The following is a 115,343-nucleotide window of genomic DNA, read 5'->3' as shown; positions in this document are numbered from 1 at the left end:
CCATCGGTACGTACCGAAGACACCGGACCTCACCTCGTGCTGCTCTCTGCGAGTAACCCCGAGCTGCTGGACCGGCACCTGGGCGACGTACTCGACGCCGTGGAGCACGCGCCCGGCGCGCCGATCGCGGCACTGGCCCACACCCTGGGGTCGCGTGAGCCGCTGACGGCCCGCCTGGCGATCGTGGCCGCCGACACGGCCGAATTCGCCCAGCGGCTGCGTCGGGCCCGTCGGCAACTCGCCGACGGCGCCCGGGGCGACCTCGGCGACGGCGCCTTCGCCGCCGACGCTCCCCTGCCGTCCGCGCGGCGCCGCATCGCCTTCCTCTTCCCCGGTCAGGGCGGTGAGCGGCCGGGCATGACGCAGGACCTCTACGAGAGGTTCGCCGGCTTCCGGGCGGCCGTCGACGCCCTCGGCGCCCTGGTCCGGCGGGACATCGGCGTCGACCTCACCGATCTGCTCCACGGCGCGGCGACCGATGGCGACTGCGAGGAGCGCAGGCGGCGGCTCGCCGCCACCGAGGTGTGCCAGCCACTGCTGGGTACCGTACAGATCGCCGCTACCCGCCTGCTCACCGACTGCGGCGTCACTCCCGACCTCACCCTCGGCCACAGCGTCGGAGAGTTCGCCGCGGCCGCGGCGGCCGGAGCGCTCACCGACGAGGACACCGTCCGGTTTCTGGTCCACCGGGGCGCGGCCCTCGGGCGGGCCGAGACCGGGCCGCGGGGCGGGATGCTCGCCGTGCGCGGCGACAAGGAGACCTGCCGTCGGCTCATGAACGGCATCGACGACGTGTGGCTCGCCTGCTTCAACGAGCCGCGGCAGGTCGTGGTCAGCGGTACGTCGCGGGGGCTCGCCGCCCTGCGGGACGTCTGCGCCGAGGCGGGGATCGTCACGACGGCGCTCGATGTGTCGAACGCCTTCCACTCGCCGCGGCTCGCCTCCGCCGAAGGGGCCGTGCGGGCGGACCTCACCGACCGTCCCATCGGCAGCCCCGTCCTGCCGTTCGTCTCGTGTGTGGACGCGGCGGTCTGTACCGACCCCTACCGGCTGCGCGAGCTGTGGGCGCGTCACGCGTCCGCGCCGGTCCACTTCGGTGACGCCGTCCGGACCGCCTACGACCAGGGCGCCCGCGTCTTCCTCCAGGTGACCGGGGGTGGCTCGCTCCTCGCCGCGGTTCGCCGCAATCTCACCGGCCACGACGACGTTCACGTCGTCCCGGCGGGCGGGGTGGAGGCGGACCGCGGACGTGGCTTCGTGCTGGCCCTCGCGCGGCTCGCGGTCCTGGGCGCCGCGGTCGACCCGCGCGCCCTGGTTCCCGAGGGAGACCGCAGGCTGCTGGACCTGCCGGTGGCGCGGCTCGGCACCCAGTCCTCCTGGGTGCCGGGCCGGGGCCCCGCGCAGCAGGACACCACCGCCGCTTCCCTCCCGGCCCAGCCCGCACCGCCCGAGGAGGCCCCGACGAACGACCCGCTGAACGAACTGGTCCAGCTGGCTCGGCAGCAGGTCACGCTGCTCACCCGTCTCACCGAGGCGCTTGCCGCACAGAACGCCGCCGCACGGATCACCGCCCCGTCGGCGGCCGGAACCGCCGGTGCGCCCGCCTCCGCGGTCATCCCTGCCCCCGCCGGCGTGCCCGCTTCTCGCGCACCGGCCGTCGAGGAGCCCTCGCCGACCGGGGACGTCGACGAGGTCACCGACGCCGTGCTCGCACACGTGTCCCGCATCAGCGCGTTTCCGGTGAGTCATCTGCGCGGCGACCAGCTGCTGGTCGACGATCTGGGTTTCGACTCGTTGATGCTGACCGATCTGTTCACCTCGCTCAGGCGGCAGTGGCCACTGGGGACGTTCGATGTCGAGAGGGCCGCTGACCGGCCGACCGTCGGGAGCATCGCCGCACTGGTCGCGGGCGGCTCCGTGGACGCCGCACCGGCAGGCGTCGCCGGACGGGGCGACGGCCACGACGACGCTGCCCCGGCGTCGCCGCCCGCCCACCTGCATGCCGTCCCACCGTCCGCCGACTCACGTACGGCCCGGCCTGAGACGGCCGCTTCGGCCGCCGCCCCGCGGCCGGAAGAGCAGACGCGGATCGAGTGCTTCCCCGAAGTCACCCCACAGCGAGCGCATGGCCGTGCTCGCCCGGACGGGGCTGCGCAATCCGTACGTCCTCGTCCACGAAGGTGGCATGGCGGACACGACCGTCGTCGACGGCCGGGATCCCCTGTCCTTCTCCAGCTACGACTACCTGGGCCTGGCGACGCACCCGGAGGTCACCCAGGCGGCCAAGGAGGCGATCGATCGCTGTGGCACATCGGTGTCCGCCAGCCGGTCGCTGTCCGGCAGTCGCCGCCTCCACGGGGAGCTGGAGACCGACCTCGCCGACCTGCTCGGGTGCGAAGCCGCAATCACTCTGCCCCATGGGCATGCCACCAACGTCACCGTGATCGGGCATCTCGTCGGGCCGGGCGACCTGGTCGTCCACGACTCCCTCGCCCACGACAGCATCCTGCAGGGGTGCAAGCTCTCCGGCGCGACCCGGCGGCCCTTCCCGCACAACGACGCAGCCGCCCTCGACGCCCTCCTCGCACAGGTCCGCCACCAGTACCGGCGGGTGCTCGTCGTCGTCGAGGGCGTGTACGGCATGGACGGCGACATCGCCGACCTGCCCGCCCTCGTCCAGGTCAAGCGCCGGCACGGCGCGCTGCTGATGATCGACGAGGCGCACAGCATCGGAACGATCGGTGCGACGGGGCGCGGCATCGGGGAGTACGCCGACATCGACCGCCCAGCCGTGGATCTGTGGTCCGGCACGCTGTCCAAGGCGCTGGCGAGCGGCGGTGGCTATGTCGCCGCGAAGCGCTCGGTCGTCGAGTACCTCGGGTACACCGTTCCGGGCTTCGTCCACAGCGCCGGCATGCCCCAGGCCGACACCGCCGCGTCCCTGGCCGCCCTGCGGCTGCTGCGTGCCGAGCCCCAGCGCGTGGCACGGCTTTCCGCCAACTCCGCGCTGTTCGCGGGCCTCGCGCGCGAGGCGGGCGTCCCCACCGGTGACAGTCACGGCACGCCGATCGTCCCGTGCGTCGTCGGGGACTCGCCGCGGACACTGCGGCTCGCGGAGGCCCTGTTCGAGCAGGGCATCAGCGTCAGCCCCGTCCTCCACCCGGCCGTACCGGAGGAACTGGCCCGGCTGCGTTTCTTCATCACCTGCGACCACTCGCCCGACCAGATCCGGCACGCCGTGACCACGCTGGCGCACGAGCTGCGGCACCTGGGCAGGGCCCCCGCCGCGTGACCGCCGAACAGCGCGTCGTCCGCGCGCTGCCGGAGGGGCGGTGCCCGCCGTGAACGTCTCCCTCGGCCACACCGCCGATCACATCGCCGCAGCCGTCGCGCCGGAGCCGGTCGGAGGGGACCTGTGCGAGACCGTCTCGGCCGCCGCGGTACCCCGTGTCGCGGTCCACGTCCTCTCCCCTGGGGAACGCGCCCTTTCGGTACGGAGGAGCGGCCCGAAGTCATGGCCGCTGCCTGGGCGTTGAAGGAAGCCGCGGTCATGGCCGACAGGAGCGGCCTCTTCGGCGCCACGCCGCGCCGGATCGTGATCCTCGGCCTTGGCCGCCCGCCCTCGGCGGACGGCGCCGCGCGATGGTGTGGCAGGCGGGCGACGCGGTCCTCGCCCTGGTCCTCGTGCCCGGCCGGGCCCCGGTCCGCCCGCGTGACAGCGCTGCGTTGGTGCTCCCGGCCCCGCTAAATCATGCTTGTCAGTGGAGCCCTTTCGCATGCGGTTCCCGTGGGGACAGCGGGGCAAGGAACGAGCGAGGGCGAGATGAGCGGCGATGGAACGATTTCCCATCCCTCCCAGTGAGCCGCCGGAGGAGTCGGACCCCTCCCGTGAGCGTGAGTCGGCGGACACGGCCGCGGCCACCATCAACGAGCAGGGCATCGTGATCGGGTGGAGTGAAGGTGCCCGACGACTCCTCGGCTACGCGACCTCCGAGGTCATAGGGCTCCCCGCCGCCCGCCTGCTCGCCGATGTCGTCAGCGATGCGGCGCGGCGGGCCCCGCCCCGGCAGGAGCGGTGGAGCGGCACCGTGGCGCTGCGGCACCGGGACGGCCACCGGATGGACGTACGACTGCTCACGCACCGCGCGACGTCCACCGGCGGGGCGGCCAAGTGGCTCGTGGTGTCCCCCGTGCCGGGCAGGCCGCGCACACCCTTGAGTGAATCCCTGAGGGAATGGGCGTTCACCCAGTCCCCCTGTCTCCTGGCGATCTTCGATACGGACCTGCGGCTGATACGGGCGAACGCCGGGATGGAGCGCGCGCTGTCCTTCCCCGAGGCCGTGATGCGCGGCCTGCGTCTGCCGGACATCGCGCCCGATCCCGTGAGCGACGCGACCGAACAGAGGATGCGCCTGGCGTTGGAGACGGGGGAGCCGCAGCATGTGGGCGCCTTCACCCGTCCCTCGGGTACGGGCGCGGAGCACGACTGGGCGACCTCGCTCGCCCCGTTGCGGGACCCGGACGGCCAGGTGCGGGCCGTGTGCCTGGCCGCGCACGACAGGGCCGGACTGGAGAGGACCCGGCAGCAGACGTCCCTGCTGCACGACGCCGACGCCCGCATCGGCACCACCCTGAACAGCGCCCGCACCGCCCAGGAACTGTCCGACGTCGTCGTCCCCCGGCTCGCCGACTTCGTGGTCGTCGATCTGCTCGACCCTCCCCCGCGCGGCGACGAGTCACCCGCCCGCCCGGCGGCAGAACCGGTCACCTTGTGCCGTACCGCTGTGCGGTCGGTCCTCGAAGGAAGCCTGGAGTCCCCGGTCGGGGTCGGAGGGACGACGGTCTATCCGCCGCTGTCGCCGCCCGCCGAGTGCCTGGCCACGGGCCGTGGCGCGGTGTACGGGACGAACGACCCGGTGATCGCCCGATGGGTGGCCCAGGACCACGGGGCGGCCTGGATCCGCGAGTACGGGACCCACTCGATGATGACGGTGCCGCTGCGGGCCGGCGGTATCACCCTGGGCCTCGCCCTCTTCGGCCGTCATCAGCGCCGGGAGCCCTTCGAGCCGGACGACCTCAGGCTGGCCGAGCGGCTCACGACCAGAGCGGCCGTCAGCATCCACACCGCGCGCCGCCGCAGCCGGGACCGCACCAACACCATGACCCTGCAGCGCAGCCTGCTCCCGCAGACGCTGCCCGATCAGACGGCCCTGGAGATCGCCTCCCGCTACCTGCCCGCCAGTACCGAGTCCGGCGTGGGGGGCGACTGGTTCGATGTGATCCCGCTGTCGGGGGCACGGGTGGCGCTGGTCGTGGGCGACGTCGTGGGCCACGGCATGCGGGCCGCCGCCACCATGGGCCGCCTGCGCACCGCGGTCCGCACTCTGGCCGACGTCGACCTGCCGCCCGACGAGCTGCTCACCCACCTCGACGACCTCATCATCCACCTCTCCGCCGACGAGGCCGGGGCGGAAGGTGCCGGGGACGCCGCCGGGGGCATCGGCACCACCTGCCTGTACGTGGTCTACGACCCGGTGTCCCGCCACTGCACTCTCGCCCGGGCCGGCCATCCCCCGCCGGCCGTGGTCTCCCCCGACGGCGCCGTGTACCTCCTCGACGTCCCGGTCGGGCCGCCGCTGGGGCTGGGGGGCCTGCCCTTCGAGACCGTGGAGACCGAACTCGCCGAGGGCAGCATCCTCGCCCTGTACACCGATGGTCTGCTCCAGACCCGCGAACACGACATCGACGACGCCCTGGACGGCATGTTCGCCGCCCTCTCCCGTCCCGCCTCCACGCTGGAGACGGTCTGCGACCGGGTACTGACGGGTCTGCTGACCCACCGTCCCGAGGACGACGTCGCTCTGCTCGTCGCCCGCACCCGGGCCCTCCATGACGACCGGGTCGTCGTCTGGGACCTGCCGTCCGACGCCTCCGTCGTCGCCCAGGCCCGTCGGCGTACGGCCGACCAGCTGACGGCCTGGGGACTGGACGAGGCCACCTTCGTCACCGAACTCATGGTCAGCGAACTGGTCACCAATGCGATCCGCTACGGCCGGCCGCCCATCCAGCTGCGGCTGATTCACGAGAACAGCACCTTGATCTGCGAAGTCTCCGATTCGAGCAGTACCGCCCCGCACATGCGGCGTGCCCGGACCTTCGACGAGGGAGGGCGCGGCCTGCTGCTGGTCGCCCAGCTCGCCCAGCGCTGGGGCACCCGGCACGCGCCCGTCGGCAAGACCATCTGGGCCGAGCAGTCCCTCGCCGGGTACTGACCCAACGCGCCGTGGCGCGCATGCGGACGTGCGCTGTGACAGGCCTGTGACAGTGCGAGGACACCGTCATGAAGTCGTGCGCGCAAGCTTTTTGAACAGGAGGACAAATAAGACATTCCAGCACATGTCACCCCGCTTCCGAGGCTGTGAGCAGGGATGACGAGCCGATCTTCTCGGAGAGAGTCCCATGAGCCTCACGTTCGCCACGCCGCACGCCGAAGCCCCCGCACCCGCGCTGGCCCCGCGCGAGCAGGAGACACTGCGGCACATCGCCGCGGGACGCACCTACCTGCAGACGGCCCGCCACATGGGACTGTCCAAGCACACGGTCGACGCCTATCTCCGCCGCATCCGGGCCAAGCTCGGCATCAACAGCACGGCGGAACTGACCCGACTGGCCATCTCCCTGGGGCTGTGACGCCGGGCTACGGACCGCGGAAGACCGGCCGGGCCCAGGCCGGAGGCTCCGGTGGCGGCTCGGGGTGCTCCGAGGCTCCGAGGGGCCGGGGACCCTCTCGGGATGGTGGACGAGCGTGCGCGCCGACGCCGCTTCCGGTGGCGACGCGCAGGGCCCTCACGAACTCCAGGCAGGAGTCGTAGCGGTCCTCGGGAATCTTCGCCAGGGCCTTCCCCAGGACATCGGCGGCGGCGGGCGCGATCCCCGCCCGCCTCTCGGTCAGGGGAGGCGGCTGGTCGTACTGGTGGGCCCACAGCAGCGCCACGTCCTCGTCACGCTCGAAGGGCGGCCCGCCGGCGAGGCACTCGTAGACCACACAGGCGAGGCTGTAGAGATCGCACCTGCCGTCCACCGGACGGCCGGAGATCTGTTCCGGCGCCATGTAGTCGAGCGTGCCGACGAACTCGCCCGCGGCGGTGAACCCGCTGAGCGACATCGACTTCTTCGTCAGCCCGAAGTCCGTGAGATAGACGTGTTCGGGGTGGTCGCTGTCGGTGCCCGCGGCGACCAGGATGTTGCCGGGCTTGACATCCCGGTGCACCAGATCGTGCTCATGGGCCGCGTCGAGTGCGGAGGCCACCTGCCCGGCGATGCGCAGGGAGGTCGCGACGGGGAGCGGACCCTCCCGGTCCAGCATGGCCCGCAGGTCCAGACCGCAGACGTACCGCATGGCGATGTACAGGACACCGTCGGTCTCGCCCGCTTCGAAGATCGGCACGATGTGCGGGTGGTCGATGGCCGCGGCCACACGGGACTCGTGGGTGAAGCGGCGTCGGAAGGTGTCGTCGGCGGCGCGCTCCGGGGCGATCAGCTTGAGCGCGACCGTGCGGTCCAGACGCAGGTCCCTCGCACGGTAGACGACGGCCATGCCACCGCGGCCGATCACATGCTCGATGCGGTAGCCCGCGATCTGCTTTCCGATCAGGCCCGAGGGTCGGCCCGTGTACAGGCTCATGTCGTTCGCCGCCGTGCCCACTGCTGCGGTGCCCGCGGGCGAAAAGTGCCGATCATGCCGCCCCGTCCCGACGTCCGGTGACGGCGCCGCGCGCCAGACCGCGTCACGACGCCGGACGCGGGCGTCAGCCAATCCATTGCCCAGTGCCGAATCGATTCTATCCACCGCAGGTCTCACTCGAACGGCCGCCCGCCCCACCTGCGGGAACTCCCGCGGTCGTGAGGCCCGGCCCGACCGCCACAACGGCCCACGCACCACCGTTTCGTCCGCGCGGGCCGGGGGCACTCGTGCCAGGCTCGGAACCAGCAGTCGGCGACTGGGCACGCGGGGCAGTCGCCGAAGTGGGCGGCAGGAGCGGTGAACCCACCGTGTCGGTGGCTGACGAGAACGGATCGCGCATGACGGACGACACCACCGCACGAGCGGCCGGGTACACCGACCCCCCACCGCGCATGGGCTTCTTCACGGACACCTCCGTGTGCATCGGCTGCAAGGCGTGCGAGGTGGCGTGCAAGGAGTGGAACGCGATCCCGGAGGACGGCCTGGAACTGACCGGCATGTCCTACGACAACACCCAGGGACTCGGCGCCAGCACCTGGCGGCACGTGGCCTTCATCGAGCAGCGCAAGCCGCTGGGCGGACAGGAACCCGGCGTCGGCCACGAGGACGTCGACGTCTTCGCGGCCGCCAGGAACCTCGGCACCTCCCCCTCCTCCCCCGGCCCGGGAGCCACGGCCCCGGAGCCCGGCTCCGCCCCCGCGGGCGCGCCCGCCGGGGCGATCTCTCCCGTCGCACCTGACGGACGTACCGAACTGCGCTGGCTGATGTCCTCCGACGTGTGCAAGCACTGCACGCACGCGGCCTGCCTCGACGTGTGTCCGACCGGGTCGCTGTTCCGCACCGAGTTCGGCACGGTCGTCGTCCAGGAGGACGTCTGCAACGGCTGCGGCTACTGCGTGCCCGCCTGCCCGTACGGCGTCATCGACCAGCGCCGGGGCGACGGGCGCGCCTGGAAGTGCACCCTGTGCTACGACCGCCTCGGCGTCGGCATGGAACCGGCCTGCGCCAAGGCGTGCCCCACCGACTCCATCCAGTTCGGGCCCTTGGAGGAGCTGCGGGAGCGGGCGGCGGCCCGGGTCGCTCACCTGCACGCGGCCGGTGTCACGGACGCGCGTCTGTACGGCGAGGACCCTGAGGACGGCGTCGGCGGCGACGGCGCGTTCTTCCTGCTGCTGGACGAACCGGAGGTCTACGGCCTGCCGCCCGACCCGGTCGTCACCACCCGCGATCTGCCCGCCATGTGGCGGCACGCGGCGGCCGCCGCCGCGTCGCTCGCCGCGATGGCCGTCGTCAGTTTCGTCAGGAGGCCGCGATGACCGGGTCCGACGTCACCCGGGGCGGGGTGGAGGGGGCGCGCCCCGGACGCGACGCCCTCACCGGAGCACATACCGGGCGCAGACGGCGGCGCCGCGGGCGCGGCGAGCGGGCGATGGTGCCCGACGTGGAGTTCTCCTCGTACTACGGCAAACCGATCCTGAACAAGCCGACGTGGAAGCCGCTGGACATCGCGGGCTATCTCTACCTCGGCGGGCTGGCCGGGGCATCCTCGCTGCTGGCCGCCGGTGGCCAGGTCACGGGCCGACCGGGTCTGGCCCGCGCGGCGAAACTGGGCGCGGCCGGGGCGATCTCGGTGTCCCTGGCCGCGCTCGTGCACGACCTGGGACGCCCCGCCCGGTTCCTCAACATGCTCCGCATCTTCAAGCCCACCTCCCCCATGAACCTGGGATCGTGGCTGCTGGCGGGCTACGCCCCGCTGACGATGGCCGCCGCTGCCGCCGATGTCGCGGGCCGCCACCGGATCGTCGGGGCCGCGGCCACGGCGGGCGCCGCCGCGCTCGGTCCGGCGGTCGCCACCTACACCGCCGTGCTGTTGTCCGACACCGCGGTGCCGTCGTGGCACGAGGGCCACCGCGAGATGCCGTTCGTCTTCGCGGGTTCGGGCGCCACCGCCGCTGCCGGGCTCACCCTGGCCTGCGCGCCGATCCGGGAGACCGGGCCCGCGCGTCGGCTCGCGGTGCTCGGCGCGGGACTGGAGCTGGCGGCCTTCCAGGTGATGAAGCGGCGCATGGGCCTGGCTGCCGAGCCGTACGAACAGGGCAGGCAGCACTGGCTGCTGCGTTCGGCGGAGGTGCTCACGGCGGGCGGTGCCGTACTGGCGGCGTACGCGGGCGGCCGGGAGCGGCTGCTCGCCGCGGCGGCGGGTGGGGCTCTGCTGGCCGGTTCGGCGGCCCTGCGGTTCGGCGTGTTCCACGCCGGTGTGGCCTCCGCGGAGGACCCCAAGTACACCGTCGTACCGCAGCGGGAACGTCTGGAGGCCCGAGCACGGTCCGACGGCCACTGACCGCCTCGGCCGGACGGGGCAGCCCGCAGGCGCCCGGCAGGTACGCCACCCCGGTCACCGTTTCGACGTCGGTGCGCCGGGTACTCCGCGCCATGCCGCAGCTGTCGAACGCGGCGCGAGCAGCGGATGCCGTTCCCGCCGGGCTGCGGGAAAATCAGCCGTAGTCGACTGGAACCCGGGGACGGCAGCGGGCACCACCGAAAGGGCAGACGTCATGGGCGTACGCACATGGATCGACTCCTGGCCGGTCTACCGCCAGCTCAAGGGGACGGACCCCCTGGGGCGCGGGGCCGCCGCCAAGAGCGGGCCCAGCTCGCGGCTCACTCCCCGGGTCGCCTCGGCCGACCGGGTGGTGAAGTCGATCTGCCCGTACTGCGCCGTGGGCTGCGGCCAGAACGTCTACGTCCAGGACGAGCGGGTCACGCAGATCGAGGGCGACCCCGACTCCCCCGTCTCCCGCGGACGGCTGTGTCCCAAGGGCTCGGCGAGCCTCCAACTGACCACCGGAAGCGCCCGCGAGCACCATGTCCTCCACCGGCGCCCCCACGGCACCGGGTGGGAGCGTCTCGACCTCGACACGGCCATGGACATGATCGCCGACCGGGTCATCGAGGCGCGCCGGGCAGGCTGGCAGTGGGAGGTCGACGAGACCCGCACCCGGCGCACGCTCGGCATCGCCAGCCTGGGCGGGGCCACGCTGGACAATGAAGAGAACTACCTGATCAAGAAGCTGTTCACCGCCCTGGGAGCCGTGCAGATCGAGAACCAGGCGCGTGTTTGACACTCCTCCACCGTTCCCAGTCTGGGAACCTCGTTCGGGCGCGGCGGCGCGACCACCTTCCAGCAGGACCTGCAGAACTCCGACTGCATCGTCATCCAGGGCTCGAACATGGCCGAGTGCCATCCGGTCGGGTTCCAGTGGGTGATGGAGGCGAAGGCCCGGGGCGCGAAGGTGATTCACGTCGACCCGCGGTTCACCCGGACCAGCGCACTCGCCGACGTGCACGTACCGCTGCGCGCGGGCTCGGACATCGCCTTCCTCGGCGGGATCATCAACCACGTCCTGAGCAACGACAAGTTCTTCCGCGAGTACGTGGTGGCGTACACCAACGGCCCCGTGGTCCTGCGGGAGGACTTCCGCGACACCGAGGACCTCGACGGCGTCTTCTCCGGCTTCGACCCCGACACCCGCAGCTACGACAACAGCAGCTGGCAGTACGCCGGTACGGAGGTCCAGGCGGCCTCCGGCCGACGGGATCAGGAGTACGACAAGCGCACCGGCGGCGGCAGGTCGGTGTCGGAGGCGGCGCGCGGTGAGGCCCACGGGTCGGGCGGCGCCGACGTGGGCGAGGGCGAACCCGAACGGGACGACACGCTCACCCATCCGCGCTGCGTCTTCCAGGTGCTCAAGCGGCACTACGCCCGCTACACCCCCGAGTTGGTCGAGAGGGTCTGCGGTGTCCCGCAGGACCTCTTCCGCCAGGTGTGCGACCTCGTCACGGAGAACTCCGGACGGGACCGCACCACCGCGTTCGCCTACGCGGTCGGGTGGACGCAGCACACCGTGGGCGTCCAGTACATCCGCACGGCCTGCGTCCTGCAGAGCCTGCTCGGCAACATCGGCCGTCCCGGCGGCGGCATCCTCGCCCTGCGCGGGCACGCCTCCATCCAGGGCTCGACGGACATCCCCACCCTGTTCAACCTGCTGCCCGGCTACATCCCGATGCCGCACGCCCACCAGAAACAGGACCTGGACACCTTCGTGCAGGCCGGCGCGGCCCGCAAGGGCTACTGGGGGAACATGCGGTCCTATCTGGTCAGCCTGCTCAAGGCGTACTGGGGCGAGGCCGCGACCGCCGGGAACGACTTCTGCTTCGACTACCTGCCGCGCCTGACCGGCTCCCACTCCACCTACGAGACGGTCATGGCCCAGCTGGAGGGCACCTGCAAGGGCTACTTCCTCATGGGCGAGAACCCCGCGGTCGGGTCCGCCAACTCCAAGATGCAGCGCCTGGGCATGGCCAACCTGGACTGGCTCGTCGTACGGGACTTCTCCCTCATCGAGTCGGCCACCTGGTGGAAGGACGGCCCGGAGATCGAGACGGGCGAGCTGCGCACCGAGGACATCCGTACCGAGGTGTTCTTCCTGCCGGCCGCCGCGCACACCGAGAAGGACGGCACCTTCACCAACACCCAGCGGCTGCTGCAGTGGCACCACCAGGCCGTCGAACCGCCCGGCGAGGCGCGCAGCGACCTGTGGTTCACCTACCACCTCGGGCGGATCATCCGGCGGAAGCTCGCCGCGTCCACCGATCCCATGGACCGGCCCGTGCTGGACCTCACCTGGGACTACCCGACGAAGGGCGAGCTCGCCGAGCCGGACGCCGAGGCCGTCCTCGCCGAGATCAACGGCCACGACGCCGAGGGCAACCCGCTGGCCTCCTACGAGCAGCTGAGCGACGACGGCTCCACCGCCTGCGGCTGCTGGATCTACTGCGGCGTCTACGCCGACGGCGTCAACCAGGCCGCCCGCCGCAAGCCGGGTGAGCAGCAGAACTGGGTGGCGAACGAATGGGGCTGGGCCTGGCCCGCCAACCGGCGCATCCTGTACAACCGCGCCTCGGCCGATCCGGACGGCAGGCCGTGGAGCGAACGCAAGGCGCTGGTGTGGTGGGACGCGCAGCGGGGCGAGTGGACCGGCCACGACATCGCCGACTTCAAGAAGGACAAGTCCCCCGATCACCGGCCGCCGCACGACGCCACCGGACCCGAGGCCCTGTCGGGGACCGACCCGTTCATCATGCAGGCGGACGGGAAGGCGTGGCTGTACGTGCCGTCCGGCCTCACCGACGGCCCGCTGCCCACGCACTACGAGCCGCAGGACTCGCCGTTCCCGAACCCGCTGTACGGCAGGCAGCGCAACCCGGTACGGCAGCTGCTCCCACCGCACCCCGACAACCGCTACCAGCCGAGCGGCGGCGAACCGGGCACGGAGGTCTTCCCGTACGTGGCCACCACCTACCGGCTCACCGAACACCACACCGCGGGCGGCATGTCCCGCTGGCAGCCCTACCTGGCGGAGCTGCAACCGGAGTTCTTCTGCGAGGTCTCCCCCGAGCTCGCCGCCGAGCGCGGCCTGGAGCACACCGGCTGGGCGACGATCGTCAGCGCCCGCGGGGTGATCGAGGCACGGGTGCTGGTCACCGACCGCGTGCCGCCCCTGACCGTGCACGGGCGCACCCTGCACCAGGTGGGACTGCCCTACCACTGGGGGCCCAACGGCTACAGCACCGGGGACGCCGCCAACGAGTTGCTGCACATGGCCCTCGACCCCAACACCCACATCCAGGAGAGCAAGGCGTTCGCCGTCGACATCCGGCCGGGACGGCGGCCGAGAGGTCCCGCCGCCGTGGAGCTGGTGCGCGCCTACCGGGCGCGGGCGGGCATCGACGACCGGACGGGCACGGAGCCCTGACCGGCGTCGGCGCTCACCTGAGGACGACGGAGTGCTCCCGGCGCGGGACGAGTTCCCCCACCACCGGCGCTCCGGGCACCTCCCCCGCCACCAGCAGCCCGCCCGAGGTCTGCGCGTCGGCCAGCAGCAGCCGGGTGCCGGCGTCCGTGTCCCCGAAGTCCGTGAACGGCGCCACCCACTCCAGATTCCGCCGGGTGCCGCCACTGACGTAGCCGTCGCGGACCGCCTCCCGCGCACCGTCGAGGTACGGTACGGCGGCGGTGTCGACCACCGCGGTCACGCCCGAGGCCCGGGCCAGTTTGTGCAGGTGGCCGAGGAGGCCGAAGCCGGTGATGTCGGTGGCGCAGGTCGCACCGGCCTCCAGGGCCGCGGCCGACGCGTCCCGGTTGAGGGCCACCATCGTGGCCACCGCCTGCTCGAACCGCTCGCCGGTGGCCTTGTGACGGTTGTTCAGCACGCCCAGTCCGAGGGGCTTGGTCAGCGACAGCGGCATGCCCGGCCGACCCGCGTCGTTGCGCAGCAGGCGGGCCGGATCGGCCAGACCGGTGACGGCCATGCCGTACTTGGGCTCGGGATCGTCCACGCTGTGTCCGCCGCCCACATGGCAGCCCGCCTCGGTCGCGATGTCGAGCCCGCCGCGCAGCACCTCGCGGGCCAGGTCGAAGGGCAGCACATCGCGCGGCCACGCCAGCAGATTGACGGCGAGCACCGGACGGCCGCCCATCGCGTACACGTCGGAGAGGGCGTTGGCCGCGGCGATGCGTCCCCAGTCGTACGGGTCGTCCACCACGGGAGTGAAGAAGTCCGCCGTGGACACCACCGCCCGGGTCGAGGCACTGCCCTCGGCGGGCAGGGTGACGACGGCCGCGTCGTCGCCGGTGGCCAGCCCGACCAGGAGCGGGGTGTCGGAGGTGGTCGTCATCGGCGCGGCCAGTCCGCCGAGCACGTCCTCCAGCTCGCCGGGCGGGATCTTGCAGGCGCAGCCGCCGCCGTGGGCGTACTGCGTGAGGCGTACGGGCGTTTCACGTGTGGTGGTCATGCCGGGTCCTCCGGGTCGATGGTCTGGCCCTCCGGTAGCCTGGCGGGCGGAGGCGTGTGGGTGCCTGGTGGCCCTCCCGGTCTTCAAAACCGAGGTGTCCGAGGATCTCGGGCAGGCAGGTTCGATTCCTGTCCGCCTCCGCTCTCCGTACCGGCCCGGCAGCGTCGGCGCTGGTCGTCCACGCGTGCGGTGTACCCCTGGGTGTCCAGGAACTCCAGCAGCGGCACGGCCACTCGGCGGGTGGTGTCGAGGGCCCGGCGGGCCTCGCTGAGTGTGAACGGCTGTGGCAGCTGTCGCAGTACGGCGACCGCCCGCACGTCCGCGTCCGGCAGCAGCACGATGCCGTCGCCGACCCGCAGCAGCGCGCCCGCCGCGACCGCGGCGGCCAGCGCCTTGCGGGTGAGCCCCAGTTCGGTCAGCCGGTCCGCCTCCGGCGCGCGGAACGGCGCCCGCGCCAGCTCCCGTCGCAGGGCGTCGACGGCTGCCCGGACAGGCGGCGGCAGGGTGGGCCGGAGGTCTCCGGGGCCGTACAACCGGCCCTGACTGCCGTGCAGTTTGCCGGACGTCCCGGCGAGGGCGTCGACCAGGGACCGGTCGGGCAGGCCGAGCAGGCGGCGGGCCGCCTCGGTGGGCAGGCCGGGCTCCAGCGGGTGCGCGGCCGCATGGCGTTCGACCTCGGCCTCCAGACGGTCCCGCAGTGCCGCCCAGTGCTCCGCGTCGGCCAGCCAGTCACCGGCGACCGGTGCGGTGGGCGCGGGCACTCCCATGGCTGCCAGCTCCGAGCGGCGGACGATCCTGCGCCGCCGCAGTTCCGCCGCGCCGTCCGGCCGGCCGGTCATGCCCGCCAGCTCGGCCGCCCTGGCGCGGGCCGCTCCTCGCCGGGTCAGCCGGGGCGGTCGTACGTCCAGGACGGTCACCGCGCACGGTGTGCGCCGACCGCCCGGCTCCCGCAGGACGGCCCGGTCGCCCACCCGCAGGGGAAGCGCGCGGGCCAGGGTCAGCCTGGCCGTGTCCGGGCCGAACGGGCGGACGGTCACCGGCACCGCGGCAGTCCCGATGTGCAGGGTGACCGTCCGGGGCAGGTCCTCGACCGGGGCTCCGCAGACCCGGACGTCGATCAGGTCGGTGAGCAGCCAGCGGTCCGGTGTCAGCAGCACCTGTCCCCGGCTCAGAGCGCCGTCGGAGGGGCCGTGCACGTTGACCGCCACGCGCGCCACCGCGCTGACGGCCCGGACGTCCTCGTGCAGGCACTGCAGGCCACGCACCCGGAGCACGGTCGTGCCGTCCCCCACCAGGAGCCGGTCGCCGACGCGCAGGGTGCCCGCGGCCAGGGTGCCGGTGACGACCGTGCCGTGACCGCGCACGGTGAAGGCGCGGTCCAGCCACAGCCGTACGTCCGCGTCGGCGGGCGGGACGGGCAGCGCACGGGCCAACCGGACCAACTCCCGGCGCAGTCGGTCCAGTCCGGCGCCGGTCACGGCGCTCACCGCGACGGACGGCACGGTGCCGAGGGAGGTGGCGGCCATGCGTTCGACGGCGTCCGCCCGCACGGGCTCGGGGTCCGCCAGGTCGCTGCGGCTCACCGCGAGCACGGCGTGCCGTACTCCCAGCGCGTCCAGGATCTCCAGGTGCTCCTGCGACTGCGGCTGCCAGCCCTGGTCGGCGGCCACCACGAACAGCACGGCCGGGACGGGCCCGACACCGGCCAGCATGGTGGTGACGAACCGCTCGTGTCCGGGTACGTCGACGAAGGCCAGGTGCTCCCCGGCGGGGCCGCCGGTGCCGTCCGGGGCGAGCCGCGTCCACACGAACCCGAGGTCGAGGGTGAGCCCCCGGCGTTGTTCCTCCTCGAAGCGGTCGGGTTCCATCCCGGTCAGCGCACGCACCAGGGCGGACTTGCCGTGGTCGACGTGCCCGGCGGTGGCCAGTACCCGCATGGCGCCTACCTTTCCGTGGCCGGAACCGTGACCGACCGCACGGCGTCGGCGAGCCGTTCGTCGTCCTCCGGCGGCACCGCCCGCAGGTCGAGCAGACACCGGCCCGCCTCCAGCCGCCCCACCACGGGGACCGGACCGGTCCGCAGTGCGGCGGCGTACCGCTCGGGCAGCGACACTGCGGCGCTCGGCAGCGTCACACCGGGGGCGCCGCCACCGCCCACCGTCGCGGCGCTCCCGACGGCCCGGACGTCGATGCCGTCGGCGCTCAGGGAGGAGGCGAGCCGCTCGGCACGGTCGACGAGCACCGCCGGAGCGGCGGCCAGCGCGGCGGCGGTCGGGGTCTCGGGCCCGGTCAGCGTGGCCTCCAGCGCGGCCAGGGTCAGCTTGTCCACGCGCAACGCACGGGCGAGCGGATGCCGGGACACGGCCCGCACCAGTTCCTCCGCTCCGAGGAGCAGCCCGCACTGCGGTCCGCCGAGCAGCTTGTCGCCGCTCGCGGTGACGAGCGATGCGCCCGCCCGGAGCTGGGTCTCGGCGTCGGGCTCGTCCGGCAGCAGGGGGTGAGGTCCGAGCAGCCCGGAGCCGATGTCGACGACCACCGGAACGCCGAGAGCCGTCAGGTCCCCGGCGTCGGCGGCCCGGGTGAACCCGGTGATGCGGAAGTTGGAGGGGTGCACCTTCAGCACGAAGGCGGTCTCCGGGCCGATCACGGCGGCGTAGTCGGCGACGGTGGTGCGGTTGGTGGTGCCCACCTCGCGCAACCGGGCTCCGGTGGACACCAGCAGGTCCGGCAGGCGGAAACCGTCCCCGATCTCCACCATCTCCCCCCGGCTGATGACGATCTCCCTCCTGGGGGCGAGCGCGGTCGCCACCAGGACGAGTGCGGCGGCACCGTTGTTCACCACGTGCGCGGCAGCGGCCGACGGCACCCGTTCGCGCAGTGCGGCCAGGGCGGTCCGTCCGCGGCGGGCGCGGACCCCGGTGTGCAGGTCCAGTTCGACGTCGGTGGGCCCGGCGGCCTCCTGCACCGCCTGCCGGGCCGCCGTGGACAGCGAGGCCCGGCCGAGGTTCGTGTGCAGCAGCACGCCGGTGGCGTTGATCACCGACCGCAGCCCGCCGATCGTGCGCGGCAGCAGGGCGACCGCCGTGTCCGCCACGTCCTCCGGCGCGATGGAACCGTCCCGCGCCTGCTCCTGGGCCTGCCGGACGGCCGCCTTCACCGTCGCCGATCCCAGTCGGTGTACGGCGTCCGCCAGGCGCGCGTCTCGAAGGAGCGCGTCGGTGCGGGGAATCCGCCGCCGCAGGTCCGCCATGTCATGCCCGTGGGACGGGCCCGCCGAGCCGGTTCGCGTGCCGGTGATCGCCTTCGCGTCGCCGCCCGGGGTGGCCGCCCGCTGGTCCACGCAGCGCCTCCCTCCGCCCGATCTCGTGGCTTCCCGAGGAACGCCCATCGTCTCCCAGTGCCCCGTACCGGCGTCACGACACGCCCGGCAGTAGTCCGGTTGGGAAACGTCGGGGAAGGGCAAGGGCCGTCAGCTGCTCACGGGGCGGGGGCACGTGGTTTCCCCCGTCGTCTGTTGCGGGGTGGTTTCCCCGTCCTTTATTGCTTGGCGCCGAAGTTCTGGGTCCACCACGGCCCGCCCGAGCCCTTGTGGATGCCCACGCCGATGTCCTTGAACGAGCAGTTGAGGATGTTGGCGCGGTGGCCGGGGCTGTTCATCCAGGAGTCCATCACCGCCTCCGGGGTCTGCTGGCCCCGGGCGATGTTCTCCCCGTACGTGGACCAGTTGTAGCCCGCGGCGGTGGTGCGCTGCCCGGGGTCGGCACCGTCCGGGTTGGTGTGGTCGAAGAAGTCGCGGGCGGCCATGTCGTCGGAGTGGCCCTGCGCGGCCCGGTTCAGCTGCGGGTCCTCCGTGAGGGGATCGCAGCCGGCGGCCGCCCGCTCCTTGTTCACCAGCGCGACCACCTGCGCAACGGTGTCCGTCGGGGCCGGCTGCGTCCGCGGGGCACTGGCCGCGGTCCGTGTCGGCCGAGTGGACTGGCGGGGAGTCGGCACGCTCTTCTCGGCGGGGGGTGAGGTCCGGGAAGGTCTCGCCTTCTTCGACGGCGATGCGGACGGAGACGGCGACGCGGAGGCCGACGGGGAGGTCACGGCGGCGCTGGGTGCCGAGAGGTCCGCGGCGGGGGCGCCGACGGCCCGTTCGGCGGTGGCCTCTTCGGTCCCGGTCCGGGGGTCCGTGCCGAAGTACCACAGGCCGCCACCCGCTACGCAGGCCGCCACGACGGCACTCCCGACGGCCCGGCGCCGGACGCGTCTGCGTCGACGGGCCTCACTGCGGGAGGCCGCCCGGCCGTGCGCGGCACGGTCCCCGGCTTTCGGGCCCGGCTCCCCGCGACCTGCGGAGACATCCATCGGGGACGCCGACCCGACCGCGGCCATCCCGGCCATTGCGCCGGAGGCGGAGAGCACTCTCTCCAGCAGCGCGGGCGCGGCGGCGACCAGCGCCAGGCCGGCCAGCAGCCCCTCCGCGGGCATCAACCCGTTCCACAGCCCGGAGCAGCGGCCGCAACCACGGGCATGCCGGGCTATTCGCTTGCGCCACAGCGTCGCGGGCCGGCCGTCCCAGGAGACCAGCAGTCCCTCCAGTTCCTCGCAGCGCGGCCGCGCGTCGAGCGCCCGCACCACCACCCGGGCCGCCTCCAGCTGCGCCTTCATCCGTTGCACCCGGACCGCCGTGTGCTGAGGCGACAGCTCCAGGGCCGCGGCGACCTCGGACCGCGTCAGCTCGCCGGCGCACTCCAGCCACCAGAGCGACAACAGCCCTCGGTCCTCGGGCTCCAGCCAGCGTGTCGCACGTGCGGTCTCCTGGCGCTGGCCGGACAGCTGGAGCTGCACCATGGTCAGGTCCACGAAGTCGGCGCCGGGGTCCGCGAGGTCCTCGGCCTCCTCGACCGCGCCCGGGGCCGACTGCCGGTTCTGCCAGTGCGCCCGGACCTGATTCATCGCGATGGCCACGAGCCAGGAACGGAAGTTCTCGGGAGCACGCAGACCGCCCAGCGCGTCAAGGGCACGCAGCATGGTGTCCTGCACGACGTCGTCGACGTCGACGGAGCCGTTCAGGGCTCGCCCCACGATGTTGTAGACCAGCGGGAGGTACGCGCTGACCAGGGCGTCCTGGGCCTCCGGGTCGCCGCTTCGGGCAGCGGTCACCAGTGCTGCCGATGTCCTCGTGCCCTCTGTACTCATCACAAACTTTCCCGTCCTCGACGCCGAATCGATGCCGTCCGTTACATGGGAGATCGATCGGCGAGCCCCGGATAACAGTTCCCCGGACGCGCGTTCACCGAGAGACTCACGGAGCCGACCGGGCGGCGCAATGGGGGTGGTCACATCGGGTGGGGAGCGGCAAGTTGCTCAGGGGCTGAAGCGCCCCGTTTCTGGTGCGCTGGCTGGTATGGGGGAGGGCGAGGAATTACTTCCTTGGCGGATGCGAAAGGGCCGTTCAGCAGTCGAGCGGCTCGTAGTCGAACCAGTCGAAGTGAACGGAGCCGGATGAGGCGAACATTGCAAGGACCCGGCCGGTGAAACCGCCGGCGACCTCCGTGGACAGGTACCGGCCGTCGAGCGAGGTGAGTTCGACGAAGGTGCCGTCCGGTTCCTCGACGCCGATCGAGACGGTGTCGGGGCCGGTGCGTGCGTCGTCCACGGCCTCGACAGCGGCCACCTCGATGCGGAGCACGACAGGTCCGGGCGGTACCGGCCGGGACGCCACGACCGTGCTCAACGGACCGATACGGGCGCGCACGCGCACCTCGCCGGACGCGGCCTCGATGCCGTAGTGGTGCTGCTCGTCGAGGCGGACGGCCAGGCCACCGGCTCCCTCCCCCACGTCGGCCAGGGCTCGCACCCGGCAGGACGGATGCTGCTGCCGTCGGCCCACGAACGTCACGTCGGTGTCGTCGAGCGATGCGCCGCGGGCGCGCAGGGTCAGCCAGCCGGGCCGTTCCTTTGTGGTGCAGTTCGCCGGGGGGCGATGGCGCAGTGAGACCCAGTACGGCGCGAGCTCGCTCAGGTCGGAGTCGTCCCGGACCGGCGTGACGGCGCCCGGCTGGAGCGGCCACGGGGGCGCGGGCGCCTTGAGCGACAGTTCGCCGACGACCGGCCAGCCGTCCACCCAGTCGACCGGCACCAGGAACGTCTCCCGGCCGAGTACGTGCCAGCCGGGAGTGCCGCCGCCCGGTCGCACCCCGAGCAGCACCATCCACCACGAACCGTCGGGTCCCTGGACCAGGTCCGCGTGGCCGGTGTTCTGGATGGGGTGCTCGGTGCCGCGGTGGGTCAGGATCGGATTGGCCGGGCACGGCTCGAACGGGCCCTGAGGCGTGCGGCCGCGGGCGATCGAGACGCTGTGGCAGCGCTCGGTGCCGCCCTCGGCGATGAGCAGGTACCAGTAGTCGCCGATCCGGTACAGGTGCGGTGCCTCCGGGGCCTTGGCTCCGGGCGTTCCGGACCAGACCTTGCGATCGGGACCGAATGTCTCCCCGGTGCGGGGATCGAGGCGGACCTGTCGCACGCCCGCGACGGTGCACCAGCAGTTGCCCTCGTCGTCCCAGGCGAGATCGGGGTCGATGCCGTGGACCCCGGGCAGCCGGATCGGCTCGGACCAGGGGCCAGCCGGGTCGGTGGCCGTGAACAGCAGATTGCCGTCACCGCTCACGTTGGTGACGATGAGCCAGAAGCGGCCGTCGTGGTGCCGCAGGGTGGGCGCGTAGATCCCGCCCGAGGAGGGTGAGTCCAGCGGCAGGCGCAGTTGGCTCGGCCGGTCCAGCGCGTTGCCGATCTGGGTCCAGTGCACCAGGTCCCGGCTGTGGAAGATGGGCACGCCCGGGAAGTACTCGAAGCTGGAACACGCGAGGTAGTAGTCCTCGCCCGCCCGGCAGATGCTCGGATCGGGGTGAAAGCCGGGGATCACCGGGTTGATGATGGTGGTGGTGCCCGTCTCGGGCATGCTCGACACCCTGATCGAGTCCTCTCACTGGTTCACGGTTTCACGAGCCGCTTCCGAAACTTTCGCTGATGGTTCCTGGAGAGTTTCTACGACGGGAGGCTAGCCAGGGCCATCCCGGTGGTCAATGCCGCCGTGTCAGTTCTTCGACGGAGCCGTACTGCCGCGCACCGTCAGAGTCGTCGCGATCTCCAACCCGACCTGGGGCGCCTGCTCGCCACGGCCCAGGGTGAGGGCCAGCTCGGTCGCCGCCACCGCCATCTCGGTCAACGGCTGGTGAACGGTGGTCAGGGGCGGGTCCACCCAGGCCACCACCGGGAGGTCGTCGAAACCGACGACGCTCAGGTCGTCGGGGATGCGCAGGCCGGCCTCGCGCGCGGCCTGGTAGACGCCGAGTGCCTGCAGGTCGCTGGCGGCGAAGATCGCCGTCGGGCGTTCGGGCAGCGCCAGCAGGGACCGCGCCGCCTCACAGCCGTCCTCACGGGTGAGCTCCGCGTGCACGACGAGTCCCGGGTCGAGCGGCAGGTTGGCGGCCCGCATCGCGGAACGGTGTCCGTCCAGCCGGGCGACGCAGCACAGTACGTCCTGCGGTCCACTGATCATCGCGATACGGCGATGCCCGAGCCGGGTGAGATGGCGGGTCGCGGCGCGGCCGCCGGACCAGTTCGTGGCACCGACGAACGGGACGTCGTCCGGCAGTTCCTCGGTCGGGTCGAAGACGACGAACGGGATGCCCTTCGCCTTCAGCTGTTCGCGCTCGGCCTCCGAGAGCTGGGCCACGGACAGCACGCACTTCGGACGCCGCGAGACGGTGTCGTCCCAGCTCGGCGCGGTGCCGCGCAGCCCGGACCGGGACACCATGAGGCCGACGCCGTGCCTGCGGGCCACCTCCTCGACGCCCCGGATGATCTCCACGGCCCACAAGTCCTTGAGCTCACGGAACACGAGCTCCACGACGTTGCTCCGGCCCGCTCCGGCGGGCTTGCGGTAGCCGTACCTGTTGACCAGTTCCTCGACCCGGGCGCGTGTGTCCGCGGACACCCCCGACTTGCCGTTGATCACCTTGGACACGGTCGGGACCGACACTCCCGCCGACTCGGCGATGTACGCGATGGTGACCGGCCTGGACGAGTCGCCCTGCCCGCGTTCCTCGTCCGCCGGTCCGTCGGCCGCGTAGTGCCCCAAGGTCGCCTTCCCGATCATCGAGTCGCCCGCCCGACGAGCCTGTGGCCTCGGGCACATCCGCATGTTAACTTCTCCACCGCATACGGCGAAAGTTTCTCTCGCTGCCTCGGCCTCGACCGGGCTGAGCGTCGACGAACCGGCGTCGACTTCACCGCGGGCGACCGGGTGCTGACCTCGGTCGAGGCCCGCGGTACCGGCTTCCCGGTCGGCGACCAGCATTCGACGGTCAGCAGGGGGCTGTTGAGGGTGTGGCCGTGGTCGGTCACCTGGCGCACGGGCGCGTAGAGGGTGGACCGGTCGTCGGCGACCTCCGCCGCGTACGACGCGCGGACGCCGTCACGCATCAGCCAGTAGCCGGTTCCTCACTTCCCTGCCGAGGCCTGCCGCTGCGCCCGATGCAGGGCCTGCTCAGGGCTGGTACGTCCGGCCAGCGCGTCACCGGCGACGGGCCATCCGGTGCCGGCCTTCGCGGTGCGGGAGCGAGCCGTGGTGACCGGCTCGGCGAAGGCGGCGAGCTTCGGGTTCTGGGCCGCGTAGGCACAGCCAGCGCGAGCACCCCGGTGCGGGCACTGCGCGCAATACCTTGCCGGGCACCTCACGTCACCGTCGGCGAGGGCGCCGACTCCCGCGAATGGAGTACTCGGGTCGCCGCTCACGAGAGTCATCCATCCGCCCGCGGCGCTCGGTGCCTGCGGTGGTCGCCATCTCCCTGTTGCAGATTCGAAGAGGTGACGTGACGCGCGGTAGTCACTTGGTCACGGTAGCGTGCCAAGCGCTGGCCGAGAGAACGTGCAGCGGCGGGGCTGACCGGACAGCAGGGCCCCAACCAGGGTTGGACGAGAGTCTGGGAGGACCAGATGGCCGTAGAAATCACGCCCCTCCTCAAGCCCTCTTGGCTCAAACGCCGGGGAGGTCTGTTGGGTGAATGCCTTTCAGAATTTCTGGGGACCTTCGTTCTCATCTGCTTCGGATGTGGCTCGGTGGCGATGGCGGTCGCGGGCCTGCCGGGTTCGGGTCGCACCGCGGGGCCCACCACGTCCCTCCTGGGTGCCGGAGACTGGCTGTTGATCACCTGGGGCTGGGGCATGGGCGTGGCCTTTGGCGTGTACGTGGCCGGCGGGGTCAGCGGGGCGCACATCAACCCGGCGGTGACACTGGCGTTCGCGGTACGCCGGAAGTTCGCCTGGGCGAAGGTCCTCCCGTATATGGCGGCGCAGGTGGTCGGAGCGTTCGTCGGAGCCGCTCTGGTGTACGCGGTGTACCACGACGCGATCAGCGCGTTCGACGCCGCCATGGAAGGCCCGAAGACGAATGGTCACACGCTCGCGTCCTTCTCCATCTTCGCCACATTCCCGGCGCCGTACTTCGACGGTGGGATCTGGGGACCGCTGATCGACCAGATCGTCGGCACCGCGTTCCTGTTGATGTTTGTCGCTGCTGTCATCGACCTGCGCAACGTCGGCGTGAAAGCCAACCTCGGTCCACTGATCATCGGCCTCGCCGTCGCAGCGATCGGCATGTCCTTCGGTGCGAACGCCGGCTACGCCATCAATCCCGCGCGTGACTTCGGCCCGCGCCTGTTCGCCTGGGCCGCGGGCTGGCAGGAGCTGGCGATGCCGGGGACCTTGTCCGGTGCTTTCAGTAACTATTTCTGGATTCCCATCGTCGGGCCGCTTGTCGGCGGCGTGATCGGAGTGCTGGTGTACGACCTGTTCATCGGTGACATCCTGCATGTGCGTGCCGGCGCTCTACCGGAAGTCGGCCGGACGCGGCCCACGACTTCGGAGGGGGAGTAGCGGGTTGTCATTTCTCGGCAGTCGGCACTCGGTACCGCAGCAGTTCCTCGACGGCGTTCGAGATCAGTGACGTCCAGCAGTGGAGAAGCGGGTGAGGCAGCTCAACGAGAACGATGACGATCCGCTCGGGCTGCACCTGGCCGCGTTGGGGGTGCTCGACGCCCAGGGGACGGTAGTCGGATGGAGTCGGCGGGCTCAGGATCTGATCGGCTACCGAGGCCCTGACGTGATCGGCCGTTCTGCATTCGAGGTTCTGGTGGATCCCGGTGATCTGCCGGCCGTCAGGGATGCCGCGGAAAGATGCAGAAGGGCCGTTGGCTGGTTCGGACTGCTCGCGGTGCGCCACCGCAGCGGACATCCGGTGGAGTTGGGGCTCAGGGTCTCCGCGCTCGAACGTGACGGCGTCCGCGAGTGGCTTCTTGCCGGGGCACCTGCGGCCGACGTCCTGGAGTGGCAGCGGGATCGCGCGGTTCTCGACGGGTTGTACCACCGCTGCCCGATCGGCTTGGTCGTGCACAGCCCCGATATGAGGATTCTGCGAGTCAACCGGGCGATCGAACGGTTCACCGGCGTTCCGGCTGCGTACCTTCAGGGCAAGTCCACCGGCGTTCTGCTCGTCCCCGACGACGCACGCAAGGCCGTGGACCGGGTGCGCCAGGTCATGCGGACCAGGAGACCACTGGTCTACTCGGAGCAGTACGCCCGCCTGGAACGGGCCCCGGCACGAGAGCGCGTCGCGTCGGTCTCGTCCTTTCCCCTGGAGGATCCCGTCGGCCGCATCCTGGGAGTGGCCGAGATGATCGAAGACGTCACCGAACGCCACCGCGCCCAGCACCGGCTCACGCTCCTCGCCGAGGCCAGCACCCGTGTCGGAACAACCCTGGACGTGGCGCAGACGGCCCGGGAACTCGCCGACGTGATGGTCCCCCACCTCGCCGACCACGCGTCGGTGGACCTGTTGCAGCAGGTCACCCGCGGCGAGGAACCGGCGCCCGCGCTGGCCGGGCCCGTGGCACGGGTCGGCGCGTGCGGCATCGGCGCGCAGGAACCCGACCCGGGCACCCCGCGGCCGATCGAGTACGCACCGGACACACCGCAGGCCAGATGCCTGGCTGACGGCCGCCCCGTCCTGGAACCCGTTCTTCCGTCCGACTGGTTATCCGTTCAACAGGGCCGCAGCGGATACGCGTCGAAGCCGGGCTCACACTCCTTGATCGTCGTACCGCTGGCGGCGCGGGGTCTGGTACTGGGCGTGATGAGCCTGTGGCGCTCGCGGCGCCCCGACCCGTTCGCAGCCGATGACCTGACCTTGGCACTGGAACTCGCCTCGCGCGCCGCCCTCGCCATCGACAACGCCCGGCGCTTCACTCAGCAGCAGCGGACGGCGTTCACCTTGCAGAGCAGCCTGCTGCCCAGCACGGTACCCGAGCAGTCGGCCGTCGAGGTGGCCCCACGCTATCTGCCTGCCAGCGCGAGCCCGGGCCTTGGCGGCGACTGGTTCGACGTCATCGCCCTGTCCGGGGCGCGGGTCGCCCTCGTCGTCGGCGACGTGGTCGGACGCGGCCTGCACGCCGCCGCCACGATGGGGCGGCTGCGTACCGCCGTCCACACACTGGCCGGCCTCGACCTGGAACCGGACGAAGTGCTCTCCCGCCTCGACGACCTGGTCAACCTGCTGGCGGCAGAGCAGGAGGCAGCCGACGAACGGCCGGTGACCCAGCAAGTCGTCAGCGCCACGTGCCTGTACGCCATCTACGACCCGATCTCCCGCCGGTGCTCCGCGGCACGCGCCGGCCATCTGCCCCCGGTGGTGACCAGCCCGGACGGGCAGGCCGCCCTGCTCGACCTGCCCGCCGGCCCGCCGCTCGGTCTGGGCGGACTGCCGTTCGAGGCCGGGGAGTTCGAACTCGCCGAGGGAAGCCTGATCACGCTCTACACCAACGGACTGCTCGGCGAACGCACCATGGACACCGACGAGGGCCTGGCGCGGCTGTGCGCAGCCCTGACCCACCCGGCGAATCCCTTGCAGGACACGTGCAAAGCAGTCATGGACGCCCTGGTGCCCGCTCGTCCTGCCGACGACATCGCTCTGCTCATCGCTCGCACGCGGGTACTGCCGGAGCGGCACGTCACCTCCTGGCAGCTGCCCATGGAGGCCACCGCGGCCGCCCAGGCCAGAGCACTCGTCACCGGCAAGCTGACCGAATGGGCGCTGGAGCACCTCACCTTCACCACCGAGTTGATCGCCAGCGAACTGGTCACCAACGCCTACCGTTACGCCAGCGGTCCCATGACGTTGCGGCTGATCCGGGAACGGTCCCTGGTCTGCGAAGTCAGCGACGGCAGCCACACTGCACCGCACCTGCGCCGGGCCCGCACCACCGACGAAGGGGGACGCGGCCTGTTCCTGGTGGCTCAGATGGCCGAACGCTGGGGTACCCGCTACAGCCGCGAGGGCAAGACAGTCTGGACCGAACAGCCACTGCACGGCGCCCAGGGTGACCATCAGGCGCGACGGCGGCCGTGACGAGTTCCCCCGCTCGCTCTGGGCATCCCACGCCCCGGCCGGGCGATGCCGCAGCGCGATATCCGGCGGGCCAAGCGCACGGCGGCGTTCAGGGGTGGTAAGGAAATCGCGGGGGGACGTAACCGGTACCCCAGAAGGGGACGTAGCCGTAGTGGGTGTAGAGGCGGTCGTAGAACTCGCTCTGCTCCACGAGCTCCGGGTCGTACTCGGGGGCGTCGGCCACCTCTTCCCGGGTACGGTCGATGCGCACGTGATCCTCCGTCACATCGGCCACGGCGTCGACCGGTATGTAGCTCTTCTTCTCGCCGATACCCAGGAAGCCGCCGTGCTCCAGGAGGAGGAAGCGGACTTTGTGCTCCTCCTCGTCGATGATCAGGTCGCCCACCTTGCCGAGTTCGTTGCCGGAGCGGTCGGTCACCTTCCGGCCCCGGACGTCCTCGTCGGCGGAGCGGATCGCGTGGTGCGAGTCGGAGAGCCTGGTCAGGACGGGAATGTCGCCGGACTTCATGGAGCCTCCTTCACATGCGATGACATGGTCCACAACGGACGCTCATGCCCGAGCCGCCCGTTTCCCCCCTGTTCCCTCCCTCGCTCGGGTCATGCCCGTGCCGTCGGGAGGTTCAGGAAGGGGATGATGCCTGTGAGGCATCGGTCCTGGAGGTGTCGCCGTAGCCTCGCAGACGAGCATCTCGTTCAGACGGGCCACCATGACCGCCCACTGATGAGGCAGGCCCTCAGTCCGCGTGCGCGCGCTGGGCGTGGCGGAGCGGTCATGCATGGTTTCGCCTCCTGTCATCAGGTGCTGGGCGAGACTGCTGAGAGGAATTGGTTTCGCGCAATTGGCCTTGAGGAATTCACCGCCCGCGGACCACCTGACGCCCACGACGGGCGTGACCGCCACGGCAGCGGATCATCCCCGCCCTCCGACACAGCGCAGCTCTTGGCCACGCCACTGCTTCAGCCGCTTGATGTATCACTCAACCGCGTTGCGCTGCTTGTAGGTTCTGTCGTCGACCCACCGGACGATCACGCGTTCGGACGATTCGACGCCCCTCTTCCTGGCTCCGGTTTTCCCGTGCTGCCGAGCGCTTGCCGCACCCCCTTCCGCGCAAAGCGCGCGCTCGCCCGACGAGTCCGCCGTCTGGCCGAAAGGGTGACGCCAGGCCGCGGTGGTCGTGGCATACCTGTCAGCGGTGGCCCCTGTGCCGCCGGAAACTCCGGGCGAGAGGTGGTACAGAGATGAACGCGAGGATGACGGGGACGTGGCGAAGGGCAGTCGCCTTCCTCGCAGTGGGCTGTCTTGCCGTCGTGGGGACCGGATGCGGCGGCGGGGACATCACGCACAACCCGCCGGGCGCCAACGCCCGTATCGGGCCGGTCCTGATCCGCTACGCGCACATCGCCGAACCCCCCGACGGGCCATGGGAGCCAGGGGACGACGCCCCCTTCTATCTCTGGCTGTTCAACCAGGGACAACGCGCCGACAGGCTGATCGGCGCCGAGACGACCGTCGCGCGGTCCGTGGACATCGTGAGCGCAAACGGCACGGTGCGAGGCCCGGTCGAAGTGCCCACCGGCACACTCGTCGAACTGGAGAAGGGACGCACCCACCTGCTGCTCCGGAACCTGCGCCAGCAGATCCGCGGCGGGGACTACGTGTGGATCACCCTGCGCTTCGAACGAGCCGGTGAGATCGCACTGCAGGTCCACTCCCAGGTCCCCACCTACGTCGACGACGAAGCCACCGACGAACCGGGGCTCACCTCACCGTCACCGGATGCATGACGCCAACAGGGCAGGGGCCGCAGGCAATGAGCGGTCACAGAAGGCAAGGAGGGCAGTGGCGCGCACCGCCCGCCTGAGGTTGAGGCGGAAACAACCGACACCACGGAAGGATCGCGGGATGCGACGCCGGGTCGCGGTCGCCGCCTTGTACGTTCTCGGGCTCGCGGCTCTTGCGCTGGGAGCGGTGTGGCTGGCGGTGCGGATCACTCCGCTGCAACCGGTGTCGGCGGCCGGCCAGACGGTGCGGGTGGGCGCCGCGCCGCTGGAGTGGAGTCTGTCCGGTCCCGGGCAGCTCGACCTGTTCGGCCAGAGCATCCCCACCCGGCCCCACTTCGACGGGCCGATCAGGCCTCGGCTCGAACTGACGCACATCGAACAGGACGCCGAGGTGGCCCGGCTGCTGCGGTCCGGCGACCATGACCGGCTCACCCTGGAGGTGGGCCGGAAACTCGCGGCGGGCTGGGTCCGATACGGAGCGTGGGAGACCGCGGTGGCCGCCGGGCTGGTGCTGCTCCCCCTGGCCACCTGGACGGGACTGCGCCGCATGCCACCAGGTCGCACCATCCTCGTACTGGCCGGCGGCGTCGCCCTGGTGGCCGCGGTCAACGCCGTCGGCTTCTATCTGCTGGCCTCGGAAACCCCGCAGGCGCTGCGCGAGGTACGGTCGCTGCAGGACCTGGTGGGCGACAGCCCCCTGGCCCCGGTGCCCAGGGCCGAAGGTCCGCCACTGGGCGACGTGCGGGCGGTGGCCCTCGGCGACTCGACCGCGGCAGGCACCGGCAACGGCCCGCTCCCCGACCCCGGCGAGCTGGACACGGCATGTCAGCGCAGTGCGGACTCCTACCCACGGGCGCTGGCCCGAGCCAACGACTGGCGCGTGCTCAACCTGGCCTGCTCAGGGGCCACGATCCGGGACGGCATCCTCGGCGTGCAGATCCTCGGCGACAAGGTGGCCCCGCCGCAGCTGGCCCAGGCGCGGCGGGCCACGGAAGCGTCCGTCGTCCTGGTGAGCGTCGGGGCCAACGACGTGCGTTGGGCAGACCTGGTCAAGCTGTGCGCGGCCTCACCGACCTGCGACGACCGCGCATCCACCGCCTTCTTCCAAAACCGCCTCGCCCGGTTCGCCCTCGACTACCGAACGCTGCTGCGCCAGCTGGCCGCGCTCCCCCAGGACCCCGCTGTACTGGTGAACGAGTACTACGACCCCTTCGGCCCCGACGTCGACTGCCTCCGCGAGGAAGGTCTCACCCGGCAGAAGGTGCACGTCCTGCGCTCCCGGCTGGCCGCGCTCAACGCCGTCCTGCGGCAGGGAGCGGAGACCGCCGGCTTCACCCCGGTGCGGCCGGACTTCACCGGGCACGGGCTGTGCAGCGCACAACCGTACGTCCAGGGGGCGACCGACCGCGCTCCCCTGCACCCCACGGCCGCCGGAGCACTGGCCATCGCGCTCGCCGACCAGCAGGCTCTCCCCCGTGATGCACAGTGACCGGCCGCCACATCCCATCCCCCTGACGTCCCCGACGGCGGGAGCGCCCCGCGTCCCGTCAGGCCGGGCGGCGTTCCAGGACCTCGCCCGTCCTCGCGTCCACCACATGGACCGTCGCCGACTCGTCGCCCACGCCGAGGACACTGACCTTCCAGACCGGTTCGCCGTCACGCCCCTCCAGTTCGATGGCGGGGACGACCGCGCCGTTCGTCGTATCGGCCACCTCGCGTGCCGCCTGGCCCGGCAGCAGCCGCGCCTCCTCCAGGAGCCGCGTCAGTTCCTGCCGCTCGGAGTCCGTCCGGTCGGGGCCCGGACTCGTCCCCAGCACCTCGCCCCGGGTCGCCTCGATCCGCACCGTCGTGAGCCGTCCCTCCTGGTCCGCGATCCGGCTCTCCCAGACGGGCGACACGGACTCGGGATCCTTCAGCTCCAAAGCAACCAGCTCTCCTCCGGTCACCTCGGCCACCGACAGGCGGATGGCACGCTCAAAATCGACCTCGACCATCTCGAACCGCTCTGAGGGTTCGTTCAGCGGATTCTCCCGGCCGCAGCCCACCAGCAGCGACAACGCGACAACCGGCACACACAGCACCCCGGCGAGCCGCCTCCACACACGCCCGCCCCCGTGCCGACAGATGACTCCCATTGCTTCCATGCGGGCCGACTATCCATCCCAAATGAAGCGAACCACACATGTCCGGGAAATCCACTGTGGTGCATCTGTGCGACCTCTGCCTACCACACCCCAGCGCCACCCAAGTTGTCTCATTCGCCGTGCTCGGTAGCCTGAGGTTGTGCTGATGCCGAAGCCCTCCCCCGGCGCCGATGCGTGACACGCTCCGGGTCCAGCTCTGGCCGCTGCCGACGCTGGGTGTCCTGCTCGCCGTCGTCGCGGGTGTGGGCCTGCCCCGGCTGGATGAGCGGATCGGGCGCAACATGCCGTCCTGGCTGCAGGACTACCTGTTCGGCGGCAGCGCCGATGCCGCCCGCTCGGTGCTGACGGCGATCGCCGGCTCACTGGTCACGGTCACGGCACTGACCTTCTCGCTCACCGTGCTGACGCTGCAACTGGCAAGCAGCCAGTTCTCCCCACGTCTGTTGCGCACCTTCACCGCGGACCGGTACGTCCAGACGACCCTGGCGCTGTTCCTCACGACGTTCACCTACGCCCTCACCGTGCTGCGCACCGTGCGCACCGACGAGGACCGGCAGACGGAGTTCGTCCCCCATGTGTCGGTCACCGTGGCCTTCGTGCTCACCCTGGCCAGCGTGCTCGGCCTGGTGCTGTTCCTGTCGCACCTGGCACGCGAGATCCGGATCGAGACGATGATGAACAGCGTCCACTCCGCCGCCGACCGCACCCTTCACCGGATCCTTGCGGAGAAGCAGGACAGGGCCGACGGGGATCCCGCCGCCGGGAGCCCTCCTGCCGCACCACCGGAACCGCCCGCGAACGCGCTGACCCTGACCGTCGGCAGCTCCGGCTTCCTCACCTTCGTGGACGAGGAGGCCCTCCTGAAGGCAGCCGTCGAAGCCGATGCCCTGGTGCTCATCGACCGCTGCCCCGGAAGCTCGCTGATCGCCGGCACGCCCATGGGAGCCGTCTGGCCGCGCACCGGAGAGCCGTTCTCCCCCGGCACACCGACACGCCTGGCCGAAGGAGTCCGCGACGCGGTGCGCACCGGTGGCGAACGCACCGACCTCCAGGACATCGCCTTCGGACTCCGGCAGCTCACCGACATCGCCGCCAAAGCGCTCTCCCCGGGGATCAACGACCCGACCACCGCCATCCACGCCCTGTCCCACTCCTCCGCCCTGCTGTGCGAGCTGGCGCACCGTGACCTCGGACCCCGGCTGCTACGCGACGATCACCAGCAGGTCAGAGTCGTGCTGCGACGCCCGGACCTGCAGGATCTGCTGGATCTGGCGGTGGAGCAGCCCCTGCGCTACGGCGCCGCCGAGCCCGCCGTCCTGACCCGCATCACGATGCTGCTGCGCGAACTCGCCTGGTCCAGCACACCCGACCAGCACCCGCCCATCACCGCCGCACTCACCCGGCTGCGCTCCACCATCGACGCCCAGGACCTCCACGCCACCGAGCACTTCCGGCTCACCAAGCTGACCGAACGCGTCGACGAGGCCCTGGCCGGCCGATGGCCACACGGCCGCAGGCACTGACCACGGCCGCCCGGCGCCAACCCCGCGGTCCCTCCTCGGTTCTCTTGGGGCCGTGCGCCGCTGACGGGCGACGACGGATGAGGTCCTGGCTGCAGGGAACGCGTGTCCTCGGTGGCCGCGCCGGGCTGGACCGGCCGTGGGCGGCATGACCGGTGACCAGGAAGCTGCCCAGCAGAATCGGCACGGCTCCAGCGCGAGGAGGCAAGCAGGCCCCTGTGGCGAAGACCGCCAGAAACCCGGAGCCGTGCGCGACGGTCGTCACGCCGTAGATCACAAGGGCGCCCGCCGGCACGGCGAGCGAGTACAAGCCGCCCTCGGGAAGGCGTACCCGGCGCAGCAGCCACCGCAGGCCGAGGCCGCCCGCGATCCCGATGGCGGTTCCGACGGCGAGGTGCACGGCGAAGACCAGGGCGACGTACCCGACCGCTTCAAGCGGTATGTCCGCTCAGTTCCAGCACCCGGGCCAGCAGGGCGGACGCCCGCCGGATCGTTCAGTCCCGCCTCCCCGTTCAGCAGGGTGCCGCTACGCCCTTTGACCGCCTTACGGCCAAGGGCGGAGAACACCGCCGCCGGGTCGGTCGGAGCCAGGGCACGGACGCAGGGGCGGCAGTGGGCGCACTGCGAACTGTGTGAGGGAAGCTCTGCCCGGGGACGGGCGCTCCGTCTGCACGGACGCATTTCGCCGACCGCTGACCGGCCGTACTCCGGCACTGCTCGCGCAGGGCTACGCCTGGCTACCGAACCGTATGCGAGAGAGCCCGGACCAGGTGCTGCGCACTCGGCTCATGGGGCGCCCCGCGCTGGTCGTGCGGGGACGAGACGCCGTGCGGTTCTTCCACGACGAGCGGAACGTGCGGCGTCACGGTGTCGTTCCCGAACCCGTCCTCAGCACGCTGTTCGGGCACGGCGGCGTACAGACCTTCGACGGCGTACCTCATCGGGTCCGCAGAGGGCTGTTCCTGCCGCTGATGGACGGAGGTCATCGACGGCCTGGCCGGGCAGGTGGTCGAGGCGTGGGACGAGTTGGTGCCGTCCTGGGACGATCGTGACCGCGTCGTGCTCCTCGACGAGACGGGTGTCATCGTCACTCGCGCGGTGTGCCGGTGGACCGGGACTCCCCTGGCCGACAGGGATGCCCGGCCGATGTCCCGTGCTCTGCTCGCCCTGGTCGACGGCTTCGCCACACTGGGGCCGCGTCACCGCACCCGCGGACTCGATGCTCGAACGGATCTGCGACCACCGGGATACGGACGGGCTGCTGGATCCGAGGCCCGCTGCGGTGGAACTGCTGAACGTCCTGCGGCCGACGGTCGCCGTCGGCTGGTACCTGGCCTTCGCCGGCCATGCCCTGCACCGGTGGCCCCAGCACCGCGAACCGCTGCGGGAAGGTGACGACGCCTACGCGACGGCGTTCGCCCAGGAGGTCCGCCGCTTCTATCCGTTCACTCCCTTCCTCGCCGGTTACGCGGCCGGGCACCTGTCCTGGCGCGGCGAAGACCTCCCGGCCGGGAGACTGCTGGTCCTGGACGTCTACGGGCAGGACCACGACCAGGAGCTGTGGGGCGATCCGTACACGTTCAGGCCGCAGCGATTCCTCGAACACGAGCCCGATCGCGACGAGTTCATCCCCCAGGGTGGGGGCGATCCACGGACCACCCACCGCTGCCCGGGCGAAGGCGTCACCGTGGCGCAGCGGCTTCGTCATCGCCGACGTGCGCGTACCGGGTCGAGGCGAATGGTAGGAGTCAGAGATCAAAAATATTGGCACCATCTCATGATTGCGCCGCGGGCATAACGGATACGCAGGACAAAACAGACTTAAGAGAGAGAGAAGGGAGATGGCCGACGTGGCCATGCACTCGCGTATCGAGGAGCACCCTGACATCCAGGCCATGCGGGCACGAGCAGCCGCGAAATCGGCGAAGCCGTCCGCGCAGGCCACGGAGGGGCTGACCCTGCTGGCCGGCCTGTACCTGGCGATCTCCCCCTGGGTGGTCGGGTTCAACGGCAACCCGCTGGCCGTGAGCAACCTCGTCACCGGTATCGCCCTGGCAGTCCTGGCCCTCGGCTTCGGCTCGGCCTTCGAGCGAACCTTCGGCATGGGCTGGGCGGCAGCCGCCATCGGAGCCTGGGCGATCATCGCCCCCTGGGTGATCCAGAACGCTTCAACGACCACGGGCACCATCGCCAGCAACACCGCCACCGGGGCCCTCGCCGTGGTCCTCGGGCTCATGACGACGGCGATGGCACGCGGACGCGCCTGAGCCTGCACCCCGAGGCCTGGCCCACCGCTCCCCCGCGGCGGGCCAGCGGCCCCAGTTGTGACCCCGGAGCGTGCGGGACGGGCGGGTGCCGGCGACAGAGCGGCGCCGTCTACGCGCTGGAGGAGATACGTCGATGGGCCCCAGCACCCTCCACCCTGGCGGCCGCCCGCCGCCCACGCCCTGCCCAGCGCGCCCGGACGGGTGAACGTCACCGTGGCGTTCCTGCTCTTCTGCACCGGTCTTCCGCTCAGTCTGATCGCCGTGGGACGACGACTCCTGAGCCCGCTGTGCGAAGTGGGTGATGGCCCAGGCCAGCAGTACCGATGTCCCTTACGGAAACCACACTGATGAAGTGTGCCACTCCGGACATCTCGGCTTCGGCGTTCAGCAAGGCCATGGCGACAGTGATCGAACCCGAGAATCCGCAGGCCTGCCCGTTGTTGCGCAGTGAGGCACGAAGCCCATGTGCCAGGTATCTGAGATGCACCCAGCCTGGTCCTATCGTGGGGCTTAACTCTGTCTGTGCCGATATGTCCGCCCATTCCGCACGCGAGGGCGATGCCTGGGACAACCGTGCACCGCCGCCCCGGCGCAGACCACCTTTGTGGAGCAGTGCCTGCCCGTCGTCCTGTGCACCGTCGGCCAAGCGGACCTGTCGCGCTTCGGTGCCCGGCACGCCGAGAATCCGGGCGGGTCCGTGTGGCGGCGCCCAGCCCGGGCACGCAGTGCCCATACACCCGGCCGCCCACCGTGGCGGACGGCCTTCTTCCGCCAGGAGGTCCCATGCACCGTCCCGTCGCCGGCCGACACCCCCGCGGTCCACGCCCGGGGCCGCTCGGTGTCGCCGCGTTGTCCGGCTTGGCTCTGATCACCGCCTGCGGCAACGACTCCGCCGCGCCACCGGCGTCCGCGACCACGCCGAACACGGTGACCACAACGCCGTCGGCCCGGGCGAACGGCTCACCGTCCACGCCCGGTGCCGCCCCCGCTCCGGCCGCGTCCCCGGAGGCGGTACCTCGCTGCACCACCGATCACCTGGGCCTCTCCCTGGGCCGCCTCTCCCCCGGCGCGGGCAACGTGTACGCGCCACTGGTGTTCACCAACACCGGGCCGGAGAAGTGCCGACTGCGTGGCTTTCCCGGCGTGACCCTCCTCGACGGCTCCGGGAAGCGCATCGGCGAGCCCGCCGAGCGCGCGGGCGACGTGCGCCCGGCGGTCGAACTGGAACCGGGCGCCAGCGCCTACGCGGCCCTGCGCACCGTCAACGAGGGCGTGTCGGACAAGCCCTGTTGGCAGCCCGCCGACCAGGTGCAGGCCTACCCGCCGGGTTCCACTTGGGCGCTGCGCACCGATGGTCGATCGTTCCGGGTCTGCGGAGACGTGTTCGAAGTGTCCGCGGTGCGCCCGGGGCGCCATCCTTGATCCGTGGCCGTCGGGCAGGTGACCGGGTCCGCTCCGATGCCGTCACGGACACGTACTTCTCGCCGCCGAGGCCGAGAGCTGCCTGCTGGACCGCTCGCACTGCGACGCCGCCTGGGGTGAAGTCGCGGCCTCTGCGACCAGGGCACAGCCGCGTACGCCTGGACAGGCCACTCGGCCGGTTCACCGCCTGATCGGCGCCCCTCCTCCGGCACCCGCGTCCACGAGGGTGCCGGGGTTCAGCGCGGTACGCCGTCCTCACCGGCGCCGACCACGGACTGTCTGGCACGGTCGAAGTCTCACGCCAGTGCGTTCACCGCTGCCGAGAACAGGCGGGGCAGGCGTGCGGCCGTGGGCATGATGTGCGGGGCGAGCGCGGGCTGCTGTCGGACCGTCAGCAGAAGTTCCGTCAGGAGCCGGTGGCGGCGTGTCGCTCGGCTCCAGTCGGTCTCGTAGCGGTTCGGTGTGCCGCGGCGCACGTTGGCGACCAGGGTCTCGGCGCCGGTGAGAGCGAGGGAGATGCCCTCACCGGTCAGCGCGTCGATGTACCCGGCGGCGTCGCCCACGAGCAGGACCCGCCCATGGACGCGGGTACGGGCTCTCTGACGCAGTGGTCCCGCGCCTCGCACCGCGGTGACGGCCGCTTCCGGGGGCAGGCGGGCCGCCAGTTCGGGGAAGCACTCCAGTTGGGTGGTGTAGGGGGCGCGCCGGGTCGTCAGCAGGGCGACGCCGACGAGCGCGGGGCCGAGCGGGGTGACGTACGCCTCCGCGTGCGCGCCCCAGTGCACCTCGACGTAGGGCGACCAGGGCGGCACGGCATAGTGCCGACGCAGCCCGTATCGGGGTGCCCCTCGGGTCCTCACCTCCAGGCCGAGGGAGCGGCGCACGGCTGAGTGCAGGCCGTCCGCAGCGACCAGCCAGCGGGCACGCAGCCCCGTGCCGGGGACGGTCACGCCCGTGGTGTCCTGCCGTACTTCCGCCACCCTCAGCGGCAGGACCGGCACCCCCGCGTCCAGGACGGCCCGATGCAGGGCGCTGTGCAGGTCGGTGCGGCGCACACCGAGGCCGGGGCCGTGCCGGAACGCGGCCTGGACCCGGCGGGGTCCCTGGACGTAGCCGATGCCGGTGAGGAGGTGGCCCGGGACCCGCAGGCCGAGAGCGGTGAGGGCGCGGACGGCGCCGGGCATCAGGCCCTCCCCGCACGCCTTGTCGACCGGCGCCCGGCGTGGCTCGGCGATGACGGGGTCGAGCCCGGCGCGGGCGGCGTGCAGGGCGGTGGCGAGGCCCGCGGGTCCCCCTCCGACGATCAGCAGGTCGTGGCAGCCGCTCACGCGGACGCCGCTTGCGTGAGGGCCGCGTTCTCGCAGCGGACACGGACCGTGAGCAGCGCCGCGTTGGCGACGGTGAACACCGCCGCGGTCAGCCATGCGGAGTGCACGAGGGGCAGGGCGGCGATTTCCACGACGACCGCCACGTAGTTGGGGTGGCGCAGGAAACGGTAGGGGCCCGCGCCGACCAGGCGCGCTCCGGGAACGACGATGACCCGGGTGTTCCAGTACGGCCCGAGTGTGGTGATGCACCACCAGCGCAGGGCCTGGGCAAGTACGGCGAGCGCCAGCATGGGCCACCCCAGAGCGGGCAGGAACGGCCGGTCGGCGAGCACGGGTTCGAGCAGACAGCACGCGAGCAGGCCGGTGTGCAGGACGACCATGACCGGGTAGTGGCCACGGCCGTGCTCCACCCCGGCGCGGGCGAGGGTCCAGGCGGCGTTGCGCCGGGCTACGAGCAGTTCGGCGACGCGTTCGGCCGCGACGGCGAGGACGAGAAGCGTGTACCAGGGCACGAGGACACTCACCAGCGCAGCAGGACGAGTTCGGAACAGAATCCCGGGCCCATCGCCAGGAGCAGTCCCCATGTACCGGGCTCGGGCGGAGCGCAGTCCCCCACGCACTGCAGGATGTGCAGGACGGAGGCGGAGGACATGTTCCCCACCGCCGCGAGTGAGCGCCACGCGGAGTCCAGGGCGTCGCCGGGCAGGCCGAGGGTGTCGGTCACGGCGGCAAGCACCCTGGGGCCTCCCGGATGACACACCCAGGTTCCGATGTCGTCGGCGGTCAGGCCGTGTTCGGTCAGGAAGGCGCCCACGTGCCGGCCGAAGTGGTCCCGCACCAGGCCGGGGACACCGGCGTCGATGACGACACGGAACCCGTCGGCGCCGATGTCCCACCCCAGCAGTCGTTCGGTGTCCGGATACAGGTGACTTCGCGTGGCGACCACCGAAGGCCCGGCCCTGCCGCTGTTCCTGCCACCACCACCGCCACCCCGTGCGACGAGCGCCGCCGCACCGTCACCGAACAGGGCGCCGGCGACGAGGTTGGCGCGTGAGTCGTCGCGCTGCTGGAGCGTCAGCGAGCACAGTTCCACAGTGAGCAGCACCGCGGTGTCGTCGGGGTGGCCGCGCAGGTAGTCGTGCACCCGGGCGAGTCCCGCGGCGCCCGCCACGCAGCCCAGGCCGAACACCGGGAGTCTCTTGGCGTCGGGCCGCAGCCCCACGCGCGCGGCCAGCCGGGCGTCCAGCGACGGGGCGGCGACGCCGGTGATGGACACGCACACCAGCAGGTCGACATCGGCCGGTTGGAGCCCCGCCTCCTTCAGTGCCCCGAGGAGGGCTTCCTCGCCCAGTTCGAGGCCCGCCGTCAGCCACGCGTCGTTCCTCTGCCCGAAGTCGCCGAGACCGGCGTACCGCTCGATCGGCAGGGCGAGATGCCGTGTGCACACCCCGGCGGACGCGTGCATTCGGCGCAGTACGCTGCGATCCGCTCCCGGGGGCAGGCACAGGTCACCGATCGCCTCGGTGAGCTCTTCCTGGGCATAACGGTGCGGCGGCAGCGCGGTGCGGACGGCGGCGATCGTGGTGCCCGGGGCGGGCACGGTCGTCGGACGCGGCGCGGCGGGCGGAGCGGGAGCACGGTCGACGATCACAGAGACACGCATGTCGCTTATGCCTTCCTCGCCCTGGACTCCGGATTACCTTGCGTACGTGTCTCTCCACCCGTCTGGGGTTCTCTCAGCCGCATCTCACCGTTTCCCGGCGTTGCTGCGCTCCTGCCACCTGGAGCCGGCGCTCGCCGTGACGATGTTCATGACCGCCCTGGCCGTGGCGGCGGGCCGCGGGATGGTGGGGTCGGCGGCGGTGGCCGCGGCCGTGCTGGCCGGCCAGCTCTCGATCGGCTGGTGCAACGACGCGGCCGACGCGCAGCGCGACACGGCCTGCGGGCGCCGCGACAAGCCCGTCGCCACCGGTGAACTCCCGCCCCGGACGGTGGCTGTCGCGGCCGGGACGGCACTGGGACTGTGCGTGCCGCTGTCCCTGCTGAGCGGCATCGCCGCAGGAGCGGCCCACCTGGGAGGCATGGTGGCCGCGGGCTGGGCCTACAACCTGCGGCTGAAGCACACGGTGCTCTCACCGCTGCCCTATGCGGCGGCCTTCGGGTCCCTGCCGGCGTTCGTCACCCTCGGTCTTCCGTCGCCGTCCTGGCCCGCCTGGTGGGCGGTGACAGCGGGGGCGCTGCTGGGCGTGGGCGCGCACCTGGTGAACGTCCTTCCGGACATCGAGAACGATCTTGCTACCGGCGTGCACGGGCTGCCACAGCGCCTGGGCCGGCCGGCCTGCCGGTGGTTGGCCCCGTTCGTGATGCTGGCAGCCGTGGGGGTGGTCGTCGTAGGGCCGCCCGGGGCGGTGACGGTCTCGGACTGGGTACTGGCGGCCGCGGCCGGGATCGTGGCGGTCACGGGCACGGCACTGCCCTCCCGGGCCAGCCGGTGGCCGTTCCGGGCGGCGATCGTGGTGGCCGGCATGGCTGTGGCACAGCTCCTGCTCCGGGGCTCGGACATGGCCTGACCCCGGACGGCCCGGGCCGACCAAACGGCCTTGCCTGCACCACCCCATCCATCGTCGAGCAGCGATCAGAGCGTTCGGCCGCCGCGACCCCGTTCCGTATGCGCCCTGGCGCCCCCCTACACCACTTCCAGAGAGAAGGCGGAACTCGCCCCGTCGGCGATGACCTTGATCTGCACGGCGCCGGGAGCATCACCCGCGATGAGCGGCACGTCCGTGGTTCCCGTGCCGTCCGAGGCCGTGGTGACCCGGACGGGCGAGCCACCTCGGAAGTCGGTGCCGGTGCCCTCGGGATCGTCGACGAAGAAGCTCACCATGCGGCCGCCGACGGGCTCGCCGTCGGCGGCCGCCAGGACGACGAGGGGTGCGAAGTCCTTCCTCTGCTCGACGCGTTGGCCGTCCCCCGCGATCAGCGTCAGTGCATCCAGCAACCTTGGTCCCTCCCATCGGAAACCGCCTCGACACAGTCCGGTCGGTGCGGAGTTTCTCAGGCGACCCGCCCGGGGAGCGCATGGTCGCCGCCATCCCGCGTCAGTCGTCGCCCCTGTCTTCGGCCCGGCCGGTGTCGATCGCCTGCTCGGGGGCCAGACGGCCGGCCACCACCACGCCGTACAACACGTGGTCGAGCGCAATGACCACGAGCCACAGCGCCTTCCGGTGCCTCCCCCGCTCGATGCCGAGCAGGGGAGCGATCCCGGCCTCGAAGGCCAGCCAGAATGTCAGACCGTAGGCCACGCCGGTCCCGGGGAATCGACGGATCCGTGCCGGCAGCAGCCCGAAAGCCATACCACCGCCTGCGCCGTACGCCCAGTGGAGCAGTTCGGTGACGGCCTCACGCTGGTACCGGCCCATGCGCGAGAAGAGGACGGGCGCCTCCTTCTCCACGATTGCCTGTGGCGGCGTCCGCTCCCCCGGAGCGATACCTGCCGCCACTGTGCGGCTACCTGTCATCGCCATGGCGGCGACAAGCCCCCGTGCGCCGGCGCGGCTGACCGACGACCACGTACTTTTCGGTCCGGTCACGGCTGTCCCCTTCTCCTGATTGTCTCCTGATTGCGCCCCTGAACGGGTGGGCTCGGCACGCCGCGGCGCCCGCGCCCGGACGCAGGCGTTCCACCGGGCAAACCGCGCGCTGCCGTGGCCGACAACCGGTGCGCGATGGATTCTGAGCGATGCTGCGAGTACCCCGCCCGAAGAAGCCCAACCTGTCACTGACGAGGCGATGCGCCGGGTTCATCAGCCGGCGATCTGCTCTGCCGGAGCGCGCCGAACCGGCCTCCCGGCCCTGTTTGCCGACCGCTGCCGGGGAACTCGGGCGGTCTGACCTCAGAACGGTTCACACGCCAAGGGAGTAGCTCCCATGCAGCCAGTCACCAAGGGCCTGCTGGCAGGCGCGGTCGGCACCATCGCACTCAACCTCGCGACCTACGGCGACATGCTGCTGCGCGGCCGACCCTCCAGTGAAGTTCCGACCCAGGTCGCAGGTCGTCTCGCCGACCGCGCGGGCGTCCACTTGGGTGACGGGGAAGCCAAGGCCAACCGCGAACAGGCTGTCGGCACGCTCCTCGGCTACGTCACCGGACTCGGGGTCGGCGCGGTGTACGGCCTGCTGCGGCGCGGCAACGGAACACTGCCCGCCTGGGCGGTCGGCCCGCTGCTCGGCGCGGCCGCCATGGCGGGCAGCGACGTCCCGGCCACCGCGCTCAAAGTGACCGATCCCACCTCGTGGGACCTGGCCTCGTGGTCGTCCGACCTGATCCCCCATCTCGTGTACGGACTCACCACCGCCTCGGTGTACCAGGTCATGCGCTGATCGGGTTCGGGGCGGGCAATCACCCCGACCGACGCATCGAGCGAGGAGACTCCATGTGGAAGCGCAGGAAGGCCGCTCGGTCCCCACGAGAAGACCGCGTGGAACTGTGCGACGTGTGCGCGGCCGTTTTCCCGGCGAGTGAGGCGGTGAGCGGGTACGTCCCGGACTCTTCCTCCACGCACGAAACCAACGACTGGTTTGACGGCCTTCGTCGGGTGACGGCCTGCTGCGACGCGCACTTCTGCGCCATCAAGGAGAAGTACCGACGTCGGCCCTTCATCGAAGAGGAACTCTGGGCGGCGAAGATCACCCGAGTCCTGACGTCCGGCCCCCCGGTCCGCACCGTGGAGCAGTTGGCCTGCCGGACCGGCCTGGGCGAGCCGGAGATCCGGCGCGCCGTCGCCTGGCACAACGAGCGGCGGAGGCGGCTGTCGGAGTCGTGACCGGCCGGGCCCGCTGCGCGTGTGTCCGTCTGAGCGTGCCGGCCGCGGCACTCGGCCCGCCGCGTCGCCCGCCGTCCCCCGGACGGCTCAACGAGCGTGGGCCAGGGGAGCGCTGGAGGGTGTCAGGCGTCACGGTGGTGGAAGGGATGGCGCGCGGTACGAATCCCAGGAGTCGGGATGACAGAGGCTCTGGCGGGCAGTGGCACGGCGTGCACTGCCGTGGACGGCACCAGGTTGCCGTCGGGCGAGTGCGGCTGTGCCCTGGACCGGCTCGGCGCCGTCGCCGACGCCGTCCTGTACGAGGGCTATCTGCTCTACCCGTATCGCCGGTCTTCCCCCAAGAACCGCGTTCGGTGGCAGTTCGGCGTTCTGTTCCCACGCGACTGGGTGGAGCAGGAGGGCCCCGTCGTGCCCGGCATCTCGGGTTCCGCCGACTCCTGGTACCAGCGGACCGAGTGCCTGCTGGACGGTGGGCGTCCCGACATGCTCGTGCGGGTGAGGGTGCGGTACCTGCAGTGGCAGCACAAGCAGGTGGAGCAGGCCGATCGGCAGGGACGGTACCGGCCCGTCGAGTCGCTGCGCACGGACGACGGAACGGTCCACCTGACCTTCGCCGAGGCGGTGCCGCAGGAACGGGATGTCGTCGTACCGCTGGGCGACCTGATGCGGCGGGAGCACACCTTCCCCGTGGGCGCGCCGGACGGGGAGGAGATCGACCCCCTTCCCGGCGGCGCCGGTCGGGTGGTGCGGCGACGGGCGGCAGTCCGTGCGAGAACCACGCTCTTGGCCGAGCGCGTCGAGAAGGACGTCTGCCGACTGCGGGTCCGCACCCAGAACACGGAGTCCGCACCGGATCCGCGCGCCGCTCGCGACGAGGCGCTGCGCCATGCGCTGATCGCGACGCACACGCTCGTCGGTGGGGACGGCGTGGAGTTCGTCTCGCTGATCGATCCGCCGTCGGACCTGCAGCGGTACGCGCGTGACTGCCGCAACGAGTTCACTTTCCCCGTCATCGGGGGCCGGTCACCCGCAGCCGCGGTCGGCACCCGCAGCGGCGAGGGCGTGCCGGACACGTACGGAGGAGCCGACCACACCGGACCCGCCCTGCTCTCCGCGCCGATCATCCTCCCCGACCACCCGCAGGTGGCACCGGAGAGCCCGGGCGATCTCCACGACGCCGCGGAGATCGACGAGATCCTGACGCTGCGCACCCTGCTCCTCACCGACGAGGAGAAGCGCGAGGCACGCGCCACCGACCGGCGTGCCGCCGAGATCCTCGACCGGGTCGAGAACATGCCTCCAGAGGTCCTCGCCCGGCTGCACGGCACCATCCGATCACTGGTGCCCGCCCCGCCCGTGCCCCTCGCCGCGGCCACGCACCCGGACACCCCCGCGCTTCCCGGCGAGGTCCTGCCGAGCCCCGTCGACGCCACGGCTCCCCCCGCCCCACCGGCACGCCCGGGCGCAGCCCCGCTCGCCGCCCACGCTGCGGGGTCGTCCGGGCGGAGAGACCCCGCCGACCACGCCCCGGCCGACCGGTCGGCGTGGTGGCAGGAAGGTGCCGACGACGGTCTGTCCCCGGTGACCGACACGGTGCTGATCGCCGGTGTGCCCGTGGGGAGCGGCCACCGGGTGCGCCTCCACCCACGGGTCCGCGGGGCCGACGCCCAGGACATGTTCCTGGCCGGACGGACCGCCCGGGTCGCCGCCGTCTTCCACGACGTGGACGGCAGCGTCCACGTCGCCGTCACGGTCGACGACGACCCCGCGGCGGAGCTGCACGGCTGGTACGGCCGTTTCCACTACTTCCGGCCCGACGAAATCGAGCCGCTCGATCCCCCGGACACCGCAGCTCCGGCCGCGCTGCCCAAGACTCCCCTGCCGCCACACGAGCGGCACCGAGACCTGGCCGACCGGCCGGAGAAGGGACGGTCCGATGGACGGTCTTGAGGTGCTGGTGCACGACCACCGCATGGTCGAGCAGCTCTTCCGCGACTACCACTCGGCCGCCTCCCCCGCGCAGCGACGCGCGGTGGTGGAGCTGCTGATCCGCGAGCTGTCCAAGCACGCGGCGCTGGAGGAGCTCATGGTCTACCCCCTCGCCAGGAAGTCCCTGCCGGACGGCGAGCAACTGGTCGACGACCATCTCGGCGAGCACATGGCCGTCAAGGAGACCCTCGCGGAACTGGACCGGCTCGGCGAGGACGACGAGCGCACCGACGAGCTGATCGCGCGGCTGCGGCGGGACGTCGAGGCACATGTGCGCGAGGAGGAGGGCGAGTTCATGCCCAAGCTGCGCGAGGCCGTCGAGCAGCGGCGGCTCGACGAGCTGGGGCGGATGCTCGTGAAGGCCAAGCAGGCGGCGCCGACCCGCCCGCACCCGCACGCACCGGACCGGCCGCCCATGCTCGCTTTCGCCGGGCCGGTGGCCGCGGCGTACGACCGATTCAGGGACCGACTGCAGCGGAGGCCCAGGACATGACGACCGCAAGCGGCACCCACGAGGTCGCCACCGAACCGAGCCGGGCCGAGGCACGCAACGGCTTCGACGAGATCAGCATTCTCTGGATCTCGGAGGGCATGAGCTGCGACGGCGACTCCGTCTCCCTCACCGCGGCCGGCCAGCCGGCGATCGAGGACCTCGTGCAGGGCCTCATCCCCGGGCTGCCGAAGGTGAACCTGCACAACAAGGTGCTCTCGCCCACCCTCGGCGGCGAGGAGTTCCTCGCCCCGTACCGCGCGGCGATCCGCGGCGAGCTCTCGCCGTTCATCCTGGTCATCGAGGGCTCGATCCCCAACCAGAACATCATCGAGGGCGAGGGCTACTGGACGTCGTTCGGCAACGACCCGGACACCGGCGAACCGCTCACCCTCAACTGGTGGATCGACCGGCTGGCCCCGAAGGCGTGGGCGGTGGTCGCCGCCGGCACCTGCGCCACGTACGGCGGCATCCACGCGATGGCGGGCAACCCGACGGGCTCCATGGGCCTGGCCGACTACCTCGGCTGGGACTTCAAGTCGCAGGGCGCCCTGCCCGTCGTCAACGTCCCCGGCTGCCCCATCCAGCCGGAGAACTTCATGGAGACCCTGATCTGGGTGCTCTACCACGCGGCGGGGTCCTCCCCGGCACCGCCGCTCGACCACATGCTGCGCCCGCAGTGGCTGTTCGGGAAGACCGTGCACGAGGGCTGCGACCGCGCGGCCTACTACGAGCAGGCCGACTTCGCCAAGGACTACAACTCCCCCAAGTGCCAGGTGAAGGTGGGCTGCTGGGGTCCCGTGGTGAACTGCAACGTGCCCAAGCGCGGCTGGATGGCGGGCATCGGTGGCTGCCCGAACGTCGGCGGCATCTGCATCGGCTGCACCATGCCCGGCTTCCCCGACGCGTTCATGCCGTTCATGGACGAGCCCGCCGGCGCCAGCCTGTCGTCGATGGCCATCAAGCCCTACGGGGCGGTCATGCGCCGCCTGCGCGGCATCACCAACAGCACGGTCAACCGCGAGCCCAAGTGGCACCACAACAAGCCGGTCCTCACCTCCGGCTACGACCCGCACTGGCGTCCGTGACCGTGACCCCGCGCCCAACGGACTCCGCACCACCGACCGTCGAACACAGCGAGCAGCGAGGGCAGGAACGCACATGACCACAACCGAGGACCGGACCCGGGCGGGCGAGCGGAGACCGCCGCAGATCGTCGACATGTCCTGGGACCCCATCACCCGGATCATCGGGAACCTCGGCATCTACACGAAGATCGACTTCGCCAACCAGGAAGTCGTGGAGTGCCACAGCACCTCGTCCCTGTTCCGTGGCTACTCCGTCTTCATGAAGGGCAAGGACCCGCGCGACGCGGGCTTCATCACCTCACGCATCTGCGGCATCTGCGGCGACAACCACACCACCTGCTCGAACTACGCGCAGCAGATGGCCTACGGCATCAAGCCGCCGCCGCTGGCGGAGCACATCGTCAACCTCGGCGAGGCCGCCGAGTACATGTTCGATCACACGATCTTCCAGGACAACCTGGTGTTCGTGGACTTCTGCGAGGGGATGGTCAAGGCCACCAACCCGAGCGTGCTGGCGCGGGCCGAGCGGACCGAGGCCCCCCGCGGGGACATCCACGGCTACCGGACCATCGCCGACATCATGCGCGCCTTCAACCCCTTCGAGGGCGAGGTGTACAAGGAGGCCCTCAAGGTCAGCCGGATCACCCGCGAGATGTTCTGCCTCATGGAGGGCCGCCACGTCCACCCGTCGACCATGTACCCGGGCGGCGTCGGCACGATGCCGCAGCCGACCACGTTCACCGACTACCTCTCCCGCCTGATGAGGGTCCTCGACTTCATCAAGCAGGCCGTGGCGATGAACGACGACGTGTTCGACTTCTTCTACGAGGCCCTGCCCGGCTACGAGGAGGTCGGCCGGCGCCGGATCATGCTCGGCTGCTGGGGCGCCTGGCAGAACCCGGACGTCGTCGACTACCGCTACGAGACCATGAACGACTGGGGCAAGGCGATGTACGTCACCCCCGGCATCGTCCTCGACGGCGAACTGGTCACCAACAACCTGGTCGACATCAACCTCGGGATGCGCATCCTGCTGGGCAGCTCCTACTACGACGACTGGGTGGGCGAGAAGCCGTTCGTCACCCACGACCCGCTCGGCAACCCGGTGGACATGCGGCACCCGTGGAACCAGACCACGGTGCCGGTGCCGCAGAAGCGCGAGTTCGACGCCAATTACAGCTGGGTGATGAGTCCGCGCTGGTACCACAAGGACAGCGATGAGCACCTCGCCCTGGACACCGGCGGCGGTCCGCTCGCCCGGCTGTGGTCCACGGCGCTCAACGGCCTGGTCGACACCCCGTACATCAAGGCCACCGGGCACAGCGTGCGCATCTCGCTGCCCAAGAGCGAGAAGCTGCCGGAGACGACGCTGGAGTGGCACATCCCCAAGTGGAGCAACACCATCGAGCGGGACCGCGCCCGGCCCTACTTCATCGCCTACTCCGCCGCGATGGCCCTCCAGTTCCTGGAGGAGGCCATGCAGTTGGTGCGCGCGGGGAAGACCAAGGTCTACGAGGACTTCAAGGTACCCGACGAGGCCATCGGCTGCGGCTTCCACGAGGCGGTGCGCGGCGTCCTCTCCCACCACCTGGTGATCAAGGACAAGAAGATCGCCAACTACCACCCGTACCCGCCCACCCCGTGGAACGCCAGCCCCCGCGACAGTTACGGCACCCCCGGCCCGTACGAGGACGCCGTCCAGGGCCAGCCCATCTTCGAGGAGAACGGGCCGGAGGACTTCAAGGGCGTCGACATCATGCGCACGGTCCGCAGCTTCGACCCGTGCCTGCCCTGCGGAGTCCACATGTACCTGGGCAAGGGCAAGACGCTCACCACGCTGCACTCCCCCACCTACGGAGCCTCCCATGGCTGAGCCGGATCATCGGGCCGACGGGGAACCGGCCGACGGGGCCGGTCCCCCCTCGCGGCTGAACGACGCCGAGGTCATGGCGCGTCTCGCCCGCATCGACGAGCTGCTGGAGAAGGTCGAGATCGCGCCCGGCCCCACGGCTCAGGCCGCCCTCGACGCGGTCCGCGCGCTGACCGACGTCTACGGCGAGGCGCTGGCCCGGGTGATGGATCATGCGGACCCCGCGCTGAGCGCGCGCCTGACCGCCGACGAGTTGCTGGATCATCTGCTGGTGCTGCACGACATCCACCCCGAGCCGCCCGAGCGCCGGGCCTCCCGGGCCGTCGAGCGGCTCCGGCCCGCCCTCCAGGAGCGCGGCGGGGATGCGGAGCTGGCCGCAGTGGAGGGTCCGGTCGCCCGGATCCGCCTTCGCACCCCCGGATGCGGATCCGGGTGCGGGTCGGCGTCCGCCGGTGTCGAGGAGGCCGTTCGGGAGGCGGTCCTCGCCGTGGCGCCCGAGCTGACGGCCGTCGAGCCCGTGCCGGAGCCGCAGTCCCCGAAGGCCGCGTTCGTCCCCCTGGACACGGTGCTGCGTCGGCCTGCCCAGCCGCAGGGGGCTCCGTGACCGTCGGCGGCGCCCTGGCCCGGATGATCCGCTCGTCCGCCGACCGGCCGACGGACGACGCCGAGGAACGCTGCGACCTGTGCCGCGCGCCGATCGCCGCCGACCACCGGCATCTGTACGACACCAGTCGTGAGGAGGCGCTGTGCGCCTGCCGTGCGTGCTCGGTGCTCTTCGTGGAGGACGCGGCGGGCGACGGCCACTACCGGCTGGTCCCCGAGCGGCGTGTGAGGCTGCCGGCGGTCGAGACGGGACCGCTCGGTGTCCCCGTCGGTCTGGCGTACTTCGTGCCCCGGACGGACGGGACCGTGTCCGCGCACTATCCGAGCCCGGCGGGTGCCACCCGCTGGGAGGTGGACGCGGGCGCCTGGCGGGAGGCGGTGGCGAAGTGTCCGGAGCTGGCCGGCGTGGAACCCGAGGTGGAAGCGCTGCTGGTGAACACCGCACGAAACCAGCGGCAGCACTGGATCGTGCCGGTCGACGACTGTTTCCGGCTGGTCGCCCTCGTCCGCCGGGAGTGGCGGGGGCTGTCCGGCGGCGACCGGGTATGGCCCGCCGTCGAACAGTTCTTCGCAGAGCTGACCGAGCGCCCGTAGGGCCGCAGGAGAGGAGAACGACATGGGCAGGATCAAGGTCGGCAAGCCACAGGTGAAGCCGGACACGCCCACCCACGTCTACGGCATCCACCAGGGCAACAAGGGCCCGTATCACCACCAGCCCGGACACCACGAGGACGGCACCGCCGATGCGCGCCGGTCCACCGGGATCCACTGGAAGCGGCACAACGCGATCATGAAGATCATGCCGAGCATCTCCCCGGGATGACGCCCCGGTCGAGTGACGGCGCAACGACAGGCGGTACGAGTGAGCAAGGAGCGGCGATGACGGCCAGACGGATCCTGATGGCGGAGGCGGTGCTGCTGGGCGGAGCGTTCCTGGCACTGCTGGTCAAGGAGCTGCCGGGAGCGGTGCGGGAGGTGCGGATCTGGCGGATGTCCGGCTTCCACGCCGGTGCGCGGCACCCGCGCTGAGCCGGGGGTGCACGAGCTGTCGATCGCTACGGCGATCATCGAACGGGCCGGTGAGCTGGCACGGGCCGACGGAACGGACGCCGTCGCGGCGGTGACCGTACGGGTGGGCGAGCTGTCGGGCGTGGTCCCCGAAGCCCTCGACTTCGCCTTCGAGGTGGCCCGCGCGGGCACCGCCCTCGCCGACGCGAAGCTCGTCGTCGAGTCGGTGCCCGCGCACGCCTGGTGCGAGCCGTGTGCCGAGGAGTTCGCGGTGGGCATGCCGCCCTTCTTCTGGTGCCCGGGCTGCGATCGCCCTTCCACGGCGTTGCGCAGCGGACGCGAACTGGAGATCACGGACATCCAGCCGGAGTAGTGCGGCCCTGACGGCGGTTGAAGGAGGCCCGCCGTCAGGGCCGTTGTCCAGCTCGGCTCCTTGGGGTACGTCGTCCTCCTCGCCTCAGGAACCAGTGCCCGCCCCGCCCCGACCGGCGGAGTCACCCCTCATCGGCGCGTGCTCCTGCTCCAGCTGGCCTGCCTCCTTCTCCATGGCCCCGGCGGTGGCCCGTGCCCCGGCACGGATCCGGTTGCGGGCGGCCAGGCCGAGGGCCGCGGCCGCGGAAGCGTAGGCACACGTCAGCACCACCGACGCCTTTCCCCTCGGCAGGGCCGATTCGACAGCCCGCAACAGCGCCTCGTGCGCCGCCCACAGGGAGAGCACGCCGCAGGTGCCCGCCCCCGCCAGCAGGACACCGCCGGTCCCGAACCTCCTGAGCGCGGTCACGGCCTCGTCCTGGATCGCCCTGACCTCCCGCCGGGCCAGTTCCGCGGTGTCCTCCGCCAGCCGGGCCGCGGCATCCCCCATACGGCCCCCGGCCGACGGCGCCTCGTCACCTGGAGTGTGCATCGTCCTCTCCTGCCTGCCGTTTCGAACGAACTCGCCGTCGGCCTCACGGTGGCCGACTCCGGACCAAACGCAGTACCCCGGCGACGGGATCCTTATCACCGCGTTGATCGCTGCGTACCCGGGCGTGAGGTGGAGTCAGGCCGAGCCGAACAGGCCGCCGACCGACGCGGTGATCCTCCGCCGCAGGGACCCTCTGGCACGACCCGTGAGCGACGGGCCCCGGGGGTGCGCCGACCCGCCGAACTCCGCCCAGTCCGGGGGCACGTCCCCGTCCACCATGAACTCCAGCAGCATCGGCCCCTGGGCGGCCAGCGCGGCCTCCCAGACGGCACCCACCCGGCGCGGCCTGTCACAGCGGACACCGGGCAGGCCCAGCAGCCGGGCGTACTGCGTGTACGACACGGCGGGGACCTCTCCGGTCACCGGGATGCGCGGGTCCCCGGCCGCTGTCCGGCGCTCCCAGGTGAGCCGACTGAGATCCTCGTTGTTGAACGCGCAGAAGATCGTCGGCGGCAGCCCGGCGAGCCGTTCCAGGTGCCGCCGCACGGTGATCAACTCGTTCATCCCTCCCGCCTGCAGGGCGCCGTCGCCGACCAGGGCGATCACCGGACGTTCGGGACAGGCCAGTCGGGCGGCGACAGCGTAGGGAACGGCCGCCCCGGGGGTGGCCAGGTGTCGTGACAGCGCCGCGCGCATTCCGTCGCGCAGTTCGAGGTGGCGGGTCCACCAGTCCAGGGAGGAGCCGGAATCGGTGACGACGACGGCGCGCTCCGGCAGGCGCGCGGACAACTCGGCGACCACGGAGCGGGGATTGATCGCCATACCGAAGAACCGGTGGGCCTTCGCGTGCCCTTCCGCACGCCACTCGCGGATCGCGCGCTCCACGTCCGTCCGCCATCCGCGGCCGGACGTGCGGTGCAGCAGGGGGATGAGCAGCTCCAGTGCCGTGGCCACATCGCCCGTCACCCGCGCGGCCGGGGAGGCGTCAGGCCCCACCGGGGAGGCCTCGGCGTCCGAATCCACAGTGACGACCCGGCGCGCACCGGACCGCGGCACCAGGCCGGTGTCGAAGTCCTCCGCCCCGACCAGAAGCAGGGTGTCGCAGTCGCGGAGCAGTGCGGCGGCCACGGCGCTGCCGAAGGGACCGGCCACGCCCGCGACGCAGGGCAGGTCGTCGGGGAGGACGTCCCGGGCCAGGCAGGTCTTGGCGACACCGGCAGCGAGCAGCTCGGCGACGCCCAGGACCTGGCCGGATGCCTCCGCGGCGCCCGGCCCGACGACGATGGCGACCCTGCGGCCTTCGTTCAGGACATCGGCCGCGCGGCGGACATCCCGCTCCTCGGGCGACCACACCGGCGGGCGGGGGCGGGGGACGGCCTCGTCCGCGCGCGGTGCTCGGGGCGCGGGGGCCTGCTGAACCGAGCCGGGAAGGATCAGCGTGGCCACCCCTCGCTCGGACAGCGCGGCTCGAAGGGCACGGTCCAGCGCGTTTCCCACCGTGGTCGGGTCGCAGACCGGCTCGCAGGAGGCGGACACCTCGGCGAAGTGGTGGGCCGTACCGATGGACCGCCGCCGGTCATGGCCTGCGGGCGGTGGTTCCTGGCCGACCACGGCCACCACCGGCTGTCGGTCCAGGGCCGCGTCGTACAGGCCGCTGAGAAGACGCAGCGCGCCGGAGCCGGAGGAAGCGAGGCAGCAGCCGACCCGTCCGGTGAGCTTGGCGTGGGCGCAGGCCATCAGGGCTGCCGACTCCTCGTGCCGTACCTGCACGAACTCCGGCGCCTCCCGTCCCCCGGTCAGCGCGGTGACCAGAGCGTCCACGTCCCGGCCGGGGAAGCCGAACACCCGGTCCACGCCCCAGGCCCGCAGACGTGCCGCAACGAAGTCGGAGACGCTGGCCACGTTGACCTCCCGCACCCTAGGCCGACCGTCGTCCGGCCGGGTAGCCCGCGGTCCGCACCGCAAACGGAGAGACGATCTCCGTCGCGCGCCCTGGCCCGGCCCGCCTCGCGGTCCGGCGTCGCTCTTCCGGTCCCACCGCTGCCGTTTCGTCCGGGCCTGCCAGGGGACTCATGCCAGGCTCAGAACGGACAGTGGCGACCAAGCACGCAGGGCAGGCGCCGACGTGGGCGGCAGGAGGGCGAACACACCGTGGCGGTGGCTGACGAGAGCGGATCGAGCCGGTCGGCTGCGCGTGGGGAGCGGGTGGTGAGCGCACTCGACAAGCGTCTGCCGGTGAGTTCCGCGGGCAAGGAGTTCCTGCGCAAGGCGTTCCCCGACCACTGGTCGTTCCTGCTGGGTGAGATCGCCCTGTACAGCCTGCTCGTCCTGGTGCTGACGGGCGTCTTCCTGACCTTCTTCTTCCACCCCTCCATGGCGAAGCAGCCGTACACCGGCTCCTATGAGCCGCTGCAGGGTGTGCTGACGTCGGAGGCGTACGCCTCGGTGCTGCACATCAGCTTCGACGTGCGCGGCGGTCTGCTGATCCGGCAGATCCACCACTGGGGCGCCCTGGTGTTCGTCGCGGCGATCGGCGTGCATCTGCTGCGGATCTTCTTCACGGGTGCCTTCCGACGCCCCCGCGAAGTGAACTGGACGATCGGCGTGACGCTCTTCATGCTGGCCGTGCTGGAGGGTTTCTGCGGCTACTCGCTCCCCGACGACCTGCTCTCCGGGACCGGTTTGCGCACGGCCCACGGCATCGTGCTGTCGATCCCCGTCGTCGGCACCTATCTCTCGTTCTTCGTCTTCGGCGGCGAGTACCCCGGGCACGAGATCATCCCGCGCCTGTATGTGGCCCACATCCTGCTGGTGCCGGGACTCCTGCTGGCGCTCGTCGCCGTCCACCTGAGCTTCGTCGTGTACCACAAGCACACTCAGTGGGCCCGTCCCGGTCGGACCAACCGCAACGTGATCGGCAAGCCGCTCTACCCGCAGTACACGACCAAGTCCATCGGCCTGTTCTTCACCGTGGCCGGCGTGCTCGCCCTGATGGGCGCCCTGATGCAGATCAACCCGATCTGGGCGTACGGCCCGTACCGCCCCGACAAGGTCTCGACCGACTCCCAGCCGGACTGGTACGTGGGCTTCCTGGAGGGCGCCCTGCGCCTGATGCCCGCCGCGGAGACCGACGTCGCCGGGCACACCATCGTGTGGGACGTCTTCCTGCCCGGCGTGGTGCTGCCCGTCACCTTGTTCCTCATCCTCTACAGCTATCCCTACTTCGAACGGTGGATCACCGGGCCCCTGCCCGAGCAGCACTTGTGCGACCGCCCCCGTGACCAGCCCACGCGCACCGCCCTGGGCGTCGCCGCGGTCACCGCCTACGCCGTGCTGCTCATGGCCGGCGGACAGGATGTCATCGCGCTCGTGTTCAAGATCCCGTTGGAACTGGTGACGTACACCTTCCGCACGGCCCTGTTCGTGCTGCCGTTCCTGGCCTACCACGCCACCAAGCGGGCGTGCCTGGGGCTGCAGGCGGCCGACCGCCGACGTCTGCTGGAGGGTCAGGCGGCCGCGGAGGTACGGCAGAGCGCGGACGGCGGCTACCAGCAGGCACGGACGCTGCTGCCTCCGGCCGAGGCCTATCGCATCCTCGTGCGCGCCGAGCCACAACCACGAGCACACGGTACGGAGGCATGGCGCTGGTTCCGCAAGCACCGCGTCCGCAACGCGCTCAGCCGGTGGTACTTCGGCAAGCGGGTGGAGCTGCCTGTCACCGACTGGCAACGGCGCCGCATCGAGCTGGTGCGTGCCGCCCCGGGTGAGGCGGAAGAGGCCGAGGACACATGAGCGGGGAAGGCCCTGCCATGACGGACGACACCGCTGAGCAGGCGGCAACGACGGGCGGGGATCAGGGCCGCGGCCAACCGCTGTTCGCCCCGCCGACCGACGTGGCGGGGCGGCCGCCCAGGCACTGGGTCCCGGCGCCCGGCGGCACGGGGCCTTCATCGAGCAGCGCACGCAGCGGTCAGGGCGATGCCGTCCCGCGGCACCCGGGCGAACCCCACCGGCAGCAGTCGCCGGGGCGGCCCGTCCCCTCCGCAGGCGGGCGGCGAGCGGGCACAGGTCGGTGAACGTGTGACGGACGCCGGGGCGGCCGTCAGCGAGCATGCGGACCACCAGCCCTCACCACGAGCGGGGACCCGTCCGCCGCCTGCCGCTCCTCACGGTTGATCCACGACCAGGTGAGGGCGGCCGCGGCGATGCCGAGGGGCAGCATGCCGACGATCATGGCGAGTCCCTCCGCGGAGTGCCCCGCGGCGATCACGCCGAGCGCGGGGATGTCCAGCAGCGGGGCCGCCAGGAAGAGGTAGAGGCACTGGCCGGTATCACTGAGCCGGTGCCGGGTGCGCGCGACGACGGGCACCCAGAACGTCACCGCCGCCGAGAGCAGGACCAACTCGGATCCGAGCGTGACAGCGACGGGCATCGGGCGCACCAGGTCGGCGAGCATCACCCAGGCGTGCAGCAGGACCAGCAGGGGCAGGGCGAGACCGGGCGGGATACTCACCCGCTCCCACAGCGGCGCCCGGCGAGTGAGCCACACCACGCCCGGCACCACCGCGGCCAGCACGAAACCCGACAGGCCCATCGCGGCCACGGACGACAGGTGCGTCATGTGTGTCGAGTGATCCATCCCCTTCACTCCCGGGCCGTCGTACCGCGCACCGCGAGAGCCACCGCCACGAGCAGCAGCGGGCCGGCGAGGGCCAGCAGCCACAGGCCGTAGACGAACGCCAGCGCGACGAGGAGGAAGCCGAAGGCGGCGGGCACCACCGCGCCGGCCGCACGGTCCGGTACCCGGTAGCGCACGTGCTGTTCGGGCCCGGAGCGGGAGGAGGCGAGAACGGCCACGGCGGCCAGCTCCAGCAGCACGACGACGCCGCCCCACAGCCAGAACACCATCGGGTCCTCGCCGTACACGGCCAGCACCGCCAGGAGCACGCCGTTGAGCACGCCCCAGCCCGCCACGACGACGAAGGGCAGGTGCCTCTTCACGGCCGGCTCCTGTCCACCGGGGCCTGCTTTTCCTGGCGCTGCCGCAGGTCCAGCAGCGGAGCGAAGCTGGTGACGGGCGGCACCGGGTGGTCCGGGGTGAAGTTCAGCCGGTGCGGCGGGGACGAGGTGGCCCATTCCAGCGTGTGCCCGCCCCACGGATCGTCCGGGGCCTTCTCGGCGCTGCCCAGGGTCCGTTTGCGCAGCGTCCACAGCACGTTGACGGCGAACACGGTCATGGCCGCCGCGAGGAAGGCGGCGCCGATGCTGGACAGCAGGTTCAGCGGGCCGAACCCCTCGAAGGACGCGTACGTCGAGATCCGGCGGGGCATGCCGAGGTAGCCGAGGGCGAACATGGGCAGGAAGGTCACGTTGGTGCCGATCACCAGCAGCCAGAAGTGCAGTCGGCCCAGCCGGTGGCCGAGCATCACGCCGGTCACCTTCGGGAACCAGAAGTACACCCCGGCGAACAGCCCGAAGGCGCTGCCCGCGAACAGCACGTAGTGCAGGTGCGCCACCACGAAGTAGCTGTCGGTCACGTGGTAGTCGATCACCGGTGTGCCGACCATGATGCCGGTGAGCCCGCCGATCAGGAACTGCGGGATGAAGGCCAGGGCGAACAGCATCGGGGGAGCCAGCCGCAGCCGCCCGCCGACGATGGTGCCGACCATGGCGAAGTACTCCACGCCCGCGGGGACCAGCAGGGCGATGGACGTCAGCGAGTAGTAGTCGTTGGCCGCCTGACCGGTGGTGAACATGTGGTGCCCCCACACGCTCATCGACAGCGCGGCGAACACCAGCAACGACAGCACCGTGCCCTTGTAGCCGAAGAAGCGGCGCCCGGAGAACACGGCCAGCACCTCCGCCACCGCGGCCAGGTACGGGAAGAACATCACGTACACCACGGGGTGGCCGTAGAACCAGAACAGGTGCTGGTAGCCGATGTTCCACACGTTCTCGTTGAAGATCGACGGGTTGGCACGGCCGACGGCGAGCAGGACGAGTGCGGCCAGCAGGGCGGGGAAGGCGCCGATCACCATCAGGCAGCTGGCGATCATCGACCAGGAGAACACCGGCAGCCGCAGCATCGTCATGCCGTGCGTCCGTTTGCGCAGCACCGTCCACAGCACGGCCCAGCCCAGGATGATGGTCCCGGTGGTCGCCAGGAAGACCCCCGCGATCCACAGGTCGGAACCCACACCCGGCGAGTGGATGCTGTCGGCCATCGGCGGGTAGGAGAACCAGCCGTCCGCGTGAGCGCCCAGGGGCGTGGCGAAGCCGGCCAGCATGACCGCGGCGCCGAGCGCGTAGAGCCAGTAGCCAAGCAGCGTAAGGCGCGGCATGGCGAGACCGGGAGCCCCGATCTGCAGCGGCACCAGGTACACGCCCATCCCGAGGGCGAACGGGGTGATGACCATGTAGATCATGCCGGAGCCGTGGATGGTGAACAGCTGATTGAACGTGTGCGTGCCCACCAGGTCCTGCTCCGGCTGGGCCAGCTGTGCACGCATCGTCAGGGCGAGGGTTCCCATGGCCAGGAACAGCACCAGTGAGGTGCCGATGGTCAGCACACCGATCCGCTTGTGGTCGGTGCTGGTCACCCAGCCCAGCCAGCCGCTCGGCGGGATCGGCCGCCCGCCGGTGCCCTCCTTGGCGGTGGGGGGCACGACCGTCATGCCGCCGCTCCCTGCTGGCCCTGCAGGAATCGGTCGTACTCCTCGGGCGACACCGCCTTGATCCAGAAGTGCATCGTGCGGTGCCGGAGGCCACAGAACTCCGCGCACTTGCCCATCCAGCGGCCCTCCTGGTCCAGGGTGAGGGTGAAGGAGTTCACGTGGTCGGGGAAGGCGTCCATCTTGTAGCGCAGGTCCGGAATCCACATCGAGTGGATGACGTCACGGGAGGTCAGCCGGAACTCCACGGGACGGCCGGTCGGCACGACCAGGGTCGGCAGGTCGTCGCCCCGGCAGGTCCCGGAGACGCTGCGCGGTTCGGGGGCCTGCGGGTAGCTGAAGGCCCAGCACCACTGGAAGGAGGAGACGTCGACGCGCACGGGCGGCCGCTCGGCCGTCTGGTGCAACCGGTGGTTCTGCCATGCCGTCCACGCCACCAGGAACACGGCGAACGCGGTCAGGACTCCTACGTAGTAGGCCTCCAGCCGTGGCCGCTCGGCCCGCTCGGACGCGGTCACCTGCCGCCCTGCCCGCCGCCTGAGAAGTGCGTAGCCGAGCAGGGCGAAGACGACGACGAAGACCACGGCCGCGACGATCGCCTCCAGAGCGAAGACCTCGCCGAAAATCTGACGTTTCTTCACTGCGCCACCTTTTCCGCGTCGTTGGCGGCGCCCCCTCGAACGCCTTTACCTGTTCAAGACCGGGGCCATGCGGACATTACGGGGCAGGCCGGACGGTCTGCGAGCAGACACACCGCCGACCGAGGTGCCCGGGTATCCGGATCTCACACCCGCACCGTCCCAAGTAGCCGTTTTGAGGCGTGCCCCCCACTCCGACTGCGCCAACCGAGTGCTGTCTGTGCCGACCGCCATCCGGCGTGGCGCCCTTGGGGCATGGAAGGAGAAGCCGACTACCGAGTCGAACCGGGGGGGCATGGCACCGCCTGGTCAGCAGAGCAATCGAAAGGCCCGGTCTTTCCCTTGACTTGTCACGCAGATCTGTCCGGCAGACGCGCCCTGGTCACCGGCGCGGCCCGCGGTCTGGGGACGTCCATCGCCCGCCGCCTGGCGCAGGCGGGAGCGAGCGTGTGTCTGTGCGACGTACGCCGTGAAGGCGGCGAGAAACTGTGCGCCGCCCTGACCGTGGAAGGCCACGACGCGCGGTTCATCGAGCTCGACGTCTGCGACGCAGAAGCCGTCGCGGCAGCGGTCCAGGAGCTCGAGCAGGACGGATGGCCCCTGGACATCCTGGTCAACAACGCCGCCATCGACGTCACCAAACCGATCGAGCACCTGACCGCGGATGAGGTCGGCCGTGTGGTCACCACGAACCTTCTGGGCCCGATGTACCTGTGCCTGGCCGTGTACCGGCGCATGGTCGCACGCGGTGACGGCCACATCGTGAACATCCTGTCCACCGCGTCCAACCGGACCTGGACCGAGGCCGGCCCGTACGCGGCCAGCAAGACGGGGCTGCGCGCCTTCACGCACACCCTCTTCCAGGAAGCCCAGCGCGACTGCCTCGGTGTCGGCGTCACCGGTGTCATCGCCGGCGGTATGGAGACGCCGTTCATCATGGAGCGTTTCCCCGACGCGGACACCTCGAAGCTGCAACACCCCGACATCGTTGCCGACGCGGTGCTGTGTGCCCTGTCCGTACCGGCCACCAGCTCCATGCCAGAAGTGGTCGTCGTTCCCCGTAACGAGCCGTCCTGGCCCTGAGTCAGCCTCCTTGCCCGGGGCCGTGCGTACGGCGCCCCGGGCCTCCTGGCTCACCGGCGTGCTGGCGGACGCCGAGCGCCGTGACGGCTGCCCCGAGGGCACCGGCGGCCGAGACCCTCAGTGCCCGTTTCCACAGTGGCGGCGCCGGCCGGGCCGAGGCACCGCGCTCGGGCAGCCGCGTCGCGGCCTGGGCACCTTTGTCACGGGCCAGCTTCATCACTTCGGCGACATGCAGGGCCTGCCGCCCGGTGCCCGCGTCCTTGATCTGCGTCTTGCAGGAGAACCCGTCGGCCACGACCAGACAGTCGTCGTCCGCCTCGCGGACGGCGGGCAGCAGTGCCTGTTCGCCGCAGTCCAGGGAGATCTCGTACTTGCCGGATGCGAAGCCCCGGGATCCGGCGAGCCCGCAGCACCCTCCTTGGAGGTTCTGCACCTGGAGGCCCATCTTTTCCAGCAGTTCCTGCTCGGGGTTCATGCCGCCGGTGGCGCGGTGGTGGCAGTGCCCCCACAGCAGTGCCTTGCCGTCGAGCCGCGGGGGGTCGATGCCGAAGGTCTGGAAGAACTCCGGGAAGTGGTAGGCGTTGCGGGTCAGCCGCCGGGCGTCGTCGTGGGGCAGCAGTTTGGGCAGCTCTCCTTGAAGACGGCCAGGCAGCTCGGTTCCATGCCGACGATCGGCGTACCGGCCCTCAGGTGCGGACGGAGGATGTCCAGTACGCGGTGGAGGTAGCGCTCGGCCGTGTCCAGGAATCCGTAGTCGTACAGCGGCCGTCCGCAGCAGATGTGCTCCTCGGGCAGGATGACGCGCCAGCCCGCCGCCTCGATCGCCTCCACGCAGGCCACCCCGACGCCCGTGTGGAAGTGGTTGTTGAAGGTGTCCGGGAAGAGGACGACGGGGCGGCCTGCCGGGTTGGCGGTTCCGCCCCGCCGGGCGAACCACTCCTTCAGTGTCATGGGCGCGAAGCGGGGCAGCGGGCGGTGGCGGTCGATGCCCGCGACCAGCTTCGCGATACGGGACAACCCCGGTGTGTGGGTGGCGAGGTTGGCCAGTGAAGGCGTAGGCGTGGCGCGGGCGCCACCGGCGGGCCGACCTGGTAGCTGGGGCACATCGTCGTCTTGGCCTCCGGCACCCGGCACTTGCCGACGCCGACGCACCGCAGGGTGGCGTGCGCGAAGTCACCGCCGTCCTCCTCATAGGCGAACTTGACCGGGTGCCGGGGCGGGTTGTAGCCGGTGCCCAGCTTGAGGTTCTCGTCCATCCGGTAGGGGTCGACGACCTTGCCGGGGCTCATCTTCCACTGCGGGTCCCAGATGGCCTTGAACTCCCGCATCGCCTGTACGAGTTCCGGTCCGAACTGCTTCTCCAGCAGCTCCCCGCGCTGCTGCCCGTCGCCGTGCTCGCCGGAGACCGAGCCTCCCATGCTCACGCACAGGTCGGCGGCCTCCTCGATGAACGCCCGGTAGGTGGCCAGGCCCTCGGCGGTGCGCAGGTCGAAGCTGAGCCGGCAGTGGATGCAGCCCTGGCCGAAGTGGCCGTACATGGCGCCGACGATGCCGTGCCGGTCCATGACCTTGCGCAGCTTGCGCACGTACTCGCCGATCCGGTCCGGGGACACCGCGGAGTCCTCCCAGCCGGGCCAGTGGTCCTTGCCGTCGGGCGGGAACGCGGTCGATCCGAGGCCGCTCTCCCGGATCGCCCACAGGTGCTCGCTGGTGCCGTCCTCCTGCTTGCTTCGGGCGATGCGGACGCGGTCCCGCTCGTATCCCTTGCCGTCGGTGAGCCACCGGACGAAACCCTCGGCCTGGGCGAGGGGCTCCTCGGCGGTGTCGGCCCCGAACTGGACGAGGAGCCAGGCCCCGCCGCCCCGCCGCGGCAGTTCCTGGATGTCCTCGGCGTTCATGTCCTTCTGCTGCTGGTCGCGGATGAGCCGGTCGTCGAGCGCCTCCAGGCCGATCGGCCTGGAGGCGCTCGATGATGTCCGAGCAGTGCTCGGCGGCATCGGCGAGGTCGTCGTACTCGACCACCACGGTGGTGCGCTGCAGCAGGGCGGGCGTCAGCAGGAGTTCGCACCGCAGCACGGTCACGCAGGGGCTCTCGGTGCCCACCAGGGCACGGGCGACGTTGAAGCCGCGTTCGGGCAGGAGTTCGTCGAGGTCGTCCCCCGACACCCGGCGCGGCACCTGCTGCCCGGAGCGGAAGCCGGTCCGGATGACGTCGGCTTACTTGTCGCGCAGGTCCCGCAGCGCGGCGTAGGGCGTGCACGTTGTCGCTGGTGCGCGGGCCCGGGCCGTACAGCTGCGACTGCACCGAGTGGATCCCGCAGGAGTTGTTGCCGATGTTGCCGCCGATCACGCACCGCGAGTGGGAGGACGGGTCGGGGCCGAGGACCAGGTTGTGGCGGCCGGTGTGCCGGTTCAGGTCCTCGTTGATGACGCCCGGTTCGCAGGTGACCAGGCGGCGGCCGGGGTCCACCTCTCCGATGCCGGTGAGGTACTTCGAGTGGTCGATCACCACGGCTTCGTTGACCGTCTCGCCGGACAGGCTCGTCCCGCCGCCGCGGCTGAGGATCGGAGCGCCGAAACGATGGCAGACCTTGTGCACCGCCACCACGTCGTCCAGCGTGCGGGGCACGACGACACCGATCGGCACCTGCCGGAAGTTGGACGCGTCCTGCGCGTACAGCCCCAGTGAGGCGGTGTCGAAGCGAACCTCGCCCCGCACCGCCTTGCGCAGCGCCCGCTCCAGCTTGCCGACGCCGAGGGTCTGGCGGCCCCGTGGAGCTCCCGCGATCTGCGGGTGGGTCTTGGCCGGGATGTCACGCGTCGTGCGACGTACTGCCTTCGCCATCGGGTTCCAGATTTCCTTTGCGAGCCTGGTCAGGCGGGTCGCGCACCGTACACGCGGAAGGGTTCGGCGTCGGCCCACTTGACGTCCAGGCCGAGCCCCGGGCGGCCCGGGTCGGGCCCCAGGGTCCCGCCGTCCGGCGACAGGGTGCCGTCGAACAGCAGGTGCTCGACGCGCACGTGGTCGTGGAAGTACTCCAGGTGCCGCAGGCGGCGCACGGCGCAGAAAGCGTGGGCGGAGACCGCTGGGGCGCAGTGGGCGGACAGGTCGAGGTGACGGGTCGCCGACAGACCGGCCACTTCGAGGACGCCGGTGATGCCGCCGCAGCGGGTCACGTCGGCCTGGAGGCAGTCCACGGCGGGCGGCTCCACGAGGTTGACGAAGTCCTGTGGGGTGAAGGCGTATTCGCCCGCCGTGATCTCCAGGCGCGCCGGGCCGCGGTCGCGCAGCATCCGCAGCCCCTCCAGATCGGCCGAGCTGACGGGCTCCTCCAGCCACCGCACGTCCCACTCCTCATGGAACCTGCGCGCCCAGTACAGGGCCTCCTTGCGGGCGAGCGCGCCATTGGCGTCGGTGAAGATCTCCGGCTCGTCGCCCACCGCCTTGCGTACGGCGGTCAGCCGCTGCGGATCCCGCTCGGGCTCCCGGGAGGTCTTGAGCTTCACACGGGAGATGCCCTGGGCCACCCATCCGGCGAGCTGCTCGGTGAGCCGGTCCAGCGAGTAGTTCGTGAAGCCGCCGCTGCCGTACACCGGTACCCGGTCGTGGTAGGCGGGCAGGACGCGGATCAGCGGCAGGTCCAGCAACCTCGCCTTGAGGTCCCACAGCGCCACGTCGACCGCGGAGACGGCCATGGCTCCGACGCCGGGGCGGCCCGCGTTGCGGATCCGCGCGCCCATGCGGTGCCACAGGGCCGGGGGCGCGGTGACGTCCTGCCCTGTGAGCATCGGGGCGAGTTGGGAGGTCACGAAGGAGGCGACCGACACGTCACCGTAGGTGTAGCCGAGGCCGCTGCGGCCTCCGGCGTGCACCCGGACCAGGACCATGGTCGTGGAGTCCCACTCCAGGGTCCCGTCCTGTTCCCTGCCGTCGGGGCCGTCGGTGGGCACCTCGAAGGCGTGCACGTCGACCGCGTCGACACGGCACTCGTCCAGTCCCGCTCCCCCAGCGGTCGTACGACCGGTCATGAATGCCGCCCGGGCAGGTGCCCGACCAGCTCGGTGAGCTTCTGGCGTGCGCCCTTGGCGGCGATGCCCGCCTTCTCGGGGTCCCGCACGGCCGCTTTGGCGGCCTTCTTGCCCTGCTCCAGCATGATGTGCGGCGGGATCGGCGCGATCTCCGCGTCGACCTTGAACTCCAGCACCACGGGCCGGTCACTGGCCAGCGCCTCGTCCCACGCCTTGCCGACCTTGTTCGGCTTGTCGCAGCAGATGCCTTTCAGGCCGATGAGTTCGGCGTACTTGGCGTAGGGGATGTCCGGGATGCTCTGTGAGCCGGGGAACTTGGGGTCGCCGGACATGGCGCGCTGTTCCCAGGTGACCTGATTGAGGTCCTGGTTGTTGAAGACGCAGAAGACGAACGGCGCCGGCCCGGACAGCCGGTCCAGGTACCGCTTGACGGTGATCATCTCGTTCATGCCGTTCATCTGGAAGGCGCCGTCGCCGACGAAGGCGATGACCGGCCGGTCGGGGTGGGCGAACCGGGCGGCGATCGCGTACGGGGTGCCCGGGCCCATCGTGGCCAGCGTCCCCGACAACGACGCCTGCATCCCCTTGCGCAGTCTCAGGTGACGCGCCCACCAGTTCGTGCCGGAGCCCGAGTCGGCCGTCAGGATGGCGTTGTCCGGGAGCCGGGGCGAGAGCTGCGAGGCCACCGCCTGCGGGTTGATGGTTTTTCCGAAGTGCTGACCGGACCGCTTCTCGCAGATCGCGTTCCACTCGGCGACGTCCTTCTCGATCTTCTCCCGCCAGCCGCGGTCCTCCTTCCGGCGCAGCAGCGGCAGGAGAGCCTTGAGCGTCTCCTGCGCGTCCCCGACGAGGTGGGCGTCCATCGGGTAGCGGACACCGATCATCCGCCCGTCGATGTCGATCTCCACGCCGCGGGCCTGGCCCTCGTCCGGCAGCCATTCCGCGTACGGGAAGCTGCTGCCGATCATGAACAGGGTGTCGCAGCCGCGGATCATGTTGTCACTGGCCTTGCTGCCGAGCAGGCCGATGGGTCCGGTGACGAACGGGAGGTCGTCGGGCAGCACGTCCCGGCCGAGCAGTGCCTTCGCCACGCCCGCACCCAGCAGCTCCGCCGCCTCCACCACCTCGCCTTCCGCATGTGCGGCCCCCTGGCCGATGATCATGGCCACCTTGCTGCCGGAGTTCAGGATGCCTGCCGCCCTGCGCAGCTCCGCCTCGTCGGGCAGCAGGCGCGGGCGGCTCCAGCCGACGCTGGAGAACACCGAGCCGTGTTCCTTCGGCGGCGAGGGCTGGGCGTCCTCCTCCTGGACGTCGTTCGGGACGATGATCGTGGCCACCGACCGTGTGCTGAGCGCGGTTTTGAAGGCCCGGTCGATGACGTGCCTGGCCTGCGCCGGATGAGTGACCATCTGGCAGTACTCCGAGACGTCCGCGAACAGTTGCGGGAGGGCGATTTCCTGCTGGTAGTGAGCGCCGAGTGACACCCGCTTCTGCTGGCCGACCACCGCGACGACGGGCTGATGGTCCAGCTTGGCGTCGTACAGCCCGTTGAGCAGGTGCACCGCACCGGGCCCCGATGTCGCGACGCAGCAGCCGACTTCGCCGGTGAACTTGGCGTGGGCACAGGCCATGAAGGCCGCCATCTCCTCATGGCGCGTCTGGATGAACTCCGGCTCGCCCTTCGCCCTGTCGAAGGCGCCGAGCAGCCCGTTGATCCCGTCGCCGGGATAACCGTAGACCCTCTCCACGCCCCACTCCCGCAGGCGTTGCAGCACGAAGTCAGCGACCAGCGTCATGACGTTCTCCCTCGGACACACCTCTGCCGTCTCCGGTGGGTGACCCAGGGCGGGGGTGCGTAAACGGCGAGTTCCGCTCCACCACTCTCATGGACCGGGACGGTGACTGGTTCGGCGTCCATGTGCACGGGAGCCGCCCCTGCGCCGAATTGCGCGCGGAGCGGGTTCTGTGACGATGGGTCTCGGCGCGTTTCACGGCACTTGTGCCGGGTCACTCCCTGAGCCGACGCGAAGAGCATGGTTGTTGCGAGGTGGTGGTTGCCCGGCCCAGAGTCACCGAGAGCGTCACCCGCGACCTTGCCGGTCCACGCTCGCCGGTTGCCACGCGGTGCGTCACGGCCGTACCGCCGAACGTCCGCCACCCGGCCCAACCCCCAGAGGCCCATGTCTTCTTCAGCCGCTGACCTGCTCCGGACGCACGACGGCGCCGCCGTACCAGAGCCCTCCTCGGATCACCTCGACACGCTGATGCGCGAGATCTCGGAGCAGCGACCGGGACCGCGGCGGGCTGCCCTCCGTGACCAGGTCATCCGTCTGCTGCTGCCGCTGGCCCGCCGTGTGGCACGCCGCTTCCAACGCCGCGGGGAGGACTTCGACGACCTCGTTCAGGTCGCGTCCCTCGGGCTGGTCAAAGCTGTCGACGGTTACGACCCGAAACTGGGTCACGCGTTCCTGTCGTACGCGCTGCCCAAGGTGACCGGTGAGCTCAGGCGGCACATGCGCGACCGTACCAGCGCCGTACGGCTGCCCCGTTCCCTGCAGGAGGCGAGCGGCCAGGTCTGCAAGGCCGTCGCGGAGCTCGAACAATTACTCGGCGGCGGGTCGCCCACCGCTGAGCAGATCGCCGACCACACGGGGCTGGAACTCGGCCGCGTGGTGTCCACGCTGCGTGCGGTGCACGAGTGCCGTCCGCGATCCCTGGACGAGCCGGCGGCACACGACCAGGTTCCCCCCCTCGCGTGCCTGCTGGGTGCCGACGACGACGCCCTCGGTCGTGTCGTCGACGCCGTGGCCCTGGCATCCCTGGTGAAGCAGCTGCCGGAGCGGGACCGCCGAGTCCTGTACCTGCGGTTCTACCGGGAGCAGACCCAGCAGCAGATCGCGGACGCCATCGGTGTCTCGCAGATGCAGGTCTCGCGCATTCTGAGGCACTGTCTCGAACGGCTCCGCGAGGCCCTCCTGGAGACCGAGCCGCTTCCCGGAGGCGACGAGGAGGAGCAGCGGCCGCTCACCGGCCGTACCGCACGGCCGACGCGTTCCTCGGGCGGTCCCCGTCAGCCATCGGGGCCGGTACGTCCTGCCGGGCCCGTCCGACCGGCGCGCCCGACGGGCGGACCCGCGACGTCCCCGAAGCGGGGCCCGGACCGGACCGGCAGGAGCGCCGTGGGTCGTTTGCCGCGCGTCACGGCAGGCCCTGTGCGCGGTGCGCCGCGGCGAGCTGCGCGCGCGCCTTCGCCTGGGACGTGCCGGGGAACCAACGCTGCCGTGCCGCCGCGCGTGGCACGCGGCACGCCGTGCGGGAACGTGCGGCGCACGCCGACCACCACATCGGTCCTTGTCTCGTGCCCCGGCGGAGTCGCGCGGCCCCCTCCCGCCGCCGCGCTCCTGGAGAGAAAGCTTTCGTACCCCGCCCTCAAGGAAGTACGTGCTGTGGAACACCTCGGGAAACGCACCTGGGTGATCCCCGAAGGGTTCATTCCAGGCTCCAGCACCGGACCGGACGAAATGACCAGCCACGAGACCGCCTGCATCCTCAACACCGGTGACGCGGACGCTCACGTGGAGATCACCTTCTTCTTCCCGGACCGCGAACCCGCCGGGCCGCACCGCATCACCGTGCCCGCCCGGCGCACCGTGCACCAACGGTTCAACGAACTCACCGCAGACGGCCAGGTACCTGTCGGCGCGGATTATGCGTCGGTGCTGGTGAGCGACGTACCGGTCGTCGTACAGCACACCCGCCTCGACAGCCGTCAACCGGCGAACGCCCTGCTGTCCACCATCGCGTACTGCGCCGACTGACGATCGCACGACTGGGTGCGGTCGGTACACCTACGGCCCGCCGATCCAGCCGTCCGGAGAACACGACGGGGCGACCGGTCCCGGACGGCTGGCGCCAGTCGTCCGGCCGGGTGACAGCGACGGTTTCCGGCCTCCCGTGCCGGGACACTGCAGCGACATGGTCGAACGAGCCGACATGCCGACAGCGGCGCCGGATGCCGCCTTCCCACCGTGGGTGCTGCGGGAGTACGCCGTGCTCGCCGACGGCGAGCGTGGGGCTGTGGTGGATCCGGAAGGCAGGATCGTCTGGCTCTGCGCGCCGCGCTGGCGCCGGGCCGCCGACGACGACGGGCCCGAGGCGGCCCTGCTGGTGCCGATCGCGCGGGGGTACGCGGCCGCCGACGACCCCAGCACCGTGCTCACCCACGCCCGCGTCGAGGACCGGCTCGCCGAGGACGGGTACCTGTACCGCTTCGCACATCGCGGAGTCCCGCTCGGCGAGGCCGAGGGCGCCTTCCTGCTGTGCGGCTTCCACATGGCGCTGGCCACGCACCGCCTCGGCGACCGCGTCGGCGCCTTCCGCTGGTTCGAGCGGACCCGGGCGGCCTGCGGACCGCCCGGGCTGTTCGCCGAGGAGTACGACGTGCGTCAGCGCCAGCTGCGCGGCAACCTGCCCCAGGCGTTCGTCCACGCCCTGCTGCTGGAGTGCGCGGTCCGCCTCAACGACGCCTCCGCCCTGCCACGGTGAGCCCGCCGCCCTGGGCGCGTGGCCGCAGCCCGGCGGCGAGCGCCGTACCGGCGGCGCCGGCCAGGGCCGCGCCCACGGCGAGCGGCCGACGGTGCCGTGAGAGCCACAGCTGGGCGCTGCGTTCGTGCGCCTGCTGGTCGAAGACGCCGTGCGCCCCGTAGTCCCGGCCGGCCGCGCCGTCGGCGGGTTCCCAGAGGTTGACCGGGCGCGAGGGGTCGACGGCATCGTCCGTCTGCTGGGAGTCGTACCCCGTACGGGCCAGGTACCGGTCCAGCAGCCCGGCGGCGAAGCGCTGCCCGAGGAGCGTGGCGACGGTGGAACCGCCGACCCAGTGCTCGCGCCGCTGCGGATGGTCGGCGGCGTACAGGATGCCCTGGGCGGCGACCTCCGGCTGGTAGACCGGGGGCACCGGCTGCGGATGCCGGGACAGGCGCGACAGCACCCAGCTGAACTGCGGCGTGTTCAGTCCCGGCAGCTGCACCATCGTGACGCGCACCCCGCTGCGGTCGTGCAGCAGTTCGCAGCGCAGCGACTCGGTGAACCCCTGGATCGCGTGCTTCGCGCCGCAGTAGACGGCCTGGAGCGGCACGCCGCGGTACGCCAGTGCCGAGCCGACCTGCACGATGGTGCCCCGGTCGCGCGGCACCATGCGGCGCAGGGCCGCCTGAGTGCCGTACACGAAGCCGAAGTACGTCACCTCGGTGGCCCGCCGGAACTCCTCCGGCTTGATCTCCGGCACTGGCGCGAACACGGTCGAGAAAGCCGCGTTCACCCACACGTCGATCGGGCCGAGTTCCCGCTCCACCCGTTCCGCCGCCGCGTCGACGGCCTCCGCGTCGGAGACGTCCACGACCAGCGGCAGTGCCCGGCCGCCCGCCTCGCGCACGTCGCGGGCGGCGCCTTGAAGTCTTTGCTCGCCACGGGCGAGCAGTGCGACGGACGCGCCGCGCGCGGCGAAGGCCCGGGCCGTGGCCCGGCCGACACCGCCGCTCGCCCCGGTCACCACGACGACCTCGGTCGCGTCGCGCGAGCCGTGTTCCTCGCTCACGACCGCCCCCGACCGGGCAGGTGCTCGGCGTACTCGGTGATCTTCTGGCGTACGCCCTTGGCGGTGATCCCCGCCTTCTCCGGATCGTGCAGAGCTGCCTTGGCTGCCTTCTTGCCCTGCTCGGTCATGATGTGCGGCGGGATCGGCGCGATCTCCGGATCGACCTTGAACTCCAGCACGACGGGTGTCTCGGAGGCCAGGGCCTCGTCCCAGGCGGACCCGATCTTCTTCGGGTCGTCGCACACGATGCCCTTGAGGCCGATCAGCTGAGCGTAGGCGGCGTACGGGATGTCGGGGATGTCCTGCGATCCGGGGTACTTGGGATCGCCGGACATGGCCCGCTGCTCCCAGGTGACCTGGTTGAGGTCCTGGTTGTTGAACACGCAGAAGACGAACGGCGGGGATCCGGCCAGGCGGTCCAGGTAGCGCTTGACCGTGATCATCTCGTTCATGCCGTTCATCTGGAAGGCGCCGTCACCGACGAACGCGATGACGGGCCGGTCGGGGTAGGCGAACCGCGCCGCGATGGCGTACGGCGTGCCCGGTCCCATGGTGGCCAGGGTGCCGGACAGCGAGGCGCGCATGCCCGGGCGGAGCTTGATGTTGCGGGCCCACCAGTTGGTGCCCGAGCCGGAGTCGGCGGTCAGGATCGCACCCTTCGGCAGCCGGGAGGAGAGTTCGGAGGCGACGGCCTGGGGGTTGATGACATCGCCGAAGTGCTGGGCGGCCCACCGCTCACACAGGTCGTTCCACTCGACGACGTCCTTCTCGATCTTCTCCCGCCACGAGCGGTCCTCCTTGCGCCGCAGCAGGGGAATGAGCGCCTGCAGGGTCTCCTTGGCGTCCCCCACGAGGTGCGCTTCCATCGGGTAGCGGATGCCGATCATGCGACCGTCGATGTCGATCTCGACGCCACGCGCCTGGCCCTCGTCCGGCAGCCACTCGGCATACGGGAAGCTGCTGCCGACCATGAGCAGGGTGTCGCAGCCGCGGATCATGTTGTCGCTCGGCTTGCTCCCGAGAAGGCCGATGGGGCCGGTGACAAAGGGCAGGTCGTCGGGCAGCACCTCGCGGCCGAGCAGAGCCTTGGCCACGCCGGCCCCGAGCAGTTCGGCGACCTCGACGACCTCGGCCTCGGCGCGGGCCGCGCCCTGCCCGACGAGCATGGCGACCTTGCTGCCCTCGTTGAGGATGTCGGCGGCCCTGTGCAGTTCGTCCGGGTTGGGCAGCACGCGTGGGCGGCTCCAGCCGACGCTGGAGAACACCGCGCCGTGCGTCTTGGGCGGCGAGGGCTGGGCGTCCTCCTCCTGTACGTCGTTCGGGATGATGATCGTGGCGACGCCGCGGGTGGTGAGCGCGGTCTTGAAGGCCCGGTCGATGATGTGCCGGGCCTGCGCCGGATGCACGATCATCTGGCAGAACTCGGACACGTCCGCGAACAGCCGCTCCAGATCCACCTCCTGCTGGTAGTGGGCGCCGAGGCTGAGCCGCTTCTGCTGCCCCACCACGGCGACCACCGGCTGGTGGTCGAGCTTGGCGTCGTACAGGCCGTTGAGCAGATGGATGGCTCCGGGGCCGGACGTGGCCGTGCAGCAGCCCACCTCACCGGTGAACTTGGCGTGCGCGCAGGCCATGAAGGCGGCCATCTCCTCATGCCTCACCTGGATGAACTCCGGGCTTCCGTTGGCCCGGTCGAAGGCACCCAGCAATCCGTTGATGCCGTCACCCGGGTATCCGTAGACGCGTTGAACGCCCCACTCGGTCAGGCGTTGCAGTACGTAGTCGGCGACTTCGGTCATGGCTTCTCCTGAGCGAGCGGTGGGAGCGGTGGGAGCGTGGGAGCGGTGGGTCCTTGGGTTGCCTCGCGCATCGACCCGTAAACCGGCTCCGTGCGCCCGTTCGCGTGCTCTTTCAGAGGCCGCGGGAGCCCAATCCCCGTTCTCGCGGTCGACACCCGGGCGTCGGTGGGCCGACCCTGGAAGGGGATACATGGATGACGCCGCGCGCAAAGGGGTGCGGAAATGGAATGGTGGACGTGGCTCATCATCGCTGTGGCGATCGTCCTGGCGGGCGTCGGTTTCGTCGTGGCACTGCAGGCGCGGCGCCGCTCCGGTGGCGTGATAGCCCAGGGCGGGCGGCATCGGAAGGGCGGAGGGCAGGAGCCGTGACCGTCTACATGCGGGCGAGCCAGATCGCCAAGAAGCCGGTGGTCACGCTGACGGGGGAAGACCTCGGGCAGGTCAAGGACCTCGTCTTCGATGCCTCGACGGGCAGCATCCGATGCTTCACCCTCGCCGGCCGCGGCCTGCTTGCGGGGCCGCTGCACCGTCTCCTTCCGTGGAGGAACGTCCACTCCCTGGGGCCGGACGCGGTCATGGTGCGCGACGAGAGCGCGCTGGAGGAGGACGACACAGCCGCCCGGGCGGGGGAGAAGGAGCCGGGCGGGAGCAATGTTCTGGGCGCCGCGATCATGACCCGCGGCGGCACCCGGCTGGGTACGGTCACCGACGCCGTCGTGGAGACGGGCAGGACACCGGCGGTGGCGGGCTACGAGGTCGAAACCGCCGAGCACCGCCGCGTCCTGTTGCCGGTTGCCGGACCGGTCACCGTCTCCGGCGAACGGGTCCTCGTTCCGGACGCCACCGCACAGCACAGCGCGGGTGACCTGGGAGGGTTCGGTGCCGCGGCGGAGAGCCTGCGCAACCGCCTCCGGCACGAGCCGCAGGAGGACTGAGCGATGCTGTTCACCAAGGCCCTGGGCAAGGCCGTCATGGATCTCTCGACAGCCGAGACGGTCGGGACCGTCGCGGCCTGCACGGTCGCGCCGTCACCGGCGCGTATCGCCGGTCTACGCCTCAAGACCCGGGGCCGCGGACACCACACCCTCGATTGGCAGGACGTCCAGTCGTTCGGCCCCGACGCGGTCGCAGTCGAGGAGGCCGGGCGGATCCGCGACGAGAAGAACATCGGTCCCGACAGCCATACCCACGCGGCGCACGACCCCATCGGAAAGGCGGTGCTGACCGACACAGGTCTCAACAAGGGCACGGTGATCGACGTTGACTTCGACGAGCGATCAGGGCGTGTCCGTCACGTGCTGACCGAAGAGGAACAGATCCCCGGCGACGAAGTCCTCGGAGTCGGCGGCTACGCGGTTGTCGTCGCGGCCCCGCAGTGACATTCGCTCCGCAGTGATATGCGGAGCCTCGGGGCGGAACCGCCGTGTCAAGGACGGGGTCGGTCCCCCGATTTCGCCCCTTCAGCCACGGCGTCGGCCCGCTGTGAAGGCAACGTTCGACCGGCTGCCTCATGGCCGCCACCGGCCACTGCTACTGCGTTGTCCCTGTCGACATCGACGCCCTTCCCGGAACCGAAGACGCCACGCAACGCCCAGTCGCCCGCGCCGTGCAGCAGCTCGTCGATCCGCTGCGATGCCCGCATACACTGGGAGTGCCTGTGGTGACTGGGACTGGAGGTATCTCATGGCCCGCAGCCACCGCTTTCACCTCGATCGGAATGGGCATTCGGTCACCGTTCAGACGGGCGCTCCGTCGGGCACCGTCGAACTGCTCGTGGACGGCAAAGTCGTCGCGTCTCAGCGGGGCCACAAGGACGTCACGGTGCTGGCCGCGGAGCTGCCCGGCGACCCTCCGCAGCCCTTCACCGTCCACGTCGACCGATCGGCAGGTGCTGACAACGTCCCGGTCTGCGTATGGGAAGCCGATGGCAGCCGCGATCCCCTTCCCTATGCGCCGCTCGCCCCGCGACAGGCACCGCTCCAAGCCGCCCGCACCCCCGTGCATCCCTTGCGGTGGCTGCGTAGAGCCATGCGCCGACGCCTGCGGCACAGCCGAGTGCGCCACCGATAGGAGCGGCGACGGCAAGGCACCGTCTCGGACCGTCGCCTCCTCGCTGCCGCCCCGGTGAAGCGGGCGGCACTCATCGGCTCTCCCTGCCGCGGAGTGCGTGGCGCTGGACGATCCGGGAGATGTCGTGCGCGGTGATGATGCCTGCCAGGTGCTGCCCGTCGGTGACGAGAATGGGCAGACCGCGGCCTGGGGAGAGCTTTTCGAGCACGTCTTCGAGGAGGTCGTCCGGGGCGCAGGTGGTGCACTGCGACCAAGGGGTCGCCACGTCACGCACGCGCAAGGTCTCCCGCTGCTGGGCGGGGGTCCTCGCGAGCCGCGCGAGGTCGAGCAGGCCGCTGGGGCATCCGTCGAAGTCGATCAGGGCCAGCGTGGAGTGGCGGGTTCGCACGGCCACGTCGTCGATGCAACGTTGCACGGTCAGCCAGTCCTGGCATGTCTCCACGGGAGACGACATGGCATCGGCCGCGCGCATTCCGCGCAGGGCCGGGGCCAGCTTGGCGCGCTGGCGTTCCGCGCCGGCGACGATCAGGACGAAGAAGCCGATGACCGCGAGCCACAGACCGCCGAGGACGCCACGCAGGACGGCGATCCATCCGACGCCGATCAGCAGGATTCCCAGGACCTGACCGCTGCACGCGGAGGCCCGCTCGGCGCGATCCTGGTCTCCGGTGCGCCACCACATGAGTGCCTGCACCACCCTGCCTCCGTCGAGCGGCGCGGCCGGCAGCAGATTGAACACGGCCAGCACGAAGTTCACCCACCCCAGCCAGAGCAGGACGGCTGCGGGCACGGCCCAGCCGGACACCATGTCCAGCCCGATGCCCGCCCCGAACGCGGCCACGCCGACGACCAGACTGGTGATCGGCCCGCTGACGGCCACCAGAAAGGCCGCGCCGGCCGTGCCCGGCCTACCCATCCGGGTCATTCCGCCAAGGGCCCACAGGGTGATGTCCTCCACCTCGATGCCCTTCCTGCGGGCCGTGATCGCGTGGGCGGCCTCGTGCGCCAGCAGGCTGACGAGGAGCAACAGTGCTCCCGCCAGACCGGCGACCGTGTAGATGACGCTCGGCTGATCCGGAACGCCGACCGGGAGCGTGTGACTGCCCAGGCTGTATCCGAAGAGCATCACGAGCAGGGGCACGCTCCAGTGGATGCGCAGCGGCACCCCGAGGACTCGTCCCATCCGTACCGAGCTGTTCATCGCCTTCTCCTGGGGACCGGGGCAGATGTTCCGCCGCCGAAGGGCACCCGAGGGTCCGGCCCGGCTCGACATCCGCCCACTTTCAGTCTCGCTCCCCGAGAGCAGCGGGCGGGGAATGCTGCGTTCCCGGACAGGGGCGGATCGCCCTTCGGATGCTCAGGTGTCGACAGATCGGTCCCCCCGGTGACGGTGCCGATCCCCGTGCTGAGCCTGCGTGTCGTCGGTGCTCTGCGGTCGGGCGGGATCGGCCTGTTGGTAGATGTCGGGGATGCCGTCGGCGTTCTCGTCACGGTTCTCCTCCTCGTACAGCCGCCGGTACTTGGTGTTCCGCAGCCGCAGCAGCACAGTGGCCAGGAGTGCTGAGGTCAGGGAACCGAGGAGGACGGCGGCTTTGATGTGCTCAAGGTCCGCGGGGTCGGGATAGGCGAGTTCGCCGATCAGCAGCGAGACGGTGAAGCCGATGCCGGCCAGCATGGCCACCGCCAGCACGTCCGCCCACGCGAGGTCCTGGCCGAGTCGGGCCCTGGTGAAGCGGACGGCGAGGTAGGAGCCGCCGAAGACGCCCAGAACCTTGCCGGCGGCCAGGCCCAGTGCCACGCCCAGTGGTTCCGGTTGGCTGATCACGTTCTTCAGCGTGTCGCCGGTGACGCTGACGCCCGCCGCGAACAGCGCGAACAGCGGGACGGCCACTCCGGCGGAGACAGGGCGGACCAGGTGCGCGATCCATTCGGCCGGTCGTCGGCCCCTCTCGCCGTCCTCCGCCACCCGCAGCAGCAGTCCCATGGCGACCCCGGCCACGGTGGCGTGGACGCCACTGGCGTGCGTCAGGCCCCAGATCACCAGGGCGAGCGGCAGGTACCAGTACCAGCCGTGCACGCGTCGCCGGTCGTGCAGGTGGAAGAACAGTCCGAGACCCACTACGGCGCCGATGAGGGCCGCCAGGTTGATCGCCGAAGTGTAGAAGAGAGCGATGACGACGACGGCACCCAGGTCGTCGACCACCGCCAGGGTCAGCAGGAAGGCGCGCAGCGCGGAGGGCAGATGGGTGTCGATCACCGCCAGCACGCCCAGCGCGAAGGCGATGTCGGTGGCCATGGGGACGGCCCAGCCGTTCCATGTGCCGCCGAGGCTGGTGGCGACGAGGCCGTAGACCAGGGCTGGTACCGCCATGCCGCAGACCGCCGCGATCATCGGCAGTGCCGCGGTTCCCGGGTGGCTCAGCTCGCCGACCACCAGCTCGCGTTTGAGTTCCGCGCCCGCGACGAAGAAGAAGATCGCCAGCAGTCCGTCGGCCGTCCAGTGGGCCACCGAGAGGTCCAGGCCGAGGGCCCCGATGCCGAAGTGGAAGTTCCGCACGGATTCGTAGGCGCTGCTCCAAGGTGTGTTGGCCCACACCAGTGCCACGGCGGCCGCGGCGAGCAAAACCATGCCGCCGACCGTCTCCGTGCGCAGGGCATCCGCCACGAACGTCCGCTCGGGCAGCGGGAGACGGCCGAGAACGGTGCGGTTCCTGCGGTTGCGACCGGGCATGCGGCAGACCTTTCGCTGACCTGGTGGGCCTCCTGGGTGCTTCCAGTCGGCGGGCCGCTCGGGCCTGGAGGGCCATATGCGGTTCCTCGATCACTTCGGCCCGTACAGGGTCCTCCCGGACGTGGCCGGGCCCTCCCCCGGAAGGCCGGCGGCCTGTGGCTCCTGGGTGTGGACGGACACGACCTGAGCGCGGCTGTTCGGGGGCCCCTGGTTGTCGTCGGTCGACGGCGCCCTGTTGAAGATCGCCGTGAGGATGAGGCCCGCCACCAGTACGACGGCGAACGCCACGATGGCCTTCCAGCCCCAGTCGTGCGGTTCCTGCTCGTCGTCCCGGCTGTCGGAGTCGTCCTCATCGTCGGGGAACTGCTCGTTCAGCGCGTCCATCAGCGCCACCAGTTCGGGGTCGTCCCGGGAGAGGTGTCGCTCCATCTCTGCGAGGATGCGCCGGTCGTCCATCGAAGGGTTCATGCCGATCACCTGTGACCTGGGGACGGACTGATCCATAGGGCTACGCGGTGCGCGCGCCGCCCGGTGCGGCGTCGGAAGGCCGAAGCATGTCGACGAGGCGGAGCACCTCCATCGGCAGAGGGAAGATCAGGGTGGAGCTCCGCTCGCTGGTCTGAGCAGCCTCGAACTCTCCCTCGGCGTGGATGACCTTGGCACGCCGGTCGCGCTCCGCCAGGGTGACCTTGACGCCCCACGGGTTGGTGACGGCGTCGGTGATCTGCTGGAGCCGCTGGCTGATCTCGTCCCGGCGGACGAGCAGCCGTCCAGGTCGACCTGGCCGAGGATGCTGCGCAGCGTCGGCAGGAGCAGGACGGCTGCGCCGACGATGATGCCGAGCAGGCTCGCGTTCACGGCTTGTCCTCCTGGTCGGTGCCTTGGCCCGGTGCGGGCTCGGCAGGTTCGACGATCAGTTCCAGACCGTCGTGACCCACCACACGGACGTGCTGGCCTTCGGCGACCTCGGTGTCACGGCCGTGCACGGTCCACCACGCCCCTTCGAGCAGCACCTGACCGGTCCCGTCCCCGGCACGTCGTACGACCGCTTCGCGGCCCAGCATGGCCTCGTGGCCGGTCGTCGTCGGCGCCTTCCTCGCGCGCCAGGCCAGACGGCCGGCGAGCACCGATCCGCCGCCCACCACCAGGGCGGTCGGCCACAGCACGGCGGGATCCACCCCCAGCTCACCGCGGAACATCAGCACGCCCGCGAACAGCAGGCAGACCGTTCCCCCCGCGGCGAAGACCCCGACGCCCGGGGTGAACACCTCTGCGACGAACAGGGCGGCGGCCAGGGCGAGGAGCAGCAGCCCGCCGACGTTGAAGGGCAGCACGCTGAGCGCGACGAATCCCAGGACGAGCAGGATGGCGCCGATGACACCGGCGAAGCCCATGCCGGGGTTGGCCAGCTCGAAGATCAGGGCCAGCGTGCCGATCGACAGGAAGAGGTACGCCAGTTCCGGGCTCGCCAGCAGCTGCCGCAACTCGCCGAAGAAGCCGAGTTCGTGCTCCACGACCTGCGCTCCGGCCGTGCGCAGCACCACCTCGCGCTGCGCGTCCTGCGGGCCGACCATGACATGGTGGCCGTCCAGCTCGGTGAGCAGGGCGTCCCGGGACGGCGCCACGACATCGACGACGTTGTTCCGTAGGGCTTCCTGGTCGGAGACCGACTTGCCGTCGCGGACCATGTCCCGGGCGAAGTCCGTGCTGCGCCCCCGCTGCTCGGCGATCGAGACCGCGAAGGCGACCGCGTCGTTGACGATCTTCTCGCTCGCCTCCTCGCCCTGCCCGGTCACCGGCGTACCCGCGCCGATGTGGGTGCCCGGCGCCATGGCGGCGACGTGGGACGACAGGGCAATGTAGGCGCCTGCTGACGCCGCCCTCGCTCCCGACGGGGTGACGTACACGATGACCGGCACCTCGGAGGCGAGGACGTCCTGCACGATCTCCCTGGTCGACTGGAGCAGCCCTCCCGGAGTGTCCATCTCGACCAGGAGGGCCTCGTGGCCGTCCCGCTCGGCGGTGCGCAGCCCCTCCTCCAGGTGATCGGCGACGACCGGGGTGATCGTGCCGTCGATCCGCATCACGAGTACGGACGGCGACTGCGCCGAGCTCACGGCCGAGGCGGCAAACAGGCAGCCCAACGTCACCAGGAGGATCTGGGCGACCCTCCGGGCCGACGAGAGGAGGCGGCTTCGGGGCACAGCGCAGTACCCCCCGTTCGCAGGGTCTCCACCGGGCGTTTTACTCACGGATTACCCGAGCGGCCCAGCGGGACGCCTGCCGAGTCGGAACAAACACGGCCGTCTCGACCCCCCGCGCTTTTCCGTCCATCGGCAAAAATGGGAGCATGCCGACGAGAAAGCGCCCCCAAGACGCGGGTCCGGCGGCAGCATCTGCCGGAGTCCCCGCACTTGATGCCGCGACCGTGGCGGAGAACAAACCCCCGACGGCGGACATGCACCGCCACCTCAAACGGCTCGCCGACGCCTCCCTCACCAAGCGGGGACTGCCCGACGAAGATCTTGAAGGGCTACGGCAGCTCGCCGCCGCCGCGGCCGGCCGTGGAACGGCCCTGCGACTCCTGGTCGCCGAGTATCTCGGCTCGGTCCGCCGGATCTGGACGGACCTGTCGGACTCCCAGCACGCTCTGGAGTCCAAGGACCTGAGGGAGGTCGGCTCCGCTCTGATCAAAGCGATCGGCGATGCGACGGTGGCGCTGACCGAGGGCTACGAAACCGCCCATCGTGCGGCCATCCGCGGCGAGGAGGCCATGCGGCGGGAGTTCGTCGACGACCTCCTCGACGGCCGAACCGACCTCGGCCGTCTTGCCGAGCGGGCCGAACGGTTCGGGCTGCGGCTGGTCGGGCCGCACAGCGTGGCCGTCGCCCGGGCCGGAAGGCCCTTCGGGGCGGGAGACGACACCACCCGCTATGTCGAAGAGGCGCTGACCTCCCGGTTCAGTGCGAAGGAGGTACTGATCACCACCAAAGACAGCCTGCTGGTGTGTGTGTCGCCGGGCGCCGTACGGGACGTTCCGGAGTTCTTCGCCACCGCGGTGCGCAACGCTGTCGACGAGCAGTGCCGGATCGCCGTCAGCCGCCCCAGGCCGGGCCCCAGCGGCATCGTCCGTTCCTACCAGGAGGCGCGCAGCACCCTCGACCTCGCTACCCAGCTCGATCTGACGACCCCGTGCCTGCACTCCTCGGAGCTGCTGGTCTTCCAGGTCCTCGGCAGGGACCGCGCCGCCATCACCGACCTGGTGGCCACCGTCCTCGGCGGCCTGGAAGGCGCACGCGGCGGGCCCAGGGCACTCCTGGAAACCCTGAGCGCGTACTTCGCCAGCGGCTGCCTGAACACCACAACGGCACGCCGACTCGGGGTCAGCGTACGCACCGTCACCTACCGGCTCACCCGCATCCGGCAACTCACCGGCCACGACCCCACCGATCCCGACCAGCGGTACATCCTGCAGACCGCCGCACTCGGCGCCCGCCTCCTGGACTGGCCGGCCCGCCCACTGCAACCCTCCGAGTGATCCGGCCCGCCTCTCCCGCCCACGGACCCGATATGCGCCGGCATCCCGCTGCCCTTGATCGTCAACGGAGTTGTCCGCTTCCGGCTGCTGGGCGCGGAGCCGACGCCGCAGCGCCTACTGCCGTTGGCCGCTGCACGCGTCGGCGTGTCGGCACCGCCCGGAACACGTCCTGTCGGCCGGACGCCCGGGTAGGGTGTGCGGCCGGGATCTTGGCGAACCATTGACCCCGGCGGGCTGGACAGCGACCGTCGGGCAGACGGGAAGGGCGGCGATGGCGGGACCGGCGACGCGGCTACGGTCACGGTCGTCGCTGCTCACCGCCCATCCCGCCCGTGCGGTCGTCCTGGCGTTCGCGGTGGCCGTCCTGGTCGGCGCGGTGCTGCTGTCGCTGCCCTTCGCCGCCGAGCACGGGCCCTCGCCCGGTTTCGTGACCGCGCTGTTCACCTCCACCTCGGCGGTGTGCGTCACCGGTCTGGCCGTTGTGGACACCGGAACGTACTGGAGCGATTTCGGCGAGGGCGTGATCCTCGCCCTCATCCAGGTCGGCGGCTTCGGCATCATGACCATGGCCTCGCTGCTGGCGGTACTGATCTCCGGTCGGCTGCGTCTGCGTATGCAGCTCACCGCGCAGGCCGAGACCAAGAGCCTGGGCATCGGCGACGTGCGGCGCGTTCTGCTGGGCGTCGCCTACACCACACTGATCGTCGAACTTGCGGTGGGCGCGGTGCTCTCGCTGCGCTTCCGGTACGGCTACGGCGAAGGCATCGGCAGCGCCGTGTACCTCGGCTACTTCCACGCCGTGTCGGCGTTCAACAACGCCGGTTTCGGGCTGCACGCCGACAACCTCACGCGTTACGCCCAGGACCCCTGGGTCACCCTCCCGGTCGCCGCCGCCGTGGTGCTGGGCGGCATCGGCTTCCCCGTACTGCTGGAACTTCTGCGCCACCGCCGTCGTCGCCGTACGACGGGACGCCGCTCCTGGAGCCTGCACGCCAAGCTCACCCTGATCACCACCGCCCTCCTGCTCGTCGTCGGAACGCTTCTGACCTGCCTGCTGGAGTGGACCAACCCCGACACGCTCGGCCCGCACACCACCTCGGGCAAGATCCTCGACGGCTTCTTCCACTCCGCCATGAGCCGCACGGCCGGCTTCAACGCGGTCGACATCGGCGCGCTGCACGCCTCGACGCTGCTCATGACGTGCGTGCTGATGTTCATCGGCGGAGGCAGTGCCGGAACCGCGGGCGGCATCAAGGTCACCACCTTCGCGGTGCTGCTCGCCGCGATCATCGCCGAAGTGCGGGGCGAGCCCACCTCCACGGTGCTGGGCCGTCGTCTCGCCCCGCACGTACTCCGTCAGGCCCTGACTGTGGCGCTGCTCGGGGTCGGGCTCGTCATGGGCTCGACACTTGTCCTGCTGACGCTTACCGAGGAGCCCCTGGAAGCGGTGCTGTTCGAAACCGTGTCCGCCTTCGCCACGGTTGGTCTGTCCACCGGTATGACCGCCGACCTGCCCACGCCCGGGCAGCTGCTGCTGATCGTGCTCATGTTCGTCGGCCGCCTCGGCCCCATCACGCTCGTCTCGGCCCTCGCCCTGCGCGAGCGCACCCGCCGCTACGACCTGCCTGAGGAGCGACCCGTCATTGGTTAACAAGCTGCAGGCCCTGCTCCGTCCCCACCGCAAGCGTCCGACGGGGACCGACGCCCATGGCGGTGACAAGCGCGTCGCCGTCATCGGGCTCGGCCGCTTCGGCTTCTCCTTGGCCAACGAGCTGATGCGGCGCGGCTGGGACGTCCTCGGCATCGACACCGACGCCCGCCTGGTCCAGAAGTACAGCGACGGACTCACCCACTCGGCCGCCGCCGACTGCACCGACGCCGAGGCGCTGCGTCAGCTCGGCGTCCATGAGTTCACCAGCGTGGTCGTCGCCATCGGCAACCACATCGAGGCGAGCATCCTGGTCAGCACCAACCTGCTGGAGGCCGAGGTGCCGAACATCTGGGCCAAGGCCGTCAGCCGCCAGCACGGCAAGATCCTCGAACGCCTCGGCGTCCACCACGTCGTCCTGCCCGAGCACGAGATGGGCGAACGCGTCGCCCACCTGGTCACCGGCCGCATGCTGGACTTCATCGAGTTCGACGACGACTACGCCCTCGTCAAGACTGTCGCCCCCGACATCGCCACCGGCATGCCGCTCGGCCGGAGCCAGGTCCGCAGCAGGTACGGCGTCACCATCGTCGGCATCAAGCGTCCGGGCGAGGGCTTCACCTACGCAACCGCCGAGACCGTCGTCCAGAAGGGCGACGTCCTCGTGGTCACCGGCAAGACCCGCGCGGTGGAGAGCTTCGCCGAGCTCAGCTGACGCGCGCGCGGACCAGCTGCCGCAAGACGTGTGCGTCGGACCGGTCTCGCTTCACAGCCAGGGACGCGGCAACGCCGCCGTGGCGGACCTTTCGGCGGCCGCATGCCCAGTGGGCAGACGTGGATGTTCGGTGAACGGATCTCGGTCACCGAATAACGGTCTGGTATCGCTCGCTGGCACTTTCGGCCATTACCGACAGTCATGTGATTCTCATCACCAAAGAGTGAGTAAAGGCCGTGGTACAACAGCGCAACTCCGCGGAGACGTCAACCCTCGCCGCGGTGTGGAGCAGTCGGCATACGCCGGCAGCCACGACCAGGGTGGTCACGGTCCGAATCCGTGGACCGTGAGCCAGGGTCACCGAACGGACACCGACGTTCGTTCAGAGACCGCTCATCAACCGGCGGCGCTACTCCCGCGTGCCCCGGTTCTGCGCCATCGAGGTAACCACAGTGTCACTCGACTCCGTCACCCAGTCCGTCGACGAAGCTGTCAGCGGATTCTTCGAACCCATAGCCAAATGGCTCGGAGAGGTCGTCTTCTACGCCGTTCCCGTCGGCGGAACCGACCTGCCCCTCATCGTCGCCTGGCTTGTCGTCGCCGGTCTGGTCTTCACCGGCTGGTTCGGGTTCGTTCAGGTCCGCAAGTTCCGTCTCGCCGTCGACGTGGTGAGAGGGAAGTACGACGAGAAGGGGTCGGACGGAGAGGTCAACCACTTCCAGGCGCTGACCGCCGCCGTCTCCGGCACGGTCGGTCTCGGCAACATCGCCGGTGTGGCCGTCGCCGTCTCCATCGGCGGCCCGGGCGCCACGTTCTGGATGATCCTGTGCGGTCTGCTCGGCATGGCCACCAAGTTCGTCGAGGTCACCCTCGGTGTGAAGTACCGCCAGGTACACCCCGACGGCACCGTCTCCGGCGGCCCGATGCACTACCTCCCCAAGGGCCTCGCCGACCGGTTCGGCGCGAACGGCCTGAAGCTGGGCAAGGTCCTCGCGGTCCTGGCCTCCTTCATGGTCCTGTTCTTCGGCCTCTTCGGCGGCAACCTCTTCCAGGTCAACCAGTCGTACGCGCAGCTGGTCTCGGTCACCGGCGGCGAGGACGGCCTGATGGGCTCCTCCTCCGGCGCCCTGTTCTTCGGCATCCTGGTCGCCGCGCTCGTCGGCATCGTGCTGCTCGGCGGCATCCGCTCCATCGCCAACGTCACCAGCAGGCTCGTCCCCGCCATGGCCGGCATCTACATCGCGGCCTGCCTGATCGTCATCCTGGTCAACATCACAGACGTCCCGGCCGCGATCGGCACGATCATCGAGGGCGCCTTCAACCCGGAGGGTGTCGCGGGCGGTGTGCTCGGCGCGCTGATCATCGGCTTCAAGCGCGCGGCGTTCTCCAACGAGGCGGGGCTGGGCTCCGCGCCGATCGCCCACTCCGCGGTCAAGACCAAGCACCCCGCCAGCGAGGGCCTGGTCGCCCTGCTGGAGCCGTTCATCGACACCGTCGTCATCTGCACGATGACCGCCCTGACCATCGTCATCGCCAACCCGGCCAGCTGGGCCGAAGCCCGCGAGGGCGCCTCCATCGGCGGCGTCACGATCACCTCCGACGCCTTCGGGACCGTGCTCCCCTGGTTCCCGTACGTCCTCACCGTCGCGGTGCTGCTGTTCGCCCTTTCCACCGTGCTGACGTGGGGCTACTACGGCCTCAAGGCGTGGACGTACCTCTTCGGCCGCAGCAAGGCCAGCGAGGTGACGTACAAGGTGGTCTACACGCTGATCGCGATCACCGGTTCGCTGCTGACGCTGCAGACCCTGATCGACATGGCCGACGCCGTCCTCTTCATGCTCGCCGTCATCAACATCATCGGCCTCTACCTCCTCGCCCCGGTCGTCAAGCGCGAGCTCAACTCCTTCCAGGAGTTCGTCCGCGCCCGTAACGCAGGGGAGAGCACCGGGGACGACGAAGACCAGGAGTCGGTGAAGACCACCGTCTGACCGTCCCCCCGGCGGCACGGCTCCTGAACGGGCCCGTGCACACCTCGCGCCTTGGTGTGCACGGGCCCGTTCGCCATGTCGGTGCAGGATCGGCCCGGGCAGCTCGTCCTGGTCAATGTGCTGCGGCACAGCCAGGCCCGTACGTGCCCCGTCCCGGTGCGGTGCGCGGACCGCGGGCCGCGCCGCACATCGAGAACGACGGTGCGCCCGCCCGGGCTGTCCGCGCGACGGCAGCAGATGCGCCATCAAGTGCGGCTCTGCTGTGGGCAAGGGTCGCCGCGGTCGGCGCATACGCGTATCCACCCCCCAGCGTCGTTCTGTGAGACACACGCCTCAGCCCCGTTGCCGGGATCAGGCGCCCGAATCCGGCCCCGCCGCGAGTGCGTCAGGGGTCGCGTGCCACCGGGACGTCCACCCGCCAGCCCAGTGGGTGCGGGTCCGCACCCTCCAGTGCCGCCGCGAGGGGCTCTCCCCCGGCCTCGTTGAAGGCGGCGAGGGCCTCGATGAGTGCCAGCCGCTGCGTAGGAGTGAGCCGTTCGACGATCGCGGCGATCTCGGCGCGGCGTCGGGCGGTGACGTCCTCGACCGTGCGGCGCCCTTCCGCGGTGAGCTGCAGGAAGGTCTCTCGGCGGTTGTCGGGGTTGAGGCGCCGCTCGGCGAGGCCGACCGCGATCAGCCGGTCCACCATCCGCATCGCGGTGGACGGCGCCACATGCAGCAGATCCGCGAGCGTGACCAGATTGGTGGCCCCGCGCGTGGACAGGACCACCAGCATCCGGAACTGCGGGAGAGTCACCCGCTCCTCGACCTCGGCGAGGGAGCGGGCGGAGACCGCCACCAACAGCCGCGACGCGGTCAGCACCGCACGGGTCACCACGTCGACATCGTCCGTCGCCCCCGCAGCGGTCTCTCGCTCCTGCATGTGTCCTTTGTACCGGACCAGGTCCTCGCGCAGCCCTGCCCGTCTCCACCGCGCCCATGCCCTTGCCCTGCACGTCTGCGACGATCTCGGATCCCGTGCGGTGAGGCGCCGTGCCGTGACGTGCGTGCTGATGTTCATCGGCGGCGGCAGCGCCGGCACCGCGTGCGGTATCAAGGGGACCACCTTCGGTTACCGCTGGCCGCGATCATCACCGACGCAGCACAGTTGCTCGGCGTAGCCAAAGCCACCCAAGCGGCGCGATGGTAGGTAGCGTGAGAGCACGGCCGGCGTGCTCTCAGGTTCGGCCGTGGCCCGGCCGGGCCGGATTCCGCACCCTCTCTGCACCCGGCCGGGCTGCTTGCGCCCCGGATTCCAGAACCTGTGCTGCGCCCCTGCCCACGATCAGTGACTGAGGACCGATCGACCTCGTCCGCCCGGAGCCGAGCAGGGCATGACACCTCGTGGCGTGCTGGCAGACGCCCTGTACAGCCCTGTGTCGGCAACGGCCGAATCTGTGGTTCTGGATCAGTTTTGGTGCTGGGCTGACGTAATGTCACTGTCCGTACTGGCAACGGACGGGCCGCCCCGCAGCCACCGCCACCTGATCACTCCTGATCCCATTCACGAACGACACCAGCTCGGGCAGGTCGGTGGCATGTGCCTTGTCGAGCCAGTCGGGGAGTTGGTCGCCGGTTCGGGCGTTCATGATCCGACACCGCGGTCCTGCACGTCGTGCGAGTGCTGGTTCGTGGCACCCAGGCGGCACCGGTGCTCGGCCTGCGCCGACTTCGCCCGACCGACGCCGGCCGGCCACACGCAACCCTCACCTGTTGATCAACCGCTGGACCGCGGCCGACGCGACAGGACCGCATCCTCCACGAGGCATTCGAGAGGGAAGGCCCCATTCACCTGATCCGCCCGTTCGGCATCAACGACACGACCGCGATGCGCTACATCAAGGCGGCCCGCCCCGAGCGCACAGGGAAGCTGTCCCGACAGGCTCCGTGGCGCCTGCCACGCGACTGACCCGCGACAATGGTCATCGGCTCCGCCCCAGGTGAAGGGGGCCGGACATCTCTCATCCCAATGCCGGTGTGAAGCTCTTCTGTTCGGAACTCCTGGCTCATCGGATTCACGGTGTTCAGCAGACTGCCCTGCCGCCTGTTGGATGTCTGCCGGTCGTTTCCGGGACCGATGGGAACCTGGTGGAACCTGAGCAGGGCCGAGTAAGCGTAACCTCTGAGCCGCTGACACTACGCGGAGTAAGCAAGACGGTTCCACCGGAACCCCAGCTCAGTCAGTATCTGAGCGCGAGCTATGGAGGCATAACTATGCACCCTGCGGGGGTTTGGTGGGGTGGTGTGGCGATGCCGGGATGCCGGGAAGATGTAGATTCGTTCTGAAATTAACGGCGCTGAACGGAGAGTTCGTGAGGGCGTACGGGCTCGCACTTGTCGACCCCATGTTTCATCTATACGCTAGCCCGCATATTGGTTCATCGGGGACCGGATGTGCTGCGCCGGACGCAGCGCCGATCGGTCGCCGGAGGAGGTCGGTGGATCGTGCAGGCGACGGCAAAGGCCCCGCGGGGTTTCCGGAGCATCACCAAGAACATGGGGCTCAAAGACCTCGAGGACGACTTCGCGGTGGTCGTCTCCGAGGTGCCTGCCCGGTCGGCGGCGGTGTTCACCCGGTCCCGCTTCGCGGGCCCGAGCGTCGTGCTCAGCCGTGAAGCGGCGCCCCAACAGCGCGCCCGTGGCATGGTCGTCCTGTCACGCAACGCCAATGTGGCCACCGGTCGCATCGGCGCGGAGAACGCCGCCGAGATGCGCCGGCGGGTCGCCGAGATCGTCGGGATCGACCCCGAGGAGCTGGTGATCGGCTCCACCGGCGTGATCGGCCGCCCGTACCCCATGGAGAACATCCGCTCGGGCCTGTCCGCCCTGGCCTGGCCGTTCCCCGAGGCGGACTACGCGGCGGCCGCCAAGGCGATCATGACCACCGACACCCGCCCCAAGTACGTCAGCGCGCCCTGCGGTGACGCCGTCGTCACGGGCATCGCCAAGGGCGTCGGCATGATCGAGCCGAACATGGCCACCCTGCTGACCTTCTTCTTCACCGACGCGGACATCCCCGCCGCCGAACTCGACGCCGTCTTCCGGCGAGTGATGGACCGTACGTTCAACGCGCTGAGCATCGACACGGACACGTCGACCAGTGACACCGCCGCTATCTTCGCCAACGGCCTCGCCGGCCCGGTGGACCTCGCCGACTTCGAGCGGGCCCTGTACGACGTGGCCCTGCACCTCGTGCGCGACATCGCCTCCGACGGCGAGGGCGCCAGCAAGCTCATCGAGGTGCAGGTCACCGGGGCTCGGGACGACGCCCAGGCCAAGCGGGTGGGCAAGAGCGTGGTCAACTCCCCCCTGGTCAAGACCGCCGTGCACGGCGCCGACCCCAACTGGGGCCGGGTCGCGATGGCCATCGGCAAGCTCGACGACGAGACCGACATCGAGCCGCACCGCGTCCGCATCCAGTACGACGACCTCCTGATGCACCCCGAGGAGCCGAGCGACGAGCTGCTGGAGCAGGCCGCGCGGTACCTCGCCGGTGACGAGATCGTCATCCGCGTCGATCTCGGCATCGCCGACGGCGCCTTCACCGTCTACGGCTGCGACCTCACCGAGGGGTACGTCAAGATCAACGCCGACTACACCACCTGACCCGCCCACCGGCCGCGCACGAGCCGTTCACCGCCCGTCGGCCCCGTCCCGCACCCGGCGTACCGCCGCCTCGAACAGGGACCAGGGGTCGGCGGGCTCCAGCTCGCCCCCGGCCGCCCGGAGCACCAGCTCCGCGAAGCAGGCGGCGTAGAACCGCCCCCGCTCCTCGGTGCCCGTCTCCTTCTCCAGACGGCGGATCACCCCCTGCTGCAGGCCCCCGCCGTGGTGCACGGCGATCTTCCTGCGCCAGGCGATCGGCTCGGGGAGCCGGGTGCCCATCGCGGCCCGCAGATGGTACTTCTCGCGTCCCTCCCTGACCTTGCACTCGGGCGCGGTCTCCAGGGCGACCCGCATCACGGGCCAGGACCAGAACGGGTGGTGCGTGGTGGTGCCGTACGCCAGCGGCATCCGGTTGGACAGCTCGTTGCTGTACCGGGTGCGGTCGACGGCGGTGAGGACCTGCTCGATCAGTTCGTCCCGGTGGTCGTACGGCCGGTAGAGGCCCGCGTTGATCAGATCGCTCCCGTATCCCGTCAGCAGCACCCGGTCCTCGGGGACCGCCCCGAGCCGCTGCACCGTTGTGGCCGTCAGCGCCACCTCGACCACCTCGGGCTCGGTCACGCCCAGCCAGCGGACGGCCTCCGGGATGGACGCCACGATCTGCTCCTCGGTCAGGTGCACGGGCTCCAGACCGATGCCCAGCTCCGCGCACAACTCGGCGGCGTCCGCCAGCTCGTCGCCCCAGGGAGTGCCCACGCTGTACGGGGTGACGGACAGCCCCGACGCCGCCGCCAGGTACGTCACCGTCCCGGAGTCGATGCCGCCCGACAGCAGGGTGGCGTAGCGGGTCCCGTCGGGCGTGGCCCTGTCGACCCGTTCGATCTCCGCCGTCAGCGCCTTGATCTGGGCCTCTCCGGCGGCGAGCGGGTCGTCCCGGTGGGGCGCGCGAAAGCCGGCGAGAGGGTCGTACTCGTCGCTCGCGTCCGTCAGCCACGTCCCGCCCAGCAGCCGCGTCCGGGTCAGGACGCCGTACGGCAGCCGGCTGACGCCGAGCAGCGGCGTGTCCGTCCCGTGGCCGGGGGACGTGCGCGTGAACTCGACGGACCTGCCGAGAGCGGGCAGGACGAGCGGGGCGAGGAGGAGGTCCGTGAAGTAGGCGAACAGGCCCCGCAGCCGGTTGACCGCGTAGTAGACCGGATCCTCGTTGAGCGGGGAGACGCGGACGGTGACCGTCTCCGGCTCGACGCGCAGGAAGGAGCGATGGTCCTCGTGCCGTGCGCCCTGATGAAGGGTCAGGGTCCGTACGTCCAGGGCGAAGGGCCCGTCGGGGAGTACGGCGTCGTCGGGTCCCCGGTAGTAGACGCGCAGGCCGTCGAGGTCGGCGCTTCGGGCGAGCGGGGCCAGGTCCGGTATCGGCACGTTGCCGACCACGCACCACTTGCTCAGCGGAGTCATGTGGTTCAGGCCTTTCCGATGACGCGGCGCATGCGTTGCTGGGCCTCGCCCGCCGAGAACGCGGTGCGGTGCGAGCGCTTGCCCTCGTTCCGGACCCGCTGGAGACCCTCGACGAACGGGCCGTTGACCCGGGAACGGGTCGACTGGACGGCGGCCCTGGTGTACGAGGCGATCCGCCCAGCGCGGTCCAGGGCGCGCTCCAGCAGCTCGTCGGGGTCGGTGACCTCGTGGAGCAGACGGTCGGCGAGGGCCCGCTCGGCGGGCCATTCGGCGCAGGTGTAGAGCATCTCCTGCATGACGCTGCGGCCCACCACGGCCTCCAGCATGTAACCACCGAAGTTGCAGGCGATGCCGACCCGGAACTCGGGCATGACCAGCGTCGCGGCCCGGCTGCCGATGCGCAGGTCGCAGCAGAGGGCGATCTGCAGGCCGACTCCGATGGCATAGCCGTCGATGGCCGCCACGACGGGCTTCGATATCCCGGCGATGGTGCTGTAGAGGTCCGTGATGTCGTCGATCCAGGCGTCGACCTCGTCGCCACCGGAGAACTCCGAGACCTCGTGGAAGTCCCCGCCGGCCCCGAAGGAGCGGCCGGCACCGCCGTACAGGACGATCGACGCCACGTCGTCGTCGGCGTCCAGCGTGTGCATCAGCGCGCTCAGTTCGCGCATCCGCGCCCGGCTGAACGGGTTCTGCTCGTGCGCCTGCGAGAACTCCACCCGAGCGACCCCGCCCGGCAGGATCTCGCATTCCATGCTCGCCGTCACGGCGTCGGTGGTTGACATCACGTTCTCCCGAATTCTTGTTGTTCGTGTGCGAAGCGGTGTATGGAACGTTCGTGCGGCGGCGCGGAGCCGGGTCAGTAGACCGGGAGGCTGGGGTCGATCCGGTTCGCCCAGGCCACGACTCCGCCTTCCAGGTGGACGGCGTCGGCGTACCCGGCCCGCCGCGCCACGGCGAGGACGTCGAGCGTGCGGACGCCGGTCCGGCAGTAGAAGACGGGCCGCAGGTCCCGGCGCAGGCTGGGCAGGGCCTCCCCGCTCAGCCACTGCCCCATGGGCACGAGCCGTGCGCCGGGGATGCGGACGATGTCCCACTCGTAGGGCTCACGGATGTCGATGAGATCGATCGCGTCGTCCCGGTCGAGCATCTCCTTGAGCTGCTCGGGCGTGACGGCGAAGCCGGACGCCTCGGGCACGGGCGAGGTGCCGTCGCCGGGGCTCACAGCTCGCCCCGTGCCGGGTAGTCGTGTTCGTTGACCCAGCGGATGGTCTCCACGACCTCGTCGAGGTGCGGCCGCAGGAACGGCAGGGTGCCCAGCACCGACGCGTACAGCGTGCCGTCCGGGCGGACGATGAACAGGCCGGGCTCACTGAACTCGTTCGGCTGGCCTTCCTTGATGGCCTTCGAGCGGTACAGCCCCCATTCCCGCATCGACTCGGGGCTCAGTCCGTAGCCGAGGGGGACGCGGCTGATCTCCCACTCGTCGACGGCCCGCCGGGCCCGGCCCTCGTCGTCCCCGCTCACCGCGAGGACGGAGGTCACGCCGACCTCGGTCAGGCTGTCGACGAGGGAGTCGAGCTGGGTCACGTACGCCTTGCACATCGGGCAGTGCACGCCCCGGTAGAAGACCACCAGGCTGAAACGGTCGGGGCGCTGCTCGGCGAGCACCCAGCGGCCGCCGTCGGCCAGCGGGACGTCGAGGGCGGGCACGGGCTGGCGGGGCTTGAGCATGTCGGCTCCTGTGGAGACGGGCGCCTGTGGAGATGGGCGGGAGTGGGGTTGGGGCTACGGAGTGTCGGAGAGGGTCAGCTGGCCGCGGAAGAGGACGCGGGTGCCGCCGGGGCTGATGGCGGTCCGGCCGTGCAGGGTCCGCTGGTTGTCGATGATCAGCAGGTCGCCGACCTCCCACCGGTGGGTGTACGCGTACCGCTCGGACCGCAGGAAGGCGTCCAGCTCGGCGAAGAACCGGTCGGACAGCCCGGGTTCCATGCCCTTGACCCGCACGTCCCAGGAGCGGAGGGTGACGTCGGGCGGAAAGGCGGTCGCCAGGTTCAGGGACCTGACGCGGCCGTAGTCGCGGGTGGCGGGGATCGCGTACCAGTCCTCGGGGACCGTCGGGAAGTACCCGCGCTCCGTGACCAGGTACTCGATCTCGTACTCGTCCAGCACGCGGCGCAGATGCCCGGGCATCTCCTGCCAGGCGGTGAGCTGGTCGCTGACGTACGTCTCACCGGAGCCGGGGGCGTCGGAGAACTCCGCCGCGTACAGGATGATCAGGTCCACCCGCGACCCCACCAGCAGACCGTCCGTGTGCAGTGGCAGCGGGCCGCGGCCGGTGACGACCTTGCCCTCCTCGCGGGAGGCGTTGAGCTTGAGCAGATCGGCCTGGCCCTCGCCGAACCTGTGGTCCGCGGTGTCGCCCAGCGAGCGGACCAGCAGTTTGAAGGCGTCCTCGTCCAGCGTCAGGCCCCGGACGAGGGTGCATCCGCGCTGCAGCGCGGCCTGCTTGGCCCGCTGGGCGAGTTCCGGGATGGTGCCGTCGGAGCCGTCTGAGCTCCACGGTATGAGTGCCCCCATGCCGGACGGGGTCAACGTCTGGAGGCTGCCGTTCACGGACACGGGCTGTCCCTCTCTAGGTGTGTCTGGGCGTCTGTGTGGGTGATGCCTGCTGTGGTGGAACAGAGGGACGGTCAGAGCAGCGTCGCGATCTGGGCCTCCAGCCGCGCCACCGTCACCGGTTCCGAGAACAACTGCTCGACGTCGAGGTCGACGTCGAAGGTGTCCTCCAGCGCGGACAGGATCTGGATCAGTGCGGCCGAGTTGACGCCGAGGCCGACCAGATCGAGTTCCTGCCCGGAGTCGGGCACCGCGTAGCCGCGGGCCTTCAGCTCCTCGACGATGGCGGTACGCACCATGGCGTCGGTCATCGGGTCTCCGCCTCCTCGATCGCGTCTGTGACCTGCCGCACGTTGTCGCCCTCGAACACGTCGAAGTGCCCGCCAGTCAGCGGCGCCGACGCCTCGACGCAGGCGACTCCGCTCCAGGCCCCGGCGTCGGGCTCGGCCGGGCCGTCGACGGCCCTGAACTCCACGACCGGTACGGGCGCGGGAGTCGGTTCCCAGTCGCGCAGCAGCGTCATGTTCTGCCGGTACACCTCGAACCGGCCGCGCAGCGCCGGGTCCGTGGCGGCCTCCTCGGCCTCGACCTGTACGCCGCTGGTCTCCCGGACGTCCCGGAGGAAGCCGTCGAGTGACGGCTCGAAGGGCTCGTCGCCGCTCCCTCGGGCGGCAGCGGAGACCGGGGTGTCCACGACCACCACCCGGCGCACCGGGGTACCGCAGATCCGGGCGGCCTCGAAGGCCAGGGCCCCGCCGAACGACCAGCCGGCGAAGACGTGCGGCACGCCGTCGGACAGGGACCCGGCGGGGAGCTGTTCGAGACAGCGGCGGGCGAGCGCGGCCAGGGTGGGGCGTTCGCCCGGCGTTTCGCCGGGGACTTCGGCCGACGTTCGGCCCGGCACTCTGCCCGGCACTTCGACCGACGTTCCGCCCGACGCTTCGCCCCGCATGTCGCGCAGTGGACCGTCGAAGCCGATGACATGGACGTCGACGTCGCCGGTCAGCGCTCGGATCAGGCCGTGGTAGCAGGACACTCCGCCACCCACCGGCGGGAAGAGGACCAGCCGTATCCCGGGTGTGCCGCTCGCGCGCGGCCGGTACGTCCACACGCCCCGGCTGCCCGAGGTGCGCGCCCCCCGGCACAGCGCGGCCAGGCCGGTCACGGTCGGGTCCGCCATGAACGCGCCGAACGGCACGTCGTAGCCGAACCTGCCGCGCAGCAGTGACAGCAGCCGGATCGCGTCGTACGAACCGCCGCCGGCCTCGAAGAAGCTCTCCGGGCCCGGGGGTTCGCCCAGCACCTCCCGCCAGCACAGCGCCACCTCACGGCCGTGCAGGTCCAGGGCCCGGGGGGCCGGCGTGTCCGTGGCGGTGGCCTCGTCGAGCGGCAGGGTCTCCAGACGGCGCCGGTCGACCTTTCCATTGGAGGTCAGGGGGATCGAGTCCAGCTCGATGAGCGCGTCCGGGACCATGTACTGCGGCAGTGCGTCCCGGAGCGCGGCGTGGGCGTCCTGCCGCCAGGTGACCGGGGCGTCCGCCACCAGGGTCACGCAGCCGACGAGCCGCTTGCGGCGGGCCTCGCCGCGGACGCTGACCGCGCAGCGCAGTACGCCGGGCGCGTGCTGCAGGACGTGCTCTATCTCGCCCAGCTCCACCCGGTGCCCGTTGAGCTTGACCTGGGTGTCGGTGCGGCCGAGGAACTCCACGACGCCGCCCGGTTGACGGCGGCCGCGGTCCCCGGTGCGGTACATCCGGCCGAAGACCGGATCGTCGAGGAAGGCGGCCCGGGTCTTCTCCGGGTCGCTCGCGTAGCCGTCCGCCACGCCCGCTCCGGCGATGTGGATCTCGCCGATGTGCCAGTCCGGGCACTCCCGGCCGTCGGCGTCCAGCACCAGGATCTCCTGGCCGGGCATGGCCTTGCCGTAGGGGATGGAGCGGCCCGTGCGGTCGGCCTCGTCGATCCGGTGCCAGATGGACCAGATGGAGCCTTCCGTGGCCCCGCCCAGGCTGATGACCTCCGCCTCGGGCGCGAGACGTCCGAGGGCGGCCGGCAGAGTGAGCGGTATCCAGTCGCCGCTCAGCAGGAAGGCCCGCACGGTCGGCGTGGCCGTCTGCTCCTCGGCCAGCAGCGAGGCCAGTGCCGGGGCCGAGTTCCACACCGTCACGCCGTGTGCGGCGATGAGTTCCGTCCATGCCGCGGGGTTCCTGGCGGTCTCCTCCGACAGCATCACCACAGAGCCACCGCACAGCAGCGGCCCGAAGACGTCGTACACCGAGAGGTCGAACCCGAGGGAGGAGACCGAGAGCACGCGGTCGTCCGGACCGAGGCCGAGCCGGTCGTTCACCGCGTCGATGGTGTTGAGGACGGCCGGGTGCGAGATGACGACACCCTTGGGCTCGCCGGTCGAACCCGAGGTGAAGATGATGTACGCCGTGGTGTCGCCGCCGTCACCGGAGCGGGCCACCCGCGCGCCCGGGTCCGGGGCCGGAAGGGGGAGCGGTGTCACACCGCGGTCGCGCCAGCGGTCGTCGGCGGCCTGCCGCCCCTCGGTGACCGCGAACCGTACGCCGCCGCGCCGCGCGATGCTGTCCAGACGTCCGTCCGGTGTCCCGTGATCGAGGGGGATGTAGACGCACCCGGCGAGCAGGCTGCCGAGGACGGCGACGACCTGTCCCCGCCCGCGCGGCAGTTGGACGGCGACCCGGTCCCCGGCACGCGCGCCCGTGGCGAGCAGCAGGTCCGCGAGCGCGGACGCGTGGGTGACCAGTTCGCCGTAGGTGAGGCTGCCGTGTGCGTCGTGCACGGCGGGCGCCTCGGGGGTGTCGGCGGCGCGGAGCAGTACCCGCTCATGCAGCGTGCCGCCCGCCGTGCCGCCCACCATGCCGTCCGCGAGGCCCGGTACCGACCGCGGGGCGGCCGGGGCCTGTTGCCGCACCGGCGGCGTGTCCGTGGTGCGTCCGGGGACGCGGGTCCAGCGCTCGTCGTCGGCGGCCAGTTCCAGGACGAAGGCCGTGTACTGGTCCGCGAAGTCCTCGACGAACCCGGCGTCGAAGGCGTCGGTGCGCCAGTCGAAGCCCAGCCGGACGCGTCCGTCCGACTCCAGGAACACCTGGTGGTCGAGCAGGACTTGAGGCACCCTCAGCTGAACGTCGTCCCAGCGCCGCCGGAGACCGAGGGCCCCCTCGCCCGCCCCGTCCGCTTCCAGCGCCGTGAAGGTGAGGGGGTACGGCAGCCGGCGGGGATCGGCACCGGGGTCGCCGAGCCGCGCGATCTCCGCTCCGCCGAGCGAGCCGTGCACGGCCTGCCCCAGGAAGCGGCTCTGCACGGTCCGGGCGATTTCCAGGAAGCTCCGCCCGGTCGACGCGGGAACCTCCAGCGGCATCGTGGTGCCGTCGTTGCCGAGCGTGTCGTACGTCAACGGATGCACGCGCCGCGAGTACAGCACGGTGAGCGTGTGGGCGACCTGGCCGCCGATCCGGCCGAGCAGGGCGCCGTAGGCCGCGAGGTAGACCATCGGGGGCGTCAGCCCGTGCTCGCGCGCCGTCTTGGCGACCCGCTCCGCCACAGCCGCCTCCACGGTGACCGTGCGGTGTGACACGCCGGGGCCGACCTGCCGCCAGTTGGGCCGCAGCGGCAGCTCCGCGGCGTCGGCGAGGGTCGCGGCGCGCTCGCGCCAGAACCGGCGGTCCCGTGCGGAGCGGTCCCGGCGGCCCGCCCGCGCCGGAGCCCGTACGGCCGCCTGCGTTTCCGGGGTGCCCGCGGTGCCCTCGATGCCCGTGGTGCCGCGGTCCGCGACGAGTCCGGCGAGGAACAGGTCGAGCGACGCCGCGTCCATGAGCCACAGGGCGTAGCAGAGGTGCAGTCGCGCACGGTGCTCCGAGGCCACCACGACCACCTGGAACTGCGGCCATCCGGCGAAGGCGAAGGCGTCGGAGGTGAACGTGCGGCGCTGTGAGTCGTTGGCGGCGTCGAACTCCGCGTCGCTGACCCGGCGGACCTCAACACCGGTCCGCCGGGCGGCGTCCTCGGGCAGCACGGTCAGCGACAGGTCGGCGGAGGCGCTCATCCGCAGGATGCCGTTGGCGCGTACCAGCCGCTCGAGCCGGTCGTCCATTCCGGGCACGCGCGCCGGGTCGAGATCGCACGCCAGGTAGTACCGCGCGGGTCCGCGCAGTTCGAGCCCTTCCTGATCACCGACGAGGTAGGCGCGCTGGATGGGGCTCAGTGACTCGGTGGGGCAACCGTCGGAGGGTGCTTCGGTCGCACGGCGGTCGGAGGGTGACCCGGTCCTCCACGAGTCGGAGGGTGCTTCGGTCGCGGTCTCGGCCATCTCAGAAGACGATCTCTTTCACTTCGTCGCGGCTCAGGAAGGCGCTCGGGCTGAAGGTCGGCCCATAGGCGCCGACACCCGAGAACATCAGCGCGTCGCCGACATCCACGGCGGGCAGGAGCACGTCCTGGGCGAGCACGTCCAGCTGTGAACACAAGGGGCCCGTCACGACCGCGGGGCTCAGGGCACCGGGGTCCTTCGGGTCCACCGCCCGCACCAGGGGCTCGCCGCGGCCCGCTCCGGCGACGAGCCGACTGGCGATCATGACGTGGTTCATCCCGGCGTCGACGAGGACGTACCGCCGGCTGTCGACGGTCTTCACATCCAGTACGGACGTCAGCAGCACACCGGCCGGGCCGACGATCGACCGGCCGTACTCGCAGACCACGGTGGCCGGTCCGAGAGGACCGTCCGCGGTCGGGCCGGGACCGGGACCGGGACCGGGACCGTCGGATCGCAGTCCCTCCCAGTCCACGGCGGGGTCGCGGTCGCACCAGGGCATCGCGATGCCCCCGCCGACGGACACGAAGGCAAGCTTCAGTCCGAACTCGTCCGCGAGGCTCGCGGCCCGGTCCAGCGCCGCGTTCCTGGCCGCGCGGATGACCTCGGCGTCGGAGTACTGCGAGCCCCAGAACAGTTGCAGACCGCTGAGCGACAGGGGCGAGGCGCGCAGCACACGCACCACCTCGGCGGTGTCCCCGGCGGAGACGCCGAACTGGTTCGGCGAGGGGGCCGCGCCGGACGTCCTGCCCGGATAGGGGGTGTTGACCCGGACGACGGCCCGGCCGCCGACCCCGAGCCGGCGCGCCGTCTCGGCGAACAGCGCGGCCTGGCGCGGCGACTCGACCGTCACGGCCACCCCGCCCGCCAGCGCGGCCGCGGCCTCCCCGGCCGACTTCGCCGGGCCCGTGAACAGCAGTTTCTCCGGCGGCATCCCCGCGTTCAGCGCGGTCTCCAGCTCGCCCAGGGAGCACACGTCGAAGCCGTCCACCAGCGACGCCAGGGCGGTCACGACGCCGGGGTGCGGGTTCGCCTTCAGCGAGTAGTAGATCTCGGCGTCGGGTACCGAGGCCGCCCGCACCAGGTCGACGGCCTGGCGCAGGGCGGCGCGGCTGTACGCGTACACCGGCGTGCCCCCGGCCCGGTGCATGAGGAGCCGGGCCTGGTGAGGGGCGAGCTCGACTGTCGGGAGCATTCCCACGGGGTCGCCGAGCCCGGCGGCGGGAGCGGCAGCGGAAGCGAGCCCGGCTCCGGAAGCGGGTTCAGTCCGCACAGGACGTCCTCCCCGCCTCCCGCAGCGCCGCGAGCACCTCGTTGTGCAGCCGGTCGATGACATCGGTACGGTCCATGGCGATCCCCCGCCTGTAGTAGTAAGTCAGCGCCATCTCGGAGGCCGATACCTGCAGTTCGCCCTGCAACTGGTAGCGCAGCGTCCGCCCCAGCGACCTCGGCTGCCACGCACCGAGGTCGCGGGGCTTGAGCCCACGCCGTTTGGGGTGCTGGTTGAACAGCACCGTGGACAGCGGAAAGCAGTCGGCCCCGGCCAGCCCGAGCTCCTCGATCCGCTGGTCGAACTCCCATGCGCTGCTTGCCGTGCCGACCCGCAGCTGCTCGGCGTACGCCAGCGCCCGGTCCGGCAGCGACACCGCGTCGGGGCCGCGTACGACGAGCTGGCTCATGAACATCCCGGCGGTGGTGGCGGCCACCTCGTCGCGCACCTGCACCGGGACGACGATCGACAGCTGGTCCAGTCCGAACGTCCGGGAGACGGCCAGGTCGAAGGCGGCCAGGACGACCGGGAAGACGGAGACGCCCGTGGCCACCGCGATCCGATGGGCTGCCCGGGAACAGGTCACGCCGAACGGGCGCGACACCAGTTCGCCGACGCGGGCGTCGTCGCCCGTCGCCTCCGGCAGCGTGATCTGTTCGGCGTCCCGCAGGAAGGTGCGCCAGTAGGCGGCGGCGGGCGCGGGCCGGTCCGGGCGCCGCGTCGCCCGGCAGTAGGCGCGGTATCCGGAGGGCGGCGGGGCGTCGTCGAGCGCGGAGCCCTGGAGCGCCGAGCGCAGCTCGTCCGCGATCAGGTCCATGCTCAGGCCGTCGAGGAAGAGGTGGTGCGCGACCAGGATGACGGACGTGATGCCGTCGCCGGGGACCACGACGACCCTCATGGGCGGCGGGGCCCCCGCGGGGTCGATCAGCCGTGCCACGGTCTCGGCGCGGGCCTGCTGAACCCGTGCGCGGTGCTCACCGGGACCGGGGGCCTCGTGGACGGTGACCGGGCAGCGTGCGGCGTCGGGCTCGGAGTAGACCTGCTGCGACCAGTCGGGGGTGAGCGAGAGCCGGAGCACGTCGTGCCGTCGGGTCAGCAGGTCGGCGGCCGCCCGCACCTCGTCGGTCGTGAGCACCCGGTCGATCCGGATCTCGCGGGAGAGGTTGCACCAGTTGGCGTTGCCGTCCGCCATGCAAATGGCCATGTAGGCCACCTGACGGGTCGACAGGGGAACGAGATGCTCGCCGCGGTGCTCGTCGGCCGCCGGGCGGTCTCTTTCGGGCGCGGCCCGGCGGCCCTCGCTCGGGTGCCCGTCGGACTCGGCACCGGCCCCCTGCCCGGTGCCACCGGCAATACCGCCGCGCTCGATCGCCCGCGCCAGCGACGCCACATCGCGATGGGCGAAGCACTCCCGCACCGAAAGGACGGTCCCGAAGCGCTGCTCGACCTTCGCGACGAAGTCCATCATGTCCAGGGACGACAGCCCCGCGTCCACGAACGACGTCGCATCCGGTGCCGCCCCCGCGGCTGCTGGGTCCTCTCGAAGTCCGAGCAACCCGAGCAGCACATCGGTGACGGTGGCACCCGGGCCGGGTGGCGGCGCGCCCCCGGAGTCCGACGAGTGCTCGACGGACGTGGCCAGGGCAACCCGGTCGACCTTGCCGCTGCGAAGCAGCGGCAGCTCCCGGCGCGGATGGACCGCCGGAACCGGCAGCCCGTGCCGCTTGGCGACATCGCGGACCTGCTCGCTCAGCGTCTCCTCCTGGCCCGGCTGAAGCCATGCCGCGGCGACGAAGGCGTGCGGCCCCTGCCGGTCGACGACGACGCACTGGTCCACGCCGACGAGTTCCTCGACGTCGTCGACGAAGTGGTGGTAGGCGACGCGCCTGCCGGAGACCTTCAGGTCGTCGCCCAGCCGGCCCACGATCATCAACTCGCCGCCCTCGGTACGGCGCCCTATGTCACCGGTGCGCAGCGGGGCGGGCATCGGGTCGACACGGAACGTGCCCGGCGCCGGTCCCGCCCCGTCCGCGAGTGTCCCGAGGGCCGGGGCCGACGAGGCGACGAGCACCTCTCCGTGGCCGTCCGCGTCGGGCCGGTCGATCTCCACCGACACACCGGGCCGGGGCCGCCCGACGGGCACACCGAACGCAGCGCCGCCCGCTGCCTCTCCGTCGGCCCGCCCCACCCGAACCCCACGCCGGAACAGCTGGGCCAGCGTCCCCTCGGTCATCCCGTAGAGGTTGACGAACTCGGCACCCGGCGCGAGCTCGCTCCACTGCTCGACCACCCGGGCCGGCAGCACCTCCCCCGCGAAGAACCCCAGGCGCAGGAAGTCCAGCCGGACGGACTCGGCCCGCAGCGCGTCCCCGACCCGGCGGGCGAGGGACGGTACGAGGAAGGCGAGCGTCGCCCGCGACCGGGCCAGGTGGCCGCCGAGCGCCCGCGGGTCCAGCTGGGCGTCGACCTCGGGCAGGCACAGCGTGCCGCCGGCCGTCAGCACCCCCAGCAGCTCCCGCAGCGACGGGTCGAAGTTCACCCGCGTGACGGCGGCGCAGACGTCCCCCTCGCCGAAGGCAAACTCCTCGGTGAACCAGGACAGGAACGCGTGCAGGCCCCTGCGGCTGCCCACGATCGCCTTCGGCGCGCCGGTCGACCCCGACGTGGGGATGAGATAGCCCGCGTCACGGTCCTGGTGCCGCCAGGCGGGAGGTGACTGCCGCCGCTGCCGTGGGGCGGTGGTGAGGACGACGCGTCCGGTCGCGGCGTCCAGGACCATCTCATGGAGGTCGCCGTCACCGGCCCGCCCGCGGTAGTGCGCCACAGCCGAGACATCGCTGCTCAGGATGGCCGACGGCCGTGCGACGCGCTCGGCCCACGCGTACCGGTCGGGTGTCAGCCCGGCGTCCGTGGGCACCGGCACCGCACCCGCGCGCAGGCACGCCAGCAGCCCCACGACGTAGGCGGGACACAGCGGCCCCAGGAGCAGGACGTGCGTCCCGGGCGCCCCCGCCTCGACCAGAGTGCCCGTCAGTTCCTCGACGTCGGCGGCGAGTTCGGCGTACGTGAGGGTCTCGCCGCGCCACTCGACGGCGGGGCGCCCGCTCGGTGGGAGGTCCAGCAGCCGTCCCAGGGCGTCCGGTGCTTCCACGGTGGCCGTCATGCGGTCGGGGCGGCCGTGGCGGTCGGTGGCTGGAGCACCAGCTTCGCCAGCTCGAGCCGGTCGGTCTCGTCGCTGTCGGCCAGTGCCTCGGCCAGGCTGTCCGTGCCGCCCTTGCGCTGGTTCAGCCGGAAGCAGGACTTGAACTCCAGGTCCAGCAGCCGGAAGCCGACGATGTTCTTCAGGTACCCCTCGGTCAGGTTCTCCGGTATCTCCCCGAGCGTCCAGGTCGAGCCCGCGACCGCCTTCTTCTGCAGCCGGTCGATCAGCACGACGACGTCCTCGCGAGTGCGGGCGGCGTCGCTGAGTTCCAGTCGGCCGGAGATCTCCACGGCGCAGTACAGCCAGGTCGGGATGCGGCTGCGGGTGCCGAACCACTCGGCGGGCACGAAGGTGTCCGGCCCCAGCACCGTGACGGTGGCCGGAGGCCCCGCCGCGAACGCCTCCGCCATGTCGTTGGCCCGGGCGACGTGTCCGGCGACGAACAGCTCGCCGTCCTCGGTCTCGCGCAGATCGAGGGGCAGGGGAGAGGTGTGGACGCGGCCGTCGTGGAAGGTGGCGAGGACGCCGAACGACTTCTCTTGTACGAAGTCGCACATCAGGGGCAGGGGAACACTGAAGTGCTCTCGGGTGTACATGGCTTACGCGCGCTCCCTCGACTCGGCGTTCAGCAGTTCCAGGCCGATGCCCTCGCGAGCCCCGCGCTGCGGTGGATGGAAGGCGATCGCGCTGAGCGCTCCCGCGAGCGTCGTGGCGAAGCCGCTCAGGGCGAAGCCGGCGCCGCCGGCCGCGCGCAGCAGCAGACCGCCGATGCCGGTGATGTCGTCCTCGACGCGGTCGCGTGCCTCGACCGCCAGGTTGAGCTGTTCGCCGACGGACCGGTCGTCGTCCACGGCGCGCGCCGCGTCGAGCAGACCGTCCTCCAGGCGGCGGATCTCCTCGACCGCCCGGGTCCACCGCGGTGAGCCCGCGCGCCTGTCGGGCGGGGTCGCCTGGGCCAGGCAGGAGGCCACGCCGAGGTAGGAGGCGCTGATGAGCAGTTGGAACCAGAGGTAGCAGTCGGCGGCGAAGCGGCGGCCGGTCTCCCCCCGCAGCGGGAAGACGTGGTCGCGTGCGACGTGCACGTCGGACAGGCGCACGGCATGGCTCTCGGCGGCGCGGAAGACCGGGCTCCGCCAGAACGTCTCGCGTTCCAGTCCGGGGGCGCCGGCGTCCACGAAGGCCTGGGCGTACCCCTCGGGGGAGCCGTCGGGCGCGCGCAGCTCCACCATCAGGGACATCAGGTCCATGCTGGTGGACAGGGAGCAGGGCCGCTTCAGCCCGGTGACGCGGTAGCCGGCGTCGTCGGTGTCGCGGACCGCCCAGCTCCCCAGGCTCCGCAGATCGCGGCCGGGAGTGGACTCGGCACCGCCGGAGGCGATCAGCTTGGCCTCGCTCGCGATGTCCTGGAGGATCACCCGGGCGTTCTCGTCCCCGGCCGTGGCGACCCGGCCGAGGGCGGCGATCTTGTAGTGGTGCATGGTCGTCGCGATGGCCGCCGACGGCGCCAGGGTGCCGAGGGCGAGCTGGAACCGTACGGCGTCGGCCGCCGTGTGCCCGGCCCCGCCGCAGTCCCGGGGGATCAGCATGGTCGTGGCGCGGGTGTCCTTGAGCAGGGCGAACACGGCCTTTGCGTCCTGTTCGTGCGCCTCGGGCGGCCGCGCCGCGAGCGCCGCGAACAGTCCGCCCGCCACGGTGTCGAGCCTCGCCTCGGTGTCGGCGACGGCGGGCGCGTCCTGGATCGCACCACCGGTCACGTGTCGTCCCCCTCGTGGGTGTGCAGCAGCCGCTTCACGGCGGCGTAGTCGGTCTTGCCGAGCGGAGTGCGCGGGAGCGCCGGCACGGTCTCGTACCGCTGTGGGAGCTGGTACGACAGCAGCCGGTCGGCGAGCCGCCGCTGGACCGCGCCCAGTTCGAAGGTGTCGTCGGTGACGATCAGGGCCGCCACCCGCTCGGTGGTCCCGGGGTCGGGGATGCCGACGACGGCGCTCTCCAGCACTCCGGGGCATTCGCGCAGCGCGGCCTCGACCTCGAGTGGTCCGACCTTGTTCCCGGCGACGTTGATGAAGCCGGACTGACGGCCGCGTACGTACCAGCCCTCGGGGTCCGCCCGGATGATGTCCCGCGTTCTGAGCCAGCCGTCCTCGAACATCTCCGCAGTGGCGGCGGGGTCGTCGTAGTAGCCACGGGCCAGGGCGGGCCCGCGGACGTACAGCTCGTGGAGCGGCTCCGGCCCCGAACCGTCCTGCGCGGGGTTCGCGTCCGCCACGGGCTCAAGTCGCCACGCGACACCGGCGATGGGTTTCCCGATGGAGCCGCCGCCGACGTACCGCTTGTCGAAGCAGATCACGCCGATCTCGGACAGCCCGTACACCTGACGCAGCGGCAGGCCGTACCGGCGCAGGAACTCCTCCTGCGTACTGGTCGCCAGCGGCGCGCTGCCGGATATGGCCATGCGCAGCGTCTTCAGCGACGTGGCCGGCACCCCACCGGCGGTGAGCATCTGGTACATGACGGGCAGTCCGCTCATCAGTGTCACGCCGTGCCGGTCGATCTGCCGTGCCAGTCCCCGGCCGGTGAGCCGCCCGGCCCGGGCGAACACCACGGTCGCCCCGTTCAGCAGCGCCGGCAGGGTCAGGACATCGATGCCATGGCAGTGCGCCAGCGGCAGTGCGCACAGCACCACGTCCTCGGGGCCCAGCGCCAACTCCCCGCTCCACAGCCGGACCCGCGCCTCGATGGCGGCCTGGCTCATGACGATGCCCTTGGGCTCACCGGTCGAACCGGAGGTGCAGTGCACGACGAAGTCGTCGGCGGCGTATCGGCCGAGCGCCCGAGCGCGGTGCGTGCGCGCCCCGTTGACGGCCTCCAGATCGAACCCACCCGCGGCGGACGGGTCGTCCGGCAGCCGGTCGACCGCCAGCCAGGCCAGGTCGTACTTCGCCGCGCTGCGTTCCAGCTCCGCAGCGGACAGGCGGCTGTCCAGCAGGACGGTCACGATGTCGAGCCTGGCGGCCGCGAGATAGAGCGCGAGAAACGTTCCCGGATCGTCGGCGGCGAGTCCCAGCACGTCACCCGGCTGAAAGCGCCCCGACAGGCGCTCGGCGGCGGCGTCCACCGCCGCCAGCAACTCCTCGTACGACCACGTGATTCCGTCGTGGCCGACCACGGCCGACGCACGCGGGGTGGACATGGCCGTGGCCCGGAACGCGGCGTAGAGCCCCTCCCTCAATTGATGCCCTTCCTGCTCCCCCTGCACGAACGGACATGCGACGCAGCCCCTGTGCAACCCCTGAGAGGGTCTCGCAGCCACTCTCGGCCTGTGACGAAATCACGGTCTCCTGTGCCTGGCAAGAACATGTCCATACTTCGAGAAATTGTTCAGCAAAGGCACATCAGGGCGGACTCAAGGGTACTTACGCGGGCCTCAGCCGGCCCCGATGAAGGCGACGCCGAGGAACGTCGCGGAGATCCCGGCGAGTTGCAGCGGGCGGAGACGCTCGTCGTCGAACCAGCGTGCCAGGAGGACGGTGGCGACGGGGTACAGCGAGGAGAGGACCGACACCACGGGCAGCAGGCCGGTGTGGGTGGCGTGGGCGTACATCAGATTGGCGGCCATGTCGGCCAGTCCGACCGCCACGGCGGCCCCCAGCTGGGACCGGCTCCAGCGCGGCTGACGCTCACCCCGGCCGGCGCGCAGCAGCAGGACCAGCCCGACGGCGACGACGTAGGCGGCCCGCTGGCCGAACAGGGTCTGGGGGACCGACGACCGGCTGCCTTCGGCTATGGCGATCAGGACCACCCCGAACCCCGCGGCGGCCAGCAGCGCCAGGCCGATCGACTGAGCGGACGACGCACGCGCACCGGGGCCGGACCTCAACTCGGGTGCCACGGCCAGGCAGGCACCCAGGCCCGCCGTCGCCAGGCCGATGAACTGCAGCGGCGGAGGTGTCTGTCCCTGGACCACACCGACGACGACGGGAAGAACCACGGAAGTAGAGGCCACCGGGGCCACCAGGCCCATCTGCCCGATGGCCAGGGCCCGATAGAACGCGCCGAGGGCGACCGCTCCCGCCAGCCCCGCCACCACCCCCCAGGCCAGCGCCGAGGTGTCCAACGCCGGTTCCGCCTCGGCGATGAGGTACACGGCCGTGCCCACCAGGGCCGCCACCTGGGCCACGAAGATCACCGAGTACGCGGATCGCAGCCGCGACAACCGGCCCCCGACGAAGTCCGCCGCGCCCCACAGCATGCTCGACACCAACCCGAGTAAAAGCGCCACTTGAGTTCCCCCTCCGTACGTATCGCGCCGTGGCGTGCTGCCCCGGTCACCGCATGGGTTCGGTAAACCGACCCGACCGGGTTAGTTTGCTGGACCGTACGGGCAGGACGACAACACGCGCGGAACCGGCACCGGCGGAAGGCGGAAACGAGAATGGCAAGTGCTGCCGAGGCGGCGAACCGGGCGATCGCATACAACGTACGGGCCCTGCGCGCCGGGCGTGGATGGAGCTTGCAGACCCTCGCGGCCCGCGCGGGTGTGAGCAAGGGCGTGCTCCTGCAGATCGAGAAGGCGAGCACCAACCCCAGTATCGCGACCCTGTGTCGGCTGGCCGACGCTCTCGGTGTGGCGCTGGCGCGGCTGCTGCGGGACGCCGAGAACACCGCGGTCCGCGTCGTGCGGGACGGGGAGGCCGCCCGGCTGTGGGAGGGGCTGCCCGGCAGCAGCGGCCGACTCCTCGTCGGCTCCGAACTGCCCAACGCCATAGAGATGTGGGACTGGCGCCTCGCCGCGGGCGACCGGTACAGCGGCGAGGCGCACGCGGCCGGCAGCTGGGAGATCGTCTATGTGCTGCGCGGTCAGCTGTCCCTCGACGTCGAAGGGCAGTCGGTCGTTCTCCATCACGGGGATGCCGCCGTGTTCGCCGCCGACCGCGAGCACGGCTACGGGAATCAGGCGGACGAACGACTCCACTTCGTGATGGCCGTCCTCCAGCCGGAGATCACCCCCGTACCGGCCTGAACGGATCGGCAACAAGTCAGCCACATCCCCGCAACATCAGGCCATGTCTGTCCAGAAATACGTCGAACCGGTCGATTCGAGCACTATTTGATCACACCTGTACCTACCGTGTGTTCCTGTTGCCCTTTTTCGACGGCCTCGTGCGGGCCATGAACGAGCCCGCCAGCATGAGGAGTTGCACGTATGGCACAGGTGCTCATCGTCAACCCGCCCAACTCCAACACCGTCCTCGACGGCGCCACCTGCACCGTCACCCGCCCGGAGGACCACACCGACTGGTCCAACTTTCCCAGCCTGGGCGTGCTGACCCTCGCCTCGGCACTGGCGGACATCCCCGAGGTGACGCCGGTGTACATCGACGGCACGGTCGTGCCCTGGCCCACCCTGCTGGACTACATCGACACCCATGCCGGCGGCATTCTCGCGGTGTGCACCAGTGCTCTGACCGCCACCTATGAAGCCGCGCTCGCGATCCTCGCCCACGCCAAAGCGGTACGCCCGCGGATATGGACGGTCATGGGCAATGATCACTTCACCGCACTGACCGAGCAGTGCCTGACCAACCATCACGACTGCATCGACTTCGGTTTCCGTGGCAACGAAGTCGTCGGCCCCTTCCGCGCGCTCATCGCGGACCTGAACGCCGGCCGACTCCAGGAACCGGCGGCCTACCCGGGTATCGCGGTCTGGCGCGACGGACGGGTCATCTCCGTCCCGCAGCGGCCCGAGCCGGTCTTCACCGCTCTGCGCCACGACCTGGTCGACGCCGTCTTCGACCACACCACGCCCTACAAGGCCAACTTCCAGACACGCGTCGCCCCGCAGTTGCGCAAGATGCTCGGCGTGGAACTGCACGCCGGCATGCCCGTGGAGATCGGCCGGGGCTGTATCAAGTTCCGCCGCAACGACGCCTGTTCGTTCTGCTCGATCCAGTTCGGCGGGATGTGGAAGAACTCGGTCCACGACCCGCACGCGGCCTGGCAACTCGTCGAGCACATGAGCCACAACGCCTACGACTACCTCTATCTGACCGCTGACGAACTTCCCTTGACCTTCGGCGGCCTGCTGCGCGGCATGCTCGACGAGGCCCCGCAGTGGTGGACCGGGATCCCGGAGAACGAGCGTCCGGTCATGGTGGGCTATGCGCGTGCCGACGGGCTGTCCAACCCCCGCCATGCAGAAACGCTTCGCCAGCTCGGGGTCCGGCAGCTCATGGTGGGCCTGGACGCCGGGGCGCCGGTCTCCCTCATGGCCATGAACAAGCCCTTGAGCCCGATCAAGGACAATGATCCCGCCCATCGGGCGGAACTCATGTTCGACCACAATGTGCTGGCCATGCAGACAGCTCGGGAACACGGCCTGCTGCTCAAGGTCGGTTTCGTCATCGGTCACCTGGGCATGACCCCCGAACTCCTGGCCGACAACATCGACTCGATGCAGCGGCTGATCGATGCCGGGAGGGGAGTCATCGCCTCCCTGGACGTCGAAGTGCTCTCGCCCGAGCCCGGCTCCCTGGACTACCGCTACCTCACCGAACCGGAATTCGCCGGCCAGGCGGCCGACCGCCTCGGCCTCTCCATCGCCGCCGAACCCGACCGCCGCGACATCGCCTCGCACTGGAAGGAGCTCGACGTCATCGACCGCGAGGCGGCGATGGCCGAGTACGTCGCCGCGGTCATGCCAGGCCTGACCCTGGACGACCTCGCCACGGCACGCGGTGGGCTGCGCGAGTACGGCAAGGCGACAGGCATCGTCATCGGAGAGTGAGGGCATCGGACCCTCCACCGCCGCGTCAGCTCACCGTGCGCGGCCTCTATGAGGGTGGGGCTCGCGGTCATGCCGGTCGCTCCAGTGGTCGGCGGCCGTGAGCATGGAGCGTACGGGCATGTCGGCCTTGGTGATCGCCGAGGCGCCGCCGCAGTCGACGAGCCTGACGACCCCCGCGACATGAGCGCCCTCCGACCGTACGGTCGCCGCGGCAGCGAGTGTGGAGGCGCCGGTGGTGGAGGTGTCCTCCACGAGCAGCACGCAGTGACCGACGATGTCCTGGCTACGACACGGCGGCGGAGGCCGTGCTGCTTGGGCTCCTTGCGGATGACCAGGGCGGGCACATGGTGGCCGGAGCCGTGGGCAGCCCTCCTCGCGGCGATGGCGATCAGCACGGCGCCCTGGACGAGGCCGCCGACGACGTCGTAACTCCAGCCCGCGGCGGCGTCGAGGACGGCCCGGCCGATGAGCCGGGAGCCGCGCGGGTTCAGGCGGCTGACGCGCCGCAGGTCGGAGTGGTGGTCGAACGCTCGGCCCGACGACAGGGTGAACAGCCTTCGGGCCAGGGCGAGTTCGCGATGACGTCGGTGGGAAGCGAGCCACGGTCGCCACATCCGGCCCTCCCGGGCCGCCAAACAACTTATGGAGCAGTCATGACACAACGCCATACTGCCGCCGCCACGGAACTCTCTGGTGGCCGATGCGGGTCTCGATGCGGGCCCGGTCGTGGCCGATCTTGGCAGTGGTCTTGCGCTGAACCGCCTCCACGACCGCCCAGCGCACGAGTTTGCTGCCCTGCTTGGTGATGTGGCCGCGGTGGACGACGGTGTCGGACTCGTAGTGACGCGGGGTCAGGCCGTTCCAGGAGCACAGCCGGTCGTCGGAGGCGAACCGGCGCACATCACCGATCTCGGCGACGAGCACCGCCGCGAGCTTGACGCCGATGCCGGGCAGTTTGCTGGATCACCCGGTAGCCGCAGTGGTCGCGAAGTTGCTCGGCGATGCGGGATGTGAACATGTTCTCCTCGGCGGCGAGCAGGTCGATCAGCTGCAGCAGGGATGCCACTCGCTGGGCATACGAGCCGGGCAGCTGGGTCTCCTCGAAGGGCGCGGCCGTCGACGCCAAACAGGTCGGACGCAGGGTTGATCACCCGGCCTTGGCCAAGACCGCGAGTACCTGTGCCTTGAGCCCGGTAACTGAGGCCCACAAGCGGTAACCGGCACGCGGGCAGCGGGCAGCGGCTTACCTGCAGGTGGACCATCACCTCCAGGCCGCCCACGGCCGTGTCGGTGAGCCGACGCTCGTAGCCGCTGTGGACGTGCCGGACCGCGCACCGCACCCGGGACAGTCGGCGTCGGGTGCGGTGGCGCGGGCGACCGCCTCGACCCCCTCGTCCCCGACCGCGCGCCCGAAGTTGGACCTGGCGCCAGGACTGGGGTCTGGTACGGCCGGTGGCGGCCGCCGGAGCATATACGAAACGAAAAGTATTCGTTTCGATATCGGCTAGGATGGCGCCATGACCTCAGCCACCCTCACCGGCCTCACTGAACGGCTCTCCAAGGATCTCGGCCGCCCCGAGCACGAACTGCTGGCTCCCGGCGGTCCCTGGAACCTGTCCCAGACGCTGCAGCACTGCGCCCAGACGGTCCGCTACTCCGTGACCGGATACCCCAGGCTCAAGCCCGCCCTGTTCCGCGCCACGGCAGGCGCCCTGGCCAAACGCCTCTTCCTGCGCCGCGGAGCGATGAAGCACCCGCTCGGGGCGGAGATCGACGGAGCCCCGCCGCTGGACCCGGACCTGCCCGCGACACAGGCGGCAGCCGCCCTCGCGGACGCGGTGGCCCTGTTCACCGGCCACACCGGACCGCACGCGCCCCACCCCGCCTACGGGCACTGCACGCATGACGAGTTCGCGCGGCTGCACGCCATGCATCTCGCCGAACACCTGCCGGGACTGCTCGATGCCTGAGGCCGCGCCGAACCGGGGACGCCCCCGCGACGCCGCGCGGGACAGAGCGCTGCTGGACGCCACGCTGGCCGTGCTGGCCGAGAGCGGTTACGGCGGGCTGACCACCACTGCCGTCGCCGCCCGCGCCAAAGTGTCCACCGCCACTCTGTACCGCCGCTGGTCCTCCAAGGAGGATCTGGTGATCGCGGCCGCCTCGACCTACATCCGGGACCTGAAGACGCCGCCCGGCACCGGCACGCTCGAAGGCGACCTGCGTGCCGTGCTCCAGGACAAGGCCGCCGCTCTGACCGGCGAGAGCGGGCGGCTGATGCGAGCCCTGGTGGGCGAGGCCGCGCACAACGCCGCCCTGGCCGAGGCTCTCACGACCGCGTTCGTGACGCCCCTACGCCGACGCGTGGAAGAGATCGTGCGCAGCGCCGTCCACCGGGGCGAGATCGCGCCGCCCGAGGACGCCGACCTGCTCGGCGACCTGGTGATCGGCCCGATGGTGAGCAGGTTTCTGCTCACCTCGGTGCCGCCGGACCAGGTGGACGAGCCCGCGGCGGCGCGGACGGCCGACCGTCTGCTGCCCTTCCTGTTGCGCGCCCTCGGCAGCGACGGCTGCCGTTAGCGGCCGCGGCCGGTCGACCGCTTCACTGGGGACGCGCTGCGCCAAGTGGTCACCGGCGGCTCGCGCTGCAGTACCTCCTCCACCCACGCCTCGGCCAAGCCCGCCTCGTGCGCCAGTCGCGACCACAGCCTGGCGATGAGCTGCCCGGTGGTGGACTGCCCGGCGACGAACACGAAGAAGCACGCGGCGACGGGGCGCTGTGCACGGTCGCGGTCAGCCACTCAACGCGGCGCCGGAGAGCTATACCCACCCGGGATGTTCCCTGGGTGGGTGCTCCTCCCGGTCATCTGTTGTGGCGCGGAAGTGGGCGGGGTCCGGTCTGCGTGTGAGTTTGCGGTAACGGGCGGCGCGGTGGGGCCAGTTGTTGGTGACCTTGCCGGTGTCGGTCTTGTACCAGCTGGCGCAGCCCGCCTCCCAGACGGTCGTGTGCAGGGCGTCTTCGAGGTGACGCTGGAAGGATTCGAAGGCGTACGGGGCCACCTCCAGCTCCCGGCGGCCGTCGCGGTCCATTGTGGCGAGGCAGGAGAGGATGTAGCGGACCTGGGCTTCGATCATGAGGATCACCGAGTTGTTGCCGAGGTTGGTGTTCGGCCCGTACAGCAGGAACAGGTTGGGGAAGTCGGGCACGGCCATGCCCAGGAAGGCCTCGGCTCCCCCGGCCCAGGCATGTTCGCGCAACTGGCGTCCGTCGCGGCCGGTGATGGTCATGGGGGCGAGGAACTCGGTCGCGGTGAATCCGGTGCCGTGGATCACGGTGTCCAGTGGGTGCTCGGTGCCGTCGGCGGTCTGGATGCCCCGCGGTGTGATCCGGGTGATCTTCTCGGTGATGACCTCGACGTTGTCGCGGGCGAGCGCCGGGTAGTAGTCGTCGGAGATGAGGATGCGCTTGCAGCCGAGCGGGAAGTCGGGCGTGAGCTTGGCCCTCAGTGCCGGATCGGGTATCTGGGTGCGCAGTTGGCGACGGCACAGGTACTCGATGATTTTGCCGAGTCGTCCGCCGCGGACGGCCGAGTACAGGACGGTGTCTCCGAAGGCGAACCATCCGCCGCGGAAGGCCAGTCGGCCGGCGGGGGTGGTGAACAGGGCCCGGTGGACCGGCCCGTAGCGATAGTCCCATTTGGGCATGACCCAGTTCGCGGAGCGCTGGAACACCCGCAGGGTGCGCACCTTGGGCGCGATCCGCGGAATGAACTGGACGGCGCTCGGGCCGGTGCCGATCACTCCGACCACCTCGTCGGTCAGGTCGTGGTGGTGGTTCCAGCGCGCCGAGTGGAAGGTGGTGCCGGTGAAGTCGCCAAGGCCCGGATAGTCGGGGAACCTGGGCCGGTTGAGCTGCCCGACCGCGGTCACCAGGACCTGGGCGTGGCGCGTGCCGCCGTCGGCGGTGCGCAGCTCCCACCGCTGGGCGGTCTCGTCGTACGCGGCGGAGGTGATCTCGGTGTGGAACCTGATCCGGGGGCGGATCCCGTGGGTGTCTGCGCAGTCGTGCAGGTAGCGCAGCAGTTCGGGCTGCAGGGGGTAGGCGCGGCTCCAGTCCGCGCGGGGCGCGAAGGAGTACGAGTACAGGTGCGAGGGCACATCGCAGCCCGCTCCGGGGTAGGTGTTGTCCCGCCACACCCCGCCGAGGTCGTCGGCCTTCTCGTACACCGTGAAGGAGGTGACGCCGGCCTGTGCGAGTCGGATGGCCATGCACAGACCGGCGAACCCCGCGCCGATGATGGCGACGCGATCAGTCATCCCGCTTCCTTCTTCCGGCCGACGTGTATCAGGGCCGGATGGGATCGATGATGTCGAACTGGTTAGGAAGGCCGAAGGCGTAGTCGAGGTCGTCCCTGGCCCAGAACGGTTTCATCACGGGCGGTTCGTAGAGCTTCTTGATGGTGGCTCTGCCCGCCGAGGAGCCGGCGGCGTCCAGGATGCCGTTGGCCGCGGCACGTCCGGCCTCGTTGGCGCCTTCCATGGTGGCCAGGTTGATGTTGCAGCGCACATAGTCCGCGGCGAGGAAGAGGTTCGGGATCGCCGTCGTCGCCTCGGGCCGATGGCTCCACGATGCGGGCGTGTTGACGAGCAGGGGTTCGTCGTTGGCGACGTCGGGGGTGCCTTCGCCGGTGATCGCGGGGTCGACGAACCAGGAGTGGACGATCGAATCCGGCAGTACGTCGTCGGCGTCGGGCAGGGCGGCGCGGATCTGGGCCAGGACCTCTTCGACGATCTGCTGCCGACTGCACTCGCGCGCCGACTTGCGGTAGATGATGCCGGGGGCGTCCCAGTTGGACACGTCCACCGAGAGGCAGTCCACCGCCTTGCCGTCGCCGTAGCGGGACGCGAAGTCCCCCTCCCAGAACTGCCCCTGACTGATCGAGGTCACCGCCCAGGGCTGACCGACGTAGGCGACATGGCCCTTGACGATCGGCACCGGCGTGGTGGTGTAGATCTGGACACCGTTCATCCAGTCGGTCTCGAGGAGCCGCAGCTTCTTCAGTCGCGGATCGGCGGCCAGGATCTGCGAGTTGAGCAGCGGGAGGGCCCGCTCCACCGGGACGGCGAGGACGTACCAGTCCGCCTGGACGGCGGACGGCGCCCCGGACGGGCCGGTCGCGGTGGCCCCCGTGATCCTGCCGCCGCTCAAGGTCAGGCCGGTGACGGTCCAGCCGACGTTGAAGGTCACCCCGAGGCGCTTGAGGTAGGTCACCCAGGGGTCGATGAACACCTCGTTGGTCGGCCCGTTGAGCAGCTGGTCGGGGTTGGTGTAACCGCCTTGCTGGAAGGTGGCGTTGAGCCAGCCCTCCATCATCAGACCCATGGTGCGCGCGTTGGCCTTCTCCGGTTTGGCGGCCACCAGGGTGGAGGTGAACAGGTCGACGAGGAGCTCCCGTCCGGCGGGTGACAGCTTGTCCATGCCGACGAAGTCGGCGTAGCCGGTGTTCTCCCACTGGCCCATGCGGCGCTTGGGTCCGCTCGTCAGGAAAGCGACCACCTTGCTCGCGAACAACGCGATGTCCTTGGCGGGGACGGCCTCCAGTGCCTGGAGGAGCGTCTTGAGGTAGTCGAGGAGTGCCTGTGGTGTGAAGTTCTCCGGCGCGGTGGCCGAGGTCGGCAGGTAGTAGGGCTTGCCGTCCCAGCAGGCCAGGATCCGTTCACCGGCCACCAGGTTGTCGGCCACGCCACGGCTGTTGCCCGGGAAGGGAATCCGGGCCATGGTCTCCGGGATGTTCTGGTAGAAGCCCGGGAAGAACCGGAAACCGTGCTCGCCGGGCAGATCCGACCGGCCCCCGCCACCGGTGCCGGGGACCGGGATGCTGCGCGCCTTGCCGCCCAGCTCCTTGCGTTCGTAGACGGTGACCTCGAAGCCCCGCTCGGCCAACTCGTGGGCCGCGGTCAGTCCGCCTATGCCGCCGCCGAGTACGGCCACGCGCCGTCCGCTGTCCGCCCCGCGGGGGCTTTTGGCCCGGCTCGGTTCCGAGGCCGGGCCCGCACTGGCCACGCCGGTGGCCGCCGCGCCCGCGACCGTGGCCGCGATGCCGGTCACCACGACCCTGCGGTTGACGGTGCCCCGCTTGTCGTCTCTCGCCCTGTCTTCGTCGTCCGCTCTCGAGTGAGTGTTCATCACGGCTCCTCACTTCCGACAGGAGTGTCGGTTACGGGGGCTCACTATGGGCGCGGACATGGCAACGGTCAAGAGTTCACGCACAGTTGACCCCCCGTCGGCGCGTCGGGACGGGAGGACGCCCTGGTGGAACACGTCGTCGATGCTGTCGTCGAGGCACACGAAAAACGGCAGCCCTCGGCGGGCTGCCGTTCCCTCCGGCCCGGTGGACCGGAGGCTGGGAGAGGACCGGCACGGCCCCCTAGGAGTGCTGGCCGGGAGACGTGCCGAAGCGCGCCATACCGTTCCACAGCAGGCGTTCGGCGGTGGCCACCAGCGTGGCACGACGGGTCTGCGGATGCCGCAGCCACCAACGGGCGAGTCCGTTGAGCCCGTTGGTCAGCAACTCCACCGTCAGCTCGGCCTCCACCGAAGCGGGATCCACGCCGACGCGCTCCAGGTCCTCGCCCAGCATCGCGGTCACGACCTTGACCCGGGTGTCCCAGTAGCCGCGCCGGACCACCTCGATCTCCGGGTCGCCCTCGTCCGTGTGGTCGTAGAGCACCGTGCGGGCCGCCGGGTGCTGCTCGGCGAAGGCGAAGAACGCCTCGATCGTGGCCCGCATCCGGTCGCGCGGCCCGCCGCTGCCCGAGATGCCGGCGCCCACCTGGGCGATCAGCGCCGCGTTCTGCTCCGCGAGCACGTTCAGATACAGCACCTGCTTGGAGGCGAAGTGGTCGTAGAGCACAGGCCGGGCCACCTCGGCCGCCTCGCTGATGTCCCCCATGGAGGCGGCGCTGTAGCCCTTGGCGGCGAACACTTCCACCGCCGCGGCGAGGATCTGGTCGCGGCGGGCCGGGCCACGCATCCGCTTCTTCGGGCCGGCCGCCTTCTTGGGTCCAGTGGCCGCGATCTCCGTCACCGTGCTCCCCTGTCCTCGGTGTGCGTACTGGCTGAAGAAACTACCCGACCCAACCGACAGAGTTGTCGGAAACCCGGGAATCGCTCGTGCACAGCTCGCATTACGAGGCCGGCTTCACGTAGGTGAGGGCGAGGCGGCTCAGTTCGTCCAGGAACTGCTCGCGCGGGATGGGCGGACGGTCGAGCAGGTAGCGCACGGTGAGGTGCTCGACCATGCGCACCAGCATCCACACCGCCGCATCGAGCGGCACGTCCGGGCGCAGGCCCGCCCGGTGCGTCGTCAGATAGGCGAGGACGAGTTCACCGATGCGGTGCTCGAAGGCGCGCAGGGTACGGCCGTCATCGAGCCGGGGGCCGTGCTCGACCACGGCGCGCAGAAACCCCGGTTCGACGTCGAGCCCGTCGAGCAGCGCGGCGAAGGTGGTCCGCACGACCACGGGCGCGGGTTTGTCGAACTGGCCGGACAACTGCGCGCTGACACGGGAGACGAGCGCGTCGCTGTACCCCTCGAGGACGGCCGAGACGATGGCGTCCTTGTTGGGGAAGTACTGGTACAGCGAGCCGGGGCTGATCCCGGCCGCCGCCGCTATCCGGTTGGTCGACGCGCCCTCGTATCCGTACTCGGTCAGCGTCTGCCGGCCGGCGTCGAGGATGCGCTCCACCATCGCCCGGGAGCGTTCCTGGCGCGGCGTCTTGCGCGGCGAGATGCGAGCGGTCGCGGTGCGCGGCGAGCTGCGACGTGAGGGCGGCATGGCGTTCAGAACGCGAATTGAACGCGAGTACGGGCGGCTGTCAGCATCGGTTCATGGTCGCACACAAGCAACCACCACGTGATACCTCCGTCGGACCGAATGACTGGGCGACGCCCCCGGTGCACCCGGCGCCCCCGGTTGCGTATCCGAGGCGCTTCCGCGAGACCGAGAAGATCAACCGCCGCCTGGGGCGGCCACTGCGGCTGCTGCTGCGCCAAGGCGCCCCGGATCCTGCGTTGTCGGACACCATCGGCGAGCGGCTGACGGCACGCGACGAGGTGGGGGCGGCACTGGCGAGAGCCATGCGGATCACCGACGCCTCGCATCCGGACCGGGTGACGATGAAGCAGTTCCGGGTCGCGCTCGCCGAAGGGATCGACGCGGTGCACAACCCTCCGCGGCCCCTGCGGGACTTCTTCGCGGCGGTCGACCCGGTGCCGGACTGGGTGGACTTCGACCTGGTCAACGCGGGCGGCCGGGTGGCACGGCGGCTCGGCCGCAACTCCGCGGATGTGCTGATGCAGTTGGCGCTGATCGGGTCCTATCGGTTCGGTGGGCCGCCGGACCTGCTGGTCGAGACCGGCGGCCTGACCGGCGGCTCCGCGCTGCGCAGGCTCGCCGAGACCCAGCAGTGGGCCATCGCGATCACCGGTCACGACGCGATGCGGCGCGACGGTGTGGGCTTTCGTCTCACGGCGCATGTCCGCCTCATGCACGCCCTGGTCAACCATCAGGTGGAAAGCAGCGGGCGCTGGGACACCGACCAGTGGGGGCTGCCGGTCAACCAGTCCGATCTGGCCGCCACCCTCGGCCTGTTCAGTGCCGTCAACCTGCTCGGCGTCCGGCTGCTCGGCGTACGTGTCACCCGCGCCGAGTCGCGGGCGCTGATGCACCTGTGGAAGTACGTGGGCCGGCTGATCGGGGTGAACGAGGACTGGCTGTGCGACAGCGAGCGCCGCCAGCACCGCCTCAACTACCACCAGTTGCTCACCCAGAGCTACGGGAGCCCCGCAGGCCCTCCCTTGGCCAACGCCATCGTGGAAGCCCAGAGCACCCTGCACTTCGCCCGCTTCGCCCGGCTGCGCCGCGCCTACGCCCGGGCGCGGCTGCTGAGCATGCTGCGCTACTTCCTCGGCCGCCAGGGCATGCGCGACCTGCGCCTGCCCATGGCCCTGCCATGGGCGGTACCGCCCCTGATCGCTGCCAACGTCCTGCGCTACCACGTCCTCGGCCGCACCGCGGCGGGCCGCGGCCATCTCCTGCGCCGCGGCGACCGGTTCAACCGGCGGCACCTGCGTCAGTACTTCAGCGACCAGGCCCCGGGCGTCGGAGAACTTCACCTCTAGGGACTGTCTGCGGTTGTGATCAATGAGGTTTCAGGAGGCTGCTGATCCAGATGGTT

At 71.0% G+C, this 115,343-nt stretch carries 97 protein-coding genes, 1 tRNA gene and 3 pseudogenes (1 of these 101 running past the window's edge); 46 read left to right on the top strand and 55 right to left on the bottom strand.

What is annotated here, in order from left to right:
• The 4 genes and pseudogenes from KWI83_RS20105 to KWI83_RS20090 form a co-directional block, all read left to right on the top strand.
• A pseudogene (locus KWI83_RS20105) lies at positions 1–1,155 on the top strand (type I polyketide synthase); its annotated part reaches 1,293 nt to the left of the window's first position; the annotation flags it as partial.
• A gap of 697 nt (positions 1,156–1,852) precedes the next feature.
• Positions 1,853–3,292, top strand: a complete 1,440-nt coding sequence (locus tag KWI83_RS20100) for an aminotransferase class I/II-fold pyridoxal phosphate-dependent enzyme (protein WP_308122121.1) — start codon at positions 1,853–1,855, stop codon at positions 3,290–3,292.
• A gap of 541 nt (positions 3,293–3,833) precedes the next feature.
• The gene (locus KWI83_RS20095) at positions 3,834–6,272 is read left to right on the top strand and encodes a SpoIIE family protein phosphatase (RefSeq protein ID WP_218515748.1); all 2,439 of its coding nucleotides are present in this window, start codon (positions 3,834–3,836) and stop codon (positions 6,270–6,272) included.
• A gap of 187 nt (positions 6,273–6,459) precedes the next feature.
• Positions 6,460–6,690, top strand: coding sequence for a response regulator transcription factor (locus KWI83_RS20090; protein ID WP_218515747.1), 231 nt, complete (start codon positions 6,460–6,462; stop codon positions 6,688–6,690).
• 7 nt (positions 6,691–6,697) lie between these two features.
• Here KWI83_RS20090 and KWI83_RS20085 read toward each other — a convergent pair whose 3' ends face one another.
• Positions 6,698–7,684 (bottom strand): serine/threonine-protein kinase, encoded by a 987-nt coding sequence (locus KWI83_RS20085; RefSeq protein ID WP_218515746.1) that lies wholly within the window; start codon positions 7,682–7,684, stop codon positions 6,698–6,700.
• 398 nt (positions 7,685–8,082) lie between these two features.
• Here KWI83_RS20085 and KWI83_RS20080 point away from each other — a divergent pair, with 398 nt between their 5' ends.
• From KWI83_RS20080 to fdh, 3 genes are all read left to right on the top strand, one after another.
• On the top strand, positions 8,083–9,060 hold the full coding sequence (locus KWI83_RS20080) for a 4Fe-4S dicluster domain-containing protein (protein ID WP_218515745.1): 978 nt from the start codon (positions 8,083–8,085) through the stop codon (positions 9,058–9,060).
• Positions 9,057–10,085, top strand: coding sequence for an NrfD/PsrC family molybdoenzyme membrane anchor subunit (gene nrfD / locus KWI83_RS20075; protein WP_218515744.1), 1,029 nt, complete (start codon positions 9,057–9,059; stop codon positions 10,083–10,085). The genes KWI83_RS20080 and nrfD overlap by 4 nt, the downstream gene beginning before the upstream one ends.
• Positions 10,086–10,299: 214 nt before the next feature.
• Complete coding sequence (gene fdh / locus KWI83_RS20070; protein WP_218515743.1) at positions 10,300–13,560, top strand: formate dehydrogenase; 3,261 nt, start codon at positions 10,300–10,302, stop codon at positions 13,558–13,560.
• Positions 13,561–13,573: 13 nt separating this feature from the next.
• On the opposite strand, the gene selD is transcribed toward fdh, so the two are convergent.
• Entirely contained in the window at positions 13,574–14,599 is a 1,026-nt protein-coding gene (selD, locus tag KWI83_RS20065) for a selenide, water dikinase SelD (protein WP_218515742.1), read from the bottom strand.
• 48 nt (positions 14,600–14,647) lie between these two features.
• On the opposite strand from selD, the gene KWI83_RS20060 reads away from it, so the two are divergent.
• Positions 14,648–14,740, top strand: a tRNA-Sec gene (locus KWI83_RS20060).
• Positions 14,741–14,775: 35 nt separating this feature from the next.
• Here KWI83_RS20060 and KWI83_RS20055 read toward each other — a convergent pair.
• The 5 genes and pseudogenes from KWI83_RS20055 to KWI83_RS20035 form a co-directional block, all read right to left on the bottom strand.
• Positions 14,776–16,536, bottom strand: a pseudogene (locus KWI83_RS20055) (SelB C-terminal domain-containing protein); the annotation flags it as partial.
• A gap of 5 nt (positions 16,537–16,541) precedes the next feature.
• Positions 16,542–17,849 carry an L-seryl-tRNA(Sec) selenium transferase gene (gene selA / locus KWI83_RS20050; protein WP_218515838.1) on the bottom strand — a complete coding sequence of 436 codons (1,308 nt, stop codon included), beginning with the start codon at positions 17,847–17,849 and terminating at the stop codon, positions 16,542–16,544.
• Positions 17,850–18,136: 287 nt separating this feature from the next.
• On the bottom strand, positions 18,137–19,783 hold the full coding sequence (locus KWI83_RS20045) for a sigma-70 family RNA polymerase sigma factor (RefSeq protein ID WP_218515741.1): 1,647 nt from the start codon (positions 19,781–19,783) through the stop codon (positions 18,137–18,139).
• A gap of 256 nt (positions 19,784–20,039) precedes the next feature.
• Positions 20,040–21,545 carry a glycoside hydrolase family 43 protein gene (locus KWI83_RS20040; RefSeq protein ID WP_218515740.1) on the bottom strand — a complete coding sequence of 502 codons (1,506 nt, stop codon included), beginning with the start codon at positions 21,543–21,545 and terminating at the stop codon, positions 20,040–20,042.
• Positions 21,546–21,680: 135 nt separating this feature from the next.
• Entirely contained in the window at positions 21,681–22,745 is a 1,065-nt protein-coding gene (locus tag KWI83_RS20035; RefSeq protein ID WP_218515739.1) for a substrate-binding domain-containing protein, read from the bottom strand.
• An 839-nt stretch (positions 22,746–23,584) separates the two neighbouring features.
• Here KWI83_RS20035 and KWI83_RS20030 point away from each other — a divergent pair.
• Both KWI83_RS20030 and KWI83_RS20025 read left to right on the top strand, forming a co-directional pair.
• A complete protein-coding gene (locus KWI83_RS20030; RefSeq protein ID WP_218515738.1) occupies positions 23,585–24,523 on the top strand; it encodes an MIP/aquaporin family protein in 939 nt (312 codons plus the stop codon).
• Between the two features lie 79 nt (positions 24,524–24,602).
• Positions 24,603–27,050, top strand: a complete 2,448-nt coding sequence (locus KWI83_RS20025; RefSeq protein ID WP_218515737.1) for a SpoIIE family protein phosphatase — start codon at positions 24,603–24,605, stop codon at positions 27,048–27,050.
• A gap of 88 nt (positions 27,051–27,138) precedes the next feature.
• Here the strand turns inward: KWI83_RS20025 and KWI83_RS20020 are convergent, their stop codons facing one another.
• A complete protein-coding gene (locus tag KWI83_RS20020) occupies positions 27,139–27,558 on the bottom strand; it encodes a PRC-barrel domain-containing protein (RefSeq protein ID WP_218515736.1) in 420 nt (139 codons plus the stop codon).
• Between the two features lie 800 nt (positions 27,559–28,358).
• Here KWI83_RS20020 and KWI83_RS20015 point away from each other — a divergent pair.
• Positions 28,359–28,835 (top strand): copper chaperone PCu(A)C, encoded by a 477-nt coding sequence (locus KWI83_RS20015; protein WP_308122118.1) that lies wholly within the window; start codon positions 28,359–28,361, stop codon positions 28,833–28,835.
• Between the two features lie 118 nt (positions 28,836–28,953).
• Entirely contained in the window at positions 28,954–30,321 is a 1,368-nt protein-coding gene (locus KWI83_RS20010) for an SGNH/GDSL hydrolase family protein (RefSeq protein WP_256362543.1), read from the top strand.
• Between the two features lie 58 nt (positions 30,322–30,379).
• On the opposite strand, the gene KWI83_RS20005 is transcribed toward KWI83_RS20010, so the two are convergent.
• On the bottom strand, positions 30,380–30,904 hold the full coding sequence (locus KWI83_RS20005) for a PepSY domain-containing protein (RefSeq protein ID WP_218515735.1): 525 nt from the start codon (positions 30,902–30,904) through the stop codon (positions 30,380–30,382).
• A gap of 242 nt (positions 30,905–31,146) precedes the next feature.
• On the opposite strand from KWI83_RS20005, the gene KWI83_RS20000 reads away from it, so the two are divergent.
• The 4 genes from KWI83_RS20000 to KWI83_RS19985 all read left to right on the top strand — a co-directional run bounded on the left by KWI83_RS20000 (position 31,147) and on the right by KWI83_RS19985 (position 36,185).
• The gene (locus tag KWI83_RS20000) at positions 31,147–32,499 is read left to right on the top strand and encodes a DUF2254 domain-containing protein (RefSeq protein ID WP_218515734.1); all 1,353 of its coding nucleotides are present in this window, start codon (positions 31,147–31,149) and stop codon (positions 32,497–32,499) included.
• A 1,216-nt stretch (positions 32,500–33,715) separates the two neighbouring features.
• Positions 33,716–34,294, top strand: a complete 579-nt coding sequence (locus KWI83_RS40025; RefSeq protein WP_308122117.1) for a cytochrome P450 — start codon at positions 33,716–33,718, stop codon at positions 34,292–34,294.
• A gap of 58 nt (positions 34,295–34,352) precedes the next feature.
• Entirely contained in the window at positions 34,353–34,763 is a 411-nt protein-coding gene (locus KWI83_RS19990; RefSeq protein ID WP_218515835.1) for an SPW repeat protein, read from the top strand.
• A 783-nt stretch (positions 34,764–35,546) separates the two neighbouring features.
• Positions 35,547–36,185, top strand: a complete 639-nt coding sequence (locus tag KWI83_RS19985; protein WP_218515733.1) for a DUF4232 domain-containing protein — start codon at positions 35,547–35,549, stop codon at positions 36,183–36,185.
• Positions 36,186–36,481: 296 nt separating this feature from the next.
• On the opposite strand, the gene KWI83_RS19980 is transcribed toward KWI83_RS19985, so the two are convergent.
• The 3 genes from KWI83_RS19980 to KWI83_RS19970 are packed head-to-tail and all read right to left on the bottom strand — an operon-like array spanning position 36,482 to position 39,176.
• Entirely contained in the window at positions 36,482–37,513 is a 1,032-nt protein-coding gene (locus KWI83_RS19980) for an NAD(P)/FAD-dependent oxidoreductase (protein ID WP_218515732.1), read from the bottom strand.
• Positions 37,510–38,025 (bottom strand): isoprenylcysteine carboxyl methyltransferase family protein, encoded by a 516-nt coding sequence (locus KWI83_RS19975; RefSeq protein WP_218515834.1) that lies wholly within the window; start codon positions 38,023–38,025, stop codon positions 37,510–37,512. Before KWI83_RS19975 ends, KWI83_RS19980 begins: the two co-directional genes overlap by 4 nt.
• Before the next feature lie 8 nt (positions 38,026–38,033).
• A complete protein-coding gene (locus tag KWI83_RS19970; RefSeq protein WP_218515731.1) occupies positions 38,034–39,176 on the bottom strand; it encodes a type III polyketide synthase in 1,143 nt (380 codons plus the stop codon).
• Between the two features lie 7 nt (positions 39,177–39,183).
• Between KWI83_RS19970 and KWI83_RS19965 the strand changes: the two genes are divergently transcribed.
• The gene (locus KWI83_RS19965) at positions 39,184–40,083 is read left to right on the top strand and encodes a UbiA family prenyltransferase (protein WP_218515833.1); all 900 of its coding nucleotides are present in this window, start codon (positions 39,184–39,186) and stop codon (positions 40,081–40,083) included.
• A 116-nt stretch (positions 40,084–40,199) separates the two neighbouring features.
• Here the strand turns inward: KWI83_RS19965 and KWI83_RS19960 are convergent, their stop codons facing one another.
• Complete coding sequence (locus tag KWI83_RS19960; protein WP_218515730.1) at positions 40,200–40,511, bottom strand: hypothetical protein; 312 nt, start codon at positions 40,509–40,511, stop codon at positions 40,200–40,202.
• Positions 40,512–40,611: 100 nt separating this feature from the next.
• Positions 40,612–41,103, bottom strand: coding sequence for a DUF1440 domain-containing protein (locus tag KWI83_RS19955; protein ID WP_218515729.1), 492 nt, complete (start codon positions 41,101–41,103; stop codon positions 40,612–40,614).
• Between the two features lie 337 nt (positions 41,104–41,440).
• Here KWI83_RS19955 and KWI83_RS19950 point away from each other — a divergent pair, with 337 nt between their 5' ends.
• The 11 genes from KWI83_RS19950 (at position 41,441) to hypA (ending at position 49,757) form a co-directional block, all read left to right on the top strand.
• Positions 41,441–41,893, top strand: coding sequence for a hypothetical protein (locus tag KWI83_RS19950; RefSeq protein ID WP_218515728.1), 453 nt, complete (start codon positions 41,441–41,443; stop codon positions 41,891–41,893).
• A gap of 53 nt (positions 41,894–41,946) precedes the next feature.
• Positions 41,947–42,336, top strand: a complete 390-nt coding sequence (locus tag KWI83_RS19945) for a hypothetical protein (RefSeq protein ID WP_218515727.1) — start codon at positions 41,947–41,949, stop codon at positions 42,334–42,336.
• A 177-nt stretch (positions 42,337–42,513) separates the two neighbouring features.
• Positions 42,514–44,286 carry a hypothetical protein gene (locus KWI83_RS19940; protein ID WP_256362542.1) on the top strand — a complete coding sequence of 591 codons (1,773 nt, stop codon included), beginning with the start codon at positions 42,514–42,516 and terminating at the stop codon, positions 44,284–44,286.
• Complete coding sequence (locus KWI83_RS19935) at positions 44,273–44,818, top strand: hemerythrin domain-containing protein (RefSeq protein ID WP_218515726.1); 546 nt, start codon at positions 44,273–44,275, stop codon at positions 44,816–44,818. Before KWI83_RS19940 ends, KWI83_RS19935 begins: the two co-directional genes overlap by 14 nt.
• Complete coding sequence (locus tag KWI83_RS19930) at positions 44,815–45,903, top strand: hydrogenase expression protein HypE (protein WP_218515725.1); 1,089 nt, start codon at positions 44,815–44,817, stop codon at positions 45,901–45,903. Before KWI83_RS19935 ends, KWI83_RS19930 begins: the two co-directional genes overlap by 4 nt.
• A gap of 73 nt (positions 45,904–45,976) precedes the next feature.
• The gene (locus KWI83_RS19925; protein ID WP_218515724.1) at positions 45,977–47,776 is read left to right on the top strand and encodes a nickel-dependent hydrogenase large subunit; all 1,800 of its coding nucleotides are present in this window, start codon (positions 45,977–45,979) and stop codon (positions 47,774–47,776) included.
• Positions 47,769–48,377 carry a NifU family protein gene (locus tag KWI83_RS19920; protein WP_218515723.1) on the top strand — a complete coding sequence of 203 codons (609 nt, stop codon included), beginning with the start codon at positions 47,769–47,771 and terminating at the stop codon, positions 48,375–48,377. Before KWI83_RS19925 ends, KWI83_RS19920 begins: the two co-directional genes overlap by 8 nt.
• Complete coding sequence (locus tag KWI83_RS19915) at positions 48,374–48,970, top strand: DUF5947 family protein (RefSeq protein WP_218515722.1); 597 nt, start codon at positions 48,374–48,376, stop codon at positions 48,968–48,970. Before KWI83_RS19920 ends, KWI83_RS19915 begins: the two co-directional genes overlap by 4 nt.
• A gap of 22 nt (positions 48,971–48,992) precedes the next feature.
• A complete protein-coding gene (locus KWI83_RS19910) occupies positions 48,993–49,199 on the top strand; it encodes a hypothetical protein (RefSeq protein ID WP_218515721.1) in 207 nt (68 codons plus the stop codon).
• Between the two features lie 56 nt (positions 49,200–49,255).
• A complete protein-coding gene (locus KWI83_RS19905) occupies positions 49,256–49,405 on the top strand; it encodes a hypothetical protein (RefSeq protein WP_218515720.1) in 150 nt (49 codons plus the stop codon).
• 7 nt (positions 49,406–49,412) lie between these two features.
• A complete protein-coding gene (gene hypA, locus KWI83_RS19900) occupies positions 49,413–49,757 on the top strand; it encodes a hydrogenase maturation nickel metallochaperone HypA (protein ID WP_218515719.1) in 345 nt (114 codons plus the stop codon).
• Between the two features lie 84 nt (positions 49,758–49,841).
• Here the strand turns inward: hypA and KWI83_RS19895 are convergent, their stop codons facing one another.
• Together KWI83_RS19895 and KWI83_RS19890 are read right to left on the bottom strand one after the other, a co-directional pair.
• Entirely contained in the window at positions 49,842–50,288 is a 447-nt protein-coding gene (locus KWI83_RS19895; RefSeq protein WP_218515718.1) for a phage holin family protein, read from the bottom strand.
• 135 nt (positions 50,289–50,423) lie between these two features.
• The gene (locus KWI83_RS19890; protein ID WP_218515717.1) at positions 50,424–52,190 is read right to left on the bottom strand and encodes a thiamine pyrophosphate-binding protein; all 1,767 of its coding nucleotides are present in this window, start codon (positions 52,188–52,190) and stop codon (positions 50,424–50,426) included.
• A 303-nt stretch (positions 52,191–52,493) separates the two neighbouring features.
• Here KWI83_RS19890 and KWI83_RS19885 point away from each other — a divergent pair, with 303 nt between their 5' ends.
• Positions 52,494–54,080, top strand: a complete 1,587-nt coding sequence (locus tag KWI83_RS19885) for a ubiquinol-cytochrome c reductase cytochrome b subunit (RefSeq protein ID WP_218515831.1) — start codon at positions 52,494–52,496, stop codon at positions 54,078–54,080.
• 310 nt (positions 54,081–54,390) lie between these two features.
• Here KWI83_RS19885 and KWI83_RS38815 read toward each other — a convergent pair whose 3' ends face one another.
• Genes KWI83_RS38815 through coxB form a run of 4 tightly spaced genes read right to left on the bottom strand, consistent with a single transcriptional unit; the run spans position 54,391 to position 57,600 of the window.
• On the bottom strand, positions 54,391–54,927 hold the full coding sequence (locus KWI83_RS38815; RefSeq protein WP_256362540.1) for a hypothetical protein: 537 nt from the start codon (positions 54,925–54,927) through the stop codon (positions 54,391–54,393).
• A gap of 5 nt (positions 54,928–54,932) precedes the next feature.
• Complete coding sequence (locus KWI83_RS19875) at positions 54,933–55,289, bottom strand: hypothetical protein (protein WP_218515716.1); 357 nt, start codon at positions 55,287–55,289, stop codon at positions 54,933–54,935.
• Entirely contained in the window at positions 55,286–56,962 is a 1,677-nt protein-coding gene (locus tag KWI83_RS19870) for a cbb3-type cytochrome c oxidase subunit I (RefSeq protein WP_218515715.1), read from the bottom strand. Before KWI83_RS19870 ends, KWI83_RS19875 begins: the two co-directional genes overlap by 4 nt.
• Entirely contained in the window at positions 56,959–57,600 is a 642-nt protein-coding gene (gene coxB / locus KWI83_RS19865) for a cytochrome c oxidase subunit II (protein ID WP_218515714.1), read from the bottom strand. The genes KWI83_RS19870 and coxB overlap by 4 nt, the downstream gene beginning before the upstream one ends.
• 339 nt (positions 57,601–57,939) lie before the next feature.
• Here coxB and KWI83_RS19860 point away from each other — a divergent pair, with 339 nt between their 5' ends.
• Entirely contained in the window at positions 57,940–58,680 is a 741-nt protein-coding gene (locus KWI83_RS19860) for an SDR family oxidoreductase (RefSeq protein WP_256362539.1), read from the top strand.
• A 1-nt stretch (position 58,681) separates the two neighbouring features.
• Here the strand turns inward: KWI83_RS19860 and KWI83_RS38810 are convergent, their stop codons facing one another.
• From KWI83_RS38810 to KWI83_RS19845, 6 genes are all read right to left on the bottom strand, one after another.
• Positions 58,682–59,155 (bottom strand): hypothetical protein, encoded by a 474-nt coding sequence (locus tag KWI83_RS38810; protein WP_256362538.1) that lies wholly within the window; start codon positions 59,153–59,155, stop codon positions 58,682–58,684.
• 113 nt (positions 59,156–59,268) lie between these two features.
• Positions 59,269–59,631: a heterodisulfide reductase-related iron-sulfur binding cluster gene (locus tag KWI83_RS38805; protein ID WP_256362537.1), complete on the bottom strand. Its 363-nt coding sequence runs from the start codon at positions 59,629–59,631 to the stop codon at positions 59,269–59,271.
• Positions 59,628–60,677 (bottom strand): FAD-linked oxidase C-terminal domain-containing protein, encoded by a 1,050-nt coding sequence (locus tag KWI83_RS38800; protein WP_256362536.1) that lies wholly within the window; start codon positions 60,675–60,677, stop codon positions 59,628–59,630. The genes KWI83_RS38805 and KWI83_RS38800 overlap by 4 nt, the downstream gene beginning before the upstream one ends.
• Complete coding sequence (locus tag KWI83_RS38795) at positions 60,575–61,525, bottom strand: FAD-binding oxidoreductase (protein WP_256362535.1); 951 nt, start codon at positions 61,523–61,525, stop codon at positions 60,575–60,577. Before KWI83_RS38795 ends, KWI83_RS38800 begins: the two co-directional genes overlap by 103 nt.
• A 29-nt stretch (positions 61,526–61,554) precedes the next feature.
• Complete coding sequence (locus KWI83_RS19850) at positions 61,555–62,709, bottom strand: enolase C-terminal domain-like protein (protein WP_218515712.1); 1,155 nt, start codon at positions 62,707–62,709, stop codon at positions 61,555–61,557.
• Positions 62,706–64,505, bottom strand: coding sequence for a thiamine pyrophosphate-requiring protein (locus tag KWI83_RS19845; RefSeq protein WP_218515711.1), 1,800 nt, complete (start codon positions 64,503–64,505; stop codon positions 62,706–62,708). Before KWI83_RS19845 ends, KWI83_RS19850 begins: the two co-directional genes overlap by 4 nt.
• Before the next feature lie 384 nt (positions 64,506–64,889).
• Between KWI83_RS19845 and KWI83_RS19840 the strand changes: the two genes are divergently transcribed.
• A complete protein-coding gene (locus KWI83_RS19840; protein WP_218515710.1) occupies positions 64,890–66,527 on the top strand; it encodes a sensory rhodopsin transducer in 1,638 nt (545 codons plus the stop codon).
• A 301-nt stretch (positions 66,528–66,828) separates the two neighbouring features.
• Positions 66,829–67,254, top strand: a pseudogene (locus tag KWI83_RS19835) (glycoside hydrolase family 15 protein); the annotation flags it as partial.
• On the opposite strand, the gene KWI83_RS19830 reads toward KWI83_RS19835, so the two are convergent.
• Both KWI83_RS19830 and KWI83_RS19825 read right to left on the bottom strand, forming a co-directional pair.
• Positions 67,226–68,302, bottom strand: coding sequence for an SDR family oxidoreductase (locus tag KWI83_RS19830; RefSeq protein WP_218515709.1), 1,077 nt, complete (start codon positions 68,300–68,302; stop codon positions 67,226–67,228). The pseudogene KWI83_RS19835 and the gene KWI83_RS19830 overlap by 29 nt on opposite strands.
• Positions 68,299–70,101, bottom strand: coding sequence for a thiamine pyrophosphate-requiring protein (locus KWI83_RS19825; protein ID WP_218515708.1), 1,803 nt, complete (start codon positions 70,099–70,101; stop codon positions 68,299–68,301). The genes KWI83_RS19830 and KWI83_RS19825 overlap by 4 nt, the downstream gene beginning before the upstream one ends.
• Positions 70,102–70,323: 222 nt before the next feature.
• On the opposite strand from KWI83_RS19825, the gene KWI83_RS19820 reads away from it, so the two are divergent.
• The 4 genes from KWI83_RS19820 (at position 70,324) to KWI83_RS19805 (ending at position 72,171) form a co-directional block, all read left to right on the top strand.
• Complete coding sequence (locus KWI83_RS19820) at positions 70,324–70,470, top strand: hypothetical protein (RefSeq protein WP_218515707.1); 147 nt, start codon at positions 70,324–70,326, stop codon at positions 70,468–70,470.
• The gene (locus KWI83_RS19815; protein WP_218515706.1) at positions 70,467–71,036 is read left to right on the top strand and encodes a PRC-barrel domain-containing protein; all 570 of its coding nucleotides are present in this window, start codon (positions 70,467–70,469) and stop codon (positions 71,034–71,036) included. The genes KWI83_RS19820 and KWI83_RS19815 overlap by 4 nt, the downstream gene beginning before the upstream one ends.
• A gap of 3 nt (positions 71,037–71,039) precedes the next feature.
• Positions 71,040–71,480, top strand: a complete 441-nt coding sequence (locus KWI83_RS19810; protein ID WP_218515705.1) for a PRC-barrel domain-containing protein — start codon at positions 71,040–71,042, stop codon at positions 71,478–71,480.
• 304 nt (positions 71,481–71,784) lie between these two features.
• On the top strand, positions 71,785–72,171 hold the full coding sequence (locus KWI83_RS19805) for a hypothetical protein (RefSeq protein WP_218515704.1): 387 nt from the start codon (positions 71,785–71,787) through the stop codon (positions 72,169–72,171).
• A 70-nt stretch (positions 72,172–72,241) separates the two neighbouring features.
• Here KWI83_RS19805 and KWI83_RS19800 read toward each other — a convergent pair whose 3' ends face one another.
• The 4 genes from KWI83_RS19800 to KWI83_RS19785 form a co-directional block, all read right to left on the bottom strand.
• Entirely contained in the window at positions 72,242–73,372 is a 1,131-nt protein-coding gene (locus KWI83_RS19800; RefSeq protein WP_218515703.1) for a site-2 protease family protein, read from the bottom strand.
• Between the two features lie 156 nt (positions 73,373–73,528).
• Entirely contained in the window at positions 73,529–74,902 is a 1,374-nt protein-coding gene (gene nhaA / locus KWI83_RS19795) for a Na+/H+ antiporter NhaA (RefSeq protein ID WP_218515702.1), read from the bottom strand.
• A gap of 90 nt (positions 74,903–74,992) precedes the next feature.
• Entirely contained in the window at positions 74,993–75,370 is a 378-nt protein-coding gene (locus tag KWI83_RS19790) for a DUF3040 domain-containing protein (RefSeq protein WP_218515701.1), read from the bottom strand.
• 386 nt (positions 75,371–75,756) lie between these two features.
• Complete coding sequence (locus tag KWI83_RS19785) at positions 75,757–77,019, bottom strand: nodulation protein NfeD (protein ID WP_218515700.1); 1,263 nt, start codon at positions 77,017–77,019, stop codon at positions 75,757–75,759.
• Positions 77,020–77,330: 311 nt separating this feature from the next.
• On the opposite strand from KWI83_RS19785, the gene KWI83_RS19780 reads away from it, so the two are divergent.
• From KWI83_RS19780 to KWI83_RS19765, 4 genes are all read left to right on the top strand, one after another.
• Complete coding sequence (locus KWI83_RS19780) at positions 77,331–78,440, top strand: helix-turn-helix domain-containing protein (protein WP_308122116.1); 1,110 nt, start codon at positions 77,331–77,333, stop codon at positions 78,438–78,440.
• Between the two features lie 271 nt (positions 78,441–78,711).
• The gene (locus KWI83_RS19775) at positions 78,712–80,091 is read left to right on the top strand and encodes a TrkH family potassium uptake protein (protein ID WP_218515698.1); all 1,380 of its coding nucleotides are present in this window, start codon (positions 78,712–78,714) and stop codon (positions 80,089–80,091) included.
• A complete protein-coding gene (locus KWI83_RS19770; RefSeq protein WP_218515697.1) occupies positions 80,084–80,803 on the top strand; it encodes a TrkA family potassium uptake protein in 720 nt (239 codons plus the stop codon). The genes KWI83_RS19775 and KWI83_RS19770 overlap by 8 nt, the downstream gene beginning before the upstream one ends.
• 452 nt (positions 80,804–81,255) lie before the next feature.
• Complete coding sequence (locus KWI83_RS19765; protein WP_218515696.1) at positions 81,256–82,791, top strand: sodium:alanine symporter family protein; 1,536 nt, start codon at positions 81,256–81,258, stop codon at positions 82,789–82,791.
• Between the two features lie 385 nt (positions 82,792–83,176).
• Here the strand turns inward: KWI83_RS19765 and KWI83_RS19760 are convergent, their stop codons facing one another.
• The gene (locus KWI83_RS19760) at positions 83,177–83,713 is read right to left on the bottom strand and encodes a MarR family winged helix-turn-helix transcriptional regulator (protein ID WP_218515695.1); all 537 of its coding nucleotides are present in this window, start codon (positions 83,711–83,713) and stop codon (positions 83,177–83,179) included.
• A gap of 553 nt (positions 83,714–84,266) precedes the next feature.
• On the bottom strand, positions 84,267–84,419 hold the full coding sequence (locus KWI83_RS19755) for a hypothetical protein (RefSeq protein ID WP_218515694.1): 153 nt from the start codon (positions 84,417–84,419) through the stop codon (positions 84,267–84,269).
• A gap of 853 nt (positions 84,420–85,272) precedes the next feature.
• Between KWI83_RS19755 and argJ the strand changes: the two genes are divergently transcribed.
• Entirely contained in the window at positions 85,273–86,436 is a 1,164-nt protein-coding gene (argJ, locus tag KWI83_RS19750; protein WP_218515829.1) for a bifunctional glutamate N-acetyltransferase/amino-acid acetyltransferase ArgJ, read from the top strand.
• Between the two features lie 27 nt (positions 86,437–86,463).
• On the opposite strand, the gene KWI83_RS19745 is transcribed toward argJ, so the two are convergent.
• The 13 genes from KWI83_RS19745 to KWI83_RS40020 all read right to left on the bottom strand — a co-directional run bounded on the left by KWI83_RS19745 (position 86,464) and on the right by KWI83_RS40020 (position 103,594).
• Positions 86,464–87,891 carry an asparagine synthase C-terminal domain-containing protein gene (locus tag KWI83_RS19745; protein WP_218515693.1) on the bottom strand — a complete coding sequence of 476 codons (1,428 nt, stop codon included), beginning with the start codon at positions 87,889–87,891 and terminating at the stop codon, positions 86,464–86,466.
• A 5-nt stretch (positions 87,892–87,896) separates the two neighbouring features.
• Positions 87,897–88,676, bottom strand: a complete 780-nt coding sequence (locus tag KWI83_RS19740; protein ID WP_218515692.1) for an enoyl-CoA hydratase/isomerase family protein — start codon at positions 88,674–88,676, stop codon at positions 87,897–87,899.
• 74 nt (positions 88,677–88,750) lie between these two features.
• A complete protein-coding gene (locus tag KWI83_RS19735; RefSeq protein ID WP_218515691.1) occupies positions 88,751–89,116 on the bottom strand; it encodes a rhodanese-like domain-containing protein in 366 nt (121 codons plus the stop codon).
• Complete coding sequence (locus tag KWI83_RS19730; protein WP_218515690.1) at positions 89,113–89,625, bottom strand: peroxiredoxin-like family protein; 513 nt, start codon at positions 89,623–89,625, stop codon at positions 89,113–89,115. Before KWI83_RS19730 ends, KWI83_RS19735 begins: the two co-directional genes overlap by 4 nt.
• A 54-nt stretch (positions 89,626–89,679) precedes the next feature.
• The gene (locus tag KWI83_RS19725) at positions 89,680–90,471 is read right to left on the bottom strand and encodes a TauD/TfdA family dioxygenase (protein WP_218515689.1); all 792 of its coding nucleotides are present in this window, start codon (positions 90,469–90,471) and stop codon (positions 89,680–89,682) included.
• Positions 90,472–90,584: 113 nt separating this feature from the next.
• The gene (locus KWI83_RS19720; protein ID WP_218515688.1) at positions 90,585–90,821 is read right to left on the bottom strand and encodes an acyl carrier protein; all 237 of its coding nucleotides are present in this window, start codon (positions 90,819–90,821) and stop codon (positions 90,585–90,587) included.
• Positions 90,818–94,843, bottom strand: coding sequence for a non-ribosomal peptide synthetase (locus KWI83_RS19715; protein ID WP_218515687.1), 4,026 nt, complete (start codon positions 94,841–94,843; stop codon positions 90,818–90,820). The genes KWI83_RS19720 and KWI83_RS19715 overlap by 4 nt, the downstream gene beginning before the upstream one ends.
• A gap of 1 nt (position 94,844) precedes the next feature.
• A complete protein-coding gene (locus KWI83_RS19710) occupies positions 94,845–96,038 on the bottom strand; it encodes an alanine racemase (protein WP_218515686.1) in 1,194 nt (397 codons plus the stop codon).
• A gap of 67 nt (positions 96,039–96,105) precedes the next feature.
• Positions 96,106–99,276: an AMP-binding protein gene (locus tag KWI83_RS19705; RefSeq protein WP_218515685.1), complete on the bottom strand. Its 3,171-nt coding sequence runs from the start codon at positions 99,274–99,276 to the stop codon at positions 96,106–96,108.
• On the bottom strand, positions 99,273–99,911 hold the full coding sequence (locus KWI83_RS19700) for an FMN-binding negative transcriptional regulator (protein ID WP_218515684.1): 639 nt from the start codon (positions 99,909–99,911) through the stop codon (positions 99,273–99,275). The genes KWI83_RS19705 and KWI83_RS19700 overlap by 4 nt, the downstream gene beginning before the upstream one ends.
• Positions 99,912–99,914: 3 nt before the next feature.
• Positions 99,915–101,069 carry an acyl-CoA dehydrogenase family protein gene (locus KWI83_RS19695; RefSeq protein WP_218515683.1) on the bottom strand — a complete coding sequence of 385 codons (1,155 nt, stop codon included), beginning with the start codon at positions 101,067–101,069 and terminating at the stop codon, positions 99,915–99,917.
• A complete protein-coding gene (locus KWI83_RS19690; RefSeq protein ID WP_218515682.1) occupies positions 101,066–102,544 on the bottom strand; it encodes a class I adenylate-forming enzyme family protein in 1,479 nt (492 codons plus the stop codon). The genes KWI83_RS19695 and KWI83_RS19690 overlap by 4 nt, the downstream gene beginning before the upstream one ends.
• A 195-nt stretch (positions 102,545–102,739) precedes the next feature.
• Complete coding sequence (locus KWI83_RS40020; RefSeq protein WP_308122115.1) at positions 102,740–103,594, bottom strand: EamA family transporter; 855 nt, start codon at positions 103,592–103,594, stop codon at positions 102,740–102,742.
• Between the two features lie 153 nt (positions 103,595–103,747).
• Between KWI83_RS40020 and KWI83_RS19680 the strand changes: the two genes are divergently transcribed.
• Together KWI83_RS19680 and KWI83_RS19675 are read left to right on the top strand one after the other, a co-directional pair.
• A complete protein-coding gene (locus KWI83_RS19680) occupies positions 103,748–104,335 on the top strand; it encodes a helix-turn-helix domain-containing protein (protein ID WP_218515680.1) in 588 nt (195 codons plus the stop codon).
• A gap of 183 nt (positions 104,336–104,518) precedes the next feature.
• Entirely contained in the window at positions 104,519–106,102 is a 1,584-nt protein-coding gene (locus KWI83_RS19675) for a radical SAM protein (protein ID WP_218515679.1), read from the top strand.
• Between the two features lie 30 nt (positions 106,103–106,132).
• Here the strand turns inward: KWI83_RS19675 and KWI83_RS19670 are convergent, their stop codons facing one another.
• The 3 genes from KWI83_RS19670 to KWI83_RS19660 form a co-directional block, all read right to left on the bottom strand.
• Positions 106,133–106,363, bottom strand: coding sequence for a hypothetical protein (locus tag KWI83_RS19670; RefSeq protein WP_218515678.1), 231 nt, complete (start codon positions 106,361–106,363; stop codon positions 106,133–106,135).
• A gap of 390 nt (positions 106,364–106,753) precedes the next feature.
• On the bottom strand, positions 106,754–107,026 hold the full coding sequence (locus tag KWI83_RS19665; protein WP_218515677.1) for a transposase: 273 nt from the start codon (positions 107,024–107,026) through the stop codon (positions 106,754–106,756).
• The gene (locus KWI83_RS19660) at positions 107,004–107,168 is read right to left on the bottom strand and encodes a hypothetical protein (protein WP_218515676.1); all 165 of its coding nucleotides are present in this window, start codon (positions 107,166–107,168) and stop codon (positions 107,004–107,006) included. Before KWI83_RS19660 ends, KWI83_RS19665 begins: the two co-directional genes overlap by 23 nt.
• Before the next feature lie 451 nt (positions 107,169–107,619).
• Between KWI83_RS19660 and KWI83_RS19655 the strand changes: the two genes are divergently transcribed.
• Entirely contained in the window at positions 107,620–108,072 is a 453-nt protein-coding gene (locus KWI83_RS19655) for a DUF1569 domain-containing protein (RefSeq protein WP_218515675.1), read from the top strand.
• Positions 108,065–108,682, top strand: coding sequence for a TetR/AcrR family transcriptional regulator (locus tag KWI83_RS19650; RefSeq protein WP_218515674.1), 618 nt, complete (start codon positions 108,065–108,067; stop codon positions 108,680–108,682). The genes KWI83_RS19655 and KWI83_RS19650 overlap by 8 nt, the downstream gene beginning before the upstream one ends.
• On the opposite strand, the gene KWI83_RS19645 is transcribed toward KWI83_RS19650, so the two are convergent.
• From KWI83_RS19645 to KWI83_RS19625, 5 genes are all read right to left on the bottom strand, one after another.
• Positions 108,679–108,903 carry a hypothetical protein gene (locus tag KWI83_RS19645; protein WP_308122114.1) on the bottom strand — a complete coding sequence of 75 codons (225 nt, stop codon included), beginning with the start codon at positions 108,901–108,903 and terminating at the stop codon, positions 108,679–108,681. The genes KWI83_RS19650 and KWI83_RS19645 overlap by 4 nt on opposite strands.
• Positions 108,904–108,922: 19 nt before the next feature.
• Complete coding sequence (locus KWI83_RS19640; protein ID WP_218515673.1) at positions 108,923–110,419, bottom strand: NAD(P)/FAD-dependent oxidoreductase; 1,497 nt, start codon at positions 110,417–110,419, stop codon at positions 108,923–108,925.
• Positions 110,420–110,447: 28 nt separating this feature from the next.
• Positions 110,448–112,289, bottom strand: coding sequence for an FAD-dependent oxidoreductase (locus KWI83_RS19635; RefSeq protein ID WP_218515672.1), 1,842 nt, complete (start codon positions 112,287–112,289; stop codon positions 110,448–110,450).
• Positions 112,290–112,530: 241 nt separating this feature from the next.
• On the bottom strand, positions 112,531–113,190 hold the full coding sequence (locus KWI83_RS19630) for a TetR/AcrR family transcriptional regulator (protein WP_218515671.1): 660 nt from the start codon (positions 113,188–113,190) through the stop codon (positions 112,531–112,533).
• A 100-nt stretch (positions 113,191–113,290) separates the two neighbouring features.
• Entirely contained in the window at positions 113,291–113,941 is a 651-nt protein-coding gene (locus KWI83_RS19625) for a TetR/AcrR family transcriptional regulator (protein WP_256362534.1), read from the bottom strand.
• A 53-nt stretch (positions 113,942–113,994) separates the two neighbouring features.
• Here KWI83_RS19625 and KWI83_RS19620 point away from each other — a divergent pair, with 53 nt between their 5' ends.
• On the top strand, positions 113,995–115,287 hold the full coding sequence (locus tag KWI83_RS19620) for an oxygenase MpaB family protein (protein WP_218515670.1): 1,293 nt from the start codon (positions 113,995–113,997) through the stop codon (positions 115,285–115,287).
• Positions 115,288–115,343: the final 56 nt, after the last annotated feature.

The organism is Streptomyces sp. TRM70350 (assembly GCF_019219825.1).
GTDB lineage: Bacteria > Actinomycetota > Actinomycetes > Streptomycetales > Streptomycetaceae > Streptomyces.
This window is presented reverse-complemented; position numbering and strand designations above follow the sequence as displayed.

Coding starts and splice junctions, on each gene's coding strand:
- KWI83_RS20085 (WP_218515746.1), bottom strand. CDS start 7,684: ATGAGCCTGTACACGGGCCGACCCTCGGGCCTGATCGGAAAGCAGATC.
- KWI83_RS19920 (WP_218515723.1), top strand. CDS start 47,769: ATGGCTGAGCCGGATCATCGGGCCGACGGGGAACCGGCCGACGGGGCC.
- KWI83_RS19725 (WP_218515689.1), bottom strand. CDS start 90,471: ATGGGGGCACTCATACCGTGGAGCTCAGACGGCTCCGACGGCACCATC.
- KWI83_RS19825 (WP_218515708.1), bottom strand. CDS start 70,101: ATGACCGAAGTCGCCGACTACGTACTGCAACGCCTGACCGAGTGGGGC.
- KWI83_RS19845 (WP_218515711.1), bottom strand. CDS start 64,505: ATGACGCTGGTCGCTGACTTCGTGCTGCAACGCCTGCGGGAGTGGGGC.
- KWI83_RS20090 (WP_218515747.1), top strand. CDS start 6,460: ATGAGCCTCACGTTCGCCACGCCGCACGCCGAAGCCCCCGCACCCGCG.
- KWI83_RS19730 (WP_218515690.1), bottom strand. CDS start 89,625: ATGCTCAAGCCCCGCCAGCCCGTGCCCGCCCTCGACGTCCCGCTGGCC.
- KWI83_RS19810 (WP_218515705.1), top strand. CDS start 71,040: ATGCTGTTCACCAAGGCCCTGGGCAAGGCCGTCATGGATCTCTCGACA.
- selA (WP_218515838.1), bottom strand. CDS start 17,849: ATGGCGGACCTGCGGCGGCGGATTCCCCGCACCGACGCGCTCCTTCGA.
- KWI83_RS19760 (WP_218515695.1), bottom strand. CDS start 83,713: ATGCAGGAGCGAGAGACCGCTGCGGGGGCGACGGACGATGTCGACGTG.
- KWI83_RS19675 (WP_218515679.1), top strand. CDS start 104,519: ATGGCACAGGTGCTCATCGTCAACCCGCCCAACTCCAACACCGTCCTC.
- KWI83_RS20020 (WP_218515736.1), bottom strand. CDS start 27,558: ATGAAGTCCGGCGACATTCCCGTCCTGACCAGGCTCTCCGACTCGCAC.
- KWI83_RS40025 (WP_308122117.1), top strand. CDS start 33,716: ATGCTCGAACGGATCTGCGACCACCGGGATACGGACGGGCTGCTGGAT.
- KWI83_RS19790 (WP_218515701.1), bottom strand. CDS start 75,370: ATGAACCCTTCGATGGACGACCGGCGCATCCTCGCAGAGATGGAGCGA.
- KWI83_RS20040 (WP_218515740.1), bottom strand. CDS start 21,545: ATGCCCGAGACGGGCACCACCACCATCATCAACCCGGTGATCCCCGGC.
- KWI83_RS19985 (WP_218515733.1), top strand. CDS start 35,547: ATGCACCGTCCCGTCGCCGGCCGACACCCCCGCGGTCCACGCCCGGGG.
- KWI83_RS38795 (WP_256362535.1), bottom strand. CDS start 61,525: ATGGCGAAGGCAGTACGTCGCACGACGCGTGACATCCCGGCCAAGACC.
- KWI83_RS19650 (WP_218515674.1), top strand. CDS start 108,065: ATGCCTGAGGCCGCGCCGAACCGGGGACGCCCCCGCGACGCCGCGCGG.
- KWI83_RS19715 (WP_218515687.1), bottom strand. CDS start 94,843: ATGGCCGAGACCGCGACCGAAGCACCCTCCGACTCGTGGAGGACCGGG.
- KWI83_RS19905 (WP_218515720.1), top strand. CDS start 49,256: ATGACGGCCAGACGGATCCTGATGGCGGAGGCGGTGCTGCTGGGCGGA.
- KWI83_RS38805 (WP_256362537.1), bottom strand. CDS start 59,631: ATGACACTGAAGGAGTGGTTCGCCCGGCGGGGCGGAACCGCCAACCCG.
- KWI83_RS19970 (WP_218515731.1), bottom strand. CDS start 39,176: ATGCGTGTCTCTGTGATCGTCGACCGTGCTCCCGCTCCGCCCGCCGCG.
- KWI83_RS38800 (WP_256362536.1), bottom strand. CDS start 60,677: ATGCCGCCGAGCACTGCTCGGACATCATCGAGCGCCTCCAGGCCGATC.
- selD (WP_218515742.1), bottom strand. CDS start 14,599: ATGACCACCACACGTGAAACGCCCGTACGCCTCACGCAGTACGCCCAC.
- KWI83_RS19910 (WP_218515721.1), top strand. CDS start 48,993: ATGGGCAGGATCAAGGTCGGCAAGCCACAGGTGAAGCCGGACACGCCC.
- KWI83_RS19640 (WP_218515673.1), bottom strand. CDS start 110,419: ATGACTGATCGCGTCGCCATCATCGGCGCGGGGTTCGCCGGTCTGTGC.
- KWI83_RS38810 (WP_256362538.1), bottom strand. CDS start 59,155: ATGAACCCCGAGCAGGAACTGCTGGAAAAGATGGGCCTCCAGGTGCAG.
- nhaA (WP_218515702.1), bottom strand. CDS start 74,902: ATGCCCGGTCGCAACCGCAGGAACCGCACCGTTCTCGGCCGTCTCCCG.
- KWI83_RS19710 (WP_218515686.1), bottom strand. CDS start 96,038: ATGCTCCCGACAGTCGAGCTCGCCCCTCACCAGGCCCGGCTCCTCATG.
- KWI83_RS19620 (WP_218515670.1), top strand. CDS start 113,995: ATGGTCGCACACAAGCAACCACCACGTGATACCTCCGTCGGACCGAAT.
- KWI83_RS19820 (WP_218515707.1), top strand. CDS start 70,324: ATGGAATGGTGGACGTGGCTCATCATCGCTGTGGCGATCGTCCTGGCG.
- KWI83_RS19705 (WP_218515685.1), bottom strand. CDS start 99,276: ATGACGGCCACCGTGGAAGCACCGGACGCCCTGGGACGGCTGCTGGAC.
- KWI83_RS19850 (WP_218515712.1), bottom strand. CDS start 62,709: ATGACCGGTCGTACGACCGCTGGGGGAGCGGGACTGGACGAGTGCCGT.
- KWI83_RS19990 (WP_218515835.1), top strand. CDS start 34,353: ATGCACTCGCGTATCGAGGAGCACCCTGACATCCAGGCCATGCGGGCA.
- KWI83_RS19720 (WP_218515688.1), bottom strand. CDS start 90,821: ATGACCGACGCCATGGTGCGTACCGCCATCGTCGAGGAGCTGAAGGCC.
- nrfD (WP_218515744.1), top strand. CDS start 9,057: ATGACCGGGTCCGACGTCACCCGGGGCGGGGTGGAGGGGGCGCGCCCC.
- KWI83_RS19965 (WP_218515833.1), top strand. CDS start 39,184: ATGCCTTCCTCGCCCTGGACTCCGGATTACCTTGCGTACGTGTCTCTC.
- KWI83_RS19680 (WP_218515680.1), top strand. CDS start 103,748: ATGGCAAGTGCTGCCGAGGCGGCGAACCGGGCGATCGCATACAACGTA.
- KWI83_RS19945 (WP_218515727.1), top strand. CDS start 41,947: ATGTGGAAGCGCAGGAAGGCCGCTCGGTCCCCACGAGAAGACCGCGTG.
- KWI83_RS19940 (WP_256362542.1), top strand. CDS start 42,514: ATGACAGAGGCTCTGGCGGGCAGTGGCACGGCGTGCACTGCCGTGGAC.
- KWI83_RS20030 (WP_218515738.1), top strand. CDS start 23,585: ATGGCCGTAGAAATCACGCCCCTCCTCAAGCCCTCTTGGCTCAAACGC.
- KWI83_RS19930 (WP_218515725.1), top strand. CDS start 44,815: ATGACGACCGCAAGCGGCACCCACGAGGTCGCCACCGAACCGAGCCGG.
- KWI83_RS19700 (WP_218515684.1), bottom strand. CDS start 99,911: ATGTACACCCGAGAGCACTTCAGTGTTCCCCTGCCCCTGATGTGCGAC.
- KWI83_RS20100 (WP_308122121.1), top strand. CDS start 1,853: ATGTCGAGAGGGCCGCTGACCGGCCGACCGTCGGGAGCATCGCCGCAC.
- KWI83_RS19805 (WP_218515704.1), top strand. CDS start 71,785: ATGGCCCGCAGCCACCGCTTTCACCTCGATCGGAATGGGCATTCGGTC.
- KWI83_RS19950 (WP_218515728.1), top strand. CDS start 41,441: ATGCAGCCAGTCACCAAGGGCCTGCTGGCAGGCGCGGTCGGCACCATC.
- KWI83_RS20010 (WP_256362543.1), top strand. CDS start 28,954: ATGCGACGCCGGGTCGCGGTCGCCGCCTTGTACGTTCTCGGGCTCGCG.
- KWI83_RS19625 (WP_256362534.1), bottom strand. CDS start 113,941: ATGCCGCCCTCACGTCGCAGCTCGCCGCGCACCGCGACCGCTCGCATC.
- KWI83_RS19740 (WP_218515692.1), bottom strand. CDS start 88,676: ATGTCAACCACCGACGCCGTGACGGCGAGCATGGAATGCGAGATCCTG.
- KWI83_RS19840 (WP_218515710.1), top strand. CDS start 64,890: ATGTCTTCTTCAGCCGCTGACCTGCTCCGGACGCACGACGGCGCCGCC.
- KWI83_RS20045 (WP_218515741.1), bottom strand. CDS start 19,783: ATGAGTACAGAGGGCACGAGGACATCGGCAGCACTGGTGACCGCTGCC.
- KWI83_RS19935 (WP_218515726.1), top strand. CDS start 44,273: ATGGACGGTCTTGAGGTGCTGGTGCACGACCACCGCATGGTCGAGCAG.
- KWI83_RS19755 (WP_218515694.1), bottom strand. CDS start 84,419: ATGAACGCCCGAACCGGCGACCAACTCCCCGACTGGCTCGACAAGGCA.
- KWI83_RS20000 (WP_218515734.1), top strand. CDS start 31,147: ATGCGTGACACGCTCCGGGTCCAGCTCTGGCCGCTGCCGACGCTGGGT.
- KWI83_RS38815 (WP_256362540.1), bottom strand. CDS start 54,927: ATGGATCACTCGACACACATGACGCACCTGTCGTCCGTGGCCGCGATG.
- KWI83_RS19925 (WP_218515724.1), top strand. CDS start 45,977: ATGACCACAACCGAGGACCGGACCCGGGCGGGCGAGCGGAGACCGCCG.
- KWI83_RS20035 (WP_218515739.1), bottom strand. CDS start 22,745: ATGATCGGGAAGGCGACCTTGGGGCACTACGCGGCCGACGGACCGGCG.
- KWI83_RS19745 (WP_218515693.1), bottom strand. CDS start 87,891: ATGACTCCGCTGAGCAAGTGGTGCGTGGTCGGCAACGTGCCGATACCG.
- KWI83_RS19635 (WP_218515672.1), bottom strand. CDS start 112,289: ATGAACACTCACTCGAGAGCGGACGACGAAGACAGGGCGAGAGACGAC.
- KWI83_RS20080 (WP_218515745.1), top strand. CDS start 8,083: ATGACGGACGACACCACCGCACGAGCGGCCGGGTACACCGACCCCCCA.
- KWI83_RS19775 (WP_218515698.1), top strand. CDS start 78,712: ATGGCGGGACCGGCGACGCGGCTACGGTCACGGTCGTCGCTGCTCACC.
- KWI83_RS20095 (WP_218515748.1), top strand. CDS start 3,834: ATGGAACGATTTCCCATCCCTCCCAGTGAGCCGCCGGAGGAGTCGGAC.
- KWI83_RS19655 (WP_218515675.1), top strand. CDS start 107,620: ATGACCTCAGCCACCCTCACCGGCCTCACTGAACGGCTCTCCAAGGAT.
- KWI83_RS19800 (WP_218515703.1), bottom strand. CDS start 73,372: ATGAACAGCTCGGTACGGATGGGACGAGTCCTCGGGGTGCCGCTGCGC.
- KWI83_RS19870 (WP_218515715.1), bottom strand. CDS start 56,962: ATGACGGTCGTGCCCCCCACCGCCAAGGAGGGCACCGGCGGGCGGCCG.
- KWI83_RS19895 (WP_218515718.1), bottom strand. CDS start 50,288: ATGCACACTCCAGGTGACGAGGCGCCGTCGGCCGGGGGCCGTATGGGG.